The 115,343-nt window shown below is 66.5% G+C and carries 100 protein-coding genes, 1 tRNA gene and 1 pseudogene (2 of these 102 running past the window's edge); 60 read left to right on the top strand and 42 right to left on the bottom strand.

Going from position 1 to position 115,343, the window contains the following annotated elements:
* Both CWT10_RS17140 and CWT10_RS17560 read right to left on the bottom strand, forming a co-directional pair.
* On the bottom strand, positions 1-836 hold the 5' portion of the coding sequence (locus CWT10_RS17140; RefSeq protein WP_244936754.1) for a DDE-type integrase/transposase/recombinase. 40 nt of this gene lie to the left of the window's left edge; the window shows 836 of its 876 coding nt (coding positions 1-836); the start codon lies at positions 834-836; its stop codon lies beyond the left edge, outside the window.
* Positions 836-1,183, bottom strand: a complete 348-nt coding sequence (locus tag CWT10_RS17560; protein ID WP_128683201.1) for a hypothetical protein — start codon at positions 1,181-1,183, stop codon at positions 836-838. Before CWT10_RS17560 ends, CWT10_RS17140 begins: the two co-directional genes overlap by 1 nt.
* Positions 1,184-1,419: 236 nt before the next feature.
* On the opposite strand from CWT10_RS17560, the gene CWT10_RS17710 reads away from it, so the two are divergent.
* The 3 genes from CWT10_RS17710 (at position 1,420) to CWT10_RS17130 (ending at position 4,540) form a co-directional block, all read left to right on the top strand.
* Positions 1,420-3,036, top strand: coding sequence for a Tox-REase-5 domain-containing protein (locus tag CWT10_RS17710; RefSeq protein ID WP_128683594.1), 1,617 nt, complete (start codon positions 1,420-1,422; stop codon positions 3,034-3,036).
* A 71-nt stretch (positions 3,037-3,107) separates the two neighbouring features.
* Positions 3,108-3,767, top strand: a complete 660-nt coding sequence (locus CWT10_RS15690; protein WP_128683592.1) for a hypothetical protein — start codon at positions 3,108-3,110, stop codon at positions 3,765-3,767.
* 524 nt (positions 3,768-4,291) lie between these two features.
* A complete protein-coding gene (locus tag CWT10_RS17130) occupies positions 4,292-4,540 on the top strand; it encodes an NTP pyrophosphohydrolase (protein ID WP_244936753.1) in 249 nt (82 codons plus the stop codon).
* Between the two features lie 257 nt (positions 4,541-4,797).
* Here the strand turns inward: CWT10_RS17130 and CWT10_RS15680 are convergent, their stop codons facing one another.
* The 5 genes from CWT10_RS15680 to CWT10_RS15660 all read right to left on the bottom strand — a co-directional run bounded on the left by CWT10_RS15680 (position 4,798) and on the right by CWT10_RS15660 (position 11,656).
* Positions 4,798-5,289 carry an NUDIX hydrolase gene (locus CWT10_RS15680; protein ID WP_103062541.1) on the bottom strand — a complete coding sequence of 164 codons (492 nt, stop codon included), beginning with the start codon at positions 5,287-5,289 and terminating at the stop codon, positions 4,798-4,800.
* A gap of 6 nt (positions 5,290-5,295) precedes the next feature.
* Positions 5,296-6,060, bottom strand: a complete 765-nt coding sequence (locus tag CWT10_RS15675; protein WP_233188074.1) for a type 1 glutamine amidotransferase — start codon at positions 6,058-6,060, stop codon at positions 5,296-5,298.
* On the bottom strand, positions 6,057-7,547 hold the full coding sequence (locus CWT10_RS15670) for a Mur ligase family protein (RefSeq protein WP_103062542.1): 1,491 nt from the start codon (positions 7,545-7,547) through the stop codon (positions 6,057-6,059). The genes CWT10_RS15675 and CWT10_RS15670 overlap by 4 nt, the downstream gene beginning before the upstream one ends.
* A gap of 901 nt (positions 7,548-8,448) precedes the next feature.
* Positions 8,449-10,101 carry a bifunctional phosphatase PAP2/diacylglycerol kinase family protein gene (locus tag CWT10_RS15665; protein WP_233187955.1) on the bottom strand — a complete coding sequence of 551 codons (1,653 nt, stop codon included), beginning with the start codon at positions 10,099-10,101 and terminating at the stop codon, positions 8,449-8,451.
* A 238-nt stretch (positions 10,102-10,339) separates the two neighbouring features.
* Entirely contained in the window at positions 10,340-11,656 is a 1,317-nt protein-coding gene (locus CWT10_RS15660; protein ID WP_103061540.1) for an MFS transporter, read from the bottom strand.
* Between the two features lie 187 nt (positions 11,657-11,843).
* Between CWT10_RS15660 and CWT10_RS15655 the strand changes: the two genes are divergently transcribed.
* From CWT10_RS15655 to CWT10_RS15625, 7 genes are all read left to right on the top strand, one after another.
* A complete protein-coding gene (locus CWT10_RS15655) occupies positions 11,844-13,040 on the top strand; it encodes an alpha/beta fold hydrolase (protein WP_103061539.1) in 1,197 nt (398 codons plus the stop codon).
* A gap of 330 nt (positions 13,041-13,370) precedes the next feature.
* The gene (gene dnaK / locus CWT10_RS15650) at positions 13,371-15,227 is read left to right on the top strand and encodes a molecular chaperone DnaK (RefSeq protein WP_103061538.1); all 1,857 of its coding nucleotides are present in this window, start codon (positions 13,371-13,373) and stop codon (positions 15,225-15,227) included.
* Between the two features lie 110 nt (positions 15,228-15,337).
* Complete coding sequence (grpE, locus tag CWT10_RS15645) at positions 15,338-15,925, top strand: nucleotide exchange factor GrpE (RefSeq protein WP_233187957.1); 588 nt, start codon at positions 15,338-15,340, stop codon at positions 15,923-15,925.
* Positions 15,926-15,980: 55 nt separating this feature from the next.
* Positions 15,981-17,015 (top strand): DnaJ C-terminal domain-containing protein, encoded by a 1,035-nt coding sequence (locus CWT10_RS15640; protein ID WP_103061536.1) that lies wholly within the window; start codon positions 15,981-15,983, stop codon positions 17,013-17,015.
* The gene (locus CWT10_RS15635) at positions 17,012-17,557 is read left to right on the top strand and encodes a heat shock protein transcriptional repressor HspR (RefSeq protein ID WP_103061535.1); all 546 of its coding nucleotides are present in this window, start codon (positions 17,012-17,014) and stop codon (positions 17,555-17,557) included. The genes CWT10_RS15640 and CWT10_RS15635 overlap by 4 nt, the downstream gene beginning before the upstream one ends.
* A gap of 48 nt (positions 17,558-17,605) precedes the next feature.
* Positions 17,606-18,052 (top strand): hypothetical protein, encoded by a 447-nt coding sequence (locus CWT10_RS15630; RefSeq protein WP_103061534.1) that lies wholly within the window; start codon positions 17,606-17,608, stop codon positions 18,050-18,052.
* Between the two features lie 25 nt (positions 18,053-18,077).
* Entirely contained in the window at positions 18,078-18,740 is a 663-nt protein-coding gene (locus tag CWT10_RS15625; protein ID WP_103061533.1) for a hypothetical protein, read from the top strand.
* 55 nt (positions 18,741-18,795) lie between these two features.
* Here the strand turns inward: CWT10_RS15625 and CWT10_RS15620 are convergent, their stop codons facing one another.
* From CWT10_RS15620 to CWT10_RS15600, 5 genes are all read right to left on the bottom strand, one after another.
* A complete protein-coding gene (locus CWT10_RS15620; RefSeq protein WP_103061532.1) occupies positions 18,796-21,081 on the bottom strand; it encodes a prolyl oligopeptidase family serine peptidase in 2,286 nt (761 codons plus the stop codon).
* A gap of 48 nt (positions 21,082-21,129) precedes the next feature.
* Positions 21,130-21,312 (bottom strand): Rv0909 family putative TA system antitoxin, encoded by a 183-nt coding sequence (locus CWT10_RS15615; RefSeq protein WP_103061531.1) that lies wholly within the window; start codon positions 21,310-21,312, stop codon positions 21,130-21,132.
* A 278-nt stretch (positions 21,313-21,590) separates the two neighbouring features.
* Complete coding sequence (locus CWT10_RS15610; RefSeq protein WP_103061530.1) at positions 21,591-22,238, bottom strand: hypothetical protein; 648 nt, start codon at positions 22,236-22,238, stop codon at positions 21,591-21,593.
* Positions 22,239-22,359: 121 nt separating this feature from the next.
* The gene (locus CWT10_RS15605) at positions 22,360-23,049 is read right to left on the bottom strand and encodes a hypothetical protein (RefSeq protein ID WP_103061529.1); all 690 of its coding nucleotides are present in this window, start codon (positions 23,047-23,049) and stop codon (positions 22,360-22,362) included.
* 130 nt (positions 23,050-23,179) lie between these two features.
* Entirely contained in the window at positions 23,180-23,938 is a 759-nt protein-coding gene (locus CWT10_RS15600) for a hypothetical protein (protein WP_103061528.1), read from the bottom strand.
* 295 nt (positions 23,939-24,233) lie between these two features.
* Here CWT10_RS15600 and clpB point away from each other — a divergent pair, with 295 nt between their 5' ends.
* The 3 genes from clpB to CWT10_RS15585 all read left to right on the top strand — a co-directional run bounded on the left by clpB (position 24,234) and on the right by CWT10_RS15585 (position 29,345).
* Positions 24,234-26,939, top strand: coding sequence for an ATP-dependent chaperone ClpB (gene clpB / locus CWT10_RS15595; RefSeq protein ID WP_103061527.1), 2,706 nt, complete (start codon positions 24,234-24,236; stop codon positions 26,937-26,939).
* Between the two features lie 91 nt (positions 26,940-27,030).
* A complete protein-coding gene (locus CWT10_RS15590) occupies positions 27,031-27,741 on the top strand; it encodes a TetR/AcrR family transcriptional regulator (protein ID WP_103061526.1) in 711 nt (236 codons plus the stop codon).
* Positions 27,742-28,634: 893 nt separating this feature from the next.
* Entirely contained in the window at positions 28,635-29,345 is a 711-nt protein-coding gene (locus CWT10_RS15585; protein WP_425320993.1) for an IS1/IS1595 family N-terminal zinc-binding domain-containing protein, read from the top strand.
* Here CWT10_RS15585 and CWT10_RS15580 read toward each other — a convergent pair.
* From CWT10_RS15580 to CWT10_RS17545, 4 genes are all read right to left on the bottom strand, one after another.
* Entirely contained in the window at positions 29,312-30,091 is a 780-nt protein-coding gene (locus tag CWT10_RS15580; protein ID WP_218937321.1) for an integrase core domain-containing protein, read from the bottom strand. The genes CWT10_RS15585 and CWT10_RS15580 overlap by 34 nt on opposite strands.
* Before the next feature lie 72 nt (positions 30,092-30,163).
* Complete coding sequence (locus CWT10_RS15575) at positions 30,164-31,474, bottom strand: ISL3 family transposase (protein WP_103062545.1); 1,311 nt, start codon at positions 31,472-31,474, stop codon at positions 30,164-30,166.
* A 109-nt stretch (positions 31,475-31,583) separates the two neighbouring features.
* Complete coding sequence (locus CWT10_RS17550; RefSeq protein WP_128683586.1) at positions 31,584-31,856, bottom strand: helix-turn-helix domain-containing protein; 273 nt, start codon at positions 31,854-31,856, stop codon at positions 31,584-31,586.
* Complete coding sequence (locus tag CWT10_RS17545; RefSeq protein ID WP_128683166.1) at positions 31,856-32,203, bottom strand: hypothetical protein; 348 nt, start codon at positions 32,201-32,203, stop codon at positions 31,856-31,858. The genes CWT10_RS17550 and CWT10_RS17545 overlap by 1 nt, the downstream gene beginning before the upstream one ends.
* Positions 32,204-32,333: 130 nt before the next feature.
* On the opposite strand from CWT10_RS17545, the gene CWT10_RS15560 reads away from it, so the two are divergent.
* Complete coding sequence (locus CWT10_RS15560; protein ID WP_128683584.1) at positions 32,334-32,861, top strand: hypothetical protein; 528 nt, start codon at positions 32,334-32,336, stop codon at positions 32,859-32,861.
* A gap of 303 nt (positions 32,862-33,164) precedes the next feature.
* On the opposite strand, the gene CWT10_RS15555 is transcribed toward CWT10_RS15560, so the two are convergent.
* Positions 33,165-35,999, bottom strand: coding sequence for a glycoside hydrolase family 32 protein (locus tag CWT10_RS15555; protein WP_176582799.1), 2,835 nt, complete (start codon positions 35,997-35,999; stop codon positions 33,165-33,167).
* 172 nt (positions 36,000-36,171) lie between these two features.
* On the opposite strand from CWT10_RS15555, the gene CWT10_RS15550 reads away from it, so the two are divergent.
* The 5 genes from CWT10_RS15550 (at position 36,172) to CWT10_RS15530 (ending at position 41,275) form a co-directional block, all read left to right on the top strand.
* Positions 36,172-38,376 carry an NAD(+) synthase gene (locus CWT10_RS15550; RefSeq protein WP_103061783.1) on the top strand — a complete coding sequence of 735 codons (2,205 nt, stop codon included), beginning with the start codon at positions 36,172-36,174 and terminating at the stop codon, positions 38,374-38,376.
* Positions 38,377-38,532: 156 nt separating this feature from the next.
* Positions 38,533-38,985: a PTS sugar transporter subunit IIA gene (locus tag CWT10_RS15545; RefSeq protein WP_103061784.1), complete on the top strand. Its 453-nt coding sequence runs from the start codon at positions 38,533-38,535 to the stop codon at positions 38,983-38,985.
* Positions 38,985-39,479, top strand: coding sequence for a PTS sugar transporter subunit IIB (locus CWT10_RS15540; RefSeq protein ID WP_103061785.1), 495 nt, complete (start codon positions 38,985-38,987; stop codon positions 39,477-39,479). The genes CWT10_RS15545 and CWT10_RS15540 overlap by 1 nt, the downstream gene beginning before the upstream one ends.
* 39 nt (positions 39,480-39,518) lie before the next feature.
* A complete protein-coding gene (locus CWT10_RS15535; protein WP_103061786.1) occupies positions 39,519-40,373 on the top strand; it encodes a PTS mannose/fructose/sorbose transporter subunit IIC in 855 nt (284 codons plus the stop codon).
* Between the two features lie 32 nt (positions 40,374-40,405).
* Complete coding sequence (locus CWT10_RS15530; RefSeq protein WP_103061787.1) at positions 40,406-41,275, top strand: PTS system mannose/fructose/sorbose family transporter subunit IID; 870 nt, start codon at positions 40,406-40,408, stop codon at positions 41,273-41,275.
* Between the two features lie 481 nt (positions 41,276-41,756).
* On the opposite strand, the pseudogene CWT10_RS15525 reads toward CWT10_RS15530, so the two are convergent.
* Positions 41,757-43,092, bottom strand: a pseudogene (locus CWT10_RS15525) (DDE-type integrase/transposase/recombinase).
* A gap of 697 nt (positions 43,093-43,789) precedes the next feature.
* Between CWT10_RS15525 and CWT10_RS15520 the strand changes: the two are divergent.
* Complete coding sequence (locus tag CWT10_RS15520; RefSeq protein WP_128683187.1) at positions 43,790-44,563, top strand: transposase family protein; 774 nt, start codon at positions 43,790-43,792, stop codon at positions 44,561-44,563.
* A gap of 764 nt (positions 44,564-45,327) precedes the next feature.
* Here the strand turns inward: CWT10_RS15520 and CWT10_RS15515 are convergent.
* The 3 genes from CWT10_RS15515 to CWT10_RS15505 all read right to left on the bottom strand — a co-directional run bounded on the left by CWT10_RS15515 (position 45,328) and on the right by CWT10_RS15505 (position 48,262).
* On the bottom strand, positions 45,328-46,398 hold the full coding sequence (locus CWT10_RS15515) for a hypothetical protein (protein WP_103062876.1): 1,071 nt from the start codon (positions 46,396-46,398) through the stop codon (positions 45,328-45,330).
* A 51-nt stretch (positions 46,399-46,449) separates the two neighbouring features.
* Complete coding sequence (locus CWT10_RS15510; protein WP_103062545.1) at positions 46,450-47,760, bottom strand: ISL3 family transposase; 1,311 nt, start codon at positions 47,758-47,760, stop codon at positions 46,450-46,452.
* 109 nt (positions 47,761-47,869) lie between these two features.
* Positions 47,870-48,262: a hypothetical protein gene (locus CWT10_RS15505; protein WP_103061693.1), complete on the bottom strand. Its 393-nt coding sequence runs from the start codon at positions 48,260-48,262 to the stop codon at positions 47,870-47,872.
* Positions 48,263-48,621: 359 nt separating this feature from the next.
* On the opposite strand from CWT10_RS15505, the gene CWT10_RS15500 reads away from it, so the two are divergent.
* The 4 genes from CWT10_RS15500 to CWT10_RS15485 all read left to right on the top strand — a co-directional run bounded on the left by CWT10_RS15500 (position 48,622) and on the right by CWT10_RS15485 (position 52,842).
* The gene (locus tag CWT10_RS15500) at positions 48,622-49,284 is read left to right on the top strand and encodes a DUF417 family protein (protein ID WP_103061692.1); all 663 of its coding nucleotides are present in this window, start codon (positions 48,622-48,624) and stop codon (positions 49,282-49,284) included.
* 1,588 nt (positions 49,285-50,872) lie between these two features.
* A complete protein-coding gene (locus tag CWT10_RS15495; protein WP_103061691.1) occupies positions 50,873-51,667 on the top strand; it encodes an HAD-IIB family hydrolase in 795 nt (264 codons plus the stop codon).
* Positions 51,667-52,167, top strand: coding sequence for a hypothetical protein (locus CWT10_RS15490; RefSeq protein ID WP_233187971.1), 501 nt, complete (start codon positions 51,667-51,669; stop codon positions 52,165-52,167). Before CWT10_RS15495 ends, CWT10_RS15490 begins: the two co-directional genes overlap by 1 nt.
* A gap of 3 nt (positions 52,168-52,170) precedes the next feature.
* Positions 52,171-52,842 (top strand): HAD family hydrolase, encoded by a 672-nt coding sequence (locus CWT10_RS15485; protein ID WP_103061690.1) that lies wholly within the window; start codon positions 52,171-52,173, stop codon positions 52,840-52,842.
* A 34-nt stretch (positions 52,843-52,876) separates the two neighbouring features.
* Here the strand turns inward: CWT10_RS15485 and CWT10_RS15480 are convergent, their stop codons facing one another.
* The 3 genes from CWT10_RS15480 to CWT10_RS15470 all read right to left on the bottom strand — a co-directional run bounded on the left by CWT10_RS15480 (position 52,877) and on the right by CWT10_RS15470 (position 56,339).
* A complete protein-coding gene (locus tag CWT10_RS15480) occupies positions 52,877-53,326 on the bottom strand; it encodes a GNAT family N-acetyltransferase (RefSeq protein ID WP_103061689.1) in 450 nt (149 codons plus the stop codon).
* Between the two features lie 201 nt (positions 53,327-53,527).
* Positions 53,528-54,979 carry a serpin family protein gene (locus CWT10_RS15475; protein WP_103061688.1) on the bottom strand — a complete coding sequence of 484 codons (1,452 nt, stop codon included), beginning with the start codon at positions 54,977-54,979 and terminating at the stop codon, positions 53,528-53,530.
* 76 nt (positions 54,980-55,055) lie between these two features.
* A complete protein-coding gene (locus tag CWT10_RS15470) occupies positions 55,056-56,339 on the bottom strand; it encodes a methyltransferase domain-containing protein (RefSeq protein WP_233187970.1) in 1,284 nt (427 codons plus the stop codon).
* A 106-nt stretch (positions 56,340-56,445) separates the two neighbouring features.
* On the opposite strand from CWT10_RS15470, the gene ispF reads away from it, so the two are divergent.
* The 4 genes from ispF (at position 56,446) to CWT10_RS15450 (ending at position 61,011) form a co-directional block, all read left to right on the top strand.
* Positions 56,446-57,048, top strand: coding sequence for a 2-C-methyl-D-erythritol 2,4-cyclodiphosphate synthase (gene ispF, locus CWT10_RS15465; protein ID WP_103061686.1), 603 nt, complete (start codon positions 56,446-56,448; stop codon positions 57,046-57,048).
* Between the two features lie 31 nt (positions 57,049-57,079).
* Positions 57,080-58,603 carry a cysteine--tRNA ligase gene (gene cysS, locus CWT10_RS15460; RefSeq protein ID WP_103061685.1) on the top strand — a complete coding sequence of 508 codons (1,524 nt, stop codon included), beginning with the start codon at positions 57,080-57,082 and terminating at the stop codon, positions 58,601-58,603.
* A gap of 87 nt (positions 58,604-58,690) precedes the next feature.
* Positions 58,691-59,692, top strand: coding sequence for a 23S rRNA (guanosine(2251)-2'-O)-methyltransferase RlmB (rlmB, locus tag CWT10_RS15455; protein WP_103061684.1), 1,002 nt, complete (start codon positions 58,691-58,693; stop codon positions 59,690-59,692).
* 77 nt (positions 59,693-59,769) lie between these two features.
* Positions 59,770-61,011, top strand: coding sequence for a hypothetical protein (locus CWT10_RS15450; RefSeq protein ID WP_103061683.1), 1,242 nt, complete (start codon positions 59,770-59,772; stop codon positions 61,009-61,011).
* 13 nt (positions 61,012-61,024) lie between these two features.
* On the opposite strand, the gene CWT10_RS15445 is transcribed toward CWT10_RS15450, so the two are convergent.
* Positions 61,025-61,462, bottom strand: a complete 438-nt coding sequence (locus CWT10_RS15445; protein WP_103061682.1) for a hypothetical protein — start codon at positions 61,460-61,462, stop codon at positions 61,025-61,027.
* Positions 61,463-62,284: 822 nt separating this feature from the next.
* Here CWT10_RS15445 and CWT10_RS15440 point away from each other — a divergent pair.
* The 6 genes from CWT10_RS15440 to CWT10_RS15415 all read left to right on the top strand — a co-directional run bounded on the left by CWT10_RS15440 (position 62,285) and on the right by CWT10_RS15415 (position 68,057).
* Complete coding sequence (locus tag CWT10_RS15440; RefSeq protein WP_103061681.1) at positions 62,285-63,415, top strand: ThiF family adenylyltransferase; 1,131 nt, start codon at positions 62,285-62,287, stop codon at positions 63,413-63,415.
* A gap of 784 nt (positions 63,416-64,199) precedes the next feature.
* Positions 64,200-65,126 (top strand): ATP-binding cassette domain-containing protein, encoded by a 927-nt coding sequence (locus tag CWT10_RS15435; RefSeq protein WP_103061680.1) that lies wholly within the window; start codon positions 64,200-64,202, stop codon positions 65,124-65,126.
* Positions 65,116-65,838, top strand: coding sequence for an ABC transporter permease (locus tag CWT10_RS15430; protein ID WP_103061679.1), 723 nt, complete (start codon positions 65,116-65,118; stop codon positions 65,836-65,838). The genes CWT10_RS15435 and CWT10_RS15430 overlap by 11 nt, the downstream gene beginning before the upstream one ends.
* Positions 65,839-66,453: an ABC transporter ATP-binding protein gene (locus CWT10_RS15425; RefSeq protein WP_103061678.1), complete on the top strand. Its 615-nt coding sequence runs from the start codon at positions 65,839-65,841 to the stop codon at positions 66,451-66,453.
* 76 nt (positions 66,454-66,529) lie between these two features.
* Positions 66,530-67,165, top strand: a complete 636-nt coding sequence (locus tag CWT10_RS15420) for a hypothetical protein (protein WP_128683578.1) — start codon at positions 66,530-66,532, stop codon at positions 67,163-67,165.
* Between the two features lie 220 nt (positions 67,166-67,385).
* Positions 67,386-68,057: a hypothetical protein gene (locus CWT10_RS15415; protein ID WP_128683576.1), complete on the top strand. Its 672-nt coding sequence runs from the start codon at positions 67,386-67,388 to the stop codon at positions 68,055-68,057.
* Positions 68,058-68,168: 111 nt separating this feature from the next.
* On the opposite strand, the gene CWT10_RS15410 is transcribed toward CWT10_RS15415, so the two are convergent.
* Complete coding sequence (locus tag CWT10_RS15410; RefSeq protein ID WP_103061675.1) at positions 68,169-69,395, bottom strand: AGE family epimerase/isomerase; 1,227 nt, start codon at positions 69,393-69,395, stop codon at positions 68,169-68,171.
* A 60-nt stretch (positions 69,396-69,455) separates the two neighbouring features.
* On the bottom strand, positions 69,456-70,262 hold the full coding sequence (locus tag CWT10_RS15405; RefSeq protein WP_103061674.1) for a DeoR/GlpR family DNA-binding transcription regulator: 807 nt from the start codon (positions 70,260-70,262) through the stop codon (positions 69,456-69,458).
* Between the two features lie 167 nt (positions 70,263-70,429).
* Here CWT10_RS15405 and CWT10_RS15400 point away from each other — a divergent pair, with 167 nt between their 5' ends.
* The 7 genes from CWT10_RS15400 to CWT10_RS17540 all read left to right on the top strand — a co-directional run bounded on the left by CWT10_RS15400 (position 70,430) and on the right by CWT10_RS17540 (position 77,426).
* A complete protein-coding gene (locus CWT10_RS15400; protein WP_233187969.1) occupies positions 70,430-71,716 on the top strand; it encodes an ABC transporter substrate-binding protein in 1,287 nt (428 codons plus the stop codon).
* A 9-nt stretch (positions 71,717-71,725) separates the two neighbouring features.
* Positions 71,726-72,673 carry a carbohydrate ABC transporter permease gene (locus CWT10_RS15395; protein ID WP_103061673.1) on the top strand — a complete coding sequence of 316 codons (948 nt, stop codon included), beginning with the start codon at positions 71,726-71,728 and terminating at the stop codon, positions 72,671-72,673.
* 6 nt (positions 72,674-72,679) lie between these two features.
* Positions 72,680-73,540, top strand: coding sequence for a carbohydrate ABC transporter permease (locus tag CWT10_RS15390; protein ID WP_174721977.1), 861 nt, complete (start codon positions 72,680-72,682; stop codon positions 73,538-73,540).
* A 33-nt stretch (positions 73,541-73,573) separates the two neighbouring features.
* A complete protein-coding gene (locus CWT10_RS15385; protein ID WP_103061672.1) occupies positions 73,574-74,434 on the top strand; it encodes a ketose-bisphosphate aldolase in 861 nt (286 codons plus the stop codon).
* 48 nt (positions 74,435-74,482) lie between these two features.
* Positions 74,483-75,682: an ADP-dependent glucokinase/phosphofructokinase gene (locus CWT10_RS15380; RefSeq protein ID WP_103061671.1), complete on the top strand. Its 1,200-nt coding sequence runs from the start codon at positions 74,483-74,485 to the stop codon at positions 75,680-75,682.
* Between the two features lie 89 nt (positions 75,683-75,771).
* On the top strand, positions 75,772-76,887 hold the full coding sequence (locus CWT10_RS15375; protein ID WP_103061670.1) for a helix-turn-helix domain-containing protein: 1,116 nt from the start codon (positions 75,772-75,774) through the stop codon (positions 76,885-76,887).
* Between the two features lie 236 nt (positions 76,888-77,123).
* Entirely contained in the window at positions 77,124-77,426 is a 303-nt protein-coding gene (locus CWT10_RS17540; protein ID WP_483396345.1) for a PIN domain-containing protein, read from the top strand.
* A gap of 939 nt (positions 77,427-78,365) precedes the next feature.
* On the opposite strand, the gene CWT10_RS15365 is transcribed toward CWT10_RS17540, so the two are convergent.
* Positions 78,366-78,935 carry a hypothetical protein gene (locus tag CWT10_RS15365; protein WP_103064002.1) on the bottom strand — a complete coding sequence of 190 codons (570 nt, stop codon included), beginning with the start codon at positions 78,933-78,935 and terminating at the stop codon, positions 78,366-78,368.
* A gap of 72 nt (positions 78,936-79,007) precedes the next feature.
* A complete protein-coding gene (locus CWT10_RS15360) occupies positions 79,008-80,381 on the bottom strand; it encodes a DUF4032 domain-containing protein (protein WP_103064001.1) in 1,374 nt (457 codons plus the stop codon).
* Here CWT10_RS15360 and CWT10_RS16895 point away from each other — a divergent pair.
* A complete protein-coding gene (locus CWT10_RS16895; protein WP_158247688.1) occupies positions 80,380-80,541 on the top strand; it encodes a hypothetical protein in 162 nt (53 codons plus the stop codon). The two genes, CWT10_RS15360 and CWT10_RS16895, sit on opposite strands and share 2 nt — an antisense overlap.
* Before the next feature lie 68 nt (positions 80,542-80,609).
* Here the strand turns inward: CWT10_RS16895 and CWT10_RS15355 are convergent, their stop codons facing one another.
* On the bottom strand, positions 80,610-81,737 hold the full coding sequence (locus CWT10_RS15355; RefSeq protein WP_103064000.1) for an ABC transporter ATP-binding protein: 1,128 nt from the start codon (positions 81,735-81,737) through the stop codon (positions 80,610-80,612).
* Positions 81,738-81,958: 221 nt separating this feature from the next.
* Between CWT10_RS15355 and CWT10_RS15350 the strand changes: the two genes are divergently transcribed.
* From CWT10_RS15350 to CWT10_RS15335, 4 genes are all read left to right on the top strand, one after another.
* Positions 81,959-84,010: a serine/threonine-protein kinase gene (locus CWT10_RS15350; protein ID WP_103063999.1), complete on the top strand. Its 2,052-nt coding sequence runs from the start codon at positions 81,959-81,961 to the stop codon at positions 84,008-84,010.
* A gap of 314 nt (positions 84,011-84,324) precedes the next feature.
* On the top strand, positions 84,325-85,188 hold the full coding sequence (locus CWT10_RS15345; RefSeq protein WP_233188308.1) for a DsbA family protein: 864 nt from the start codon (positions 84,325-84,327) through the stop codon (positions 85,186-85,188).
* Positions 85,189-85,257: 69 nt separating this feature from the next.
* A tRNA-Thr gene (locus tag CWT10_RS15340) sits at positions 85,258-85,333 on the top strand.
* A gap of 145 nt (positions 85,334-85,478) precedes the next feature.
* Positions 85,479-86,252 (top strand): Rossmann-like domain-containing protein, encoded by a 774-nt coding sequence (locus tag CWT10_RS15335; protein WP_103063997.1) that lies wholly within the window; start codon positions 85,479-85,481, stop codon positions 86,250-86,252.
* Between the two features lie 126 nt (positions 86,253-86,378).
* On the opposite strand, the gene CWT10_RS15330 is transcribed toward CWT10_RS15335, so the two are convergent.
* Positions 86,379-87,056 carry a uracil-DNA glycosylase gene (locus CWT10_RS15330; protein WP_103063996.1) on the bottom strand — a complete coding sequence of 226 codons (678 nt, stop codon included), beginning with the start codon at positions 87,054-87,056 and terminating at the stop codon, positions 86,379-86,381.
* A gap of 110 nt (positions 87,057-87,166) precedes the next feature.
* Between CWT10_RS15330 and CWT10_RS15325 the strand changes: the two genes are divergently transcribed.
* The 4 genes from CWT10_RS15325 to CWT10_RS15310 all read left to right on the top strand — a co-directional run bounded on the left by CWT10_RS15325 (position 87,167) and on the right by CWT10_RS15310 (position 92,032).
* Complete coding sequence (locus tag CWT10_RS15325) at positions 87,167-87,784, top strand: LytR C-terminal domain-containing protein (RefSeq protein ID WP_103063995.1); 618 nt, start codon at positions 87,167-87,169, stop codon at positions 87,782-87,784.
* 212 nt (positions 87,785-87,996) lie between these two features.
* Positions 87,997-89,331: a glycoside hydrolase family 15 protein gene (locus CWT10_RS15320; RefSeq protein ID WP_103063994.1), complete on the top strand. Its 1,335-nt coding sequence runs from the start codon at positions 87,997-87,999 to the stop codon at positions 89,329-89,331.
* A gap of 312 nt (positions 89,332-89,643) precedes the next feature.
* Positions 89,644-91,269, top strand: coding sequence for a chaperonin GroEL (groL, locus tag CWT10_RS15315; protein WP_103063993.1), 1,626 nt, complete (start codon positions 89,644-89,646; stop codon positions 91,267-91,269).
* A 373-nt stretch (positions 91,270-91,642) separates the two neighbouring features.
* On the top strand, positions 91,643-92,032 hold the full coding sequence (locus tag CWT10_RS15310; RefSeq protein WP_128683574.1) for a hypothetical protein: 390 nt from the start codon (positions 91,643-91,645) through the stop codon (positions 92,030-92,032).
* Between the two features lie 123 nt (positions 92,033-92,155).
* On the opposite strand, the gene CWT10_RS15305 is transcribed toward CWT10_RS15310, so the two are convergent.
* Positions 92,156-92,461: a WXG100 family type VII secretion target gene (locus CWT10_RS15305; RefSeq protein WP_103063991.1), complete on the bottom strand. Its 306-nt coding sequence runs from the start codon at positions 92,459-92,461 to the stop codon at positions 92,156-92,158.
* Positions 92,462-92,841: 380 nt separating this feature from the next.
* Between CWT10_RS15305 and CWT10_RS15300 the strand changes: the two genes are divergently transcribed.
* Genes CWT10_RS15300 through CWT10_RS15280 form a run of 5 tightly spaced genes read left to right on the top strand, consistent with a single transcriptional unit; the run spans position 92,842 to position 97,540 of the window.
* Positions 92,842-93,174: an SH3 domain-containing protein gene (locus CWT10_RS15300; protein ID WP_103063990.1), complete on the top strand. Its 333-nt coding sequence runs from the start codon at positions 92,842-92,844 to the stop codon at positions 93,172-93,174.
* Between the two features lie 24 nt (positions 93,175-93,198).
* Complete coding sequence (locus CWT10_RS15295) at positions 93,199-94,134, top strand: hypothetical protein (RefSeq protein ID WP_103063989.1); 936 nt, start codon at positions 93,199-93,201, stop codon at positions 94,132-94,134.
* Positions 94,131-95,552 carry a peptidoglycan-binding domain-containing protein gene (locus CWT10_RS15290; protein ID WP_103063988.1) on the top strand — a complete coding sequence of 474 codons (1,422 nt, stop codon included), beginning with the start codon at positions 94,131-94,133 and terminating at the stop codon, positions 95,550-95,552. Before CWT10_RS15295 ends, CWT10_RS15290 begins: the two co-directional genes overlap by 4 nt.
* 39 nt (positions 95,553-95,591) lie before the next feature.
* The gene (locus CWT10_RS15285) at positions 95,592-96,311 is read left to right on the top strand and encodes an ABC transporter ATP-binding protein (protein WP_103063987.1); all 720 of its coding nucleotides are present in this window, start codon (positions 95,592-95,594) and stop codon (positions 96,309-96,311) included.
* Positions 96,308-97,540, top strand: coding sequence for an ABC transporter permease (locus CWT10_RS15280; RefSeq protein WP_103063986.1), 1,233 nt, complete (start codon positions 96,308-96,310; stop codon positions 97,538-97,540). Before CWT10_RS15285 ends, CWT10_RS15280 begins: the two co-directional genes overlap by 4 nt.
* 150 nt (positions 97,541-97,690) lie before the next feature.
* Here CWT10_RS15280 and CWT10_RS15275 read toward each other — a convergent pair whose 3' ends face one another.
* The 4 genes from CWT10_RS15275 to CWT10_RS15260 form a co-directional block, all read right to left on the bottom strand.
* A complete protein-coding gene (locus CWT10_RS15275; RefSeq protein WP_103063985.1) occupies positions 97,691-98,872 on the bottom strand; it encodes an HD domain-containing protein in 1,182 nt (393 codons plus the stop codon).
* A gap of 691 nt (positions 98,873-99,563) precedes the next feature.
* The gene (locus CWT10_RS15270) at positions 99,564-101,141 is read right to left on the bottom strand and encodes a sensor histidine kinase (RefSeq protein ID WP_416171723.1); all 1,578 of its coding nucleotides are present in this window, start codon (positions 101,139-101,141) and stop codon (positions 99,564-99,566) included.
* 62 nt (positions 101,142-101,203) lie between these two features.
* A complete protein-coding gene (locus CWT10_RS15265; RefSeq protein WP_103063984.1) occupies positions 101,204-101,950 on the bottom strand; it encodes a response regulator transcription factor in 747 nt (248 codons plus the stop codon).
* A 189-nt stretch (positions 101,951-102,139) separates the two neighbouring features.
* Positions 102,140-102,733, bottom strand: coding sequence for an NYN domain-containing protein (locus tag CWT10_RS15260; protein ID WP_103063983.1), 594 nt, complete (start codon positions 102,731-102,733; stop codon positions 102,140-102,142).
* A 156-nt stretch (positions 102,734-102,889) separates the two neighbouring features.
* On the opposite strand from CWT10_RS15260, the gene CWT10_RS15255 reads away from it, so the two are divergent.
* On the top strand, positions 102,890-104,869 hold the full coding sequence (locus CWT10_RS15255; protein ID WP_233188307.1) for an ATP-binding cassette domain-containing protein: 1,980 nt from the start codon (positions 102,890-102,892) through the stop codon (positions 104,867-104,869).
* Positions 104,866-106,650, top strand: a complete 1,785-nt coding sequence (locus CWT10_RS15250) for an ABC transporter ATP-binding protein (protein ID WP_103063982.1) — start codon at positions 104,866-104,868, stop codon at positions 106,648-106,650. The genes CWT10_RS15255 and CWT10_RS15250 overlap by 4 nt, the downstream gene beginning before the upstream one ends.
* Before the next feature lie 15 nt (positions 106,651-106,665).
* On the opposite strand, the gene CWT10_RS15245 is transcribed toward CWT10_RS15250, so the two are convergent.
* Positions 106,666-107,583, bottom strand: coding sequence for a cation diffusion facilitator family transporter (locus CWT10_RS15245; protein WP_103063981.1), 918 nt, complete (start codon positions 107,581-107,583; stop codon positions 106,666-106,668).
* Positions 107,584-107,640: 57 nt separating this feature from the next.
* The gene (locus CWT10_RS15240; RefSeq protein ID WP_103063980.1) at positions 107,641-107,952 is read right to left on the bottom strand and encodes a protoporphyrinogen oxidase; all 312 of its coding nucleotides are present in this window, start codon (positions 107,950-107,952) and stop codon (positions 107,641-107,643) included.
* Between the two features lie 155 nt (positions 107,953-108,107).
* Here CWT10_RS15240 and CWT10_RS15235 point away from each other — a divergent pair, with 155 nt between their 5' ends.
* Positions 108,108-108,971, top strand: a complete 864-nt coding sequence (locus tag CWT10_RS15235; protein ID WP_199176379.1) for a VIT1/CCC1 transporter family protein — start codon at positions 108,108-108,110, stop codon at positions 108,969-108,971.
* Here CWT10_RS15235 and CWT10_RS15230 read toward each other — a convergent pair.
* The 4 genes from CWT10_RS15230 to CWT10_RS15215 form a co-directional block, all read right to left on the bottom strand.
* A complete protein-coding gene (locus CWT10_RS15230) occupies positions 108,968-110,134 on the bottom strand; it encodes an App1 family protein phosphatidate phosphatase (RefSeq protein WP_103063979.1) in 1,167 nt (388 codons plus the stop codon). The two genes, CWT10_RS15235 and CWT10_RS15230, sit on opposite strands and share 4 nt — an antisense overlap.
* 71 nt (positions 110,135-110,205) lie before the next feature.
* Positions 110,206-111,516 carry a glycosyltransferase 87 family protein gene (locus CWT10_RS15225; protein ID WP_233188305.1) on the bottom strand — a complete coding sequence of 437 codons (1,311 nt, stop codon included), beginning with the start codon at positions 111,514-111,516 and terminating at the stop codon, positions 110,206-110,208.
* Between the two features lie 63 nt (positions 111,517-111,579).
* Positions 111,580-112,932, bottom strand: a complete 1,353-nt coding sequence (locus CWT10_RS15220) for an MFS transporter (RefSeq protein WP_103063977.1) — start codon at positions 112,930-112,932, stop codon at positions 111,580-111,582.
* 92 nt (positions 112,933-113,024) lie between these two features.
* Positions 113,025-114,332: a variant leucine-rich repeat-containing protein gene (locus CWT10_RS15215; RefSeq protein ID WP_103063976.1), complete on the bottom strand. Its 1,308-nt coding sequence runs from the start codon at positions 114,330-114,332 to the stop codon at positions 113,025-113,027.
* 149 nt (positions 114,333-114,481) lie between these two features.
* On the opposite strand from CWT10_RS15215, the gene CWT10_RS15210 reads away from it, so the two are divergent.
* Both CWT10_RS15210 and CWT10_RS15205 read left to right on the top strand, forming a co-directional pair.
* Entirely contained in the window at positions 114,482-115,315 is an 834-nt protein-coding gene (locus CWT10_RS15210) for a PP2C family protein-serine/threonine phosphatase (protein WP_128683572.1), read from the top strand.
* A protein-coding gene (locus CWT10_RS15205) for an FHA domain-containing protein (protein ID WP_128683570.1) crosses the window boundary here: on the top strand, positions 115,312-115,343 show its 5' end (the start). It continues 1,117 nt past the right edge of the window; 32 of the gene's 1,149 nt are visible here — the first part of the coding sequence; its start codon is at positions 115,312-115,314; its stop codon lies beyond the right edge, outside the window. Before CWT10_RS15210 ends, CWT10_RS15205 begins: the two co-directional genes overlap by 4 nt.

Below are 115,343 nucleotides of genomic sequence, written 5' to 3'. Positions count from 1 at the left end.
CTCGGCCTTGAGTGTTCCGTTGAGGGACTCGACCCCGGGCCTGGTCGGCCGCGTGTCGCCGGCCGTCCGAAGTGCTGGGCGATGGCGACCATGGCCATGAACCTGCGGGTGTTGGCAGCAATCATCTGGGAGCCGTTGTCGGACACCGCCAACAGGATCGGGGTCAGTTCATCGTCTCCGTCAAGCGTCAGCTGGCGCTTCAGGGCCTGGGCTCGTTCCAGGGCGGCCTCGAGCAGGCCTTCGGCGTCCAGGGCCTGCTCGAAGGCGAGGCGGACCTGGTGGTGGGTCTCCTCGCTGGAGACCACATGGGTGATCCACTTGCGTGAGACCAGATCCTCGATGATCAGCACAGTCATGCCGCAGGCGGTGAAGTGAGTGGAGTCGTAGATCCAGATCGAGTTGGGCTTGTACGTCGCCCAGTCGGGGAACGGACGACGCTTGGAGCGCGCTGGCCGGGCGGGATGCCTGAACCGAAGCTCGTGGTCATTCAGGACCCTGCGGACGGTGGAGGCCGACGCCCAGAACAACCCGTTGTAGGAGCCTCGGTGAGCCAGGCGACGGTGAGAGAAGTCCTTCTCACCGAAAGTCTCGAAGGCGTCCACAATCGCCTCGATCTCGCACGGCATCAGGGCATTGACAGCGGCGCCAGGCCGGGCGTCGGCCAGTCCTACCCCGTTCTGGCGCCGTTTCCAGCGCCGGTAGCGTCGCTCGGCCAGTCCCAGGACCTCACAGGCCTTAGCCACGGTCCAGCCCTGACCGGTGGCGTAGTCCACCAGCTCCAAAAGCCCCTGTTTGACGGGCGCATCCACCCGGGCGGGGACCGGGGCACCGGGCATCAGACCGAGCCCCCTTTTTTCTCCAGCACCACCAACTTCACCGCCTGCTCCGTCACCGTACGGGTCAAGCGGTCGATCTCGGCCCTGGCCTGCTCAAGCTCGACATCACGAGCCGACTTGCCAGACGAACCCGGACGCGAAGCCGACAACGCGTCCAAGGCGCCTTGCCTGGCGACCTGCCGCAGCCTCACGATCGTGGAGCGGTCCACTCCGGCCTCGGTCGCAGCCGCCCCCACCGTGACCTCCTCTCGCATCAGCCTTACGTAGATCTCATACTTCTGCGAAGGCGACAAGAACACCTTGGCCCGACGCCCAGAACCCCTCGTCGTGTCAGCATCACTGCTCATCGCGCACCCTCCTCAAGGTGTCACGAAGACCCTACCCATGCGGTCTGATCCTCAGCCCAAAACCGGACACGAACGCTGAAGCAAATCAGAGGGTGCGGGTGTGGATCTGCGCACCGTGGCGCAGGCGCTGGATGAGACCGACGCCGAGTCGGCCGCCGGGGCTCGGGCCCTGGGCGGCTGGTGAAGGGGACGACGACCGCGTCCTGTGTTAGTGACCTGAGTTGGAGGGTGTCCCTGTGAACAAGTACGACGAGATGCTGGGTGATGACTACACCCGGAGTCGGCGCGCCGCGGCCGCCGTGCCTGACGACGCCACCGGCGGTCCTGCCACTGCTACTGCTACTGCCGGGTCTGGTAGTAGCAGCGGCTTCGGCGGCACCGGTGGTGGTTTTGGTGGTCGGGGTGGCAGCTTCGGCGCCGGTGATGGTACTGGTGGTGGTTTGCCTGTCGGGGAGTACGGGGGCGGTACCGGCGTTTTCTCGGGCGGTGGTTACGCCGGTGGTGGTTCGTTGGTGGTGGAGGCGCAGGAGACGTCGACGGGGTTGTCGGGGTTGCGTCTGGTTGAGGATGGTCAGGATGTTGTTGATGCGTTGAAGACGGATTCGTGGGTGGATGATGCGCTTGCGGGGTTCGGTACGGCGGCGGATGCGGTGGCGTTGGTTACTGATCCGATTGGTGAGGCGCTGGGCACGGTGATCGGGTGGGCGATTGAGCATCTGGATCCGCTCAAGACCTGGTTGTATGAGCTGACCGGTCATCCGGGGCAGGTGGCTGCGGGTGCGGGGACGTGGGCGAATATCGCCGCCAAGCTGGACACGTGCAGCACGGATCTGACCGACTCCATTAGGGTGCGGCTGGGCGGGCAGTCCTCCGAAGCGGTGAGGGCGTATAAGTCGTTTCAGTTGGATAATGCGGTGCGGTTGTCGTTGGTGGCGTCGTTGGCGGAGGCTGTCTCCAAGGGGTTGACGGTGGCGTCGGTGATCGTGCAGGTCGTGCATGACATGGTGCGTGACGCGATCGCCGATGTGCTGGCGAAGCTGAGTATCAAGTTGGCGGCCACGGTGGCGACCGCGGGGCTGGCGGCGATCTGGGCGGCGCCGTCACTGATGAAGGATGTGTCCAAGTGGGCGGCCCGTCTGCGTCGTGAGGTCACCGCGGTGGTCAAGTCCGCCTCCAGCCTGGGGAAGCTGTTCAAACGGGCCAACACGCTGATGGACAACCTGTCCGACGGCCTGAAAAGCCTCGGACCCCGCCCCGCCCTGGCCACCGCCGGCACCACACCTCGCGCGCCCCGCAGCCCGTGGGCCTCACGGGCCTCCAGCACCCCGTCCCGTCCTAAAGGCGGCGGGACGGGCACCGGCAGCAGTGGTGGGCGTCCGCGTGGAGGTAAGGGGGCTGATTGTCCTTATGTGCCGCGGGACGGGAATCACTATCCGGGTGTGCGCAAGCCCACCCGTGGTGCTAGTGATGGTGGTCCGGGCGAGTGGGGGCCGGGTAAGAATCATAGTAAGTCTAATCGTTCCCAGGCGTATGAGGAGCAGGTCACCGGCGTGACTATTGAGGACTCCTACTACGTCGACGGCGTGGAGTTCGACGGCTTCTACGACGGTATCCTCCACGACGCCAAAGGCTCCTACTACAACCTCACCCAAACCCCATTCGGCAACAAGGTCATAAACGAGTTGGTAAAGTCTGCGCGGAGACAGGTAGGGGCAGTGCGGGCGGTTGGCGCCAATACGCCTATACGCTGGCATGTGGCCGAACCCGAAATGCTCGACCTACTCAAAGACTTGCAAAGCAAAGGGCGATTCCCTGCTGGGATTGAGTTGGTGCACACCCCACCGGACTTCTAACCCACACCGGGCGCATTCACCTCTGATACCATTAACCGAGACAAGGAACACGAGGGAAGGGACACCTACTGATGACCGTGAAGTGGGAGCTTGCGTTCAGGATGCATCGTCCGGGGCAGGAAGAGCATATGGAGGAGGAGGCCGGGCGGTCCTGGGAGCTGATCCAGCAGTTGCGGGGCCTGCACCCCACCCTGAATCCCTGGCGGCAAGCCAATCACGTCAAGGCGAAGGCCGCGGCGAACCCCGAGATCACCACCCTGGAGGAGTTCCTCGCCGTCATGCACGCCAACATCGAGCCCGACCTGTCCGGCGTGATGTTCTCTTTGTTCTCCGGGGATGTGGACCGCGCCGACGGCGCCTCCATCAGCATTGCGATCGGTGGCTGGCAGCCCGATAAGGGTCACGTGGAGCTTGATTTCCATAGTAGTGAGTTCGCTGAACTCATAGCCACCAACGGCGCGTTCGCCGATCGTCTGGTCGCCTTGGGTGCGGACATCCTGGAGCCGGAGATCGGCGCCCTTCGGCGTCGGGGGCATCCTGTCAAGGATCATCCTGAGCCGTATGACTATGTGCAGGGGTGGAAGCTGTTCTTCCCCACCACCTCACCCCACTGGGCGCAGGCCGGTGCCCTGGCCACGGCCTCCTCCCCGACCGCTAACGGTGCGGTGTTCACCTACGGCACTCCCGACACCTACCCCACCATCCTGAACACCTGGCCCACCAACGCCTGAACCCCCGCTCCAGCCCCACCGACTGTGGTTCCAAGGCCCGCCCCGGGCGCTGACACGCGCCCCGGGGCGGGCCATCCCGTCTTGCCTGACTCAAGCCCGGCAGCGCACGCTACGGAGGACAACAAGAAGCATTCGACAACCTGGTCTCGCCGGACAACCCCGCCCGGGTGACGCTGCCGGACGGACGCATCATCGAAAACACCGATGTTGAAGTTCTTCAAGCACCCAGACAATACTGACCAACCGCCTCAGAGCATGAAAGGAAGCGAATAGTGAATTACTTCGTAACTTGGAATGCGGATGCTCGTCACGGGCGAGGGGAGCGATTCAAGGTTCGTCAGACTCCGGAGATGATCGCCGACCAGATGCAAAGACAGCTCACCTACCCCACGTACCTCACTGAAGGCGCCTATTTTTCTTTAGGGGTTCAACCTCTTCCCGAGGGGGTGAGGTTTCCTGATGAGTTGGCTGATGATGATCCGGAGCGGATGCGGTATATGCAGGCGGCTGGGTCTAATCGGGCGATGACGATCGAGGCCCGCGTACCCGACCCGGATGGCTCGTATGTTCATTACGTGTTGGAGCGTGAACCGGTTGCGGACCCCGACCGGTGGATGCCGCTGTCCTGGGATAACGGCTCGCCCGAGCCCTACACCATCGACCTGCACCCCGAGGAGATCTTCACCGGCGAACAGGCAGTGCCCGTGTTCCGCGACTACATCATCAACGGCCAACTCCCAGAACCCCAACTCCTACGCACAATCGACGTCTGACCCGACTGACGAGTGCGTGAGCACCTGACTGGAGGGCGTGGCTCCGTCTGTTGCGAGCTTTTGCACCCTGGTGTGCGGATATTTGCCATACACCAGGGTGCAAAAGCTCGCAGTAGGCGACAAAAGCTCGCAGTAGAGGACAAAGGCTCGTAACAGCGACGCCGCGCCGTGGTCCGCCAGCTGAAGCGCGCCTGGGCGCCGCGTCGGCTGACCGCACCGTGCCGTCGTCCGTCAGCGGGAGCGCGTCACGGAGCCCGTCACCGGAAACTTGGACCGACTTCGGGAAACGCGAGCCACGCCAGAGCGGTGTCGATGCGCCCCGGGGTCGAGGCGACCAGCGGGGTCGGCAGCGCGTCCGGAGCAAACCAGCCCACCGCCGTCGACTCATCGTCGGCCACATGTGCCTGCTCGACCTGCGCGGCATCCGCTCGGGCGGCGAAGGTGATATCCATGAACACGCAACGGTCCCCGTTGGGGAAGGTGTGCGGCTTCCCGGCGCTCACCCCGGCCACCCCGATAATCTGCGGGTCGACGCCGGTCTCCTCCAGGCATTCGCGCCTTGCCGCGGCAGCCGGCTGCTCGCCAGGCTCGGGTATCCCGGAGACCACCGCCCACGCGCCGTTGTCTGAGCGCTGACCCAGCAGCAGCCGACCGTCCGGCGCCACTACCACGACGCTGACGCCGGGCAGCCACAACTGGTCGTGCCCGATCTTCTTGCGCAGCTCGATAATGAACTCAGGCGTGGCCACAGCGCGTCACCTCGGCCGGGAGGCGGCGACGTTGCTGGCACGGCGGGCATCGGCGTCGTCGATCGGCAGCGGATCCCAGGCCCCGCCACGCAGCTCGACCGCCCGCTCAAGCAGCCAGTCGGCCACCGCGGGGTTCTTCGGCAGCAGCGGGCCGTGCAGGTAGGTGCCGATCACGTGCTTGAACCGGGCACCCTCCACGCCGTCCTTGCCGTTGTTGCCATCGCCCAAGCGCACCGCCCCCAAAGGCTCGGCGCCGGGGCCGAGCGTGGTCAGCCCGGAGTGGTTCTCATAGCCGACCACCCGGCCGAACTCGGGGGAGTCCAGCACAATGTTGCCGATCAGCCGCCCCGGCCCGGCCGTTGTCTCGGCGTCCAGCAGCCCGATCCCGGGAATCTGGGAGCCCTCACCGGTCACGAAGCGGTGCCCGAACAACTGGTACAGGCCGCAGATGACCAGCATGGGCACGCCATCCGCCGCCCACTGCCGCAGACACGGGCCGATCCGCACCAGGTCGTCCTTGATGCGTTCCTGCCCGGAGTCCTGGCCGCCGCCGCCCAGCACCAGATCGACCTCCTGCGGCAACTCATCGCCGGGGTTGTATGAGAAGCGCTCGACGTCGTAGCCGTGCCACTGCCCACGACGGGCCAGGGTGAGCAGATTCCCCCAGTCGCCGTAGATGTTCATGTCCCGCGGATACAGCTGCAGCACGCGGATGCGGCCGCGGGCAGGGCCGTCGCCGGTATGGGGGTAGACGGTGGGTGCGGTGCTCACTTCATGACCTCCTCGACTTCGGTCAGGTTCCCGAGGCGGGCGCGCAGCGCCAGCATGGCGGTGTAACTGGTGTAAATGCGCATGGGGCGGTCCGCGGCGGCGGCCCGCTCGCGCAGGGCGTCCAGCGCGGCCTCCAGATCCGGTTCGACGACGTCGACGGGCACCTCGTCGTAGCGCAGCCGCAGCGCCATGTCCCAGGCGCGCACGCCCGTGACGACGGCGACCCCGGCCCGCTTCAGGGAGGTGAAGTCCACATCCCACAGCCAGGACATGTCACGGCCGTCGGCGTACTCGTCATTGATGGCGATCATGATCAGCTCGTCGGGCCGAGGCCGGTTCGCGGCGGTTGCAGTGTCGGCGCGGCTGGTGGCGCCGGCTCGCGCGGCGTCGGCCAGGGCAGTGGCGTCGGCCCGGGCGGTGGGGGCGGACAAGAGGCTCATGCGGAAGCCGGCCGGGTTCTTCACCAGGGCCAGCTGCACCGGGCGACCATCCAGGGTGATGACCTCGCCGCGGCCGAAGGCCGGGCGGATCTCGGCCAGGGTGTCTAGCAGACGGGGCAGGTCGGCCCGGTCCCCGAGCACCTCCAGCACCAGGGTCAGAGCGGCGCAGGCGTTGAGCACATTGTGGATGCCTGGGATGGCGAAGGTCGCCCGGTGCTCAGCGCCGTCAACCTCAATGGAGGCCTCGTTGCCGGCCAGTGCCACCAGGCGCACGCGCGGCGCCGGGCAGGGAGAGGCGAGAGCGTTCCGGTCGGCGTCGGACTCGGCCGCGGCGTCCGCGAGTGCCCCGGGTGCGGCGGCGGAATCGGGTGCGTCGTCGTCGTTAGGTGCGCGGTCGTCGGCGGTGGCGGCCTGCTCGGCGCGCAGATCGTCGTCGGACAGGAACACCGAGCGCAGGGCGGGGCCCACCCCGAAGGCAGCAGTGCGGGCGGATAGTCCCTCCAGGAAGCGCTCCCCGTTCAGGCGCGGATCGTCGGCGTTGACCACCACCACGTCGCGCGTGGACAGGGCGGCCTGGCGCAGCAGGGAGGCCGTGTAGTCGATCTCGCCGAAGCGGTCCAGCTGGTCGCGCATGACGTTTAGCATGAGGGCGGCTCGCGGCTTAACGGCGCGGACGAAGTGGACGGCGTGCGCCTCGTCGAGTTCGAGCACGGCGACGTCGGCGTCCAGGTGGCCGGCGGCGTCGACCTCGGTGAGTAGGGCCGCCAACACGCCGCGCACGAAGTTGGAGCCGGTGCGGTTGGTGAATACCTTCAGGCCCTGGTCGCGCAGCAGCTGCACCACCATCTTGGTGGTAGTGGTCTTGCCGTTCGTGCCGGAGACCAGCACCACCCCGTGCGGCAGCTGGCCCAGGGTGCGGGCGAGGAAGCCGGGGTCCGCGCGCTCCATGACCAGGCCAGGGAAGGCGGTGCCACCGGAACCGCCGCCGCGTAGACGGGCCAGGGTGCGGGCCGTACGGCCCAGTGCGACGGTGAGTCGTGAACGCATGGGGCTCCTGCCTGTGGTCATGCCTGTAGTCGACGGCGGATCGCCCCAGTTTAAATGAGTGCCGGGTGAGATGAGTGGGGGTGGGACGAGTGCCGGGTGAGATGAGTGGGGGTGGGACGAGTGCCGGGTGAGATGAGTGTCGGCGCCCGCCTCCCAACTCGTTGAGATCGGTCGACGTTACCGTCGAGTTCGGTCGATATGACCATCGAGTTCGGTAGATATGACGATCGAGTTCGGTTGGTGGGGCTGGCGGGGTGGGGGAAGTGTCCGGATTCGGCACGAACGATGTTCTCGCATCTGAAGCGGCCCACTAGGTCCGCATGGTTTCAGCGAGTCTGAGGGTGTGGGCTGGGCGGGGGCGGGGTGTTTGTGTCGATTCTGGGCGCTTTGGCTCTCAGGTGCTGGCCTTCCGCCCTGGTGTGGTGGGCGGGTCGGGGCGTCTGGTTGCCGGCCGGGGCCTCCCTTGTTCGATCGGCTGGAACGCCTTTGACGACGAACCGGGCCCGCGGCCCAGCCGGGCCCCAGACCGGCTGGGCAGGCTGTTGACCACGTATGCGGACTACGGCATCTTGACCGTTGGCCTTGGATGTGCCGGTGTCCAAGGTAACCGCACCGGTCTGAATCAGCATGCCCACCCGGATGGACCACCGGGCTGCGGTTGGACCACCTGAAACGCACTCTCAGACGGTCCAAGCGCAGAAGCCCGGTCCAAGCGCAGAAGCCCGGTCCAAGCGCAGAAGCCCGGTCCAACCGCAGGAACGCGGTCCAAGTACGCGGCCGGCAGCCGACAGGGCCTACACCACCACCGCCAACACCCTTAAACCGGAAGAGCCGGTTATTTCGACCGAACTCGACGGTTATTTCGACCGAACTCGACGGTTATTTCGACCGAACTCGACGGTTATTTCGACCGAACTCGATGGTTATTTCGACCGAACTCGGGGGAGGGGACGACTATGTGTAGGGCGCCGGGCTCGACCTGGGCCACCAGTTTCCGGGTGCGGCCCACGGGGTCGCCGTCGAGCTCGAAGGGTACCGGCTCGGGGGTGGTCAGGGTCAACTTGCGGGCCTGGTGGTGGCTGACACCGTCCACGTCCTGGCCGATCAACAGACCGGCACCGACCTTCGCCCAGTCTGCCACCCGGTTGGGACCGGTCAGCAGCAGGTCCACAAGCCCGTCGTCGGGCACGGCCTGCGGGAAGATCGTCATCCCGCCGGTGATTGTGCCGACGTTGCCCAGCAGCGCCATCACCACCCGCTGCCCGCCGGCTTCGGCTAAGGCGCCCGCGTCGCCGTCGAGCTCCACATCGACGGCGAATGGGCGCGGAACCGCGTTTTGCACGGCGGCCAGCACATAGGCGCCGGAGCGGATCACCTTCTTAAGGTCGTCGCTGGTGTCGGCCATGATGCGCGCATCCAGACCGAGCCCGGCCATCACCACGAAGAGGTCGGTGCCCCCGTCCCAGGTGCAGCGCACCACGTCGATGGCCCGGGTGGTTCCGGAAAGCGCCAGCCGCAGGGCGGCATCGGCATCCAACGGCACCTGCAGGTTGCGGGCCAGTAGGTTGCCGGTGCCTGCGGGAAGTAGCGCCATGGGCACCTCGCTTCCCGCCAGCTCGCCGGCGACGGCGCGCACGGTGCCGTCTCCGCCAGCTGCCAGCACCAGGTCGACGTCGGCGTCCAGGGCGCGCCGCGCCTGCTCGTGGCCGGCGTCGTCGGGAGTGGTCTCCAACCAGAGCGTGGGCTGCCAGCCGGCTGCCAGCACCTTGGACTCCACACGGCGGCGCAGTAGAGAGAGGTCGTCGAACTTGGTGGGGTTGTAGATGATGGCGGCACGTTTGTCCACGGTGGTCGGTGGCAGACCGATATGCGCCCAGGAGGCCAGGATCTCCTCGACCCCGCCCACGCTCAGGGCGAGGTTGGCCACGGTGGCGCCCAGCAGAACTCCTCCTAGCAGATCGGATACGGACTGCAGCCCCATGGCCCACTGGCTCATGCAGGTCAAGACGACGGCGAGAACACCGGCTCCCCGCCACAGGCGCACCTGGGAGGTGGGGCGGCGTCGGGCCCGGGTGAGGGTGACCAGCACCCATGCGGCCACAGTCATGGCGACGGCGTGTCCGGCGGGGTAGGCGAAGCCGCGGTAGGACAGCGAATCGGCGAAGGCGGAGGAGGGGCGGGCGTGGTCGATCCAGGTGGCGATGACTATCTGCAGCGGCAGGCCGAACAGGGAGGTCACCAGGGCGGTGGCCAGGCGCCGCATGCGCTGCTGGTAGGCGATGATTGCGGCGAACCCGATAGCCGTGTAGATCAGCAGCGGGTGGGTGAGCAGCGAGATCGCCTCAAGTACCTGCCCTCGGCCCGATCGGGGCGGCAGCGGGGGCGCGGTCAGGGTGACGTCGAGGCGGTCGGTGTAGCCGGCGTGCACTAGGACCGTCCAGGTGGCAAAAACCGCCATGCCCAGGATCCAGGCGCCGTAGCCTAACTCCCAACGGCGGCGCAGGCGGCTGAGGCCGGAGAGCGAGCCGGAAGGGACGGTTGGACGGGTGGACACGGGGCTCCTTCGGGCGCGGATGCTGGCTGTGCTGCGACGGCGGCGCTGCGTCGAATGCTGTGTCGACGCAGTGAGCCTTGCGTAGCCAAGTTACCAGTGCCGCATATGGGTCAGCTGAGTGTCCGTCCATCCTGGGGAACAACGGCGCCCGGTGGTGCCGCCGGCTGTGAGCCGGGGTGCCACCGGGCGCTTTGCCGGCCGTCCGTCCGTTACCGGGCGGCGGCCGCAGCTGGTGCGGCTACTTCACCTTCTTGATGAAGATGGCCAGCACGCCGCCAACTATGGCGCAGATACCGGCGAAGTAGCACAGCGCCGGGTAGTTCGTCTTGTCGGCTGAGCCGATGCCCAGGAAGAAAGGCGCCATGTACGGGGCGAGCGACTGCGGCAGGGCGTTGGCGATGTTGAACACACCCAGGTCCTTGCCGGCGTTGTCCGGGTTGGGCAGGACGTCCACCACGAGGGCCAGGTCAACGGAGATGTAGACGCCGTAGGCCAGGCCCATGACGGCTTCCACCATGTAGAAGCCTGAAACTGTGGTGGTGTGTGCCAGCATGAGGGTGCCGACGCCGAACAGGGCCGAGGCGGCGAAGACAAAGGCCTTGCGGCGGTGGAGTCGGTCGGACAGCTGCCCGCCCACGAAGCTGGCGGCCATGAGCGCAATCGTGTAGATGAGCACGGATGTCGCGATGACGCCCAGAGCGTCGTCCCTCGTCAGGCCGACCCGGTTGACCAAGTACATCAGGCGGTAGGTGGTGAAGGCGAAGGAGCAAAGGGTGATGAGGAAACGCCCGGCCCAGGCCAGAGCGTAGTCGGGATGCGCGATCGGGTTGACCCAGAAGGTCTTGAGCAGGCCGATGAAGTCCAGCCGCGGGGGCTTAATGGTCAGCTGCTTGTCCGGCAGGACGAACGCGAAGAAGGTCATGAACAGGATGGCCGGGATGGCCGGGGCGATGTACAGGACCTCAAGGTTGTTCTTAAGACCGTTGGAGAGGTAGGTGGCGATAAGGATGGCCAGGTTCTGGGCGATGGAGATCATGGAGCTGATACGGGCTCGCTGGAACTCCGGCACCTGGTCGGACAGCACTGCGACGAAGGGTGCCAGGGCGGCGTTGGCGCCGATCTGCGCGATGAGCCAACCGATCGCGACCAGTGGGACGGTATTGGTCAGTCCCATGATGACCAGGCCGACGGTCATGCCCAGCATGCCGATCACCAGCCAGGGGCGGCGGCGTCCCCAGCGCCACATGGTGCGGTCGGAGATCTGCCCGAAGATCACATTGGCGAAGACCGCACCCAAGGCACCCAGGCCGGCGATCTGAGAGACGGCGCCGGCCTGGGCGGCGGTGTCGTCCGGGAACATGGCAATGGCCTTGTTCTGGATCGACACAATCGCCGGTCCCATGAGGGCGATGAAGAAGAAGAGCTGGGCGGCAAGGTAGGCGGCGATGAAGAACGGCCCCACCTCTTTGGTGGGCGGCGCGAAGAAGGCGTCGATCTCCTCCTGGGTGGCGCGTCTGCCCGCTGAGGGTGCGGCTGCGGTTGGTGGATTCGCCATAGGGAACTCCTCGTCGAGATGGAAGGGGAAGTGACATGCACTACATGTCGCAGCCTAGACCCCCTCGGGCCGCGTTGTCATGAAATCGTTTGTCAGACTTTTGTTTTGCGCTGCCCGGCGCGCGGCGCTCCTCCGCCTACCGTCCCTCGGTCAGCCGCTTATTCGTGCGGGTTGGTAGGGTGCGGGCATGCCACCACTGAAGCTGCGCTCGCGGGTTGTGTTTCCGCGGGGTGCGACGTCGGTTTGCAGGCGACTTGCGGGCGGGCGCGAGTTCGAACTCGCCTATCTGCGCAGTGGGCCGAGGTCGGCCAGTCCAACGCTGGTGATTCCCGGCGGCCCCGGGCTATCGTCATTCACTCCGTATGCGGGGCTGCGGGCCCAGGCGGCTCGGCGCGGCATGGACCTGCTCATGGTCGAGCACCGCGGTGTGGGCAGGTCCCGGCGTGACAGCACCGGCACCGACCTGCTGGTATCGGACGTGACCGGTGTGGAGGCGGCCGACGATCTCGCGGCCGTGCTCGACGCCGAGGGCGTGGAGCGGGTCACGGTCCTTGGGGCTAGCTACGGCACCTATTTGGCGCAACTGTTAGCTGTGCGGCACCCCGAACGGGTGCAGGCGCTCGTGCTCGACTCACCCATACTCGATCCGGTCGGCGACCTGGCCGCAACCCGTGAATGCCGGCGTCGTCTCCTGTGGGACGGCGACGACGCCGCAACCCGCGCCGTCGCCGCACAGATTCGGGCGCTGGCCGAGACCCGGCCGGCCGACGAGCTCGCCCAGGTGATCCCGGCGGTCTACGAGGTCGCGGGCGTGCAGGCGCTCCAGGCGCTGGTCGACGCCTGGCTCGACGGGCGCATGGGATGGCTGTGGGAGACGCTGGTGTGGGGCGGACGCGAGGAGATCGATGAGGGGATTGCGTCCGTGGTGGAGCCGGATCTCGTATGCGGCATAGCCTACGGCGAGCTCGGTTACGGGCTGCCCCCGGACGGTGGACCGCTGGATCCCCAGCTCGTCTCCGCCGAGGCCGCCACGCGGGCGCCCGATTTTCGCGGAACCCCCGTGGATCTGCGTCGCGCCGTGTCCGGTTACGACTTCCCGACCGTCGTCGTCTCCGGGGAGCGGGACCTGCGCACTCCTCGCCCGGTCGCCCAGCAGATCGTCGCCCTGGCTCCCGACACGGTCCTAGCGCCGGTCGCTGATTTGGGGCACAGTGCACTGGACACCCATCCGCTGTTGGCATTGGCCATCGCCCATGCGGCGGGCAGCGGCCACGCCCGCCTGATCCCTGCGCGGCTGAAGGAGCTTGCACAGCTGCCGCGCAAGGGAGCGCTTAACACGGTGGGGACGATGCTTAAGGCGGTGGGCGCCGGGCTCCGGTTGTGAGGGTTGATTGCCCGATTTCTCCCTCTTGACCCGGGCCGCGGTCCAGATCCTTCAATGACGTCATGGCTGCTCCTTCACCCTCGATCTCGTTGGTTATATCGACCGATCTCGTTGGTTATATCGACCGAACTCGGTGAGGGAGAGCGAGGGTGAGGGAGGAGGGGGAGGAGAGGGAGGAGAGCGATGAGGGGGTGGAATAGAAGCGGGTCGTTTGGGGTTGAGCCGGTCAGACTCAAGGCTGCGGGGCGTGGAGTTGACAAGACCACGCTCAACCGCGATCCTGAGTGCATACCACTCAACTTCAATACTACGAGACATCAAGGAGCACCCATGGCACGTGCCGTCGGCATCGACCTCGGAACCACCAACTCCGCCATTGCCGTCCTGGAGGGCGGGGAGCCCACCATCATCCCGAACGCGGAGGGTGGACGCACCACGCCATCCGTGGTCGCCTTCTCCAAGTCGGGCGAGGTGCTGGTAGGTGAGGTCGCCAAGCGCCAGGCGGTAACCAACGTCGAGCGCACCATCTCCTCCGTCAAGCGCCACATGGGCACCGACTGGTCCGTCGACATCGACGGCAAGAAGTACACCGCCCAGGAGATCAGCGCCCGCATCCTGGCCAAGCTCAAGGCCGACGCCGAGGCCTACCTGGGTGAGAGCGTCACCAACGCCGTCATCACCGTCCCCGCCTACTTCAATGACGCCGAGCGTCAGGCCACCAAGGAGGCCGGCACCATCGCTGGCCTGACCGTGGACCGTATCGTCAACGAGCCCACTGCCGCGGCACTGGCCTACGGTCTGGACAAGGGCAAGGAGGACGAGCTCATCCTGGTCTTCGACCTGGGTGGCGGCACCTTCGACGTCTCCCTGCTGGAGGTCGGCAAGGACGAGGACGGCTTCTCCACCATCCAGGTGCGCGCCACAAACGGCGACAACCGCCTGGGCGGTGACGACTGGGACGACCGCATCGTCAACTGGCTGGTCAAGCGGGTCAAGGACTCCTCGGGCGTGGATCTGTCCAAGGACAAGATCGCCATGCAGCGCCTGAAGGACGCGGCCGAGCAGGCCAAGAAGGAGCTCTCCAGCGCGATGAGCACCGACATCAACCTGCAGTACCTGTCCATGAGCGAGGCCGGCCCCATTCACCTCGACGAGCGCCTGACCCGCGCCCAGTTCGAGGAGATGACCGCGGATCTGATCGAACGCACCAAGGTGCCCTTCCGTAACGTCATCAAGGACGCCGGCGTCTCCCTGTCCGAGATCGACCATGTGGTTCTGGTCGGCGGCTCCACCAGGATGCCGGCCGTCACCGAGGTCGTGCGTGAGTTGACCGGGGGTAAGGAGCCCAACAAGGGCGTCAACCCCGATGAGGTGGTTGCCATCGGCGCCTCCCTGCAGGCCGGCGTCATCCAGGGTGACCGCAAGGATGTGCTGCTGATCGACGTTACCCCCCTCAGCCTCGGTATTGAGACCAAGGGCGGGGTGATGACCAAGCTGATCGAGCGCAACACGGCTATTCCGACCCAGCGCTCCGAGGTCTTCTCCACCGCCGAGGACAACCAGCCCTCGGTGCTGATCCAGGTCTACCAGGGTGAGCGCGAGTTCGCCCGCGACAACAAGCCCCTGGGCACCTTCGAGCTGACCGGCATTGCCCCGGCCCCCCGCGGTATCCCGCAGATCGAGGTCTCCTTCGACATCGACGCCAACGGCATCGTGCACGTGTCCGCCAAGGACCGGGGCACTGGCAAGGAGCAGTCAATGACCATCTCCGGCGGCTCCGCCCTGCCCAAGGAGGACATCGACCGCATGGTCAAGGAGGCAGAGGCCCACGCCGAGGAGGACAAGAAGCGCCGCGAGGAGGCCGAGACCCGCAACATGGCGGAGCAGCAGGTCTACTCCATCGACAAGCTCCTGAAGGACAACAAGGACAAGCTGCCGCAGGACGTCAGTTCCGAGGTGGCCGCCGCCGTCGACGAGCTCAAGAAGGCCCTGGAGGGCACGGACATTGAGCCGGTCAAGGCCGCCCAGGAGAAGCTGAACGAGGTGTCCCAGAAGATCGGCCAGGCCCTGTACGCCTCCGAGCAGGCCGCCCAGGCGGCCGGCGCCGACTCCGCTCAGGCGCAGTCCTCCACCGAGGACGACGACGTGGTGGATGCCGAGATCGTAGACGACGAGGACGCCAAGTGAGCACCGACCCGGACAAGCGCCCCGAAGACGAAGGCCCCGCCTGCGCAGCATCCGGTCCGGACCGGGACTCAGCCCCGGACGGTTCTGCGCCCGTCCCCGACGCCGACGGGATCGATCCGGCGCTGGCCGATGAGATCGAGGCCGCCTTCGACGGCGTCGACCTGAGTTCCGCGGCACCGGCCGATGCCCCGCCGGGAGAAGCGGACTCCTCGGGGGAGGGCGGAGCCGATGGGCAGGCGCCCTCGGAGCTCGAGCAGGCCCGGGCCCAGGCTGCACAGGCCGCCGAGGAGCTGGCCCGCGCCCGCGCGGACCTGTACAACCTGCAGCAGGAGTACCAGGGCTTCGTGCGCCGCTCGCGTGAAAGTGCGGCCGGGCACCGCGAGGCCGGGCAGGCGAGCGTCGTCGAGACCCTCATCCCGGTTCTTGATGAGATCGAGCTGGCCCGCCAGCACGGCGACCTGACCGGCACCTTCGCCACCACGGCGGGCAAGTTGGAGCAGATCCTGGCTGACAAGTTCGGCCTGGAGCGCTTCGGCGAGGTCGGGGAGGTATTCGACCCCAAGCTCCACGACGCCCTTATGGCCACCGAGTCCAGCGAGGTCACCGAGCCGAGCATCGCGCTGGTTCTCCAGCCCGGTTACAAGCTCGGCGAGCGCGTGGTCCGGGCGGCCCGAGTACAGGTCGCCAACCCGGCGTGAGGTGGAATCCGAAACGGAAAGCAGGAAGAGCAACAGAGAAAGGAGGCGGTGAGCCATGGCCAGTCAGGACTGGATGACTAAGAACTTCTATGCCGTCCTCGGCGTCGCCAAGGACGCCGACTCCGCGGCCATCAAGAAGGCCTACCGCAGCCTCGCCAAGAAGTACCACCCCGACCGCAACCCCGGTGATGCCGCGGCGGCGGAGAAGTTCAAGGAGATCGGCGAGGCCTACGCGGTGCTGTCGGATCCCAAGGAGCGTCAGCAGTACGACGCCATCCGCTCCATGGCGGGCGGCGGGGCCCGTTTCACCTCCGGTTCCGGCGGCGCCGGCGCGGGCTTTGAGGACATCTTCTCCTCGATGTTCGGCGGCGGCGGTCCGAATGTGCGCTACTCCACCTCCGGCGGTGCCTCCCAGGAGGACCTGGAGGATCTGCTGCGCATGTTCGGGGGTGCTGGCGGGGGCGCCCCCACCGGCGGCGGGAGGCGGGCGCGCGGCCCCTTCGGCTTCGGCGGTTTCTCCTCCCAGCCGCAGCCGGTCAAGGGACCGGATGTGCTGACCGGTGCCACGCTGTCCCTGCGCGACGCCGTGGCCGGCACCCTGGCCGAGTTGACGGCCGACGGGCGCACCATCACGGTGCGTATTCCCGCCGGTGTGCACGACGGGCAGAAGGTCCGTTTGCGCGGCAAGGGGCGGCCGGGTACGAACGGCGGGGAGAACGGGGACATGGTGGTGACCATCTCGGTGGCCAAACACCCGGTGTACTCCATTGACCCGGGCAATACCGCCAACCTGCGCATGGATCTGCCGGTCACCCTTAAAGAGGCGGCCCTGGGCGCCACGGTTGAGGTGCCGCTCCTGGACGGCGGTACCAGCCGCGTGCGTATCAAGCCGGGAACCTCCTCCGGCACCGTGCTGCGTCTGCGCGGCAAGGGCGTGACCACCGCAAAGAAGACCGGCGACCTGCTGGTCACCGTGCAGGTGGCGGTGCCCAAGAAGCTGTCCAAGGACGCTAAGGCTGCTCTGGAGGCATTCGATAAGGCGATGGAGTCCGATCCGCGTGCCGACCTCGCCCAGGAGGCGGCCAAGTGACCACGCGACGATTGACGGGCCAGGGCGTCGACTTCCTCGCCGAGGACGCCGACGAACGGGCCGTCTACGTCATCTCCGTGGCCGCCGAACTGGCGGGCATGCACCCCCAGACCCTCCGGCAGTACGACCGGCTGGGGCTGGTCACCCCCGCCCGCGCGTCCGGGCGGGGGCGCCGCTATTCCCACCGGGATGTGCAGCGGCTGCGGCGTGTGCAGATGCTGAGCCAGGAGGGCGTCAACTTGGAGGGCATCCGCCGCATACTCGATTTGGAGCGGCGGCTGGAGCGCCTGGAGGAGGAGAATCGGGCGCTGCGCGCCCGGCAGGAGGCCGTCGAGCGGGTCTTCGCCGCGGCCGCCGACGGCGAGGTGCAGGTGCTCCCGGTTCCCTCCGGTCGGCGCGCCCGCTCCCGAAGGGGCGCTGGGGGAGGACCGGCGGGCAGCGCAGCCGATGCGGGGGACGCCGTGTCCGCCACGCAGCGGCGTCCCGGCACCGCTATTGTGGTGCGCCACTCGTGGCCAGGCGGGCGGGTGCCCGGATTCTGACGGTAGGCTGATGGTGTTACTGCAACACGAAGTGAAGGACTGCACCAAATGACTCAGCCCCCCAACCCCGGACAGCCGTACATCCCGCCATCGGCCGGCTCTGCAGCCGCCAGCTACAACTCGCAGCAGCCGACCCAGTACCAGGCTCAGCCCGGCCAGTACCAGCAGGCGTCCTATGCCGGCGCTCAATACGCGCAGGCCCCCGCTGCGGTCAAGACCGAGTCCCTGATGAATAACCTGTTCGACGGCGCGCGCGACTTTGCGTCCAAGTACGGCAAGACGATCTTCACCATTGGGCTCGTCTTGTATGTGGTGGCGTTGGTCTTCAGCGCATTTTATGTCAACTTCAACACCTTCACCAACGAATTCAACTTCGTCGGCTTCCTGCTCAGGCTTATCTTCGACCTCCCGCAGACCCTGGTGAATATCCTTATTCTGCGCCTGATCATTGAGATTGCGGCGAAGGTCGGCTCCCCGAAGGCTAACGCCGCCTGACGCGCGGCTGAATCAGGGATCGTCGGTGGCGGCTTACGAGACCGAGGACGGCCAGCCCCGCTACGGTAAGCGCGTCAGCCCGGAGGAGCTTGCTGCCCACCTGCGCGAGCAGGGCATTGAGCCGCCGTCCGGGCGCACTACCGGGGTTCGGCGGTCCGGTGCAGATGCAGCCAACGATGCCGGTCGAAGCGGTCCTGCCGGCCTTTCGCTCGGCTCCGCGCGTCGGCGGGGCCGAAGGCGGTGGCGCACCCTCGGACTCGGCCTGGTGCTCATGCTGGTGGTACCGCCACTGCTGCTGGTGATCGGTGTGCTGACGGTGGTGGACGGATCCCCCACTCGGGGCGTTCAGCTGGGTTCCGACGGCGCCGTCTACCTCAGGGCGGGCACCACAACGGGGCTGTACGGCAGTGCCGTGTCGGCGACCTCCGGGTGCGTGGTCACAGGGCCGGACGGCGTTGCGGGTGTGCTAGACATCCCGCAGGAGGGCGTGCCCTACGCCGTGTTCACCGCATCGCAAACCGGCACCCACACCGTCACCTGCCCCGCGGGCACCACGGGGCTGATGGCCGGGCCGGCCATGAACTTCGATCGACTTCCGGTGGCCACCGCGCTGATTCTGGGCGCCGGCGCCACTGGTGTGGCGGGGCTGGTGGTGACTGTGGTTGGCGCCTTCCGCGCCCGCCGCTGAGGCGTTTGCTGGGATCGGTGCCGGGCCCCTGACCGCCGCGCCCGGGCCTGGTATGTCAGCGATTCGTCGGTGGTCTGGTCAGCGCCCGCCAGGCGAACTCGTGCTCCAGGGCGTACATGTAGGCCCTCTGGGCATTGGTGGATGCCCGGCCGTGACCGCCCTCGCTGTTCTCGAAGTAGGTGACGTCCTGCCCCAGTTCCAGCATGCGGTAGGCCATCGTGCGTGCATGGGCCGGGTGCACTCGGTCATCCCGGGTGGAGGTCACCAGCAGCACCGGCGGGTAGGTCAGCCCGGGTTGAAGCAGGTGGAAGGGAGAGAATTCGCGAATAAACTCCCACTGCTCCGCCTCGTCCGGATCGCCGTACTCGGCTTTCCAGGAGGCGCCCGCCAGCAGGCGATGGTAGCGCCGCATGTCCAGCAGCGGCACCTCGCATACCACCGCTCCCACCAACTGTGGGTAGCGGGTGAGCATGACCCCCACCAGCAGCCCGCCGTTCGAGCCGCCGTGCACCGCCAGGCGCTGCGGGGTGGTAACGCCCCGTTCCACCAGCGATCGAGCCACGGCCGCGAAGTCCTCATAGACCCGATGCCGGTGCTGCTGCAATCCCGCCCGGTGCCAGGCGGGCCCGTACTCACCGCCTCCCCGTATGTTGGCCACCACGTAGGTGCCGCCCCGCTCCAGCCAGGCCCGCCCGGTGATGGGCGGGTAGCTGATGCCCAGTGACACCTCGAATCCGCCGTAGCCATACAGCAGTGTTGGCGCCGGTTGCCGCTCGCCGTCCTGATCGTTCCCAGGCCGGCCGATCTGGAAATAGGGCACCCGGGTGCCGTCATCGGAGATGGCCACGTGCTGGCTGACCGCGACGCCGCTGGCATCGAAGCGCGGGGGCGCCTCCCGCAGCACCTCGACGTCGTGCAGTTCGCCGTCCGCATTCAGCTCACCGACCGTGAGAGTGGTAGGCCGGGTGAAAGAGGAGACGGTGAGCCACAACCGGTCGCTGCGGTAGGGGTCGACGGCGCCTGCAGAGACGTCGATCAGGGCTCGTCCGGGCCGCAGCAGCGTCGGGTCCGCGGAGATGGATGGAGCGGCGGGGGCCTCCTGCCCGGCCAGCGGGCCCAGCTCTGGGCGATGCCGTGACCAGGGGCCGGTGCCGTCCGGTGCGGCGGGGGTCAGCACCTCCAAGGCGTTCACGCAGTCGTCCAACAGTGTTAGCACCAGGTGGTTGGCGGTGATGGTGAATTCGCTGAGCGAGGTCGACGGAGTGGGGGTGAACAGCACCGTCAGGTTCCGGGAACCTTCCAGGAAGGCATCGATCGGGGCGGTCAAAAGCGATCCTGCCGGATAGACGCGTCCAGTGTCGAGCTGCCAGTCCTCGCGCAGCTCGATCAATAGCAGGTCCCAGGCGGGAGTGACCGCCGCAGATGCAGGCACTTCCACATGTAGGGCTCCCGGGGCCACTGCCGTGCCCGCCTGCGCCAGTTGCCGGGCGCCTGCGTCAGCGGTGAAGGTCGTGGCGCCGTCGGGCAGCAGCCACAGCTCCTCGGTGTAGAAGTCCGGGTGCGTCAGCAGCCAGGTGCGTCCCCACGGGTCGTGGTAGGCCCAGGCACCATTGTCGTCGGCCGCCGCGGTGAGCAGCACCTCCGCCTCCTGCGGGCTCTGGCCGCGGCGCAGGCGGCGTACCTGCCGCGGGTAGCCGGCTGGCGACAGGGAACCGGTGCCGAAATCATCGGCCAGCAGCGCCGTCTGGCCGGCCTCGTCGCCCCAGGCCAGGAAGCCCTTGGAGGGCTGGCGGGCAAAGCCGGCCGCGGCGTGTGAACCGGCGGGGACGAAGCGGCGCGTGTCTAGATCGAATTCGCGGGTGACGTCGGTGTCGGCGCCGCCGTCGGACAGGGTTACCAGGGCGCGGCGGCCGGCCAGGGGCCCGGTGCGAAGAACGGAGGCGCCGTGCCATACCCAGGTGGTGTCCTCGGCCGCGCCGAGCGCATCAAGGTCCAGCAGCACCTCCCAGTCGGTGTTGCCGGCGGCCGTGGAGTCCGGGGCGCCGACCCGGTAGGAATCCCAGGTGGTACGCCGCCACACTCCCCGCGGGTGGGCGGCGTCGGTCCAGAAGTTGTACAGGACGCTTACTGCCTCTCCGACCCGGGGGATGCGGTCGGGAGCGTCCAGGATCGCCTCGATATCCGCGCGTAGTTCAGCGAAACCGGGGGAGTCGTCGTAGGCGGTACGGGTGGCGGCATTGCGTTGCGCCACCCATGAAAGCGCCCGCTCCCCCTCAATCTCATCGAGCCAGTCGGGGACGGGCGCGAGTTCGGACGGAGGGGAGGCGGGCGTTGTAGTCACCTGGCCGACTTTACGGCCGGTCGGTGCCTGGCGATACCCCTGCGGGCATCATTCGTTGCCGATGGCCTTGTCGGCGGCGTCGCGAGCGGAGTCGATCTTGGAGTCGAATTTCCCGCCGGTCACCTTCTTGGCGGCCGCAGCTGCAGTGTCGAGGACCTTGTCGGAGACCGCCTCGGCCTTCTCGGAGCTGACGACGCCCTCGGCCTTCTTCTTCAGGTCATCCAGTCCCATAGCGCTTCCTTTCGTCGACCAACGGGAAGCCGGTCGGCATCCCTGCCGTGCAGTATGACACGGTTTGACTGATGTCGGCTCACAGGGAGGCGAGCACGGCGTCAGCGATCTCCTGGTTGCGTTCGGCTCAGGAGGTGCGGAAGACGATCATGGGCAGGATCAGGCCACGGCGATCAGGCCGGTTGCGGTCAGGGCCAATGGGCGGGGCATGCGATTGGAGCGGGTGATGATGACTTTCTCATGGGTGAGTGGGGCAGGCGTTGCTGAGGCGCGTATTGTCAAACGGACGCAATGACGACGTCGGCCAGCTCACGGGCGCGATCGGCAGAGGCTGCCTCAATGAGGACGAAGGTGACTGTGCCCGCGGCAGTGCCGGCATCCCCCCGGACCGCCAGGAAGGCGATGTTGAAGGAACCGCCAGAGCTGCGAGCACCGCCAGCCGTGTAGAGCGCCGCCTGCCCGCCGCTACCGGTGGTCCGTTGCGCGTAGTCGCTGTAGTCGACCTGATGGCCTTCGGTCACCTCGGCCAGCTCCTCCTCGGGCGGCAGACCATCCTCAAGCTCATACTGAGAGACCACCAGATTCTCTGCGAAGTCGGTCGCGTCCGCGTCCACGCTGATCAGGTGGAAGGTCTCGACACTTTCGCGCAGCGAACCTGGATCCTGGTTGAGTGCGCCAGCCACCGTCTTCACGAGCTCGTCGTCGTCCAGGTCGTCGTGGGTCAGCGTGGTCCAGCCGGCTGGAACCGCCAGCGAGAAGCTAAATCCCGGAACCTCGGTGAGGGTGTATCCGTCGGGCGCGGTCGGCCCGGGGGACGGCTCGGCGTCAGAGGTGGAGTCGCAGGCCGCCACAGTGAGTGATACGGCGGCCGTCAGACCGGCAGCCAGACCAGAGGCGAGGACCTTTCGGCGGGAGTGGTGGGACATGGGGCTCCAATCCAAGTTAATCCGGCAGGTCGGGACTTTGGCTCCCGATCGACACCGAGGGACGGTGTCTGCATGAGCTCCCGCCCCAACGGTGACGAAACAGGGGCCAGTATGTCTTGGATTAGATCGATCCGAGAATCGCGTCGGCCAGCTCCTGGGTGCGCTCGGCGGAGTCGGTGCTGGTGACGGCGAAAAGGATGATCCCGGGGGCATCCGGGTTGAGTGTGTTGAGCAGGGCCGTGTGCGTCTGCAGCGCATCCAGGGAGTAGGACATGCGCCTGGCCTCAGCACCGCTGCCCGTCGTCGCGGTACTAATGCTGAGGCCATCGAATTTGAGGCCGCTCTCCTCCATATCTGCGGAGATCTCCTCCTCCGTACGCAACTTGGTCATCCGACTGTCGGTCTGGACGCTGATCTCCTCGGTTGCGCCGGACTGCGCGCCGCTGGTGGCAAACACGGAGTGCCCCTCGAGCTTCAGCCGCACGGTCTCTGCGTCCAGGCCCGTGGACTGAACGAAGGCATTCAAGCGCTCGTCGTCATCGATATCGTTGCTGGCGAGCACGCTCCAGTCGGAGGGAACCGCAAAGGTGACGGTGGTGTCCGGGATCTCCACGGTCATGTACCCGTCGGGGACGGTGGTGGTCGAGTTCGAATCGCCGTCCGTCTCGGCCGGAGCCGTGGCCTCGGCGACCTCCGGGCTGGCGGCGCTGGTGTTCTGCGTGTCGTCGGAGTTGGAGCAGGCGGTGAGCGAAGCCGCCAGCACGCCAGCGAATGCGGTGGTCAGAGCGGTTCTACGGGAAAAGTAGGCCATGGGGAGTCCTTCTCGGCGGAATGGTCGTGGTCGATTGCTGCGTTCATTTAGTCGACTTGAAGCCGTTGGGGCGGGAACGCGTGCGCGCCCCGCCCCAACGGTAACGAAACGGGCGCCGGGGTGTCTCAGATCAGAGTGAGGCAAGGACCACGTCAGCCAGCTCCCGTGTACGTTCGGCGGTTGCCGTGCTGATGGCGATCAGGGCGTAGGCGTCACCACCCTTCGCCGGGACGACTACGTAGGCGCCCTTGGTGGTGTTGTCGCCGATCTGCAGGGTGTAACTCTGCAGCACGGCGTCGTCTCCGCTCGCAGTGGTGGTCGTGGTGTAGGAGTCGGGAGTCATGGTCGTGTTTGCGGACGCGTTGGCCTGGTTTTCCAGCACCTGAGCCATTTCGTCCTCGGTGGGTACCGCGTACCGCTGCTCCACGAGCTCGACATTCAGGTTCTCGTCGTAGTCCTTGGTGCCGCTGGTGTCCATACTCCACAGGGCCAGGGACTCCATTGCGGTGCGCACCTCCTCGGAGGTGCGCCCGGTGGTTGTAGCGATGGCGTCGACCAGTTCGGTCTGTGAGGATATCTCGGCGCCGGTGACGGTGCTCCAGTCGGAGGGAACGGCGAGGGACAGGTCGGCGTCGGGCACCTCGGTGAGGGTGTAGCCGTCGGGGACGGTGGGCTCGGACTTGGCCGCATCGTCACTGTCGGCGTCACTGTCCGCGTCCGCGTCCGCGTCGGTGCCGGCGTCACTGTCGGTGCCGGCGGTGACCTCCTGATCGGCGTTGCGATCCTCGGAGTCGTCGGAGTTGGAGGAGCAGGCGGAAATCGACGCGGTCAGCGCGACTGCGGTCAGGGTGGTGGCGACTACGGTCACCATGCGGGGCAGGCGTTTCATGGGGGTCTCCAGATCTCAGGTGTTCAACTGTTATTGCGGACACCGGTAGGTTACGGAATCGCAGCCGGTAACGAAATGGGTAGGGCTGCCCATGCGGTGAATGTCACGGGGCCGCTGTGCTCTCGTTGTAGATGCGAGTCTGGTTGGTTTTTCCGCTTTCAAGGGCGCGGCGGGGCGTGGTGCTTGCGGGCATCCACCCGTAAAGTTGAGTGGAATAGACTCAAGGCTACGGCGGTTGAGGCGTGCAGAACATCGGACCGCATGAGTCCGGGCGCCCACGTCAAGGAGGTCCCGTATGGACACCAACTTCACCACCCGCTCACAGGAGGCGATCTCCGGGGCCATGCAAGCGGCCGCCGCCGCGGGCAACCCGCAGGTCGACTCCGCCCACCTGCTTGCTGAGCTGCTGGCCCAGACCGACGGTGTTGCTGCCGGACTGCTCGCCGCCGTCGTCCCCGACGCCGCGGCCCGCCAGGCCGTGGGCGCGGCCACCCGCCGCGTCCTGACCTCGCTGCCGGCCAGCTCCGGCTCCTCGGTCACCCAGCCGCAGCCATCGCGCGCCTTCCTGGCCGCCCTGGAGGCCGCCGGCAAGGAGGCCAAGCAGCTGGGAGACGAGTACGTCTCCACCGAGCACCTGCTCATCGGCCTGGCTGCCGGCAACCCCGCGGCCGACCCCGTCGCCAAACTGCTGGCCGACGCCGGCGCCACCGCCCCGAGCCTGCGCGAGGCCCTGCCGCAGGTGCGCGGCTCCGCCCGCGTCACCTCACCCAATCCCGAGGGCACCTACAAGTCCCTGGAGAAGTACGGCACGGACCTAACCGGAGCCGCCCGTGAGGGCAAGCTTGACCCGGTGATCGGCCGCGACGCCGAGATCCGCCGGGTGGTGCAGGTGCTGTCGCGTCGTACCAAGAACAACCCCGTCCTGATCGGTGAGCCCGGCGTCGGCAAGACCGCCGTCGTGGAGGGACTGGCCCAGCGCATCGTCGCCGGCGACGTCCCCGACTCCCTGCGTGGCAAGCGCCTCGTGGCCCTGGACCTGGCGGGTATGGTCGCCGGCGCCAAGTACCGCGGCGAGTTCGAGGAGCGCCTGAAGGCGGTGCTGAAGGAGATCAAGGACTCCGACGGCGAGATTGTCACCTTCATCGACGAGCTGCATACCGTCGTCGGCGCGGGCGGCGGTTCCGAGGGCGCCATGGACGCCGGCAACATGCTCAAGCCCATGCTGGCACGCGGCGAGCTACGCCTGGTGGGTGCCACCACGCTGGATGAGTACCGCGAGCACGTGGAGAAGGACCCCGCCCTGGAGCGCCGCTTCCAGCAGGTGTACGTGGGTGAGCCCTCGGTGGATGACACGGTTGCGATCCTGCGCGGCGTCGCCCCCAAGTACGAGGCCCACCACCAGGTCACTATTTCCGACGGCGCGCTTGTGGCCGCCGCCACGCTGTCCGACCGCTATATCTCCGGCCGGCAGCTGCCCGACAAGGCCATCGACCTGATCGATGAGGCCGCCTCCCGGCTGCGCATGGAACTGGACTCCAGCCCCGTGGAGATCGACGAGCTGCGCCGTCGCGTGGACCGCATGCGCATGGAGGAGTCCTACCTGGCTGACTCGCTGTCCTCCGAGCGCGGGGGCGACTCGGACCCCGCCGCCGTGGACCGGTTGGAGCGGCTGCGCGCCGAACTGGCCGACGCCTCCGAGCGTCTGGCCTCCCTCAATGCCCGCTGGGAGGCGGAAAAGGCGGGGCACAACAAGGTCGGCGAGCTGCGCGCCCAGTTGGACGAACTGCGCACCAAGGCGGACCTGGCTGAGCGCGAGGGCCGCTTCGAGGAGGCCGGGCGCCTGCGCTACGGGGAGATGCCCGCCCTGGAGAAGCAGATCCGCGACGCCGAGGCGGCCGACACCACCGTCGTCGGCCCGGACGGGATCGAGCGGGAAGGCGCCGCCCCCGAGCCAATGATCGCCGAAAAGGTCGGCCCCACCGAAATCGCCGAAGTCATCTCCGCCTGGACCGGCATCCCCGTCGGCAAACTCATGCAGGGCGAGCAGGCCAAGCTGCTGCGCATGGAGGAGGTTATTGGCGAGCGGCTGATCGGTCAGAGGGCCGCCGTGACCGCCGTCGCCGACGCCGTGCGCCGTTCCCGCGCCGGCGTGTCCGACCCCGACCGGCCCACCGGCTCCTTCCTGTTCCTCGGACCCACGGGCGTGGGAAAAACCGAGCTGGCCAAGGCGCTGGCGGACTTCCTTTTCGACGACGAACGCGCCATCGTGCGCATCGACATGTCCGAGTACTCCGAGAAGCACTCGGTGGCCCGGCTGGTCGGCGCCCCTCCGGGGTACGTCGGCTACGAGGAGGGCGGCCAGCTCACCGAGGCCGTGCGGCGCCGTCCCTACTCGGTGGTGCTGCTGGATGAGGTGGAGAAGGCCCACCCGGAGGTCTTCGACATCCTGCTGCAGGTGCTCGACGACGGCCGCCTGACCGACGGCCAGGGCCGCACCGTCGACTTCCGCAACACCATCCTCGTGCTCACCTCCAACCTGGGCAGCCAGTTCCTGATCGACCCGCTGCTGTCCCCGGATGAGAAGCGTGAATCGGTGATGACGGCGGTGCGCGGCGCCTTCAAGCCGGAGTTCCTCAACCGCCTGGACGACACACTGATCTTCGACGCGCTCACCAAGGAGGAGCTCGGCAAGATCGTCGACATCCAGCTGGCCCGCATGTCCGAGCGGCTGGCGAACCGTCGGCTCACGCTCACGGTCACCGACGCCGCCCGGGAGTGGCTCGCGGACGAGGGCTACGACCCCTCCTTCGGCGCCCGGCCGCTGCGCCGCCTGGTGCAGCGCGAGATCGGTGACCGACTGGCCAAGATGCTGCTGGCCGGCGAGGTACTCGACGGTCAGGAGGTCGTCGTCGACGTCAGCCCCGAGGGTGTGCTCGCCGGCCTGGCGCTGAGCGCTCGTGGGGAGGCTTGGGCGCCGTCGGCCGCCACGCCGATGGGCTGATCCGAAGGTTCCGGGGCCGCGGAAGACCCGGCGCGGCAACTGTGGCAACACGGCGCCCGGGTCCACCGCGTACCAATGCCAGAATAAGGCCATGTCTGTAAGCCCGGCTCATCATCCCGCCGCCCCGATAGCGGCCAACACTCCCGCGTCTTCGGGTGGGCGTTGGCGCGGGCCGGGGCGCCCGCCGGCCGGCAGCGAGGACAAGCGCGAACGTATCCTCAACGAGGCCGTCGCCCTGTTTGGCGCTCACGGCTACGCGGGTACATCGCTTGCGGATATCGCCGCCGCGGCCGAGATCTCCAAGGCCGGGCTGTTGCATCACTTCACCTCCAAGGAGGCGCTGTTCGCCAAGGTGTTGGAACGGCGGGACCGTGAGGATCGGGCTAATCTCCTGGGCGACGACGCGCTTAAGGACGACCCCTGGCGGCTGCTGGATGCCTTCACCACCTTGGTTGAGCACAACACCCACCACCGTGAACTGGTGGCCATCTACACGGCCACCACCCCCGCGGTCCTGACGGCCGAGCACCCGGCGCACGCCTGGCTCGCCCGTCACCTGTCCGATTCCATTGCGCAGATCGAAGAGAGCCTAGAGCGCGGAAAGCTTGCCGGCACGGTGCGGCCCGAGGCGCCCTCCCGACTGATTGCGCGCTCGGTGGTGGCCCTGTCCGACGGGCTGCAGATCCAGTGGCTGTGCGCCACTACGCCCGACACGGCCGCGGCGCGGAGCGTCGCCACTGGGATGGTCGAAGAGATGCGCCTGTACGTGGCCGACCTCGAGCAGCGCTGGCGTATCGCCTAAACCTGCCGAGTTCGGTCGACGTTCCTGCCGAGTTCGGTTGATGTTCCTGCCGAGTTCGGTTGATGTTCCTGCCGAGTTCGGTTGATGTTCCTGCCGAGTTCGGTTGATGTTCCTGCCGAGTTCGGTTGATGTTCCTGCCGAGTTCGGTCGAAATAACCATCGAGTTCGGTAGATATAACCATCGAGTTCGGTCGATATGACGGTCGAGTTCGGTTGGTGGGGCCGGCGGGATGGCTCGCCGTGAGTCTTGGTGGCTTGCGGCGGATCGTGCCCGATGGTTCGGGTGTTGGCCCGACAGTGCGGGTGCTGGCCCGACGGTGCGGGTGCTGGCCCGACGGTTGGTGTGTTGCGGTCAACGGGTCGTCACTTGTTTCGGCGGTTTGTCGGGTTGTACGAGCTGTGGTTGTTCATGCCGAATCGTTGGTGGCACCTGACGAACCCTCCGTCCCGTGATGCCATCTGATGAGACCGCCCCATGGATGTCGAGAACCAGCACCTCACGCCCAAGGATGCGGCCGCCCGGAACAACCATGCGGAGGCCGTCCTCGGGCGCCTGGCCGCGTTCGAACGCGGGAGGCTGCGTTCGAGTGAGCGAAGGGGCCGTCACACGGCCGACCAGAACACACCGCCCGCCACACCCCCAAACACGAAGAGCCACTAACCCTCACGACAGGCCCGCACCGCACACATTCGCGCCGATAGCCCCCGCCGATAACCCCTAAAGCAACACGTCCGCGCCGATAACCCCTAACCCCGGAGCCTCAGGAAAGAAGAGTTATCGGCGCGAACGTGGTGCTTAAGATCGGGGTTTTGGTTGCTGTGGTGCGGGAAAGTCGGAGTGATTATGGTCTGGGAGGTTAATCCGGGGCGGTGCTTGACATTCGCGGGTAGATGTGCGTGCCGTGAGAACACGGTCCCCACGAGCAAGACTCTGCCCGATCTGCCAGACCCCGATGAAGAAGTCCGGCCGCACCGCCGCAGGCACCAGGCGGTGGAAGTGCACCGCCTGCCGGTCCTCAACCACCGCGCCGCGCCCACCCTCGCCGGGTAGGGCCGAACAGGCGGTGCTGGGCGAATTCATCGACTGGGCGACCGGCAGCCGCTCCCAGGCCGACATCTCCGGTGGTAGCGGCAGGGCGTTTCGCCGCCGGACGGCCTGGTGCTGGGACATCCCAGTACCCAAGCCGCCGGTCACCGGCGAGGTGTACTCCCAGATCTTCATCGACGGGATGTGGCTGGCCCACAAATGGGTGCTCCTGGTGGCCCGCAGTCCCACGCACGTGATCGCCTGGCAGTGGGCCGCGTCCGAGAGCGCGGCGGCCTACCAGGCGCTGCTAGCCGACCTGGCCCCGCCCGACCTGGCAACCACCGACGGGGCCGGCGGCGCCTTGAAGGCCATCGCCGCCACCTGGCCGGGCACTCCCATCCAGCGGTGTCTGATCCACGTGCACCGCGACACCGTCCGTGACCTGACCCACCATCCCAAGACCACCCCCGGCAAGGCCCTACTACGCCACTCCCGCAAACTGCTGACCTGTTTCAGCGTTAATGTCCGCTTGGGGCGGTTGGATCAGACATCATCGTGGTCTTCTTGGTTGGTTTGATTGTCTCGTTGTTTGCGGTTGTAGGCAAGGCGCTGCTGAGCGGCCCGTTTCAGGCCTTCCTGGCGGGCCTTGCGGATGGCCGGCCCGCGCCCGGTGTGCTCGTCCAGGGGTGTGACGTAGCCGATTCCGGAGTGCAAGCGCTGGCTGTTGTACTCGGTGCGCACAGAGTCGAGTTCGGCCCTCAGGACAGCGGGATCGGTGATTGCCAGCAGGTGAGGCCACTCGGCCTTGAGTGTTCCGTTGAGGGACTCGATCCAGGCCTGGTCGGTCGGAGTCGCCGGCCGTCCGAAGTGCTGGGCGATGGCGACCATGGCCATGAACCTGCGGGTGTTGGCAGCAATCATCTGGGAGCCGTTGTCGGACACCGCCAACAGGATCGGGGTCAGTTCATCGTCTCCGTCAAGCGTCAGCCGGCGCTTCAGGGCCTGGGCTCGTTCCAGGGCGGCCTCGAGCAGGCCTTCGGCGTCCAGGGCCTGCTCGAAGGCGAGGCGGACCTGGTGGTGGGTCTCCTCGCTGGAGACCACATGGGTGATCCACTTGCGTGAGACCAGATCCTCGATGATCAGCACAGTCATGCCGCAGGCGGTGAAGTGAGTGGAGTCGTAGATCCAGATCGAGTTGGGCTTGTACGTCGCCCAGTCGGGGAACGGACGACGCTTGGAGCGCGCTGGCCGGGCGGGATGCCTGAACCGAAGCTCGTGGTCATTCAGGACCCTGCGGACGGTGGAGGCCGACGCCCAGAACAACCCGTTGTAGGAGCCTCGGTGAGCCAGGCGACGGTGAGAGAAGTCCTTCTCACCGAAAGTGGCTCTTCGCGTTTAGGGGTGTAGTAGCTGTTGTCTGAAGCCTCCGGCGTGGATGAGGCTGCGGATGGTGTAGTTGGTCAGATTCCTGAAGCCCAGGGCGATGCCGCGTAGGTGCTCCAGGCGGCCGTTGACTGCTTCAGTGGGTCCGTTGGATGTGCCGCGGTGGTCGAAGTAGGCGAGTATGTCTTCGCGCCGCTGGGCCAGGGTCTTGCCCAGCGACTTCAGCTCTTCGAGGGCGTCAGGCACGCCGGTGGTGAGGGTCTGCATCACTTTCTCCATCAGGGTCTTGCCCTGGGCGGGGGCCTTGGCGCGGTAGGCGGCCATGATCTTCTGATACACGCCCCACATGATCTCTACCGGAGTGTTGTGGGGGTCGGCGAACAGTTGTTCGAGACGCTCCCAGCCCTTGTCGCTCACCAGGCCCGCCCCGGTGCGCAGCAGCCTGCGGGCCTTGTACAGGGGGTCGTCCTTACGGCCCCGCCGCCCGGTGGTCTCGCGCTGGGTGCGGCGGCGGCACTCATCCAGCTTGTCCCCGGCCAGCGCGACCACGTGGAAGGGGTCCATGACCTCCGTCGCGCCGGGTAGGGCCTCGGCGGCGGCGGTCTTGAAGCCCGCGAACCCATCCATCGAGACCACCTCGATCCGGCTGCGCCAGTCCTCGTCGCGTTCCTGGAGCCATTGCTTGAAGGCCTGCTTGGAGCGGCCTTCGATCATGTCCAGCAGGCGGGAGGGGCCGGTACGGTCGCGCACGGGTGTAAGGTCGATGATGACGGTGACGTACTTGTCGCCCTTGCGGGTGTGCCGCCAAACATGCTCATCCACCCCGATGACCTCCACACCCTTCAGACGTCCAGGATCATTGATCAAGCGGTCCTTGGCCCGCTCAAGGACGGCCTCATTGGCGGTGTGCCAGGACACCCCCAGAGCTGCCGCCACACGCGAGATGGACATGAACTCCACCCCCACGGCCCGGATCGCCCACTCCTTGGCCGCCAAGGTCAGCCTCGCCCGCTTGGCGGCCGCACGAGACGCGTCCTGCCTCCACACACGCCCACAGCCCTGGCAGCGCCACCGGCGCAGCCGCACCAGCAAGTGGGTTGGGCGCCAGCCCACCGGAACATGCGCCAGCCGCCTCGCGACGGTCCCCACCGGGGCGCCCTGGGCCCCGCAGACCCGGCAGAACGCATCCTCCTCGCAGACCTGCAGCCGACACTCCACCAGTGCACCGCCGCCATCTATGCGCATGCCGGTGACAGTCAGTCCCAGCGCGTCCAGGCCCAGGAAACTAGCAAAATCAGGGGCAGCAAAGGTAGTCTCGGCCATGTCGAGGTCTCCGTGATCGGTGGTGTTCAGCAACCACCAATCATCGGGGACCTCGACCCCTACCCGCCCCTGCGACACGCGCACCCACGACTACCCCACCACCACACCCTCAAACACGAAGAGCCCCGAAAGTCTCGAAGGCGTCCACAATCGCCTCGATCTCGCACGGCATCAGGGCATTGACAGCGGCGCCAGGCCGGGCGTCGGCCAGTCCTACCCCGTTCTGGCGCCGTTTCCAGCGCCGGTAGCGTCGCTCGGCCAGTCCCAGGACCTCACAGGCCTTAGCCACGGTCCAGCCCTGACCGGTGGCGTAGTCCACCAGCTCCAAAAGCCCCTGTTTGACGGGCGCATCCACCCGGGCGGGGACCGGGGCACCGGGCATCAGACCGAGCCCCCTTTTTTCTCCAGCACCACCAACTTCACCGCCTGCTCCGTCACCGTACGGGTCAAGCGGTCGATCTCGGCCCTGGCCTGCTCAAGCTCGACATCACGAGCCGACTTGCCAGACGAACCCGGACGCGAAGCCGACAACGCGTCCAAGGCGCCTTGCCTGGCGACCTGCCGCAGCCTCACGATCGTGGAGCGGTCCACTCCGGCCTCGGTCGCAGCCGCCCCCACCGTGACCTCCTCTCGCATCAGCCTTACGTAGATCTCATACTTCTGCGAAGGCGACAAGAACACCTTGGCCCGACGCCCCCAACCCCTCGTCGTGTCAGCATCACTGCTCATCGCGCACCCTCCTCAAGGTGTCACGAAGACCCTACCCATGCGGTCTGATCCTCAGCCCAAAACCGGACACGAACGCTGAAGCAAATCACTGCTGAGTATCTCCACCACCGAGCAGGCCACCAGGTGGCTGGTGACCCTGAACGACTACGGCATCCAGTACAAGGACTGGCTGAATCAGCGCACCACCGCCCAGCAGGACCCCCAAACCGCCGCCCGCACCGGCCGCAAGTGGTGGTACACCCACCCCCGGGCGCGCCGCGCCTGGCGGCGCCTGGAACGCCTGGCCAAGCAGGGCCAGCTGTTCGCCTACCTGACCGACCCGGACGGCAAGCCCCGCCCCACCCCCGCCGAGCGCACCACCAACCCCATAGAGTCCATCAACTCCCAGGTCCGCGACCGGCTGCGCCACCACCGCGGCGCCACCACTGATCACCAGGCTGCCATCGCCGAATGGACACTGCACACCTACACCCAGGCACCGGCCACGCCCGCGGTGATCCTGGCCGACTGGCACACCCAAGGCCGCCCCCAGCGCGCCCGCACACCCAAACCCAAAACAAACAAGCCCACCACCAGCCACCCCGCCGGATGGGGCACCACACCCACCCCCGAAGAAGGCCTCTGGGCCCGCAAAGGCTGGGCCGGACGAACCAGCTAGAACACCACGACACGCCGGTCTAAAGCACCACGTTTACGCCTATAACCCGGAAAGAAAAGGAGGCCCCGCGCCATCGGCGCGGGGCCTCGGTCGGACTTTGGGGGCGCGGTCCCTGAAACGCGTCAACCCCAAACGCACCGGCACGTCTTCGGAGTCCCTGAACCTCCTCGATACCGCGTGCGTTCCGACGGAGATAATCATAGGGCGTCCCGCCTGGTTAATCCATTCCAGAAACCCCGGAATTTCGCGGAATCTTCGTAACGGATGGGTTGCGTTTGCGCGGGACGCCCTCAGATCCGCAAGTCAGTTGCGGCTCCGCAGGGCCTGTAGGGCCACTCCCGCAGCGACTGTTGCCAGCGCCATAAGCACGAGCAGCGGCGTGGCGACACCCGTGCGTGCCAACGGACCGCCCCCTCCTCCGGGTGCGGCCACCTGACCGGACGGCGCGGCCGACGGACCTGTTGAAGTCCCTGCGCTCGGAACGCCCGGGGTGGCGGAGGCTCCGGGTGAAGTGGCAGCCCCTGTGGGCGCGGCCGTGGGGGTCGCGCCCGGCGCCGCGGACGGCGACGGCGACGGCGTCGGCCCGGGGGAGTCATCCCGGTAGTCCGACAAGTGCCGTATGCGCAGCTGGGTCGCCGTGGCCTCGCCGCCGTCGGCGAACAGGGACACGCCCGCCGCACCGGGTTCGGGGTAGACGACGTCGGTGATGGTCACCGCCCCCTCAGCGGCGAACACTTCCACCGAGGAGGCATCCACCAGCACCCGCAACCGCACCCTGCCGTCCGCATCGGGACTGACCGCCGCGCGCTCCACACTCGGGAAGACCGTAGAGAAGCTGGTGACACCGGAAGCGGTGCGGTCCAGGTAGACCTCCCCCGCCTTGGCGTCGTAGCCGACTGCGGTGCCCTGCCCGTCGGCCGCATGCACGACGACGCCGCTGGTGGTCGCCGAGGCCGGGTCCAGGGTGAGGGAGATGTCCAGGGAAGTGCCCGCGACGGTGTCGTCGAGAGCGGTGGTGCCCTCGGGGATCGCGGTGCCGTCCAGGACCACCGCATCACCGGTGTACAGCGATTCGATGCCGGCCACGGGCTCGGCAGTCAGCCGGGGCGCACCGTCCAGCGAGTGCAGCTCCAGTCGGCGCGGCGTGGTCATGGCGGTGCGCCAAGGGCCGGGCGGGACGGCGCCCGCATAGTCCCAGTTGGCCATCCAGGCGACCGTGTAGCGCTCGCCGTCGGGCGCCCCGTTCCAGGTGACGGCGGCGTAGTAGTCGCGCCCGTGATCCAGGTAGGGCATAGCCTGGTTCTGGCTGAACCCGGCGATGTCGGAGGCGACGATCGTGTCCACCAGCAGGTGGCCCCACTCTGAGGTCTGGTTGTAGTCCTCAATGACTATGGTGGCCTGCCGACCCTTCCACTGGCGCAGATCCAGGCCCGCCCAGTCTAGGGTGCCGGACTGGGGGCCTGTGGCCGAGGCCACGACCTCGCCGTCGACCACCACATTGACGGAGGTGTTGTTGGGGATTGTGGTGGCGGCGCGGTCGGACAGTCGCACCTCGTCGAGCAGGATGTGCCCCCAGCCGGAGGTGTTCGCGTCGATCACATGCACCCTGGCGGTGGATCCGCGCAGATCGCGCACGTCCCAGCTCTGCCAGTTCAGCTCCTCCAGGTTGCGACCGGTGGCGGTGCGCACCATCTGGCCGTCCACCAGCAACTGCACCACCGTGGCGCCGCCGGCATCCGCCTCGGGATGGTTGCCGCCACCGATCAACAGGTTGAGATAGTCGGCGTCAATGGTGAACTCCGGGGAGGTGGCGGTGCCCGTGGAGGCGTCGGTGCCCTGGCCGGTGGTGGCGTCGTAGAAGGAATTCAGTACGCCCGTGCCCCGCATATTGATCAGCTCCTGCTGCCCGGGCGCGGTGCCGGTCAGTGGGGCGTCGCCGAAAGCGTTGCCGGTAACGGTCCACCCCTCCCAGTGGCCGGCGTCGAAGCCGGTCAGGAGTCTTCCGCCGCCGTCGTCGCCGGTTGCAGTGGCGTCATAAGGATGGTTGCCGCCGCCGATCAATAGGTTGAGGTAGTCCCGCTCAATGATGAAGGGTGAAGAGGTCAGCGTGCCGGTGTCGGCGTCGCCCGAGCCCCAGGAGTCGGCGTAGTAGGAGCCGACGTGTCCGGCGGCGTCCCCGGAGGCCGGGGCGTCGCCGAAGGCGGTGCCGGAAGTGGTCCAGCCGTCGTAGGTGCCGGACTCCCAGTCCTCCAGGACGGTGCCCTCACCGGTGTAGGCGGGAAGCTCATCGGCGGTGAAGGCGGTGCCGTCCCATTCGCCCGTAAAGTACCGGCCCATGCCGGCCACGCTGAGCGACAGCACCCATTTGACATTATTCGGGTCGCCGTCCAGCGCCATGGGGAACAGGTCGGGGCACTCCCACACAGCGCTCGTGTCACCCATGGGACCGAAGGTGGACCGCCGGGTCCAGTCGATCAGGTTGTCCGAGGAGTAGAAGGCCACCTGGTGGTCGGCGGACAGGGCCACCACCATCGTCCACCGCCCGGCAGCTTCGTCCCAGAACACCTTGGGATCGCGGAACTCGGTGGAACCGATATCCAACACCGGGTCGCCATTGTTGTAGGTGGTCCAGGTGCGGCCGGAGTCCGTTGAGTAGGCCAGGGACTGGGACTGGTTGCCGTTGTGGTTGTCGGCCCGTGTCCACACCGCCACCAGTGGCGGGTTGTCGGCGGTTCCCAGGCCGGAGGTGTTGTGCTCGTCGTAGACGGCCGAGCCCGAGAACACCCCGTAGTCGTCCGTGTAGGGGATGGCGACGTCGAGCTCCTCCCAGTGCACCAGGTCGGTGGACACCGCATGCCCCCAGGACATGTTGCCCCACTGGGTGCCCTCGGGGTTGTACTGGTAGAACATGTGGTACTCCCCGTCCACATACACCAGGCCGTTGGGATCATTCATCCAGTTGGTCTGCGGTGTGTAGTGGGCCAGAGGGCGCCAGGGATCGGCAGCCGGGGCCTGGGCGGGCTCGGCGGCGGCCGAGGCGGCGGGCAGCGATGCGGCCGAGCCGACGGCGGCCAATCCGAGCGCCGCCGCGACGGCCACAGGTCGAAGCAGTCGTTGTAATCGTGAAGCGACGTGCATATGCATCTCCTTCGATGCGGTCAGGGGTAGGGGATGAAAACGGCCGGACCGACTCCGGGCGGGCCCGTGCGGGCCCTTGTGAACCCGGGGGCGGCCCCGGCTTGAAAGAGACACTACGACCAACAAAACGATTTGACAAGAGTCGGCAGCTGGGCTGTGCCAGGATCGGGCCATGAGCAACCCGGAGCGCACCGACAGCACTGGAAGCACCGCCAGCCCCGACTCGGCCGACACCTGCGCGCAGGCGCGTCCCGATTTCAACTTTCGCTCCGCCTACGACCAGGGCTTCGCACGTGTGGCCGCGGTGACCCTGCCGGTGGTCCTGGGGAACCCGGCCGCCAATGCGGCCGCCATCATCGAGCAGGCCGAACGGCTCTCCGAGGACGGAGTCTGCCTGGCCGTCTTCCCTGAGCTGTGTCTGACCGGCTACTCCGTCGACGACCTCTTTCAGCAGGAAACGCTCCTGAAAGAGGTGCTCGCGGCCATTAGGACGTTGCGTGTGGCCAGCAAGGATTTTCTGCCCGCGCTGGTGGTCGGCGCGCCCCTGCGTGTGGGCGACCGGCTGTTCAACTGTGCCGTAGTCATCCAGGGCGGGGTGGTGCGCGGCGTCGCCCCCAAGTCCTATGTGCCTAGCTACCGGGAGTTCTACGAGTCCCGGCACTTCGCTGCCGGGGTCGGCAACCTGCCCCCCACCGTCCGCCTTCCCGGCGTCGGCCCCGGGCCCGACGGCGTGAGCGCGCCGCTCGGAGAGAACCTGCTCTTCAACGTCGCCAACGTGCCGGGTCTGATCTTCCACGTGGAGATATGCGAGGACATGTGGGTGCCGGTGCCGCCGTCGTCCATGGCGGCGCTCGCCGGCGCCACCGTACTGGTAAACCTCTCCGGCTCCCCGGTCACCGTGGGCCGTGCCGAGCAGCGCCGACTGCTGGCCCGCGCCTCCAGCTCCCGAAACCTGGCCGCCTACATCTATGCGGCCGCCGGGCAGGGGGAGTCCTCCACCGACCTGGCCTGGGATGGGCAGACCTTCGTCTACGAGAATGGCACCCTGCTGGGGCAGACCGAGCGATTCCCGGACGGGGCTCGCGCCACTGTCGTGGACGTGGACCTTGAGGGGCTGCGCGCCGAGAGGCTGCGTCAGGGCACCTTCGATGACAACCGTCGGATGCTCGACTACGCCTTCCGTGCCGATGAGCACAGCAGTATGGTGCCGGCCGACATCGCCTCCCCGGGCGGCTTCCGGGAGCTTGGCTTCGACATCGCCGTCCCCCGCACCGATATCGGCCTGCGGCGCGACGTCGACCGCTTCCCTTTCGTTCCCAACGATCCCGAGCGTCTGGCCCAGGACTGCTACGAGGCCTACAACATCCAAGTGTCCGCCCTGGTGCAGCGGCTGACCGCCATCGGCAGCCCCAAGATCGTTATCGGCGTCTCGGGTGGACTTGACTCCACGCACGCGCTCATCGTCGCCGCACGGGCCATGGACCGGCTCGGCCGGCCCCGCACGGACATCCACGCCATCACCATGCCCGGCTTCGCCACCTCCGCCGCCACCAAGCACAACGCCTTGGCCCTGGCCGAGGCGCTGGGCTGTCACGTGGAGGAGCTAGATATCCGCCCCGTCGCCGAGCAGATGCTCACCGCAATGGACCACCCCTACGGGCGTGGTGAACGCGGCCGTGAGGTCTACGACGTCACCTTCGAGAACGTGCAGGCCGGCCTGCGCACCGACTTCCTATTCCGTATCGCCGGCGCCCGCGGCGGCATTGTGCTCGGCACCGGCGATCTGTCCGAACTGGCTTTGGGCTGGTGCACCTTCGGGGTGGGTGACCAGATGGCCCACTACGGCGTCAATGCCGGCATCCCCAAAACGCTGATCCAGCACCTGATCCGCTGGGTGATCTCCGAGCGGCTCTTCTCGGATCGCGCCTGCGAGATTCTGCTGGCGGTGCTGAACACCGAGATCAGCCCCGAGCTGGTCCCGGCCGACGACGGCGAGCCCATCCAGTCCACTCAGGCCCGCATCGGCCCCTACGTCCTGCAGGACTTCACCCTGTGGCATGTGCTGCGCCACGGCGCGCGCCCGTCCCGCATCGCCTTCTTGGCGGAGAAGGCCTGGGCGGACCCGAGCGTGGGGGACTGGCCGGCCGGCCTGCCGGAGGAGGACCGGGTTGCCTACACCCTTGCGGACATCCGCAAGTGGGAGCTGGTCTTCTTCCGTCGCTTCTTCGCCAACCAGTTCAAGCGCTCCACGCTCCCCAATGGGCCGAAGGTGGTCGCTGGCGGCACGCTCTCCCCGCGCGGCGACTGGCGCATGCCCTCCGACGCCGACGCCGGTCCATGGCTCGCCGAAATTGAGCGCAACGTTCCCGAGATATGAGCGCATCGGGGTGCTACTGTGTGACTCGTCATAGACCGTCGTCCGTTCAAACGATTTGGCATATGCTTTTGCCAATCGGGGGCACGGCGTCGCGGCTATGTCCCTATCAATCGACAGGCACCGCCCCCGCGGTGCGTAACTGGCAGGAGCCCGCCGTTGCAGTCATCAGTTGCAGTAATCGTCGCGGCCCACGGTCATTTGGCGGAGGGGCTGCTCAACTCCGCCGCCATGATCGCCGGTCCGCAGGACGACGTCGTCCCCATCAGCTTCGATCCCGGTGAGGGGCCGGACGATCTCTTGGCGAAATACGCCGACGCCGTCGAGTCCTCCGCCTCGGGCCAGTACCTCATCCTCGTGGACCTGCTCGGCGGCAGCCCCTACAACGCCGCCGCCCGCTTCGCCGCGGCCCGCGAAGACGCCGACGTGGTCACCGGGGTGAACCTGCCCATGCTCATTGAAGTCCTCGGCCGCCGCCTGGCCGGCGGCGACCTGGCCGAACTGGTCGAGGTGGCCAAGACCTCCGGCGCGGGCGGCGTCAAGGTCCTGTCCGAGATCTTCACACCGCCCGCCAACACCGATTCCGACGACGACGAAGGAGACGAGCTCTGATGGACATCAAGCTCCTGCGCATCGATTCCCGCCTGGTTCACGGCCAGGTCGCCAACAACTGGGCCGGCTCCCTGGGAGCCGAGGCCATCCTCGCCGTCTCCGACGGCGCCGCCAACGACGAGCTGCGCAAGACGCTCATGCTGCAGACCGGCGGTGGCAAGGTGAAGGTCCACGTGCTGACCGTCGCCAAGGCCGCCCGCGTCTACAAGAACCCCAAGTACGAGAACCTCAAGGCGGTCATCGTCGTGGAGACCCCGGAGGACATCGTGCGCCTGCTCGACCTGGGCATCAAGGCCGATGAGGTCAACGTCGGCGGCATGACCTTCAAACAGGGCACCAAGGCTCTGTCCCAGGCCGTCTACGTCTCCGATGAGGACGTCAAGGCCTTCCAGGAGATCGACTCCCGCGGCATCACCCAGTACATCCAGCAGGTCCCCTCCTCCGGACGCTCCGGACTGATGGAGGCGTTGAAGTCCAAGGGCTTCATCGGCTGATCCCCTACCCGATATCCATCCCCACCAGGAAGCACTCTCATGCATGAAATCGGTGCTGTCCAGATCATACTCGTGACCCTTGTGGCCTTCCTGGCCGGTTGCGACTCCGTTCTGGACGAACGCATGTTCTATCGACCCATCATTGCCTGCACCCTGACCGGGATCGCCCTGGGTGATCCGACCACCGGCATCATGGTTGGCGGCAGCCTTGAGTTGCTCAGCCTCGGCTGGATGAACGTCGGTGCCGCGATGGCACCCGATGCGGCACTGGCCTCAACCGTGTCCACGGTCATTGTCATAGCCGGCGGACAGACCCAGGCGGAGGCAATTGCCGTTGCCGTGCCTCTGGCCGTGGCGGGCCAGGCGCTGACCATCTTCGTTCGCACCATCAACGTGTTCTTCGCCCACCAGGCCGACCGCTTCGCGGAACAGGCCAATATGCGGGCCATTCAGATCATGCACTTCGTGGCCCTGTCCCTACAGGGTCTGCGCGTGGCCGTCCCCACCGCGATTGTCGCGGCCGTCGCCTCTGGTGACGCCGTACAGAACGCCCTGGACGCCATCCCCAGTGTCATCACTGAGGGACTGCAAATCGCCGGCGGCTTCATCGTCGTCGTCGGCTATGCCATGGTCATCAACATGATGCGGGCGCGCAAGCTGATGCCGTTCTTCTTCATCGGCTTCATTGTGGCCCAGTTCATGACCACCCTGGAGACCGGCATTACCCTGGTAGCCCTGGGCATCCTGGGCGTGTGCCTCGCCTTCATCTACGTGCAGCTCAACCCCGAGTTCCACGAGTCGGTCAAGCTGCCACGGCCGGCCCCGGTTGCCGCGGGCGCTTCCGGCGGGCTGGACGACGACCTGGACGACGAACTCGACGACGAGCTCGACTGACCGAGGCAAGGAACTAAGAAGGAAGCAAGATCATGTCTACCGAGATGTCTACTGCCACTGGCGCCGCTCCCGACACCGGGCGCATGCTCACCGACCGCGATCTGCGGAGCATGTACTGGCGCTCAACGTTCCTGTTGGGCTCCTTCAACTTTGAGCGTATGCAGGCGATGGGTTTCTGCATGACCCTCATGCCGGCGATCAAGAGGTTCTACCCCTCCGACAAGGCTCAGCAGGCGGCCGCCCTCAGGCGGCACCTGGAGTTCTACAACACCCACCCCTGGATCTCTTCGGTGGTCTTCGGCGTCACCGCCGCCATGGAAGAGCAGCGTGCCAAGGGTGAGGACATCGGTGATGACACCATCACCAACGTCAAGGTCGGTCTCATGGGCCCGCTGGCCGGCGTCGGCGACCCCATCTTCTGGGGCACCGCGCGGCCCGTGCTTGGTGCCCTGGGAGCCTCGCTGGCTCTTAACGGATCCATACTCGGTCCGCTCATCTACTTCCTGGGCATCAATATCATCCGCATTCTGGTGCGCTGGTACGGCCTGAAGTGGGGGTATGAGCGCGGCACCGCGATGGTGACCGAGGTTGGCGGCGGCCAGCTCAAGCGCATCACCCAGATCGCCGCCATCACCGGTCTGTTCGTCATGGGCGCTCTGGTGGCCAAGTGGACGACAATCATATTCCCCGTGGTGGTCTCCAAGGTCGAGACCGAGGACGGCGGTACCACTGTGACCACCTTGCAGAACGTCCTTGATGATCTTCTGCCTGGCTGCGCGGCGCTGGGGCTGACCTTCATATGCATGTGGCTGCTGAACAAGAAGATCAATGCCCTATGGATCATCCTCGGCATGTTCGCAATCGGCATCCTCGGAGCCTGGACCGGCTGGCTCGGCCTATAGCCCCGCCCCACGCCTCCCGCTCCCGCCCCATCCACCGCCCCATCCACCGCCCCATCCACCGCCCCATCCACCGCCCCATCCACCGCCCCATCCACCGAGGTCGGTCGAAATAACCACCGAGTTCGGTCGATATAACCGTCGAGGTCGGTCGAAGTTGCGAGGCTTCGACCGACCTCGGTGTGTGGTTGCGTGACCGACTCCTATCTGATGCTGAGCTTCGGTGACGGGGGTCTTCGGGTTTGAGGGTGTTGGCGTTGGTGGGTGTGGGCCCGGTCGGCTGCCGGCCGCGTCGGTGGCGGGGGCGGCCTGGCGGCCGGCTTCAGTGTGGGCCCGGTCGGCTGCTGGCCGCGTACTTGGACCGGGCTTTTGCGCTTGGACCGCGTTTCTGCGTTTGGACCGTCTGAGAGTGCGTTTCAGGTGGTGTGATGTCTCAGGACATCGGTGACAGTTTTGTGTCAGGACATCGGTGACACTTGGTGTGTCAGGACATCGGTGACAGTTCTGGGTCTTGTGGGGTGTGGTGGTCGGTGCTGGTTGGTGGGGTTGGGTGTGTGTGGGTGGAGACGTAGCGGGTGCCGGGTGCGGGCCAGGTGTGTTGAGCGAGGACCTCGCCGTCGGTGGTGGTGATGATGATCGTGTCGGGGTTGTAGTCGATGATGACCTGGCTGCCGGCGTAGGCCTTGGAGACCAGGAACGTGATCGAGGCCAGGTTGACGGTCCCGTTGGCGCCGACGCATACCTGCCGGGTCCCTGAGGGTGGGGTCTTGCGGCGCTCGGGTGGTCTGGCACCTCGTGTGGGCTGGCCCGAGGCGGTAACAGTGGGTGCGGGCGGACCGCCCACGGACACGGTCTCGTCGGGTGGGGCGGGTCTTGGCGGGATGGCGGTGGGGGTGGCGTCCCACGCCTGCTGGGGTGTCATCCTCCCGGGAAGGGCCTGGTTGCGGCGTTCGGTGTTGTAGATGTGGTCGAAGGCGTCGACCTGTGCCTGAAGCTCGGCGATGGTGAGGGCCAGGGGCTGAGCGTCGAGGTAGCGGAACAGGGTCTGGTGGAAGCGCTCGTTCTTGCCCTGGGTAGTGGGCTTGTACGGCTTGCCGGTGATCGGTTCCACCCCCAGGGAGCGCACGTGGCCGACCAGCTTGCCTTTGCGGCCGCGTCGGGTGGGATTCAAGGCGACCCCGTTGTCGGTCAGCAGCCGCTGGGGCACTCCGTAGCGGGCGACGGCCTTGTCGAAGGTGGCGATGGCCGCCTGACTGGTCTCGGAGGCGGCGACCAGGGACGCAACCGCCAGGCGGGAGTGGTCGTCGATGAGCTGGAAGATGACGGCCTTGCGGCCGCCGGCCAGTACGTATTCGGTGGCGCCCCGTCTGCCAGCAGGCGTTCGGGGCGGGGTAGACGAAACGGCGCCATGCCGCCCGGGGCCTTTTGGCCGGCTCGGCGCGGGCCACGCCGGCGGCGCGGAAGATCCGGGCCAGGGACGCCGGCGAGGGCGCCTGAAGGCCCATGGCCTGCATCTTGTCGTGCACGCTGATCGGGCCGCAGTCCAGGCCAGAGCTCTCTAGCGCGGCACGCACGTCCAGGGCCTGGGTGCGCTGATCAGCACTGATGGCCGAAGGACTCCTACGTGGTCTCGTGGAGCGAGGCTCAAGGGCCGCGGCCTCGCCCTCGGCGCGAGCTCGGGCACGGATCGCATAAAAGGTCTTACGTGAGATGGACTGCTCGGCGCAGAAGGTGGTGACCGCCCCGCGCGGGGCGTCATCAGGCCACCGGACAATCTCCAGGCGCACACGCGGATCGACACGACGGTTCGCTGAACTCATGCCCCAATCCGACCCGAAGTGTCACCACCCAAACAGCCAGAACTGTCACCGATGTCCTGAGACAGAACTGTCACCGATGTCCTGAGACATAACAGTGCGTTTCAGGTGGTCCAACGGCAGGCAGACGGTCCATCCGCAGCTGGGTGGTCCGGGTGCGGGGGCGCTGATTCAGACCGGTGCGGATGCCTCGGACGCCGGCGCACCCGCGGTCAACAGTCAAGATGCCGCAGGCCGCGAACGTGGTCAGCAGCTGGCCCGGCCGAGCCGCGCGCCCGGCAGGGCCGCGCGCCCGGCCGGTCTGCGGGCCCGGCTGAGCCGTGCGCCCGGCAGGTCTGCGGGCCGAGTTCATCGCCAAAGGCGTCCCAGCCGATCGAGCAAAGGGGGCCTGGCCGGCAACCAGACGCCCGGGCCTGCCCACCCACACTAGGACGGTAGGCCGGCGCCTGCGAGCCAAAGTGTCCGGAATCGGCACGAACACCCCGCCCCGCCCGGCACACGCCCTCAGATTCATTGGAATCATGCCGCTGCGGTGAGCGCCACCGGATGCGGGATCCTCGGTCGTGCCGAATCCGGGAGGGTTATTCATAGGGGGTGTGGGGGGGTTCGCGACACGCGTATAGCGGGTGAGGGTTGGGACGGTCCGTTCCTGCGAGGATTCATTTGACCGTGAATAGCCTCGAAGAACGGACCGTCAGTAATGAATGCTAGCACGAAGCTCGACCGCCACCAGCCTCAGGACCTGTGCGCCATCTTGCACAACCAGGGGGACCTGCCGGTGGCCGGCTCCCGGGTGCTGGGCCTGTACCAGCGCATCAAGCTGACCGTGATGGCCCTGCGGCACAACACCAGCCAGGAGCTGCTGGCCGAGATCTTCGACATCTCCCAGCCCACCGCCTCCCGCATCATCAGCTCCTACACCGCTCTCATTGCCGATGCCCTGGGACGGGGCGTGCCCACAGTGGAGGACATCGACCCCACTCAAACCCTGATCATTGACGGCACCGTGCTGAAAACCTGGGACTGGAAGGGCGTGCCGGGCTTGTTCTCGGGCAAGTACCGCACCACCGGGCTGAACGTGCAGGTGGCCTGCACCCCCTCCGGGGCGATCGCCTGGGTGGGCGACCCGCTGCCCGGCGCCACGCATGACGCCGCCGCACTGCGCGCCAGCGGCCTACTGGACGTCCCGCCCCACCACCTGCCCGACAGCGCCACTGCCGCCCTCCATATCCGAGACAAGGGCTATATCGGGCTGGGCATGATCACCCCGGTCAAAAAGCAGCCCGGAGGGCCCCTGCCAGAGGCCGACAGGGCCTACAACACCTCCATCAACCGCATCCGCTACGTAGTAGAAAGAGCCATCGCCAACCTCAAGACCTGGCGCGTCCTACACACCGGCTACCGCCGCCCCATACAAACCTTCCCACAAACCATCACCGCCACACTCGCACTCATATTCACATACACCCCATGAATAACCCTCCGGACACTTCCCCCCCACCCCGCCAGCCCCACCAACCGAACTCGATCGTCATATCTACCGAACTCGATGGTTATATCGACCGAACTCGGCGAACATATCCCCGAACCGGAGAAGCCAGCAAATCCGTCCCCTTGCTGTTGGCTCAGGATGCTACGGCATCGGGCTCGATATAAGCGGGGGCGACGCCTTAAAGCCGCTTCAATCGGTGGTCACTAGGCGCCATTTGGTGCCCGCCCTGGCCATTGCAGTCTGTCGACTGCCCGGACGATGAATCGAACGATGAAGGCGGTCATGGCCTGGGTTTTGCTGTAGGGCACGGAAAGCATGACGATCCAGGCGGTAGTCCCAATGAGATGGAGAAGAATCTGGGCAAGAGCGAGAGACCATATCCAGCCCCAGTGGCAGGCGCTGTCATACAGTGAGAACAATGTCAGCAGTGCCAGCAATATTAACAGCGAAATTGGTAAGGCCTTTCGGGCAAAAGGAGGCCGAGTATTGCGCGGTCCAACTAGCTTGGTGAGGATGGTCAGGTCCGTGACAAATGCGACCGCACCCACGCACACTAGCAGACTAACAGGTATCCACGGGGATCCCGGCCGCGGCGTCCCCAGCACAATTGCAACGGTCGTCCCGCAGGCTAATACGCTTGAGATGATTGCACTCCAGACCGTGGGAACGCGGCGAAGAACGTCGGGACACATGCGTTTGACACCGTCGTCGCCGGGAACGGCTTCCAACGGAGACAGGCAGTACCCCTACTGGGGGGCGTCTTCCGACGAAATGGTTTTTTGTTTATTTGCCTTAAGGAAATTTTCTAGCACTACATCGATGTGTGGCTTGTAGTGGATCGCGTTGTACTTGAAGAGGGTGCTCTCGCGGCGATGTAGGTAGCCGACGCCCTCCTGCAGCCATGTTATTCGAATGAGAAAATCTGCGCCGAAGAAGGCCCATCCAGCGACGAGAACGATGGGGGCGAATAGAGTCGATGGCAGGTCATGACCCGTCACCGCGACGACGCTCATCACACCCGCACCCACTCGCAAGGGGTACCCGAGTGCGACGGTCAGACGAATGCCTGGCTGAACCCATCTGGCGGGCTCAGGACGATGTTCGATATTGCGCAAGGACTCATACACCAGCGTAAGAGCCACGAAAGCTGCGATGAGCGCCAGTAAACACACTCTGGCATGCGGCAAGCGTATCGCCGCCACCGCCACGATCACTCCCGTAAGTAGGGTTCGGCACAGTAGCCCCGCATTGATGACCCCGACCCGTGTCGCCATATGCGTGTCTATACGGCGTCGCACGGCGGCGGCCGGGGCGGCCGCGTCCTCTGTGAGGCCAAGCAGATCATTCAGTATAAAACGGGTCTGCGACACTACGAACTCCCATACGGAACATACGACTGCTGCCAACAGAAACTGTGATGTGGGTGTGCCTTCTGCTCCGACAGGCGCTGCGGCGACCGTTGCGCCAATAATACAAAAGACCACCTTCGCGAAGTCGTGAGGGCGAGGGAATATCAAATACTTGGCGATGCGGGCGCATACTTTCGTTGGGTGCGGAGCAAGATTGTCCGACAGTCGGGGCCGGTATCTGTCCAGGGATCTCTGGTAGAATTCACGACCGTGAATATTCGTCTTGACAAGCTCGTGGCCCATGGCAAGAGAAATGATGAGGTACACCAACGAGCTGCATACCGCGAACATGTGATGTCCGCGTTGTAGCAGCTCGTAGCCACAGTATAAAATAAGTGCGATCAGGGCGATTCCATAGATCGCGCCGACGATTCCCATGAACAGTATGCCGACCGGGCGGCGCGACATTGAGCCGACCTCCACCCAAAGAGTGACCAGGCTATAAGGGGCTCTTCGCGTTTAGGGGTGTAGTAGCTGTTGTCTGAAGCCTCCGGCGTGGATGAGGCTGCGGATGGTGTAGTTGGTCAGATTCCTGAAGCCCAGGGCGATGCCGCGTAGGTGCTCCAGGCGGCCGTTGACTGCTTCAGTGGGTCCGTTGGATGTGCCGCGGTGGTCGAAGTAGGCGAGTATGTCTTCGCGCCGCTGGGCCAGGGTCTTGCCCAGCGACTTCAGCTCTTCGAGGGCGTCAGGCACGCCGGTGGTGAGGGTCTGCATCACTTTCTCCATCAGGGTCTTGCCCTGGGCGGGGGCCTTGGCGCGGTAGGCGGCCATGATCTTCTGATACACGCCCCACATGATCTCTACCGGAGTGTTGTGGGGGTCGGCGAACAGTTGTTCGAGACGCTCCCAGCCCTTGTCGCTCACCAGGCCCGCCCCGGTGCGCAGCAGCCTGCGGGCCTTGTACAGGGGGTCGTCCTTACGGCCCCGCCGCCCGGTGGTCTCGCGCTGGGTGCGGCGGCGGCACTCATCCAGCTTGTCCCCGGCCAGCGCGACCACGTGGAAGGGGTCCATGACCTCCGTCGCGCCGGGTAGGGCCTCGGCGGCGGCGGTCTTGAAGCCCGCGAACCCATCCATCGAGACCACCTCGATCCGGCTGCGCCAGTCCTCGTCGCGTTCCTGGAGCCATTGCTTGAAGGCCTGCTTGGAGCGGCCTTCGATCATGTCCAGCAGGCGGGAGGGGCCGGTACGGTCGCGCACGGGTGTAAGGTCGATGATGACGGTGACGTACTTGTCGCCCTTGCGGGTGTGCCGCCAAACATGCTCATCCACCCCGATGACCTCCACACCCTTCAGACGTCCAGGATCATTGATCAAGCGGTCCTTGGCCCGCTCAAGGACGGCCTCATTGGCGGTGTGCCAGGACACCCCCAGAGCTGCCGCCACACGCGAGATGGACATGAACTCCACCCCCACGGCCCGGATCGCCCACTCCTTGGCCGCCAAGGTCAGCCTCGCCCGCTTGGCGGCCGCACGAGACGCGTCCTGCCTCCACACACGCCCACAGCCCTGGCAGCGCCACCGGCGCAGCCGCACCAGCAAGTGGGTTGGGCGCCAGCCCACCGGAACATGCGCCAGCCGCCTCGCGACGGTCCCCACCGGGGCGCCCTGGGCCCCGCAGACCCGGCAGAACGCATCCTCCTCGCAGACCTGCAGCCGACACTCCACCAGTGCACCGCCGCCATCTATGCGCATGCCGGTGACAGTCAGTCCCAGCGCGTCCAGGCCCAGGAAACTAGCAAAATCAGGGGCAGCAAAGGTAGTCTCGGCCATGTCGAGGTCTCCGTGATCGGTGGTGTTCAGCAACCACCAATCATCGGGGACCTCGACCCCTACCCGCCCCTGCGACACGCGCACCCACGACTACCCCACCACCACACCCTCAAACACGAAGAGCCCTATAAGGCGTGGCCCCAGTGCCAGGGGAGCCGCTAAAGCCGGCCTGCTCTCGGATCTTCCGTTCAAGTGCGCGCATGTAGAACCCGCGAATTACCGCGTGACGCGCAAACCACAGAGCCGCAAGTGCGGGGAGGAGCAGCAGGGCCGGCATGACCCCGTAGAACCCTATCAGGACGTAGCCGCTCCCCATCGCTTCGCCTTCAACCCCGATGGCGAATGCGGCGGCGATCATCGCCGCAAGAGCCGCTATTGCCATGCCAAGTATATTGATCTGGATGCCGAGGGCGTGCCGCTCATCGTCCCTGGCCTGCTCGTAATCCCTGACAAGGAGCTCGAGGTGCTGGCGCCTTCGCCTCTCGAGCGGCGTTTCGTTCATGTACTTGATGGTAGCCGCGGTTGTGTCCTGGGTCTCCCGTGTGGTGTGACTAGTGTCATGATTCTCGCCCGTAGGTATCGACGGTGCCGGTGTGGATGCGCGTCCGCCACGCGATTCGGGCGTCCAGGGCACTGGGCCAGGCTTACCAGGGCGCGGCGGGTCGGGAAGCCCGGCGAGCACCGTCACCGTGTGCTGGCGGGACAAGGCGGCATAGATGGCTTAGACCACAGCGGCGCGACCTCGCGCATGTTGCGCCGCAGCGTGCTGCACTCTAGCCTTAGGCTCGCCCAAGGGCATGGGTTCCCATAAGTGTGCCCGTGTCTTTCGTGAGACATTTCGACGACAGAAAGAGTTGTGTCATGACTGCTGGAACTGCCGCCGGTACCGGTCTTATCGAATCCTTTGCGCGACGTGTCACCGCCCTGGACCGTCTGGGTATGACGCTGCTTCGCGTCGGCGTGATCATCGTCTTTGTGTGGATCGGCGGACTGAAGTGGTTCAAGTACGAGGCGGACGGAATTATCCCGTTCGTCGCTAACTCTCCCTTCATGCGGTGGATGATCGGCGACCCTGACGGCTATAAGCCCCATATGAACGCCGAGGGCGTGCTCAATGAGACCAACCGCGCTTGGCACGAGGCCAACGCGACCTACCCTGTAGCGATCTTCATCGGTGTCACGATCGTCGGCATCGGCCTGCTGCTGGCGGCGCATTGGATCCGCCCGGAGCTGGGTATGCTCGGCGCGCTGGGAGTCATCGGCTTTTCCTTCATTACCTTGTCGTTCTTGGTTACCACGCCGGAGACATGGGTATCCGCACCCGCTGAGGGGATGGCCGACGCCGACCTCGGATTCCCTTACCTGTCAGCCCGCGGGCGCCTGGTGGTCAAGGACTGCATCCAGATGGGGGCGGGTTTCGTGCTTCTGGTCGACTCTGCTCGTGCCACGCTCAGGCGTCATGCGGCCAAGAAGGCTGGGGTTGACTCGCAGGCCGCCCGGGTCGGCGACGAGGTTGCGGCCTGACGCGCCCACCCGGGCCAACGCGCCGATAAACACTGACGCGTGATGAGTCGACAAGCGGCCTTGGTGACAGCGCCCAAACCCCTTCGGATCGCGTGACCGAGCTGCAGATATTTCGCGATTCCGTTATTGTGGCGGCGTGAATATTGCGACCGACGGTGGTGTTCTGGCACTGCCGTTCTGGGGTCTTAGTGTGGGCGCTGGTTCCGCGGTGGACTCCGCCCTTGGAAGTGGTGGCTACACCCAAACTACGTGCATTGGGATCGCTTGTCTGATATTTCGCTTCGCCAGCTAGCAGGTGGGCAAGTGTCTAAATATTTCCTGGCCCGTCCGGAAGCTGGAGTAATACCGGCTCTTTCGGTTTGAGGGTGTTGGGGGTTGTGGGTGTGGGCCGGTCGGCTGCCGGCCGCGTACTTGGACCGCGTTCTTGCGGTTGGACCGGGCTTTTGCGCTTGGATCGCGTTTCTGCGCTTGGACCGTCTGAGAGTGCGTTTCAGGTGGTCCAACCGCAGGCAGACAGTCCAACGGCAGCTGAACGGTCCATCCGCAGCCAGGTGGTCCAATGGCAGGCAGGCGGTCCAACCGCAGCTGGGTGGACCGGGTGCGGGGGTGCTGATTCAGACCGGTGCGGTTGCCTTGGACGCCAGCGTATCCGCGGTCAACGGTCAAGATGGCGCAGGCCGCGAACGTGGTCAGCAGCTGGCCTGGCCGAGCCACGCGCCTGGCCGGGCCGCGCACCCGGCTGATCTGCGGGCCCGGCCGAGCCACGCGCCCGGCTGATCTGCGCTCCTGGCCGAGCCGTGCGCCCGGCTGATCTGCGGGCCCGGTTCATCGTCAAAGGCGTCCCAGCCGATCGAGCAAAGGGGGCCGGTGACCAGAGGCCCTGGCGTGCCCACCGCATCAGGGCGGTAGGCCGGCGCCTGGGAGCCAAAGCGTCCAGAATCGGCACGAACACCCCGCCCCGCCCAGCGCACGTCCTCAGTTTCGTTGGAATCATACGGATCTGGTGGGCGGCGTCGGGCGGGGGACCATCGTTCGTGCCGAATCTGGACACTTCCCCCACCCCGCCAGCCCCACCAACCGAACTCGATCGTCATATCTACCGAACTCGATGGTTATTTCGACCGAACTCGGCGAATGCAGCGTCAAACCGGAAGAGCCACAGCGCCTTGCCGACTTCCAGCAGTAGTTGTTCGATCGGGTCCAGCCCGGTGCCTTCCAAGCCGGTGGCTTCCAGCCCGGGCCTTCCAGTCCGGTGCGTTGCAGGCCGCGCCGGGCGCGCCTGCGCCGCGCCGCGCCGAACAGGCCCAGCAGCAGGTTGGCTTCTTGGTCGAACAGGGGGGGGCGCCAAGCTCCAGCGTGGCCTGCGCAGCCGTCACACCCTGTTCTGGATTCCGACGCTGTACTGGGGTCTGCTCCAGGTCGCCGGTGGCGGCGCCGGGGTGGGTCTCGTAGTGTGGTGGCGATTACAAGTGTCTTAGCTTACTGAACGGGGATTCAGGCAGGTTCTGCCGCCGGTGTTTCAGCGCGTTTCGGGAGCGCAGTCAGTAAGCTGTAACCCAGCGCATACCGCAGCCCCGCAGGAGGAGCCTTGCGTCAACTCATCGCTACCGACCTGGACGGCACGGTCCTGTTCGACCGGCGCGTCCATCCCGCCGACCTGAAGGCCATGCAGCGCTGGCGTGAGGCCGGGAACCTACTCGTGGTTGACACCGGCAAATCGGTCTTCGCGACACGCAAGACTCTCACGCCCGTAGGCCTTGACTTCGATTACGCCGTCACCTTCACCGGCGCCGTCCTGATCGACGGCGACTACCAGGTCCTGTCCGCCCGTTACCTGCCTGACGGCGTCGCCCATGAGATTGCCGTCTTCTTGCAGGGAATCGACGGGCTCACGGTGTTCGGCACCACTATGGAGGCCGACCACATCCTGTCCGACACCTATCACGAGACCTCACCCATCCTGGAGATCTTCCTGCCCATGGACCTGGCGCAGATGCGGCGTCACCGCTTCATCGGCGTGCCGATGCGCGTGCGCGACGACGTCGTGCGCGACCGCATCGTCGCCGACCTTACCGCGCGTTGGGCGGACCGGATTGAGGTGGTGCGCAACCAGGAGTTCCTTGACGTCGTACCTGCTGGCGCCACCAAGGGCGCCGGCCTGACCGACCTGGTGGGCCTGCTTACCGGCGCCAACGGCCCCCTGCCGGGTGAGCGCATCGAGACCTGGACTGTAGGCGACTCCTGGAATGACATCCCAATGCACGCCGTCGCCGACCACGCCATCTGCTTGCCGTGGTCGCCCCCCGACGTCGTGGCCGCCTGCGAACGCTCGGTGGGTTCCATGGCCGAACTGATAGACGGGATACTCGGGGAGGAGAACTGATGAGCGGTTTCGGTGGGAGAGCGCGGGACTGGTTCAATGGAGGCGACCCGGACGGGTGGGTCAAGATCCGCGCGTGGGCCCGCGGCCATGATGGCAGTTCCGAGGGCTACACCTACGGCATGATGGGGCCCGCGGCCGGGCTGTCCGTACTGGCGGCAGTGCTGTACGCGCCGACCAAGGGCTACGGCAGCATTGTGGCGTTGGTACTGGCGATCTTCCTGCTGCTGGGAAGGCACATGATTGAGCGGCAGGTCGCGCGGGATGCATCCGACTTGAGGGAGGCCGAGCGCCAGTACGCTCGCACTCGCAATCCTGAGTACCTCGACTTCACCGAGTTGCGCGCCGGCGGCCTGCTGGAGGACAACAAGATGCTCACCCGGCAGACTCGTACCTGGTTGGGTGAGCGGGTCGAATGGGCACGGGCGGAGAAGGACAAGCGGGACAGGCGCGCCAAGCGGGACGGGCGTAAGGGCCGCGGCGGGCGCAACTCGGGGAGATGAAACATGAGCAACTCCGGCCGCTATGTGCGCGGCGTCCTATGGGATATGGACGGCACACTCATCAACTCCCAGCCCTTCTGGGACGCCTCGTTCCGCCGTCGCTGCCAGGCGGCCGGCGGGACGGTCACCGACGCGCAGGTCGCCGCCTTGGAGGGGGCCTCCATCCGCCGCACCCGCGAACTCATCGCCGCTACCGGGGTGGCCCCGAGCCCCGACCACCCGACCGCCGAGGCGATTTTCACCGGCATGGCCGCCGACGTCGAGGAGGCCGTCCGAGCCGATCCGCCGCTGGTGCCGGGTGCACGGAGGATCACCCAGACTCTGCTGGAGGTCGGATTGGCGCAGGTGATTGTCACCCAGTCGCCCCGGCCGATCGTGGAGGCGGTCGCTCGTGCGCTCGGCAACGTCTTCGTGGGCCTGATAACTGGCGACGACGGTCTGCCCGGTAAGCCCGACCAGGCGCCCTACGCCGCCGGCATGCGCCTGTTGGGGCTGACTGCGGATCAGTGTGTCGTGGTTGAGGACTCCGCCACCGGTGCGGCCTCTGCCCGTTCCAATGACCTGCGGGTCATTCAGATCGGCGGGCGCAAACATTTCCCGGCCGACCCCGGGCTCGTCGTCGTCCCCGACCTGAAGGCCGTCACGCCGCACCTGCTGCTGTGGGCAGAGCCCTGAGCGAGGGCCGCGGCGTCCCGGACTTAACGCGGGGTCACTCCCCGGAGAAGCGGTACACGTTGGTCTCGCGCAGGGCGAAACCGGCGCGTTGGTAAAGACGGTTGGCGGCTTCGCGACTGGGCCGCGAGGTGAGGTCGACCGTGCGGGCTCCCAGCGAGCGGGCGTATTCGACCGCGGTTTCCACCAGGGCCTGGCCGGCGCCGTGTCCGCGGGCGTCGCCGTCGACGACGACGTCCTCCACCCAGGCGCGCAGCCCGGTGGGGATGGTGAAAGTGGCTAGGGTCAGCATCCCCAGGATGGGGGTGGAGCCGTCGGCGAGCGGAGCGTCGGGCCGGAAGACGAACAGGTATACGCCCGGCTGGTCGACCAGCGCCTCGCACTGCTCTGTGGTCAGGGCGGGGGCGCTGCGGGACAGCTGGGGGATGAGGCGCTCCATCGCCTCGACAAGTTCGGGGGTGGACTGGGTGACGACGTCGACGCTCACTGTTTCTCCTGCGGGGGCGGGGAGGACTTCCAGGAAGAGCGTAGCGGTAGATCCCGCGGCGATGGGGATGCGGCCCGATGAGGCGGCCGCGGTTTAGGCGCGACTGTCGGCTCCCCAGCCCCGTGGCCGGGGGCGTGCAGACCAGGCCGCCCTGCTGGACGCCGCCGCCCGCTCCCCAGCCCCGTGGCCGGGGGCGTGCAGTTACTCGGCGGTGGGATCCATAACCACGCCCTCGATCAGTACCAGGCCGGTCAACTGGTCGACGATGCGCAACACATACGGACGGTCGACGATGAAACTGATCGGTTCATCCTGCTCGGGTATCCCAGCGGAGTCGGCCACACCGATTTCGGTGAGCGCGCCGGCCACGGTGCCCTCCTCCGTGACCATTAGTCGGACTTGTTGGACGGCCTGGTCCACGCGCAGGCCCTTACCGATGTGCTCCAGGGAGTCCAGTGCAATGCCTTGGGCGTCAAGGAAGGCGAGTAGGTCCACGGATCCCGGCTTCAGGTCGAGGGTGGGCAGGGCCAGCTGCACCTCACGCCGCAGGTCCGGGTCCTGCTCGACGGCGTCCAGCGCCGCCGAGGCCTCGGCCCAGGTGCCCTCGGGCAGATCCGTCGGGGCGGTGCCAGAGTTCGGCAGGATTACGTCCATTCCTAAACGGGCGTTCTCATCCAGGTAGGGCAGGCGGACGGCCTGCCACTGGTCTGCCTGCGCATAGGGCAGGGAGAGGTCTTCATGCATGAGCTGGGCGGTCACGGTTGAGCCGTCTATGAGGGTGAAGTCATTGTCTTGGGTGTTGTAGGGGTCGAAGGGGCCGACCCACTGCGCCGCGATCAGCAGGGCGTTTTGTAGGACGAGCCGTGTGTCATCGGTGATCTCAATGCCCGAGGATTCGATCAGTCCGCCGGTATGACGCTCGGCCCAGGCGTCAAGAGTCGCCTTGGCGTTGCCCCTGGTGGCGTGCTCGGTGGTGGCCGCGTACCACTGGCGGGCGGCGTCCAGGTAGCTCTGCTCGACCTGCGGGTCATCGATCAATAGCACCCGGTTGGCGATGTGGAGCAGTGGGAAGTCCGGGATCGCCTTGGGGTCGAAGTTCTCCAGTTGCGTCTCGGTGGGCTCGTAGACCAGCAGGGCGTTTTGCAGCGCTGACCAGGTTAGGTCACGGACGGTATCCGCAGTGGCGTCAGTGGAGCCGTCGGCGGTCACTCCGAGCAGCTCATCCACGCCGTCGGCGGGCGCGTGGGAGCCGGCGTACAGCAGGGCGACGGCCAGGGCCATCCCCACGGGGCACGCCAGAGTGTTGGCTGCGGGGTCAGCATCCAGGTGGGAGCGCAGCAGCGACTCACTCAGTGAGGCGCAGGCGGTCGCGGCCTCCGGCGCCGCGGGGGCGTCCTGAAGCGGGACCTCGCGGTGAACGGCGTCGGTGTCGTAGGCCTTGGCCTGGGTGGAGTCACCGAATCCGCCGCAGCCTCCGAGTGCCACGAGTGCGGCAATGGCTGGTGGTAGTGCCAGCGCCCGGCGGCGGGACAGGCCGTGCCCGGTCACAGTCCGGGCCGGTCCGGCGGGGGCGGTACGAGCGGGCGGTGCTGAGGGTGTAGCCGACAAGGGGCTGGATGCTGCCGAAGTGGATGAAGCGCCGCTGCTGACCATGCCGCGAGGTTAGCCGACCGGCATTACTTGCCCCATCCTTCTCAAGGAGGACTGCCGCTTCGACCGATCTCGGTAGTTATATCGACCGATCTCGGTGGAGGTCGAGGAGGACCTCGGCGTGGTCGGTGTGGGGGAACATGTCGAACAGCTGTGCTCGGTGCACTTGCAGTGACGGCATTCCCGCCAGGTCCCTCGCCAGGCTCACCGGGTTGCAGGAGGAGTACAGCACCCGCTCCACGCCCGAGGCCTCAATGCGCGCGGCCAGTTCGGCGCCGATGCCGCGCCGCGGCGGGTTGACCACGAGCAGGTCCGGCGGCGCGCCCGCACCCGGATCCAGCACGGAGGCGTCAGCCGCCTCGAAGCGAACCAACTCCTCCGGCAGCTTCATCAGTCGGGCTGCGGCGCGGGCCCCGTCGATTGCCGCCGCCGACACCTCCACCCCCAGCACGCGCCGTTCAGGTGCGGCCAGTGTCAGGGCGAAACCGCCCACACCGCAGAACAGGTCCCACACCCGCTGCGGTTCCCCAGCGGACCCGGGGACGGCGTCGACCCACCTGCGTGCGGTCGCATACAACTGCTCGGCAATGGCCGTGTTGGTCTGGAAGAAGGAGCGCGTGGGCAGGTACAGGGGAAGTTCGAGTGTGCGCGGCCGCGGCGCCACCGTCCCGGGGGCGCCCGGCGCGCCTTGAGCCTCGATCGGCAGCTGCAATCGCATGAGCAGGCGGTCGTCTTCGGTGAGCACAATCTCCTCCGGGCCCTCGATTATCGCCTGGTGCACGGGTTGAATGTTGGCGCTGAGCACCGCCAGGGTTGGCAGCGCCCGCCGCAGGCCGGGAAGGGCGGCGCGCAGGTCTTCAATGTGGCGGTGAGTGCGCAGCACGAAGCGCACCATCAGATCCTCATCGGGGGAGGCCGTGAGCAGCACGTGCTTGAGTTCCCCGCGCCGCGCCGACACATCGTAGGGTGTCAGGCCGAGCGCGGTGATGGTGCGTGCCAGCACGGGCAGTGCCGCCTGGATCTGGGCCGCGTGCAGTGGACAGTTGCGCAGGTCGACGCCGCGGCCATTGGGCCCGAGCACGCCCAGAATCGGGGCGGCGGCCGTCCCGGAGACCACCATCTTGGCCTTGTTGCGGAACCGCGTCGGGGCGCTCGCAACGGCTGGTTGCCATGCGAAGGCCGGAACGGGGTTGGCGCCGTCGGCCAGCAGCGCGGCGATCCGGGTCTGCTTGCGCCTTAATTGGGCAGGCGCCGGTGTTGCCAGCTGCGGGCAGGAGCGGCAGTTGCCGTTGTCGTGCAGCGCGCACAGCGACGCCGTGGAGTCGACTGGGCCGGTGGCGGTGGGTGTGCGTGCGGATACCACGGGCGGCATTGTCCGGCGATGATCGGCTGCGGCGTCAAGGCGGCTGAAGTGCGGGGCGCAGGGGGCCTTGCGCGCTCACGGCCCGGCATGCGGCAAACTGTGGGGCATGACTGATCGATCCGACTCCGAGACCGCCGTGCGGCGCACGGCCCGTCATTCGGCAGGCACCGCCACGTTCACGGCGGCCGATGCCGCCGCCTACCGCGAGCAGATCGCCCGGTGGACCCCACGTACCGGCATTGGCACCGACGTGCATGCCTTTGCCGATGCCGGCTCCGGCGTCCCCTTGAACCTGGCCTGCCTGAACTGGCCGGATGAGATCGGGCTGGAGGGGCACTCCGACGGCGACGTTGTCGCCCACGCCTGCTGCGACGCCCTGCTGTCCGCCGCCGGCTTGGGCGACCTGGGCGCCAACTTTGGCACGGACGCGCCGCAGTGGAAGAACGCTGCCGGGGCCGCGCTGTTGACCGAGACCGCGGGGCGGGTGCGTGAAGCTGGTTTTGAGATCGGGAACGTCGCCGTTCAGCTGATCGGCGCCCGCCCGCGCGTAGCTGAGCGCATGGGCGAGGCCACCGAAGCCTTGAGCGCCGCCGTCGGCGCCCCGGTGGCATTCTCGGCGACCACGACGGACCACCTGGGCTTCCTCGGCCGCCAGGAGGGGCTGGCAGCGATTGCAACTGCCCTGGTCTGGCCGGTGCCGCAGGTGTAGCCGGGCTTGCTGCACCCGCTAGGCTGCGGCCGTGAGCACCGACCTCAATGATGCGCGCCCCGCGCTGAACCTGCGCCTGTACGACACCGCCGTCCGTGCTGTCGTGCCATTGGCGCCCACCGTCACACCCGGCACGGTGAGGATCTACCTTTGCGGTGCCACGGTGCAGGGATGCGCGCACATTGGTCATATGCGCAGCGCCATCGCCTTCGACGTCTTGCGCCGCTGGCTGACCCGCTGCGGACAGAATGTGATCCTGATCCGCAACGTCACCGACATTGATGACAAGATCCTGACCAAGTCGGCGGCGGCCAGCCCGCCCGTGCCCTGGTGGGCATGGGCGCAGCGTTACGAGCGCGAGTTCGACGCCGCCTACCGGGCTCTCGGTGTGCAGGCCCCCACCTACGAGCCGCGCGCCACCGGGCACATCCCCGAAATGATCGACTTGGTGCGGCGCCTGCTGGAGGCCGAACACGCCTATATCGGCGAGTTCGGCAACGTCTACTTCGATGTGCGTTCTCTACCGGATTACGGCGCCCTGACTAACCAGAGCGTTGACGATCTGGCCACCACCGAGGACGACTCCCAGATCGACGTGGATGTGGAGGCCGATAAGCGAGATCCGCGCGATTTCGCCTTGTGGAAGGCAGCCAAGCCTACCGAGCCGGCGGACGCCGCCTGGGATGCCCCCTGGGGTCGGGGTCGACCCGGCTGGCATCTGGAGTGCTCGGCCATGAGCCGTCGCTACCTGGGGGAGTCCTTCGACATCCACGGCGGCGGCATCGACCTGCGTTTCCCGCACCACGAGAATGAGCAGGCCCAGTCCCGTGGTGCCGGTTGGGGTTTCGCCCGCCACTGGGTGCACAACGCCTGGGTGACCATCAAGGGCGAGAAGATGAGCAAGTCGCTGGGCAACTCCCTGGCTGTGGCCGAGCTGCTCAACTCCTACGACCCGGCGGTGCTGCGCCTGGCGCTAGGAACCGTTCACCACCGCTCCACTGTGGAGTTCTCTGCGCAGACTCTCGCCGACGCCGCGTCCTTGTGGGAGCGGCTGTCCGGTGCCGTCACTCGCGCCCTGGAGGTCACCGTCCCCGCCGACGGCGGCCCCAGTCCGGTCGATGCCCCCGCCGACGCGGTGCACTCCCGGGACCTGCCCGCGCAGTATTTCGCTGCCATGGACGATGACCTCAACCTGGCTGGCGCGATGGCGGTTGTGCATGCGACCCTCAAGACCCTCAATACGGCCCTGGCCGCATCCGCCCCGGATCCGGAGGCGGTCATCGAGGCGGCCCTGGACTTGCGCGCGCAGTTGGACATCCTCGGTCTTGATCCGCTCGCCGAGCCCTGGCGCGGCCGGGTGTTGGGCACGGGGGGCAGGGCGGATGACGCCGCGGTGCGTGCCCTGGACCGACTTGTGACCGGGATGCTGGACCAGCGAGCCCAGGCGCGCGCCGCCAAGGACTGGTCGCGCGCAGACGCGCTGCGCGATGAACTGACCTCCGCCGGCGTGGTTGTTGAGGACGGCGCGGCCGGGGCCCGCTGGCACCTGGCCTGAACGCCGTGCCAGGGAGCGTGCCCGCACCTGCACACCGCCCATTGTCACCGCGGCCCCGGCCGCCAGCAGCAGAACAGGAGTCCCGCGATGCCAGGAAATGACCGGCGCCACGGCGCCATGCGCAAGTCGGGCAAGAAGAAGCCCCCGCTGAAGGGCTCCGGCGGCGTGCGCCGCCGCGGCCTGGAGGGCAAGGGCCCCACCCCCAAGGCCGAGGACCGTGTGGGCCACCCCAAGGCCCGGGCCAAGGCCCTGGCCCAGGCCCGTGCCGCCCAGCCAACTCACGCCGGGCGCCTGGAGGAGGCTAGGCGGCGCTTCGGGGTGCCGGGTGATCATGAGATCGTTTGTGGTCGCAACGCCGTGGCGGAGGCCGCCCGCGCCCGCGTGCCCATAACCCGCGTGTTCATGTCCTCCTCCGCTCAGGACGACGACCGCATGAACGCCGTCGTGCGGCGGGCGGCGCTTGTGGGCGCGCCCGTGATCGAGGCCACCAAGCTGGATCTGGAGGCGCTGACCGACGGCGCCGTCCACCAGGGAGTCGCCATTGAGGTTCCAGCCTACGAGTACGTGCTGGCCCGAGACCTGCTGGACCGCGCCCACAACGCCGGCCGCACCCCTCTGCTGGTGGCCCTGGACCAGGTGACCGACCCCCACAACCTGGGTGCTGTGCTGCGCTCGGCCGGAGCCTTCGGCGCCGATGGTGTGATCATTCCGGAGCGCCGTTCGGCGGGCGTGAACGCCACCGCTTGGAAGGTTTCCGCGGGTGCCGCGGCGCGGGTGCCGGTGGCCCGGGAGACGAATCTTGTACGCAGTCTGCAGGGTCTGAAGAGGCGGGGCTGTTTCGTGGTCGGTCTGGATGGGCGGGCCACGACGCCGGTGGAGGAGTTGAATCTGGCGGACTCCCCGCTGGTGTTGGTTACCGGTGCGGAGGGCAGCGGGCTATCACGGCTCGTGCGCGATACCTGTGACCTGCTCGTGTCCATCCCGATCGCCGGGACGGTGGAGTCCTTGAACGCCGCCGTCGCCACCGGCATCGCCCTGTACGAGGTCGACCGGCTGCGGCGCCGGGCCGCCCCGGACCCTCTATGCTGACACAATGGTGACGTCCCCGCCCGTCGCACGGACGGGCCGGCGGACGATGGCTGCCACCATCGGACTAGGAGGCCTTCATGGCTCAGGACCCCGCAAAACGCTGGAACCGCACGGAGGGTGTGCTCGTCGTGCCTGGAATCCAGCCGGAGGCGGTTGCCGCGCGCCTCGAGGCGGAGCGAGTGGTCGCCCGCCTCGAGTGGTATCCCGCGACTCCGCACCTGTTGTCTCTCACCCTGCTGGCCGACGCCGACGGGCGTGTGGCCGTTACCCCGCCCACACGCGGCGGCGTGATCGCAGGAATACGCATTAGCGAGTTGGTGGAGTCCCTCGCTCGCGAGTTCTCCGGCGACGTCACCATCGGCCCGGCTTCGTTCAACGCCCTTCCCGACGGCGTTGCGCTGCCGCCCGTGGCCTCGGAGTCGCCGGACGCATCCCGCACCGTGGTCGTCTCTCCGCTCAGCGCCTACATGGCGCCGCTGCAGGCGACTCTGCTGGAGCGTCCGCTCGCCGTCGCCTCCCTGCCCGCGCTGGATCGGCGCATTGTCATGTATGCCGGTGAGGGCTTTGAGCTGGGAACCTTCGGCTGGGATGAGGAGTCCCTGCCTGCCCTGGTGCTGAGCGTGGATACACGTGATATCTCCGTGCGCGCCGTGACCACCGGGGAGAGCGAGGACGATGCGGTCTTCTCCTGGGGCATGACCTCGAAGTACGTGTGGGGCGGTGTGGCCGAGCCCGGTCCGGCTCTGCGCGCCCTGGTGGAGGAATTGCTCACCGACTCCACCGATGTCTCCCGGGTGGCGGAGGCGGTTCCGGGCGCGGATGCCCAGGCGGTGGCGGAGGCCTTTTCCACGCCCGGGCTGGACGGGCTGGTGGCCCTGGTGGACGCACTCGGCCTGCCCGAATGGGTGGCCTTCGTTCTGGCCGGACGCCTAGCACCCGCGGAGGCTCCCGGGGCGGTGGTGCATGAGCCGCGCGGGCTGTCCAATGCCGTGGGGCGCTCGGTCGGGCTCATGTTGCAGGATCCCTCGGTTCCCGGTTCGGCCTCTTGGCAGGCCTATGTCCGCCTTGTCACGGACAAGCCCTGGATCATGCGTGCTGGCGCGCTGCTGGAAGCCGGGATCGGTGGCGGGCTGGTTGTGGCGGCGGTGCGCCGTCGGGGCCGCACCGGGGTGCTGCATCGTGGATTCCTTACGACGGGCATTGTCATGGTGGCGGACGCCGTCGCCGAGGTGTCGCTGGCGTCTTGGACCCGGCATCGGGAGCTGCGGCGCCGTGCGGATGAGGAGATGGCGCTGGTGGCCGAGGAGCTCGGGGCCTGACCGGGGGTAAGGGCTAAAAAGGCGGGATTTCGTCGAGCAACGGAGCCAGAGCGAGCTCGTGCAGGGCCTCCGGGTAGGCGGTGGTCTCGAAAGCGCCAATGGGCTGGCCGGGGCGGGGACCGCGGCTGGTGACTCGTGGGGGCTCGCCGCGACGGGTGGCGTCTCGGGAATTGAGGTCGAGACCGTGTTGGAGGCGATCCAGGACGCCGTCGTCGACGGCCGCGGCGAGGCGGTCGGGGACCTTTTGGGCGGGGACGGTCAGCTGGCGTGGTCCGATCTTGTGGGGCAGAAGGGTGAGGCTCCCGTCCGGGCTGCGCTGGTAGCGGGCGCCCGTGGGAGTGCACCAGGTCAGATCACCGGCCTCGGTGCAGTTCAGTGCCCACACGGGCCTGGATGAGGCGGCAGCCGCGAACCTGCCCGGAGCCTCCTGACGCGGCGGTGCCGCACCCACTACACGGCCAACCTGATGGAAACCCGCTCCTAAGACCGCCTGGCCGGCAGCCCGAGGCCTTGGGGCACTCGGTGTACGACCAGCCCGACACCCAGCCAACGACTTTGCCGAGCCCCTGCAGCAAACCCGGGATGATTCACCGAACCACTTTCGTCGGCACCTCAGATGAGCCGCATCGGTTCCTTGACACCAACCAACCGAAGGTGTTAGATGTACCCAAGAGCCCTGACAGAAGGAACCACCTCAATGAACTTCGTAGGAGACAACCCCCTTGGTGTCAACGATCTTGGTATAGCTATCAGTGGTTACAGAACCTGCTGGCTGCGATGCTAAGGTCGGCGCCAGCCCCTACCACGTACATGGGGCGGAATGGTGACGCCTGGATCAACATAGAATCGGCGAGCGCATGCGAGCCGAAATGGCACTCGAGTCACTGGTTTTCTTGTCGATGTCGTTGCGCTTCGATAACAGGAAAGGTTGATCGAGCCGACGAATGGCGTACCGGTATGGCTAAATCTTCACCCTTAATGGCTGGACGGCGAAGATGCCACAGCAACAGTACACTCATGAACCGATAGCTACCCGGTCGGTCGCGCTTAGGGCAGCCTTAATTACATCGTACCACTATCGCCGTTCTCGGAACCTAAAAGGAAAACATGAGTGAAAGGAGGTGAATACGATGGAAGTTCAAGTCGAGCTTGCCGACGAGGTTGAGGCCGCTACCGTCTGGTGGATCATCTTCTGATAGAGACCACTTAGTGGACGCTGTGTTGGGGGCGCGTCACCCGGCGTGCCCCCAACACAGCATCGAAAGGAACAAGCATGGCATCATATCAACGCCCCATCATAAAACGATCCTTGCCCGTGTATCGTGTCGATGCCGAACGTTTCAGGATCGGTGCGCAGCTTGGGATCACCGCACAGTTTACCGATCCCAAAAACCAGATGTGGGATCTGGTCTCCAATCTCGACGGTCGCGAGATGAAATTGGTCATCGAGTCCACGCTTGCTCAGCATCCCGAGCTAACCGAAGGGGATGTCAAAGCTGGCTTAGATATGCTCGATCAACGGGGCTTTCTTGACGAGGGATATCGCCCCGATGACAAGATACCTGCACGGTACCGTCCTAATGTCGAGTACTTTGCCGCTGTGCCCGGGAACTCAACAAACAACGCCGAGCAGTATCAACGGAACATCATGGCGTCGCACGTCTTGTTGCTCGGCGGAGGAGGCGGCGGTTCTAATATCGCAACGTTGCTAGCGGGCGTCGGATTTGGAGAAATGACGATCGTGGACTATGACGTTGTTGAGGAATCTAATCTTGGACGTCAATTCCTATATCGCAGTGACGAATTGGGGAACAGTAAGGTACAGAGCGCCAAAAAAGCCATCGAAGCGATGAATCCATATATCGCTGTTCACGCGGTCGATAAAATGATATCCAGCGCTGAAGACCTTACGGGAGTCATGAAGGGGGCAGATATCGTTATCTGTGCCCTCGATGAACCTCCGTTCCTTGCACAACGAAGGGTGAACAAGGCGATCGTGGACGCCGACCTACCGTGTGTGTTCGGCGCGACACAGGTCACTCACGGACGTGTCTTTACCGTTGTCCCGAAGAAAACCGGGTGTTTTGATTGCCTACACTTGTACTACTCTAAGAACGACCCTCTATTCGACTCACAATTCAAGGGATTCCATAACGCGGAATTCGCGCCGCCCACTATAGCATATGGGCCTGCAATTTGGAACGTAGCTTTAACAATGGTGGACGAAGCCGTCCGCGTCCTTACCGGATACACCGAGCCGATGACCTTGGGGAGACAATATGAGTTGGACTACCTCTCGTACTCGGCGTTCAGCCACGATCCTTGGCCTAAGGACTCTGAGTGTCCAACATGCGGTGATGGTGAATACGGGCGTTGGCCAGCGTTATCACAATATCAAGTGTAAAGGAACTGCGAGATGCGCACACGTCGCCTACGAGATGGACGAATTGTTGCCGTATGCGGTCCCGAGCGTCCCCTAGTCTTGACCCTCCCTAGCACGGGGCTGAACGACGAGGAACTGCTTAATGATGTCATCCCTGATAGATGGAAGCGGTCTGCTGACATAGATAGCCATCCCCGACGGGCTAAACGTGTAATCGGCACGGTGTTGGAGGCGGGCGCCGTGCTTGGCACGGCATGTATTATCTTGATCGTATCGACCACTGATACTCTTACACCGGGAACCAGCTGGCGTGTCGCCCACACTGGTCTTTTGGTTAATCTCACACTGATCGGGATATGCGCCATCCTGCCATCCTTCGTGCATGAGAGTCTTCATGTATATCTCGGGAACACATCGTGGCGGCATGTCAGACGGCAGGGCAATGGAATGCGCACGAACCTGAATCACGTTCTTGCGTGGCGTAAACATGAGGCCCTGCTCGCGATAGGATCCGGGGTCTACTTCGATATCTTACTCTGCGCAACAGCGGGGGCTTTCGCTCATATTTCACGTTGCGAATTTGCTTCATTGCTTGCGTCAGTGACTCTGTACCGGATTTTATGGCAATTCAATCTATTCAAGTCTCGGGACGTACGCCTGTTCCTCAACGTGCTTACAGACCGTCCTGAGGGGATTCTTCCCAATAGCCGAACCATCGCGGCGATAGGTGGGCTCATCGACCTGATTGTGTCCATCCTATACGTCGGTTTATTCGTCATACGGACGGTTTGACGAGGGGGATAGCATGGGTGCCATTGAAGTACGTGATTTGTTCAAGTATTATAAGGGATCATCATACCCTGCACTGAGGGGGATAGACCTGATCCTAGATACGGGTGAAGTCCTCGGATTGACCGGTCACAATGGTGCTGGCAAGTCAACGCTAATGGGCGTGATCAATGGATCGCTGGCCATGAGTTCAGGTGTGGTTCGATTTGATGGAGTCGACCTGACGCCCATGCTGGCACGTAGATGTACTGCAACGATGGATCAAATGCATGCACCGCTTAAAGGTGTAACTCCGAGTTCGGCGATCCGCGTTGCAGCCGAGATCAGGGGAGCGTCTCAGTCCGCGGCGGATCGTATCACGAACACTCTCCTCGAGTACTTTGAGATTTCAGAGTACGCCGACGTGCGTTCGGAAGAGTTGTCCGGTGGAGTAAGGAGATTAGTTGCGTTTTGTATGTGTGAGTGCCAAGGGGCCCGGACCTCGTTGCTAGATGAGCCCACAAATGACGTTGATCCGCGGCGGCGCAAATTGTTATGGAGCTATATCCGAGAGCAGGCAACGGGTGGCCGTTCGTACATTGTGTCTACACACAACGTCGGAGAGGTGTCACAATACACGGATCATCAGGTTGTATTAAGCAATGGTAGTGTGGTCTATGACGGTTCGAGTTTGAGCCGGGCGTCGAGCCACGGCAACAACGTTTACGTTGATGTCCAAGGCAGTTGTAAACTAGAGGCGCTCGTCGGGAAGCTCGGGTTTGACCGTGTGCGTCTGCATGGAAACCAACTTGTGGTGCCACGGCAGCATGTTGAGCGCGTGATCGGCCTACTTATGGATGACGGCGAAGAAGGCAGGAACACGGTAATTCAAATATCACGCACGCCTGGGTTTGAAGCCCTCTATGACGAGCTGGCTCGTGGAGAGGATTATCATGGGCATTAGTGTGTATACTGGCGCGCTGCGATGGGCATTGTTGCGTAAGAAGTACTCAGTGCCCACGCTTATGGCGGTGCAGCTGCTTTTCTGTCTTGCGTTGTTGTGGGGTGTCCCGATGATCGTCGGGAACGGCGCTGCGTTAGACGCGTCGAACGTCATAGGTGTGTGGCATTTAGGAGTGATCGCGGTTAGCGTTACCCTCGCGCCTCAAATGGTTTGCGAGTCGAAAGGCGAAGGTTACTTTCGATTCCTGACTAATTTTCCGATCTCACGTGCCGGTATCTTCATTATCGAGGTGCTATCATGGTTTTTGATATCCCTGCCAGGGCTAGCGGTGACGCCGATACTTGGCGTCCTCAGGTATAGTCCTGCGGAGGCGGCACCAGGGCCCCTGTTGGTTACTGCGGTCTGCGCGCTCGAACTGTGCTATATGTCGATTGGGGTAGGCGTGGCATTGACTTTTCGGCTTGAGATAGTCCAGGTGCTTTCGCAGATCTTTATTCTGTTCGCTATGCTGTTCAGCCCGATAGTATTCCCGGAAACGGGTCTTCCAGATATTCTCATGCGTATCCATACGGTGCTTCCTTTCAAGTCTGCTCAGGATACGCTCGTGGCAGCGCGGAACGGTGCGATGTTGCCAATGAGTTTCTGTGTTGTTCTTGCATGGGGCTGTATCGGTGCTGTTTCCGGTATTATGGCGCTCTCTAGGAGGAAGTGAATGACCATGCTTGAGCTGTCCTTGAACGAGGTGAGCGTTTGTGCTCGCTCTAAGATTCTTGTTGAGAACGTCACACGTCGCATGGTAAGCGGTGACTGCCTCCTGCTATGCGGCAGTAACGGATCGGGTAAGACGACACTGCTTCGACTTCTCGCCTTCCACATCGTTGCGACGGGCGGAGAATACGTTCTTTCTCGGGATGGTTACTCGCTGCTCCCACATGAGGCGAAGGGCCTGATCGGCGCCCAGGTTGGTGAGCCGGTGTTCCTGCCCGGAGCGACTCCGCTTTCGACGTTGAGTATGCAGGCGGCGATGTTCTCGGTGCCCGATGATTCCGGGCGGATGCTGTCCGCGTTTGGGTTGTCTACGCTGGCGGAGCAGCCGTGCTCGTCGCTTTCTAAGGGAGAGCAGAAACGGCTCGCTCTTGCTCGCGCATTGTGCACCGGCCCGGAGCTACTTCTTCTTGATGAGCCCGAGGGCGGGCTGGATGAGTGCTCATCCGACGTGCTTGCTGGGATGTTGGCTGGTTCCATTGAAGGGGGCGCTATGTGCGTGATCGCAACTCATGATCCTGCACGCTATGCATTCTTGCAACCGGAAACACTCGACATGTAACAGGAAGGGGATCAACATAATGACAAATGCTGCGCCAGCTCTGTTCGAATGGCGGGGGCGGTACCGAATTGTGTACGTGGCACTCACGACTTTCGTGGTTTACGTGGGTTTCGCGCTTTTCTTTGATTTGGTTGGAGTAGACTCTGGTTACGGCGCGAATCTAAGCGTTTCGATTGCCGCAGCGGTCGCTTATTTCGTGAGCACGCCGGTGCTGGTTTTGAAGTTAACGAAGCCGTTCGTCGATCCGCTGGCGCCGGTATACTACCCTATCCTGCTGTCTTGGCCGATTTCATTGGGTTCATATGTCCGGGAGAGGCTGATCGGGGTGATCGCCCGCTATATGCTGTTCAGCGTTCCGATGGTATCGATTGCCTCTGCGTTGCTTTATTCTGCGCGCGATCCGAATATGGTGCAGGCCCTTATAGGCTGTGGGTTCGGCTTGCTCACGTGCGTCATGATTGCGTCTTCAACGTTGATTGCGATCTGTTCCGGAGCGCGGTTCAGTTCGCCCGCCGTATCAATGCTCGTGGCGTTTGCTGTGCCGCTCATCCTCGCCAATAGCTTTGCGAACACGCTGCGAGGATACGCGATTCTCTCCTTTTTAGGTGCAGCTGTTGTAGTCACAGGAAGTGCGGCGGTGATTCTCTGGTCTACAGTCTCGTACTTTAACACCTTGGATCGCCGGCACTTTTCTAGGAGTGACCATGAGTAAGGGGTATTTAGTTTGTATTGCCCTGTTTGTCTCGGCCAGTGTCTTCGGTGTCGCCGCCGCGATCACAGGACGTGACTGGTTACACTTGATCGAGGTTCCGCTGATAGTGGTAGCGCTGGGTGTTGGCGGCGCGACCCTTAGGTCAAGGTTCAACGGTCGGTCCGGCGATAGGTGAAGGGAGATGGAGGTTCGCGTTCTTGGCAGCCGTGTGGACGTCGGTATGACCGCACCTCCCGACGATGCTGCCTATGGCGCCCTGATCGGCGAGGCGGCGATCAGGGGTCTGAATCTGGTGCCCCCGGCCGACCGCGTGGGCCTGACTATTGAGGAGGGCCGGTGGTACCTGCCGCGCGGCGCAGCCGACGAGTTCGTCGATGACGGCGCCGTCGGCTGGTTCCAGGTCGGGGTGTCGCGGGAGCTGACACCCGCCACCATCAGCCTGATCTGCGAATGCGCCTTCGCCGCCTGCCGGGATGCCGGACCGTTCACGTTTCAGGGGCTGGCGCTGAGACTGCCCTCGGAGCGGGTCGCCTACGACCATTACATCGCCACTCATATTGCGGAGCGACTGCCGGTGCGCGGTGAGGTCTCATCGCGTTCGGTGGCTATCGCCGTGGAGGTGCGTGACGGCAGTCCCGGTGAGGTAGTGCGTGCCGTATTCGAAACCGCCGACGGACTGCTGTCGCTGGTTGCCGGTGCCGCAGGTTGGGAGCTGCACCACGAGGCGGTAGGGGCGCCGTACGTATCCGCGGGAAGGGCGAGCGCGTGCATGCGCGTGCCCTACTGGTCGCACACCATGGCAGCATTCCTGTGTGCATTGGTGCTGTCGGCCGACGACGCCGGTCTGCTCACCGGGGTGCGCGTGCAGATTGGAGACGGCCCGACGGCGTGAGCGGCCCGGCGGGCCGGTGCGTTCCACGACCTTGGGGTATGTTCCACGATCATCCCGGGGCCGTGGAACGTACACGGGGGTCGTGTTTTGCGTGTTGCCGGTTCGGAGGCTTCAGGCCGGCGCTGCGCCGCTTGTCAGCAGGCCCTCGGCGACTGACGGGGTGATCGGCAGGCGGCCGATCAGCATCGCCTGAAGTGCATGGTAAATGTCTGGTTTGCCCGACCATTTTGCCGAGATAGGTCGATCGTCGGTATCGAGTTCTCCACGCCACTGGCCGGGATCCTCGATCAGGTGCTCGCGGGCCCAGGCGGCATAGATGTCGATGTCGTGCTCGTAGGAGTTGTCTCCGGTGATCTGCCTGAGCGTCTCCGCTGCGCTAATCCCCTCGCACAGCACCCATGACATGCGCTCGTGGACCACCGTATGACCGGAGAAGTCCACCGTGTACACGAAGCCCTGCTCGCCGTCGGCGCCCCATCCCTCCTGCAACGCCTTGCGGTACATGCCCGTCGGGAGGCTGTCCAGCAGTGGGTCGTAGCCGATGCCGGCAGCGGTGCATGCCACGCGCACCTGGACCATCAGTCGCGCCCACTCCAGCCAATGTCCCACCTTCGACCCGTAGGGGCGGACGGCGTCGGTGGGACGGTCTCGGTTGTAGTTGAGGACGGCGTTCCAGGAGGCGTCGAAGTGCTCGGGCAGGCGGAAGGAGTGGGTCACCACCTCCTGGGCGATCCGTCCCGTGATTCGTGCAGCCCGCCGCAGGTGCAGTGGCTCGCGAGTGGCCGAGTAGGCCGCCAACAGTGCCTCAACCATGTGCATGTTTGCATTCGCGCCGCGGTAGGGATCCACGGCGAGGCTATTTCGGTCCCGGGAGTCCACCACCATGCCGGCCTCCTCGTCCCACCACAGGCGCTCTAGGGTCTCCAGTGCGGCGTCCAGCAGTTCCTGCGCCCGCGGCACGCCCGCCAGCAGGGCGGAGGCGGCAGCCAGTATGACGAAGCTGTGGTCGTAGGCGAGCAGTGCTCCCGGCTGGGGCGTGCCGTCAAGGTCGACGGCGGAGAGCCAGGCCGCGGTGGCGGTGTCGCGCAGTGGCCCGTCCAACAGACGGTCGATGCCGTGCGCGACCAGGACGGTGCAGTCCGGATCGCCCATGAGATGACCCAGGGCGAAGCAGTGGGTCATGCGGCCGGTGATCCACAGTTGCACACCGCGCTCGGCGTCGATGTTGCCGACGTCGTCGAGCCAGCCGAATCCGTGTTCGGTGTGGGATCCTTTTCCGAAGGCGAGCAGGCTCCAGGTCTGCGCATCGAAGGCTTGGCGGGTCATGAGCGTGGTCATCGAGTCCTCCTCGAATCAGGGGGGAGCTCACCCAAGCCTGGCACGGATGACGGGTCGGTTTCAATAGGGAGTAGCCGGGGTGAGCACCTGAACCGAGTGGGCCTTCAAAACTGCCGCGAGTTCGGTGCCGGGTTGGCCGTTGGTCACCAGGTAGTCCGCGATCTTCAGGTCCCCGATCGCCGCGAAGAGACGGCGGTTGAACTTGGTCGAGTCCGCCAGGATGGCCACGCGCCGTGCCCGGGCGGCCATCTGGCCGAGCATGGCGGCCTCGTCCAGATTGGAGGTGGAGAAGCCACCGGCGTCTACCGCGCCGACGCCGATCAGAGCGAGGTCTACGTGAATGTCGTTCTCCACGCCGGAGATGGCCGAGGCGAAGGCGACCGGTCCGATGGTTACGCGCCCCGAGAGTCGGACATGCCCGCCGATGACGTACACGTCCCGACAGGCCTCCGGGTTGATTTCTGCGGGTAGTGCGAGGTTGTTGGTGGCGATGATCAGCTCCCGTTTGGTCGACAGGTGGTGCACCAGCGCGAGCGCGGTTGTGCCCCCGTTGATGAACAGAACGCTGCCGTCCTGCACGAGGCCGGCGGCGAGTTCACCGATGCGTTCCTTCTGGGATGACTGGAGCCGAGCCCGGTCACTCAGGTTGGTGTCATGCCAGGGGACGGCGGAGTTGGACATGGCGCCTCCGTGCATGCGGATCAGTAGACCGTCGGCGTCGAGTTGATCAAGATCCCGCCGGATGGTGTCGGCAGAGACGCCGAAGTGGTCGGCCAGAGCCGTCACCGTCACCTGGCCGAGTCGGTTGACGTAGTTGGTGATCTCGGCCTTCCGCCCTCCAGGGAGGCGGGGTACGACGTCGTTCATAGCGCCAGTCTAGGCGGAGCCGCTGCGCCTCCAAGCCGGACGTTACGGTATCGTTGCATTAAAGGTGCAGACAACCGCAGAATCACGCATTATGCTGGGTTACGACATCAAAAACCGGATAAAACCCGCATGATGTCGCAGCTCATGTCAATGACGATGGAGTAACCATGCTTATGCGTAGGCGCGAATTCGGGCGGATGACGGCCGTCATGGCCACTATGGCGGCGATGGGCCTGGCCGGGTGCGGCGGTTCGGGAACTGAAGGAAGTGGCGCAGGGGAGGTGACGCTGGAGTTCACGCAGTGGTGGGAGCCGGAGCTGCCGGACGGGTCCTTGCGGGCCCTGATGGATGAGTTCGAGAGCGCCAACCCTGGGATCAAGGTGGAACTGCTGTCCGGGCCCTACGCCTCTACCAAGGAGCAACTGGTTGCTGGGGCCGCGGCGCAGACCATGCCGGATGTGGTCGGGCTGGATGGCGCCTGGGTGAGTGACTTCGCCAAGCAAGGGGCGATCGCAGACCTGACGGCGCTTATGTCCGAACAGGGCTATGACGACTCCGAGCTCGCCAGCCAGATCCAGATTGACGGTGCCACCTACATGATCCCGGTGGTCAACTTTGTCTATCCCATGTTCACCAACATGGACCTGCTGGAACGGGCGGGAGTATCGGCAGTGCCCTCCACGCGTGAGGAGTTCGAGGCGGCAGCCAAGGCGATTGCGGCCGTGGGCGATGACATCTCCGGGTGGGCGCTGCCGTTGTCGCTGGAGGCGCCAAACGGCATTCAGAACGATGTCATGTCCTGGGTGTGGGCCTCCGGCGGCTCAATGCTCACCGAGGACGGCAAGCCAAACCTCAAGGGCAATGCCGATGTCAAGAGCGCCTGCGAGTTCATCAAGGGACTGTGGGACTCCGGTGTGGTCTCCCCGGGTGCTTTCACCATGAAGGAACAGGACAAGGTGGAGGACTTCACCAATGCGCGGGTGGGCATGATGATCGACTCTCTCGCGCATGTGAACACCATCCGCGAGGGCAACCCGGACCTGGACTTCGGCATCTCCGCCCTGCCCGCCGTGGACGGTTACGACGGCGAACGTGGCATGCCCTACGCATCCTGGGGTATTGGGGTCTCCGGCACCACCGAGCATCCGGAACAGGCCTGGAAGCTGGTGGAATTCCTCATGGGGGCGGATGTCAACGCCACCCTGGCCGACGCCGCCAAGGCCTTCCCCGGGAACAGCACTGCCACACCGGACTATGTCGAGAGCGATGCGTTGTTCGCGCAGGCCTTCGAGATCTGGAGTTCGGGCACACCCGCCAACGAGTTCACCGGCCTGCCGGTATCCGAGACGCTCATGCGCGAGTTCGATGAGCAGTTCCAGACCTACCTCAGTGGGGATGTGGACGTGGACGCCATGCTCACCAACGCCCAGCAGGCGTGGGATGAGGAGTTCTGAGGTCCGCTAATGACTCCAACGCACGTCGCCCTTACGCGGTCGGTGCGACGGGCCGGGCGGGGTCGGGCACAGTCCTTCGGGCGGCACCCGGCCCAGGCCCTCGTGCCCTACGCATACCTGTTCCCCACCCTCGTTCTACTGCTGGTGCTGATGGTGGTTCCGATCGTCATGGTGATCGGGTACTCACTGATGGACGCCGTCATCACCACCAGGGAGTCCCAGTTCATCGGGCTAGACAACTACGTTGAGATTCTCGCCAGCGGCAAGTTCCTCACGGCGCTGGCCAATACCTTCTGGTTCGTTTCCGTCAGCGTCGTCGCGCACATGCTGCTGGGACTCGGCTTCGCCATGCTGCTGAACTCCGAGGCCGTCTCCGCCGTGACCAGGACCGTGTTCCGCACACTGTTCGTCCTGCCGTGGCTGTTGACCGTGGCGATTATCGCCATCCTGTGGCGGTTGCTACTCAACCCCAACGGGGTGATCAACGCGATCTTGTCGGCCCTCGGCGTGGTATCCGGGCAGCACGAGTGGTTGGCGGATCCGAACATGGCCCTGGCCGCCGTCACCTTCATCAACATCTGGGCTGGCTACCCGTTCTTCATGATTTCGATCCTGGCCGGATTGCAGGGCATACCGAGGGACCTGTACGAGGCGGCGGAGGTGGACGGCGCGGGTGCCATCCGCAGGTTCTGGTCCATCACCCTGCCGCAGCTGCGGCCAATCATCATCTCGATGGCGCTGCTCGACATCATCTGGACCTCCCAGCAGTTCGCCCTCATCTGGATGACCACCGGGGGCGGGCCGCTGAACCGCACGGAGATGCTGTCCACCTTCACCTACAAGCTCGCCTTCTCCGACTACGACTTCGCGGCCGCTTCAGCCAGCGCGGTGATCGTACTGATCCTGTCCATGATTCTTGCGTACTTCTACGTGCGCAGCCAACAGGCGAGGGACTGACGCCTCATGGGTCCTTCTAATACTCTGCGCACCCGGCGGCGGCGTCGGCTCCTGGCCAAGGCGGGCGTGTGGGCGGGACTGTTGGCGGGAGCGGGCTTCGCGGCTCTGCCGATTTTCTGGATGCTGGTGTCCTCGTTCAAGCCGAATGCCAAGATCTTCGCCACCCCGCCGCGGATTGTTGAGGAGGGTTCGTCCTTTGCTGCGTATGTATCGATCTTCCACGACCCGGAGAAGATCCGCTTCTTCATCAACAGTTACTTCGTGGCGCTGTCGGTGACCGCGTTGACGCTGACGGTGGCGATTCTGGCCGCCTACGCCTTCAGCCGCTTCGAGTTCCCGGGGAAGCGGGTCCTGAACGTGCTGATTATCTCGGTGCAGGCGGTGCCGCCGATCACCCTGCTGATCCCCTTTTTCGGGCTGATGGTGACGTTGAGGCTGTACAACACCTACCAGGGCCTGATCCTGACCTACATGGTGTTCACGCTGCCCTACGCCATCATCATGCTCACCGGTTACTTCAACACCCTGCCGCGGGAACTCGATGAGGCCGCCAAGGTGGACGGCACCAGCTCCCTGGGGGCGCTGTGGCGGGTGCTCGTGCCGATCTCCGTCCCGGGGATCGTCTCGGTGGGCATCTACACCTTCATGATCGCCTGGAATGAGTACCTGTTCGCGCTGACGCTCACGCGCACGAATGACATGCGCACGGTTCCGATCGGTATTCAGCTCCTCATGGGGCAGCACTCCTACGAGTGGAACGAGATGATGGCGATGTCTGTCCTCGGCTCTATCCCCGTGGTGCTGCTCTTCATTTTCTTCCAGCGCTACTTCATCGGAGGGATGACCGCTGGATCCGTCAAGAACTGAGCTTGACGCACAACACAGAAAGGCACAACCAATATGCTGGTCACAGGCAGTGACATCCTCGACGTCGCCAATGAGCACGGCTTCGCGGTTCCGGCGTTCAACATATCCAGCTACTCGATGCTGCGCGCGGTGGTGGACGTCTGTGAGGAGATGCGATCCCCGCACATCATTGCCATCCACCCCGACGAGCTGAGTCATATCCGCCCGGCGATGCTGGCCTCCATCATCCGGATCGCCCACGAGTCATCCGTGCCGACGGCGATCCACCTCGATCACGGCGCCAACTACGAGCAGGTGCTGGCGGCGATTCAGGCCGGTTTCACCTCGGTGATGATCGACAAGTCCTTCGCACCCTTCGAGGAGAACGTGGCCGAGACGGCGCGGGTGGTGCATGCGGCGCACGCCGTCGGGCTGTCCGTGGAGGCCGAGCTGGGAACCATCGGCGTGTCCGACAAGTACGGGGAGACCGGCACCGAGGAGATCCTGTACACCGACCCCGATGACGCGGCGCGCTTCATCGACGCCACCGGTGCGGACTCGCTCGCGATCGCGATCGGCACGCGTCACGGCCTGTATCCCGCCGCGGCCAAGCCCGCGCTGCGCCTGGACCTGCTGGGGGAGATCAAGGCGCGCCTGGGCATTGCCCTGGTGTTGCACGGCGGATCGAACAACTCCGACACCGAGATAGCCGGGGCGGTGCGCGGCGGCATCAACAAGATCAATATCTCCTCCGACATCAAGGCCGCCTACTTCACCAAGATGCGCGAGGTGCTCCAGGACGTCCACCTGCGCGAGCCCAATGTGATTGAGCCGCCCTGTGAGCAGGCGCTGCGGGAGTGCGCCGCCCAGAAGATCGACCTGTTCGAATCCGCAGGTAAGGCGGCGCTGTTCTGACGGTTCTCGGTACAACGGGCGCCGTCGGCGATGAGAAAGGGGAGTGGGATGACGGGGCGTATCGTCCTCGGGCTCGGTGGGACCGTCGACTATGAGCTGGCCTGGGATGCGCGGGTGTTCCAGCAGCTCGTGGACGGGCACGGGATACGTCTGGCCGAAGTCGAGGGGGCGGCGTCGTCGCGCGTCGACGGCGAGCGGGGGATCTTGCTGGCCGCGCTGCGATCCATGCGGCGCGGTGAGGGCTGGGAGTGCTACGTGGCGGATAAGCGGGCGCTGCTTGCCTTCGCCGGCCGCTTCTCCTACCGGGTCACCCTGGGCGGCACCTGCGTGCGGGCGGCGCTGGCCATGGCGAGGATCGGCGTCGCCTCCACGGTGCACCTGGTCTCCATAAACGACCACGTTCGCCGGCTGCTGCCGGAGGGGATTGCGTGGGTGTGCAGCGCCGAGGCGGACTCGCTGGACCCGCACGTGATTGTCCAGTACCCGGCGGGCGCGGTGGTGCACCTGGCCGACGGCGAGGTGGTCGCACGGCGTCCCAACCGGGTGATCGCAGTCAATGACGCGCCCAATGAGCACCTGCGTCTGAGTCCGGAGCTGCCCCGGGCGCTGGCTTCGGCACGGGTGGTGCTGATCTCCGGCTTCAACACCATGAAGTCGGCCACCGAGCTGCGGGAGCGGCTGGCGGAGGTGGAGGCGGCATTGGCGGCGGCGCCACCGGACGCCGTCGTCGTCTACGAGGACGCGGGCTTCCACGACGACGCCATGCGCGAGGTGGTCCTGGAGGTGATCCCGCGCCTGGTTCATCTGCACTCCCTCAACGAGGACGAGGCGCTCCGCTACCTGGGCCGCGCCGTCGATCTGGGGGACGCGGGGCAGGTGGCCACCATGATGACCGACCTGCGTCGGCGGCTCGGGATGCGTGCGGTGCTGGTGCACACCAGCCGTTACGCCGCGGTGGTGGGGGAGCGGGCGGCACTGCTGCGCGAGGCCGCCGAGGCGGGTTGTCTTATGGCGTCTACCCGCTTCCTGCACGGGGATAACTACGGGGCGGAGGAGCGCGCGGCGGTGGCGCGGGCGCCGCGGGATGAGATCGGGACGCACCTGGCCGCCGCCCCCGAAACGGCCGGAGTGGGCGTGCTGATCGCACCCGGTTTCGATGTGCACACCGACTCCCCGACCACGATCGGCCTGGGAGACGCCTTCATCGGCGGCGTGGTGGCGCACCTGGCGGGTGCGCGCGACAGGTGAGGGCGGCTGGTCGGGAGTCAGACTCTGACAGTGAGCGCTGGAATTGCGTCCCTTGCGTCCCGAGCGCAGGCTGTGCCAAAATCGCACGTATGGGTGAGATGACGGCGCAGTCCCTCGGTGCCCGCATTCGCGAGGCGCGACAGCGTGTCGGCATGAGCCAGCAGATGCTCGCTGAACGAGTCGGTCTGGACCGGACCGCGGTGAATAAGATCGAATCGGGCAACCGGAAGATATCCGCGATTGAGTTGTCCGATGTGGCAGATGCGCTCAGGGTGCGCATGGTCGCCTTTTTTGAGGAGCCGCTCTCGGCAGTGGTCGCGCATCGGTCCGCGCAGGGCCTGGACGTCGTAGATTCGCAGATTGACGCGGTACTCGCGGAGATTGCCGAGGAAGTCCGCTTCGTCGACTCTCTGCGTGCTGTCGAAGCTGTGCCACCTGCACGCGCGTGGGATCGGCCCGCCTCGGACGAAGAGGCCGAGGCAATGGCTGAGCAGGCGCGTGTGCTTATCCACTGTGAGCAAGACGACGCGGTAACCGGTCTGGTTGATCGCTTGGCAGCAGCAGGCCTTCTGGTCTTCACCAAGCCACTCGGCCCAGACACCGCGGACGCCGGAACGGTGCTTATCGACCGTCTGGGCGTATCCCTGGTCAACAGCACCGGCAAGGTTGGGCGGCGGCGTCTTGCGGCCGCACACGAGTTCGGGCATTTCCTCGTGCGTGATGCCTACACGGTGGACTGGCGAATCGCCGAGCCGGATGAGTCCTTGGAATCTAAGATCGATTACTTCGCTCGCGCGCTCCTCCTTCCTCGGAATGCCGTCGCCGAACAATGGCACAAGCTGCGTGAGCACTCCGGGTTGCGGGCGGCGGCGGTAATAGTTGGCAGTGACTACCGAGTGGACATGTCCACGTTGGCTCGTCGTCTGGTCGACCTCGGGGTGGTTAATCCGTCGGATGCGGGGCAGGTTCGTATGGTGCGAACAACCCGCACTGACATTATCGAGTTGGATCTCCATCCGGATGCAGATGAAATGACCGGAGTGACACAGCCTCGGGCTTTCCAACGTGCCGTGATCGACCTCGTGCGTGATGAGCGCTTGAGCGCTGCCCGAGCGGCAGAATTGCTGTGGCACCTGGTTGATGAAGAAGAACTGCCGCGACCGCGGATGCGCGAGGCAGGCGAGATATGGGAGTACGTGTCTTGAGCGATGCGGCGCCGGTCTACGTCTTCGATACCGGACCGCTGCGGCATTTCGCCATGGAGGGCTGGCTTGGAGTGTTGAAGTTTGTCACCCGAGACGGCCGTGTGGTCATACCGGAGAGCGTCGACGAGTAGATCCGGCGCCAGAGCGCCAGCGAGCCCGCGCTGGGGCAGCTGCTCAAGGCGGAGTGGATTCATGTTGACAGGCGTGTAGGCGTTGACTTCCTCAGGGCGTTTGCGATGTTTGAACGGCACCTCGTCGGGCCCGGAGGTAGGAATCGAGGCGAGTGCGGAGTGCTGGCTCTCGGAATGGTCAGCGTGTGCACCCTGGTCATTGACGACGGTGTTCCGAGGCGGCTGGCGAAGGAGCACGGGTTGAATGTGCGGGGAACTCTGGGACTTCTGTGTCAGGCGATTCGCGAGGGTCAGTTGACCATTGCGATGGTTGCGCAGCTTGCCGACGACCTACTGGCAGGGACGTACTACCTTCCGTTCGGCCCGGGCGAGTTTCGCGACTGGGCTGCTGCGCAGGAGCTTGTCTGAATCCAAACGCGTCTGCGAGGCGGAGGGCAGCGAGGGCGATGGTCCCAGAGGATGCCTGACGGGCGCGTACGAACGTGCTGGGCTTGGCGAGGGCGGGATGGGCAGGAGGACCCCGCCCATTCGCTGCTGCGCCCAAGGGCAAGTGAGTTCCCAAACCCGCGAGTAGTCCAGTCCGTCCGGTTCGCCGGTGCGAGTCAGTGCTGCGTGTCTTGAGAGTGGTGCACACTGGAGGGGCATGGTCGGGTACCAGGGCCTTGTCGGCTCTTCCGGTTTGTGGGTGTGGGGTTTTGGGGTGTGTGGTTGTTTGCGGTTGGGTCGACCGGCCCGTGTCTGCTTGGAGGGCCCAGCTCTACTTGGACTCTGGCTGTGCTTGGGCCGCCCCAGAGGCACTGTCAGACGGTCCGATCTTGGAATGCGCGACCGCGCACGTGCGGCGTGTCCGCGGCTGTCTGTTGGCGCTCGTTGCCGTGTGTGGTGGCCCGAAGTGTCCGGGATCGGCACAAACGGCTCCGACGTCGCCTACAGTCGTGAACAGAACGTTGGAATCATGCGGTTTTAGAAACGGCTCCAGCGGTCGCCGACCGCCTTTGTGCCGAATTCGGACATTCCGCCCCACGGCCGGGGCACCCGGACACAGGCCACCCACCAGCACCGGCCGGCAACACCCAGCACCGGCACACCCGAACCGGAAGAGCCGGAGAAGGTCGTATTCGGCGAATCGGCGCCCACCGACAACGACCTCGCCAGCCCGACAAGGACCGCCGCACCGCGGCCCCGACCCCAACCACTACACCCTCAAACCGGAAGAACCAGATAACCGGGGACTTCCGCTACTCCAACGAGTGCCTAGCAGCATTCCCGTATGGGAGTCGCGGCGAGGCGTTATGAGACGGCTAACCCGACTTCAACACTCCTGCTGAGAAGGGCTGACGGGCCGCATCAGCCGCGCTGGCGTCGGCGGCCGCGGCGTCGCGCCTCCTTGCTGATGGCGCGCCACTGCTTAGGATGCAGCGGATGATCGGCGGGCAGGGTCTTCCAAGTCTTCCAACTGGATGGTTTCGCAGGCCCCGCCAGCAGCAGGCCCGTCGCACGCAGTGGCTCGGTCAAGCCCTCCATGGCGTTAATGGTGAAGTACTTGGGATGGCTCCACGGGGTATCGGAATCAAAGGAGAAGTGCCAGCAGATGAGTTCGCTGACTGGCGCGCGACCGGGGAGTGGGCGGGCTATGACCGCCAGGCGCACGCGCCCGTGCTGGCGGCGGACCCAGGGGAGAACCAGCACAAACGGAAATACCTCGGCAAGGTAATCCGCCAAGAAGGTGGCGGCTTCGCTACCTTCACGAAGGACCACGCCGGTCCACGGGCCTCGTTCGGCCAGTACCGAGTCCAGATCCCAGGTCTCCGGGGAGAAGCCCTGCGGCCCCAGCTGATCGATGACGAAGCGCACCGCGTCCCGTGGCGGCGTCGCCACCTCGAAACGGCGCATGGGCTGCGTCTCAAACCATCCCATGGTCAAGTTCCTCAATGTCGACGGAGTCGACGGTACCCCTGACGCTGTGCGCCCATCAATGTGCCCGGGGCGTCACTCGCCCTTGAACTTCATGCCGGCAGTAAAGCCCATGGGGTTGAGCTCGAAGGCGGCGGCGGTGGCCTCGTCGAGGGCCGCGAAGTCTTCGTCCTCGGCGGGTGCCGGCTCATCGTCGTCGAAGATCGCAGCCATCTCCTGGGTGTCCCCCAATGACAGGTAGGACTGCTCGTCGCGGTGCTGCGGCAGGACGGTGCGCACGTAGTCGTCCACGGCCTCCTGTGTGGTTACGTCGTGCTGGCGCTGCTCCGACATGTACCAGCGGTGTTCGAGCACTTCGTGGAAAATTTCGGCCGGCTCCAGCTTGCGGCGCAGCTCCATGGGGACGGCGGCAAGCGTGGGCTCGAAAACCTCGGCCAGCCACGCATGCGCCACCTGCTCCACCGGCTCGTCCTTACGGCCGGTCTCCGTACGGAAGGTCTCCAGGTCATTTAGCATGCGCTGCCCCTGACGCTCCTGCACATCCAGGCCGGTCAGGCGCATGATCTGGCGATGATAGTGGCCCGCATCAACGACCTTGGGCTGAATGATCATCCTTGTGCGCGAGCCGTCCGCCTCGGTCTTCATGGTCAGCTCGCCCACATCGAAGCCCAACTCATTGAGCCTTTCAATACGGTTGCGCACCCGCCAGCGTTCGCCCAGGTCGAAGGCCTCTTCGGCGGTGAGCACCTTCCACAGCTCGGTGTAGCGGCCCACGATTCGGTCACCCACCTCAATGGTGTCCACGCTCGACTCAAGCAGAGCCCCTGCCTGCAGGTCCATCAGCTCGCCGATGATATTCGTACGGGCGATATCGATGTCGTACAGGCGTTTGCCCTCGGTCAGTCCCTCGGTGTGCAGCTCACCGGTCTCCGCATCCACCAGGTAGGCGGCGAAGGCCCCCGCATCCCGGCGGAACAGGGTATTGGACAGGGAGACATCCCCCCAGTAGAAGCCCAGCAGGTGCAGCCGCACCAGCAGAACGGCGAGGGCGTCGATCAGCCTCGTGGCGGTCTCGGGGCGCATGTACTGGCTGAACAGCGCCCGGTAGGGCAGCGAATAGGACAGGTGCTCGGTCACCAGCACCGAGTTGAGGGGGGAGCGGTCCAGGCCGGTACGTCCGGTGATGACCGCGGTCGGCGTGACGCAGGGGGCACCCAGACGAATCAGGTCTCGCAGCAGCTCGTACTCGCGATAAGCGACCGACTCGCCGATCTCCTTAACGGCGATGACGCGCTCGGAGAGGTTGACGAAGCGCACAATGTGACGCGACAGTCCCCGCGGGAGGGCGGCGAGAACTTCGGTCGGCCACTGCTCCAAGGGAATCTCCCACGGGAGATCGAGCAGTGCCGGGTCGATTGTGGCCGCGGTGATCTGCATGGACTGGGGCATGGAGGCATTCTTTCAGGTCCGCCGCGAATGGATCGCCGACGGCGCCGGTTCGTTACAGGTAGCTACGGGCGAGTCCACCCGCCCGAGGGCTCATTACGTCATCTTCCTTGATGACGAACCATACATGCGGTTGTGGGCGCGCCGTCAGAACGGCGGTTGAGCCCCGCTCCTCGTGGGAGGAACGGGGCTCAACCATCAGCCCTGGTGTGCTCGGGCCGCCGTGGCGGCTCAGGCGGGCAGGCGCTCGCCGGTAGATGCGGAGAAGATGTGCTCCTCGCCCGGCTTGATACGCACGTACACCGTCTCACCCGGTTCCGGCGCGGTGCGCGGAGGAACCCGGACGATGATCTGGCTGGAATCCTCACCGGATCCGAGCTTGTCCTCCGAGCCCTCGGCACCGACCAGTTCACCGTAGATGTAGGCGTCGCTGCCCAGCTCCTCCACGAAGGACAGGCGCACCGGGATGGAGTGCTCATCCTCTGCGGAGACCACCTCGAGGGATTCGGGGCGGAAACCGATGACGATCTTGTTGTTGTCCGCCGGAGTCATGGCGTCCAGCGTGGCCCGGGAAAGCGGGACACGCGCGGCACCGATGGAGGCGACGCCGCCGTCGACCGTGAAACGGCCCAGGTTCATGGCGGGGGAGCCGATGAAGCCGGCGACGAAGTCATTGGCGGGCTTGTCGTACATCTCACGCGGGGTGCCGACCTGCTGGAGGATGCCGTCCTTGAGGACCGCGATACGGTCACCCATGGTCAGTGCCTCCGTCTGGTCGTGGGTGACGTAGACGGTGGTGACGCCGAGCGAGCGCTGCAGGGAGGCGATCTGCGTACGCGTCTGCACGCGCAGCTTGGCGTCCAGGTTGGACAGCGGCTCATCCATGAGGAAGACCTTCGGCTTGCGCACAATGGCCCGGCCCATGGCCACACGCTGACGCTGACCGCCGGACAGCGCCTTCGGCTTACGGTCCAGATACTCGGTCAGACCGAGGATCTTGGCCGCCTCCTTCACACGCCGGTCGATCTCATCCTTGGGAGTACCGGCGATCTTGAGAGCGAAGCCCATGTTGTCATGCACCGACATGTGCGGGTACAGCGCGTAGTTCTGGAAGACCATGGCGATGTCGCGGTCCTTGGGCTGGACGTCGGTCACGTCGCGGTCGCCGATGAGAATGCGGCCCGAGTTGACGTCCTCGAGTCCTGCGAGCATGCGCAGAGAGGTTGACTTGCCGCAGCCCGAGGGGCCCACCAGCACCAGGAACTCGCCGTCGGCGATCTCCAGGTTGAGGCTGTCCACCGACGGGCTGTCATTGCCCGGGTAGATGCGAGTGGCATGGTCGAAAGTGACAGTTGCCATAGGGGTATCCCTTCACCGGCAGGTACGTGCCGGACGATCCGAGTGAAAGGTGCCGATGCGTGTCCGCATTGACACGTGCCAGGAGCGGTTGCCCCAGGCAGGACCAACTCTGTCATACGGTTGCGCCGCGTAGGTAGCCAAAGGGCCTTCGAAAACCCTGAAAGGCCTGTGAACCCGCTCACGTGTGCGGCGGCGGGGGAGTCTCCCGGTACTGTGGCGCCATGACTCTAAGCCCCGGCACGGCCACACCCGCCTCGCTGGCAGGGCTGCGCGCGGGCGCCGAGGTCGGCGGCTACCGGCTCGTGCGACGCCTGGGTGCCGGCGGCATGGGCGTGGTCTGGGAGGCCGTCGACGGCGATGGAAACCACGTCGCCATGAAGATCCTCCATCCGCAAATCGCGGCCGACCCGACCGCGCGCCGCCGCCTGGACCGCGAGGCCTCCGTGCTCGCCCGCGTCAAGGACTCGCGGGTGGCCCGCATTCTGGACATCGAGACCGGCGACGGCGCGGACGGAACCGGCATCACCTTCGTCATCACCGAACTGGTGGACGGCCCGACCCTCCAGCACGAGGTCGATCATGAGGGCGTCTACAGTCTGGAGTCCGACATCCGGGATCTGTCCGACCTGGCCCACGGCCTGGTGGACGCCCTGTCCGCGGTGCACGCCACGGGCGTCATCCACCGCGACCTCAAGCCCTCTAACGTGATGCTGGGCGTGCAGGGCCCGGTGTTGATCGACTTCGGCATCGCCCAGGTTGCCGACGACGTCCGCCTGACCCAGACCGGCCAAGTCACCGGCACTCCCGGGTTCATCCCGCCGGAGATGCTCGACGGCGGCGAGCCCACGCCCGAGGTGGACTGGTACGCCTGCGCCGGCGTCCTGCTGTTCACCATCACCGGCCGCTCGCCCTTCGGCTCGGGCCCCTGGCAGGCCGTCTTTCGCCGCGTGTACGCCGGCACCCCGGAGCTGGGCGACCTGGAGGAGACGCAGCCCGCCCTGGCTCGCGCCTTTACCGCGGCCCTGGCGCCCGACGTGGCCGACCGTCTGCCCGTGCCCGACCTGGTACGCGTCCTGGACGAGATCGCCGATGGCGGCACCGGCGAGACCGTCCTGGCCGAGGTGCTTCCGGATGCGCCTGCCAGCGCCACACAAGCGGCCCCTGATGAGGCCGACACCAGCACCGGCACCTATGAGTCGAGGTACTCCCCGGGGCGTGGCTCCACCGCGAACACGCCCTACGGCCCCGGGCAGGCCGGCCCGCCGTCATCGCCTCCTGGAGCCTACGGATTCCTGAGCACGGCGGCTCCGCAGACGGGCGAAATGCGACCGACGACGTCGGCGGGTCCGGCGACGGGATCGGTGCCGCCTTCGTTGCCGCCATCCGGTGTGAGGCCGCGGCCCGGCGATACGACGCCACCGCCGTCCTTCACCCCCGGCGCTGGGGCGGTCTCGGCCCGCGCCGACGCTCCGCCCGCAGGAGCTGCGAACGGTGGGCCCCTCAATAGTGGGCCGGTAAACGGTGGGCCCCTCAATAGTGGGCCGGTAAACGGTGGGCCCCTCAATAGTGGGCCGGTAAGCACCGGGGCGGCGAACGGCGGACCCGTGCCGGCGCCCGTATCCGCGCCCATGCCGGAGTCCGCGCCGATACCGGGCGGCGTGCCGCAATGGGCGCTGGAGCCCCGACGCCACCGCACGGTTGCGGCCTTCTTCTTCCTGATGATCGCGGCGCTGGCACTGCCCATTCCCGGATGGATAGCGATCGGCTTCACGCTGCTGGTCGTCGTCGCCGGCACCGTCGGGCGGGCGGATGATGCGCGCCGTTGGCGGCGCCTGCGGGCGGGCCGCTCCTCCGGCGCCGACACCTCGCGCATGTGGGCATCCATGCCCTGGTACCTGCTGCGCTCGGCGGCGGCGGGCCTGGCTGCCTGCGGCGTGGGGGCGGTGGTCGGTTGGCTCGTCTTCGTGTTCGGCGGCTCCGCATTGGGATTCGGCGACAGCGCTGGCGATGCCACCATACTGAGCTCGTGGAGCGCCTACCACCGTGCCGGGCTGTGCCTGGCCTCAACCGCGGTCGCATACATGCTCGTGGCCTGGTTCGTGCCCTGGGGCGCCCCCGCTCGCCGCGGCGGAGCCCGCCTGATCGGCTTGGTGCTGCGCAGCCGTCAGAATCGTTTGATCGGATGTGCCGTATTCGGAGCCATCGCCCTGGGCATTGTGGTGCTGTATGTCATGGGGGCGATTCCCGTGGCGAACTCGGCGCCTTTCGCATGATTCCCGAATAAACGGCATTGTTCATTGCAGCCACAACCGGATCGGCGGGCGTCGGCCCAGCGCCGATGCGAGGGTGGAGGTGAGCGTCGGAGGTCCAGATCACCGCTTCCGGGAAGGCCGACGCCGACGCGAGGGCGGACGTGAGCGCTCAGGCTGCGCTCACCGCGGCTACCGGCGCCCGACGCCCGCGCGGGGGCGGACGTGAGGCAGGCCGCATTGTGAGGCCGTGCTTCTCCGCGTGTTCCCAGGCAGAATGCCTAACATGCCAGTGCCGCGCATCGTGACGGCACCGAATCCGAATCGAGGAGTTGCTTGTGGCTTCGAATCAGCCCCGTCCCACTAAGGCCGAGCGTCGGGAGGCGGCCCGTGCCAAGGCGCGGGCGCTGCGCGAGGAGGAGGAGCGCCGAGAGCGACGCGCCCGAATCACTCGCCGCAGCCTCCTCGGCATCGGCGGGCTGGCCGTGGCCGGAACCGTGGCCGCGGTGGTGGTCAACGGACGCAATGACGAATCGAAGACTCCGGGTGGGGCCATCGTCACAGACAACGCAGGCGGTAAGGGGGTCCCCGCGACCATCCGCGCCGACGGCTCGCTCGTCTTCGGTCCCGACCTCACACCGGGAACCAGCACGGACGGGGCCCAAAACCTGCACATCTACTTCGACTATGCCTGCCACCACTGCGCCGACTTCGAAATACTCCACAATTCGGAGATCGAGACGCTGCTGGGCGAGGGCACCATCAACCTGGTACTGCACCCCTCGCGTCTTCTGCAAAGCAGCTGGAGCGACATGGTGTGCAATGGTCTGGGGGTCGTGCTCGACCAGGAGCCGGCTTCGGCAATGGCCTTCCACCTGGCGGCCATGACTCGGTTCTCCGAGATCTACGCCAGTGCAGACTTCTCAACCCTGACCGCCGAGTCGGTCGTACAGGCTGCCACCGAGGCGGGGGTCAGTGAAGCCGTCGTCGAGCAGATCACCGCGGCTGTTACCGAGAACACCTATGGTGCCTGGCTGGACCTCGGTGACAAGACCTTCCTGGACCTCGGCATAGGTACCACGCCGACGGTGTATCTGGGCAAGGAGAAGCTTGATCTGGCCAGTATCAGCACGCAGACCGGAATCACCGACCACCTCCAGGCAGGTGCCGACTCCGCGCCCCGCGAGACCTCGGCCCAGTAGCGGCCCGTTCGCCGGCGCTCGCCCGGTGGTCATCCTGGTGGTCGGGACCGGGTAAACTGCGCCCCGCGTGCCGCGTTAGCTCAGTTGGTAGAGCAGCTGTCTTGTAAACAGCAGGTCGTCGGTTCGAGTCCGACACGCGGCTCCAGTGCGCTTACAGCGAATGCAGATCGTAAGTTGAGACCCTTATGGCACTCCGCGGCGAGTAACGATAAGGTTAGGCTTGCCTGCGAAAATGGGGCGATGTCGTCCGGCACCGCATCCCGTCGCGTCGAGCCTTGAGGAGGACCACGGTGGCCAGACCCTGGGAAGTCTATGACGCCCTGATTGACGACGTCCCCGACGGCCTGACCGTTGTAGCCTCCGACCGCGGCCCGCGCTGGACCCGCGTATTCAACTCCGCCGACGGCGTGGGTTGTGCCTGGTCGCTCGCCGTCACCACCCGCCCGGCCGCATCCGCCGACATCCCCGACGTCGGCCGCCCCCTGCGTGATGTCGCCGCCCTGGTCAAGAGTTGGAACCTGGCTGAGGCGAGTGTCGGCCTGGCCGCCATCAACTCCTGGTACTCGCGTGCCGACGTCGCCGCCTCCCACGGCTTTGTCCCTACCGGCGCCGACCTGACCTGGCGGCAGGTATTCGACCCCTATGGCGAGGCCGTCGCCGGCCGTAAGGTGGCCATCATCGGACACTTCCCGTTCGCCGGGCGCGCCCTGTGGCGAGCGGAGGAGCTGTGGACTCTGGAGCGCAATCCGCGTCCGGGCGACTTCCCGGACACCGCCTGTGAATACCTGCTGCCCCAGTGCCACTATGTGTTCATTTCCTCCTCGAGCCTGGTCAACAAGACCATGCCGCGGCTGATCGATCTGGCGGTGGGCGCGGGGGCGCATACCGTGTTGGTGGGGCCCTCCACCCCCATGCATCCGCTGTTCCTGGACCTGGGGGTCGCCACCGTCACGGGATTCGTACCCGCGCCCGAGGTCCGGCCCGGTGCCTACCTGGAGGAGCTGAATGCCTCCGGGAGTATCGGCCCGGGCAGCCGCATGCACCTTCACGCCGTGGGGAACTGATCGGTCCCCGGGCCACGCCCGTCAAGCGCTGCGGCTCGAATGGGCTGAAGCTCCCTTGTACGAGTGGAGAGATGGGCGCGGCACGGCAGGCGCCGCCCATATGCGGTGTCAGGACGGACGTCGGCCTCAGGGCAGACGCCAGTCGATCGGCGTCGCCCCCATCCGCTCCAGTTCCGCGTTGGCCCGTGAGAAGGGGTGGGAGCCGAAGAACCCGCGGGAGGCGCTCAACGGTGAGGGGTGCGCGGAGGCGATAATCGGCGTCGACCCCAGCATGGGGGACAGGGACTGCGCCGGGCGTCCCCACAGGATCGCCACCAGCGGCTGTTGGCGTGCCACCAGCGCCTCAATAGCGCGCTGCGTAACCGTCTCCCAGCCCCAGCCCCGGTGCGATGCCGGCTTGCCCGGCTGTACGGTCAGTACCCGGTTGAGCAACATGACCCCCTGTGCCGACCACGGGGTCAGATCTCCCGAGGTCGGCCGCGGCACGCCCACATCGCCGACCAATTCGGTGTAGATGTTCTCCAGGCTCCGTGGCGGACGCACCCCCGGTTGCACCGAGAAGCTCAGCCCCATCGGGTGACCCGGCGTCGGGTAGGGGTCCTGGCCGACGATCAGGACCTTGACGTCGTCCAGAGGATAGGTGAAGGCCCGCAGCACATCGGTGCCAGCGGGCAGATAGCCGCGGCCAGCCGCCACTTCCTGGCGCAGCCTCGCGCCGATCTCATGGATGGTCGGCTCCACTGGCGCCAGCGCCTGCGCCCAGGAGGGGTGGATGATCTCGGACAGCGGCTTCGGATCGGTCACGCCCCGAGCCTAGATGAATTGAGTCCGGGGCGGCGGCCGCCTGGGTGGGCGCCTCGGGGTGTCGGCGCGCACCTGCCGCGGCCGCGGCAGCCTCCCGGTATCCTCACGGTGTGAGCCGCTACGACTACCCCGATGACGAGTTCGACGCCGACGCCGACGGTCCGGTGCCCGTCGGGGTTCATCGCGCCCAGGTTCCCGCCTGGCGCAGCTGGGTACCCCTTCTCGCCATCCTCGTAATCGTGCCGCTGCTGGCCTGGGGTGTGGTAGGTCTGCTGGGGCGGCACGCCTCCGAGGCGGGCGGGCAGTCCACTGCCCCGGCCGTCGCGCCACCACCGGCCGATGGCGGCGATGGCGACAGCGATGGAGGATCGGCCGGCGGTCAGGAGCAGAGCTCGCAGGAGGCGACCGAGCAGGACACCGCCGAACCGGCCGGAAACGCCGATTTCACCACTGGCGTCACCGTGCACAACGGCACCGAGACCACCGGCCTGGCGACCCGCACCGGTGACAAGCTGCGCAACGCCGGCTTCACCTCCGTAACCGTCTCCCAGGGCGTGTATGACCTTGAAGAGCCGGCCGAGACAACCATCTACTACGCCTCGGCCGACCTGGCGCCCACCGCCCAGGCGGTTGCCGAGGCGTTGGGGGCGGGCCAGATCTCCGAGTCCGCCGAGGAGGCCCAGTCCAACCCGATTGTGATCGTCTTGCGCGGCGACTACCAGGAGTAACCCGCCGAGTTCGGTCGATATGACTGCCGAGTTCGGTCGATGTGACTGCCGAGTTCGGTCGATGTGACTGCCGAGTTCGGTCGATGTGACTGCCGAGTTCGGTCGATGTGACTGCCGAGTTCGGTCGATGTGACTGCCGAGTTCGGTCGATGTGACTGCCGAGTTCGGTCGATAAGGCGGCGAAACCGCATGTGGAGTGGTTAGCTCACCATATGACGCGATCGACCGGCCTTGAACGCCGCACCGCGGTCGGTGCCGCGCCGGGCCGAGTGCCCAGGCGGGCGCTGCTGCTCGGCGTGCCGGTGACGGCCTTAACCGTGTGTACCGTGGCTCTGCTGCCGATGCGGTCGGCCCGCCCCGAGCTGCTCAGCGGCGGCGTGCTGGCGCGGGACGACGGCGTGGTCGAGGTCCTGCCGCCTGATCAGCCGCACCGCCCGGATTCACTCACCCCCGAGCTGCGTCAATGCCTGGCCGCGGCCGTACTGCCGACCGGCCGTTGGCGTCAGCTGTCCCGCACGGCCCTGATCGACCTGCTCTCCCTGACCGGCCCGGCTCTGGGACGGCCCGAGGGCGGGGATCCCACCCGCTTCCCCGCAGGCGCCGTCGTAGCCGGCCCGGTCGGCATCTGGCGCTACGTCTGGCCGCGGGACGCCTCTTTCGCCGCTGCGGCGTATGCGGCGGTTGGGCTTGCCTCTCAGGCTCTCGACGTTTTGGCGCAGCTCGCCGCCTTACAGCGTCCGGACGGCGGCTTCGAGGCGCGCTACACGGAGGCCGGCGTCGTCCCCGACGACCGTCCCGCCCAGTCCGACGGCGCCGGCTGGTTCCTCTGGGCGACAGGCCGACTGCTCGCCGCCGGTGTCGATGTCGGCGAACTGAGCGAGCGACTGGGGGATAGCGTCACACGCGCCTGCGACTATCTGCTGGTGCTCACCGACACGCCCTCACATCTGCCGGCTGCGGCCCCGGACTACTGGGAGGTGACGGAGCGCGCCCTCACCCTGGGGACGGCGGCCCCCACCCTGCTGGGCCTGGAGGCCGCCGTGGCGCTTGCGCGGGCCGGGCTGGAACTGGACGCCGGTGTGGGCCCGCTGGCGGAGCGCGCGGCGACAGTGCGGGCGGCCATGGAGCGCGGCTTCGCGCCCGGTTGGGGACGGCACGTTCGCGGGGATGACATCGATGCGGCGATCGTATTCGTCGCCCCGCCCTTCACTGCCACGCTGGACGGTGTCGTGGCTGTCAGGAACGGGGCGGTGGCCCGCATGTCTCGGCCTGCCGGTGGGGTGGCGCCCGGAGAGTCATGGCGTGACGACGGGATCTCGTGGACGCCGGAAACCGCCCTGCTGGCCTGGTCGGCGGCCGGATTGGGTATGGATGCGGAGGCGGATGCGCTGATGGAATGGCTGGAGGCGCACCGCACGAATGCGGGTGCCCTGCCCGAGAAAGTGCGGGCCGACGGCCTGCCCGCGGGCCCGGCGCCGCTGGCCTGGACCTGTGCGCTCGTGCTGTTGACGGCGGTTGAGCTCCACCGCCGAGTTCGGTCGATATGACTGCCGACTTCGGTCGATATGACTGCCGAGTTCGGCACAAGTGACACGCCGAGACCGGCACGGACCGCACACGGAGAGCTCTTTCACACCCCGTTTCGGGCCGACGGCGTACCTGAGCGTCTTGCACTCAAGGGTAGAGAGTGCCAGCATTGCGGTTAGCACTCGGGACCGGAGAGTGACAAAGCCGCTCCCCGGATCCAGTGGACGACCCAGGCCGGCAGGTGAGGGTCGGCGTCGAACGGGACATGAGCGTTGGGCGCCGACTCGTCCGTCGCGGGCACCAGCCGACCACCACCCGATACAGGAGCAGTAATGCCCAAGACCATTGCCTTCGATGAGGAGGCTCGCCGCGGAATGGAGCGGGGCCTGAACACCCTCGCCGACACCGTCAAGGTCACGCTCGGCCCCAAGGGCCGCAACGTTGTCCTGGACAAGAAGTGGGGCGCCCCGACCATCACCAATGACGGCGTGACCATCGCCAAGGAGATTGAGCTCGAGGACCCCTACGAGAAGATTGGCGCCGAGCTGGTCAAGGAGGTCGCCAAGAAGACCGACGACGTCGCCGGTGACGGCACCACCACCGCCACCGTGCTGGCACAGGCGCTCGTGCGTGAGGGCCTGCGCAACGTGGCCGCCGGCGCCAACCCGATCGCCGTGCGCCGCGGCATCGACAAGGCGGTTGCCGCCGTCGTCGAGCGCCTGCTGGCCGACTCCAAGGAGGTCGAGACGCAGGACGAGATCGCGGCCACTGCCTCCATCTCCGCCGCCGACGAGCAGATCGGTGAGTTCATCGCCGAGGCCCTGGAGAAGGTCGGCCACGACGGCGTCATCACCGTCGAGGAGTCCAACACCTTCGGCCTCGAGCTGGAGGTCACCGAGGGCATGCGCTTCGACAAGGGCTTCATCTCCCCCTACTTCGTCACCGACGCCGACCGCCAGGAGGCCGTGCTGGAGGACGCCTACGTCCTGCTGGTCGAGTCCAAGATCTCCAACGTCAAGGACCTGCTGCCTCTGCTGGAGAAGGTCATGCAGTCCGGCAAGCCGCTGGCGATCATCGCCGAGGACGTCGAGGCCGAGGCCCTGGCCACTCTCGTGGTCAACCGTATCCGCGGCACCTTCAAGTCCGTGGCCGTCAAGGCCCCCGGCTTCGGTGACCGCCGCAAGGCGATGCTGCAGGACATGGCCATCCTGACCGGCGGCACGGTCATCTCCGAGACCGTTGGTCTGAAGCTGGAGAACGCCACCCTGGAGGACCTGGGCCAGGCTCGCAAGGTGGTTGTTACCAAGGACGAGACCACGATCGTCGACGGCGCTGGAGACAAGGCCGCCATTGAGGCTCGTGTCTCTCAGATCCGCAACGAGATCGACGGTTCTGACTCCGAGTACGACCGCGAGAAGCTGTCCGAGCGCCTGGCCAAGCTGGCCGGCGGTGTGGCCGTCCTGAAGTCCGGCGCCGCCACCGAGGTGGAGCTCAAGGAGCGCAAGCACCGCATCGAGGACGCCGTGCGCAACGCCAAGGCCGCCGTCGAGGAGGGCATCGTCGCCGGTGGCGGCGTGTCGCTGCTGCAGGCCGCCACGGCTCTGGACTCCCTGGAGCTGTCCGACGACGAGGCCACCGGCGCCGCCATTGTGCGCGTCGCCCTGGAGGCCCCGCTGAAGCAGATCGCCATCAACGCCGGCCTTGAGGGTGGCGTCGTGGTCGAGCGCGTGCGCAACCTGCCCACCGGTGAGGGCCTGAACGCCCAGACCGGTGAGTACACCAACCTGCTGGCCGCCGGCATCGCCGACCCGGTCAAGGTGACCCGCTCCGCGCTGCAGAACGCCGCCTCCATCGCGGGTCTGTTCCTGACCACCGAGGCCGTCGTGGCTGACAAGCCCGAGCCTCCGGCCCCGGCCGCCGGTGCGGGCGCCGGTGACGAGATGGGCGGCATGTACTGATCGGCTGCCCGGCCGGCTTTACCAGCTCGGCCGGTCCGGTTCGCCGGTAGGTGCGCGCCCTGCGCGACCGTCCGGCGGGCCACGGCTCCATCACGACGACGGCGGGCCGTCTCTTGCAAGCGCAGGAGGCGGCCCGCCGTCGGTTCGTCCGCTGTGGCGCCAGCTCCTAATTTGAAGATCCCCGCGTGTATCAGGCGGGTTCCGACTGCATCGTTTGACGGTGGGCCGTCCCTCGTCTGCGAAGAGGGCGGCCCACCGGTAGCATGCGCGGCATTTATGCCCGGCTGCGGTCGAAACGTTGGAGTCATGCGGGTGCCGGGTCGGTAATGACGAACCCTTGCCGGGGGAGGCCGCCGCGGTATTGGATGGACACGTGAGTCGGACAGCCGTCAGTTCCTTCGCCGGGCGAGCGCTCGTGGAGACTCCGCCCTTCCTGTTGGTGGGCGCCGGTGGGGTGCTGCGTGTATCCGGGTTCTCCGTATGGATCGTCGGCCTGCTGGTTCTTGGCGGGGCGATGTGGCAGGTGCTGGCACTGGCGAGAACTCGCGGTGCGGGTGATGCCGACAAGGTCCGGGTCAACAACCTGGGGCGCCTGGCGGCGATCGGGCTGCTGCTCCTGCTCGGCAACTGGGGCGCCTTCACCGGTGGACTTGCGTTGTTGGCTTTGTTCCTGGGGGTTTGCGTGGCCCTGCGGTGCTGGCGCTACCTCGACGGTCCGCAGCCCGTGCGCCGCCGCGAGTTCAACCCCCTGCGGGGCGTGTAGGCACGCCTGTCTTCCCGTTTGGCCAGATCGGTTGGCGCGCCCGGCGGGCCGTTGGGTGCGCTACGACGCCGGCGGGCCGTCCCCTGCGCATGCGGGAGGGCGGCCCGCCGTCGGACGTACCGCTCACGCGGGCGGGGCCTGGTAGCTGAAGCGGCCGGAGTTGGCGGTCTCGGCGTCGTCGTAGGAGACGGCCGACTGGTCCAGGGCCTGGCTGATCGAATCCAGGCTCGCCTGCACCTGCAAGGCGGTGACGTGCCAGTCGGCGGCGCACGCGGCCATGGAATCGGAGGCGCCGCCCGTCCAGGAGGACTGGAGCAGCGCGATGTCGCCCTTCATCCCGTCCACCTCCGTCTGGATGGTGGAGATCCGGGTGCGGGCGCGGGTGGCCGTGTCGGTGACGGCCTGGGTGTCGACGGCGAAGACGGGCATGACGGGAACCTTTCGGTGAGTCGGTGGGTCGGTAAGGCGGAACGGCCCGACCGAGCGGAGTCGGCGCCGCGGCCGCGGCGTCGAGACCACCGTAGGAACGTGACGCGCCGGTGCGCATCCGGCCTCGTCGATCTCTGTGGATTGACCCTGCACGAACCGTGCCTGTGGATACCGGTGGAGTTGGGGCCGCTTCACCGAGCGACTGCTTGCGCGGGCACCCGATATGAGCCGTTTCAACTGCTTGACACGCATATCGGTGCTAGTGCATACTCCGTCCCGGAGCGGCAAGCTCCTGCCGACAGAATGGCGGCGGTCTTGTTGCTGCTGGTCCCGTGAGGTCTTGTTGCTGCTGGTCCCGTGAGAAAGAAAAGAGCAGAACGATGTCCTTGTCCCGTACCTCGCGATCCGTCCTGAAGCGTCTCGTCGTCTCCCTAGTACTCGTCGTCACCCTGGTGGCAACTCCGGCCTCGGCCTGGGCGGTACGAGGTGACTACACCGCCAATGGGGTCAACATCCGTAACCGCACCGGATATAACTCAGTGGTTGTCGGTTCCGGCTACAAGGGGCAGGGGGCGAATGTCTACTGCTACCTCTGGAACTATCGTGAAAACAACGGCGACTGGTACTACCACCGGAACCTTAGGACGGGAGTCAAGGGTTATTCCCTGCACCGGTACATGCGCACCAATGCAGAGCCTAGTAACATTTGCTGAACGCCGTCCGCAGGAGTTTCCAACGTGACGCGCACTAGATTCCTCGCGAGTGCCACCAGGGCGCTGTTCGGCGTCTTGGTGGCCACGGCCCTGGTGCTCCCGGCGGGCTGCGGGCACAACGCCTCGGACGAGGGCCTGTCCGCACAGGACATCTACGGGACGTCCGACCCCGGGAGTGAACCCACCGGAGTGGCGACATCGGGCGCCACAACCGCCGACTCCCGCTCCCCCTTCGACGACTACTTCCTCGACGCCGAACAGATGCGCACCGTCGAGCAGGCGCGCATCCAGTTGACGACGCAATGCATGAAGGAGAAGGGCTTCGAGTACTCCGAGGACATCGATGAGGCCATGAGCACCGTTGGTGACTCCACCGCGGGATTGGACGGCGCCACATGGGGGCCGGTAGATGTGGAGGAGGCTCGCCGCAACGGCTACCACCCGGAGACCGAGGAAGACGGCGGCTCGGACCAGGATGCCGCCGCCTCCTCGCAGCAGCAGCCGGGCTATATCGACGCACTCGTCAACGATGAGAACACCGGCTGTGAGGATCTGGCATATGCCGAACTCGGTTACGACGACGAATGGTTCTCGCAGATCGCCACTTACGATACGGCGCGGGCCGCGGCCAACGAGTCCGCCGTGGCCGACCCCGAAGCGGTCCAACTCTTTGCGGACTGGTCCGCCTGCATGTCCCGAAAGGGCTACGAGGCCGACGATCCTCGGTCGCTCGTCAACAAATACCTGGATGGCTCACAGAGTGGGAACCCCAATGCGGAGGAGCGTGAGACAGCCGTTGCCGACGCCGAATGCAAGGCGGATACCTCCTTCGCCGCGACTCTGACCGGCGTGATCAACCGTTATGAGACGCAGGCCGTCGCCGACAATCAGGCGACCATGGACACGATCAAACGGCTGTCATCCCAGATCCTTGAACGTGCCCAAGAGGTCCTCGCGTGACCGAGACCGAGCCATCCAGACATCCCGGGACCGAAGAGGCTGAAGACACCGACGATGCCGTATCGGCTCGGGACGGCGGGTACCGTTCGTGGCTGACAAGGCGCTGGCTGCTGGTCCTGATCGTCGTCGCACTCGTGAGCGGTGCGGCGGGGACCGCGGCCGGGCTCCTTCTCAAATCCCCGGCGGACATCGCCGCCGGCGCCCAGGCCCCCACCCCCTCACTCATCACGGCCGAGGTCGATGAACGGGTGCTGGTGGACTCCTTCAGTATTGACGTCGAACTTGAGTCCGAACAGTCCATTAGCGTCGGCCCCACCGGGCAGACGCAGCAGGGCACCGCCGGTGACCAGGAGGACGACGGGGACACCGGCTCTGCGGGCGGAAACGGCACAACGACTACGGTCATCACCAAGCTCCCTGTGAGTGTCGGCGACGAGGTGTCGGCAGGAACCATCGTCCTCGAGCTCTCCGGTCGACCGATCATCGCGCTGGCGGGGGCCATCCCGTCGTATCGGGACCTGGCGCCCGGAGCGAGCGGGCCCGACGTGACCCAACTGCAGCAGGCGCTTGTAGCCCAGGGGCTGCTTTCGGACTCGGCGGTCGATGGAACCTACGGATCCGCCACCAGTGGCGCCGTGTCGCAGCTATACAGCCGCCTGGGGTACACGGCGTCGGCGACGGACGGCGGCAGCGGCGAGGACGCCAAGGCCCTGCGTAACGCGCGGGCGGCCGTCAGGCAGGCGCAGGACGCCGTGACCACCGCGGAGCAGGAGGACGGCTCCGGCGCCGCAGACTCGACGTCGTTGAGCACGGCACAGGCGGCGCTCGCCGACGCGCGCGCCGATCTGGCCGATGTAGAGGCCCGCATCGGCGTCGTCCTGCCACGTTCCGAAGTCGTATTCATCCCCGGAGGCAGCGCGACCGTCCTGTCCGTCTCGGGGCAGGTTGGGCAGGAGGCCTCCGGACAGGAGATCCTCTCACTCGGCGCGGGAGACCTGGTGCTGCGCGGAAAGACCGTAGCCGACCAGGCGGCCACGCTGAGCGTCGGCGCGACGGCCAACATCGACGTGCTCGGGGACGGCGCGACCTGCTCCGTCACCGCGCTGGACGCCGCCGACACCGGGCGCACGCAGGTGACGATCGGCTGCGACACGGACCTGGACCCCGCCGCGCTCGCCGGGACGGTAGTCGCCCGCCTCACCCGTGAGACCACCGGCACGAGCGTCCTGTGCGTTCCGATCGGGGCGATCTCCGAGCACGGGGACGGAACCACGACGGTCATAACCCTCACCGGCACGGACACCCTGACCAGGGTCGAGGTCACCGTAGGTCTTGAGGCCGACGGCTACGTCGAGATCCGGCCGAACGATCCCGACGCGGTCACCCGGGACAGCGTCGTCATCGTCGGAGGGCGGTGACTGGTCACAGTGACGAGGCACAGCGATGAATCCGCCACGATGAGCGCCTCAACCGCCACCGGGGAACAGCCGAGAGACGCGGAGCACCCGCTCATTCGGCTCGAGGGCGTCAGCCGCCGCTACGCGGGCAGAGTCCCGACCCTCGCCCTCGACAACGTGACAGCAACGGTGACGCGCGGGGAGATGGTGGCCGTGGTCGGCGCGTCCGGATCCGGCAAGTCGACCCTCCTCAACATCCTCGGCACACTCGACCGGCCGACATCCGGGCGCTACCTGCTCGATGGGACGGACACCAACTCGCTCGACGACGCGCAGCTCGCGGCACTGCGCTCCAAAAGCATCGGTTTCGTCTTCCAGGCCTTCCACCTCATCAGTGAACGCACCGCGCTCGCTAATGTGGCCATGGCCGGTCTGTACGCGGGCATCCCCCGCTCGGTGAGGCGGGACAACGCCATGCGGGCGCTCGAACGCGTCGGCATGGCCCACAAGGCGTTCGCGCTCCCCAACGAACTCTCCGGTGGTGAACAGCAGCGCGTGGCGATCGCCAGAGCCGTCTGCACCCATCCGCCCCTGGTTCTCAGCGACGAGCCGACGGGCAATCTCGACTCCTCCCACGCTCAGGGGGTCCTCGACGTGTTCTCCTCCCTCAACGAGTCCGGAACCACCATCATCATGGTCACTCACAACGAGGAGCACGCTTCACGGGCGGGCCGCGTACTACGAGTCAGAGACGGCGCTCTCACCGAGAGGGCCGCATGAGCCGCCACCGCATCAACCCCGGGCGCGTCGCACTCTCGGACATTGTGCGCGAGGCCGTCGCCTCGGTCTCCGGCCGGCCCGGACGCTCCCTGCTCACTCTGGCCTCCACCCTCATTGGAATCGCCAGCCTCGTCGCCCTCATTGGGATCTCGCAGACGGCGGCGGGCCAGATCGACGTCGGCTTCTCCCTCCTGCAGACCACCCTGGTGACCGTCCGGATGGACCCCGAACAGATGACCGACGCCGACCCCATGGGCTTTCCCGTGGACGGCGCCGACGCCGTCACGGCGCTTAACGGCGTTCAGGCGGCCTCGCTGTACTGGCAGCTCGACGCCGATGCCCTCGATCTGGACGTACGCACATCCACATCTACGCAGAACCTCGCCGACTCCCTCGCCGTATACGCCGCCGACGCCGGTGTGAATGAACTCGCCTCCTCGGTGCGCGCGGACGGAATCGGGTTCACCGACTTCCTGGTCACCTCTGGCGCGCGCACCGCAATCCTCGGCGAGCGCGCGGCTGACAAGCTCGGGGTGGACGACCTGCGGCTGCCTGCCGCACTCAGCATCAACGGCGAGCACTTCACGGTCATCGGTGTTCTGGGTACCAGCGAGGCCGTCCCACAACTCAACACCGCCATCATCATTCCGAGTCAGACGGCCCTCGACCGATTCGGGCAGCCAACCACCCAGCACCCCGCACAGATGACGGTCCGCACCGACGTCGGCGCGGCGGACCTCATCGCCCGCCAGGTTCGCTACGCGCTGCGCCCGGACGCGCCGTCCCTGTTCACCGTGACCGCGCCCCAGGACTGGTCGCGGGCGACGGACGGTGTGGAGGACTCCGTCAGCGGGCTGCTGCTCGCGGTCGCCGTCGTGATCCTGGTGATCTCGGCGCTCGCGATCGGCACCGCCACACTGTCCTCGGTCAACGAGCGGGCGGCGGAGATCGGGCTTAGACGCGCGCTCGGAGCACGCAGTCGCCACATCCATCTTCAAGTGGTGATAGAGGCCGCACTGCTCGGAGGATTGGGGGCTCTGACGGGGGAGTCGGTCGGTGTGCTCGTCGTCGTCGCCGTGAGCGCCCTGCATGACTGGACGCCCGTAATGACCCCGGTGCTTCTCGGCGCCGGTCCCCTCCTCGGGGTTGCGGCCGGCGCTGTGGGAGGGCTTATGGCCGCTCGCGCCGTGTCGCGGCTGGAGACGGTTGACGCGCTGCGACGGTCCTGAGGACCCACTGTCGCAAAATGGCATGAATGGCCCATGGGCTTTGCTATGTATGGCGTAAAACGTTGAAATGACGCCGATCGCGATTCGGCGTCAGTGGGCGTGGAGGGCGTCCATGCCGATTCTGGACGCCTTTGTGGACGGTTTGCCGCCTCAGTTGGCGGATGATCCAACGATCGGCTCGGTGATGGCGGCGAATTCGCCCGTGCGCGCCTCCCGCAGGGCCTTGGCGGCCTCGCATTTGGCGCGCAGCTTCTCGGCGAGTTTCGCACGCTCCGCCTCGGCCAAACTGGCCCGATCCGCGGCGCCTTCCTCGCCCGGCCGCGGCTGGGCCAGCAAGCGGTCCAGGTCCTCGGCACAGGACTCCAGGGATGTCGTGTGCGCCTCGCCAGCATCAGCGGGAGTCCGGGAGCGGTGTGTGCGCACGGAGGCCCCCGGAAGCGCGGGCGACGAAACCGGTGCGGTACGTGAGGCGGTCGGGGCGGCCGGTGGGGCGTCGTCGTCCTCGCCCGCGGCCTCCAACCCTCCCAGACGGGGGTCGACGGCGTGCTTGACCGGATCCGGCTCGGGCGCCTGCGCCTGAACCGTGGCAGCGGCCGGCGCATCCTCGGCGTCGAACGTCTCCGAACTCTGGGGAGCCGCCGTCGGCAGTTGTGAAAGCTTGTTCTCCAGGTGTCGCTTCTCCGCCTCCAGGTTCTCCCGCGCCGGCAACTCCCAACGGGCGCCGAGCGGAGAGGAGAACAGTGACTCGCGTCCCAGCAGCCGGGTGATGATGGCCAGGCGTGCTTGCAGATAGTCCGCCATGGGGATATGGGCGTACTCCTGGCGCACCGCGATCCGGTAGCTCTTGTACTGCTGCGGTTCGACGGCGAGGGCGCCCAGGTCCGCATCATTTAGTGCCTGGGCGTCAATATCGTTCTTGGCGAGGTTGTGGCGCTTGAGGTTCAAAATGAGTGCGCAGACGCGGTCAACGGTCTGGTCCGGCACGCCGAGCGCCTGTAGGCTCTTAGCCGCATAGGCGGCGGAGGCGACCTCATCCTCGCCGCCGTTGCGCCGATAGGTCGATTCGCTGGCCGTGGAGAAGACACAACCGTGGTACCAGGTGGCCAGGCGCATCACGTCGGGGTTGTGGGACTCATCGGCCAGTTCGTCCACGCGCGCCAGCATGTTGATCACATGCTTGAGATTGTGGAAGTGGCGGTCCGGGCTGGTCCACCGGGAGATGAGATCCTCCCCGGTGGCACGAATCTGCTCCACCGAAGCGGTGGCACCGACCGCCTTGGTACAGCGGACGAAGGTCGGGAGTAGCCACTGGGGGGCATCGATCGCGTCCATTTGGCTCATGAGAAAGCCTCCGAGATGAGATGAAACGCAGCCATCGTAGGACTGTCGGACGCGAACTTGAAGCCCCAGGGGTGTTCTACCCGCCACCTTTGACGGCCCTTCGTGTTTGAAGGTGTGTTCGCCGAGTTCGGTCGAAATAACCATCGAGTTCGGTTGGTGGGGCTGGCGGGGTGGGAACGTCCGGATTCGGCAGGAACGATGTTCCCGCATCCGGCGGGCCCGGGGGAAGTGTCCAGATTCGGCGCGAACGATGTTCCCTCGCCCGACGCCGCTCACCAGGTCCGCATGGTTCCAACGAGTCTGAGGGTGTGTGCTGGGAGGGGTGGGGTGTTTGTGCCGATTTTGGACACTTTGGCTCCCAGGCGCCGGCCATGCCTGCGACGTCCGCAGCCTAGGTCTAGGGCATCTTGACTGTTGACCTTGGGCGCGCCGGCGTCCAAGGTCAACCGCACCGGCCCGAGTCAGCACCCCCACACCCGGACTGCCTGGCTGCCGTTGGACCACCTGAAACGCACTCTCAGACGGTCCAACCGCAAAAGCCCGGTCCAAGTACGCGGCCGGCAGCCGACCGGGCCCACACCCACCCACTACACCCTCAAACCGGAAGAGCCACCAAAGCGCCACCACCTCGGCACGTCACAAGTGCCGGTCTCAGCGTGTAACAAGTGCCGGTCTCGGCGCGTTACTGGTGCGCCGGTTCGGCGGCGGACTCGCGCAGGGCAGGCAGTTCGATATGCACCGTGGCACCGCCTCCCGGCGTCTGGTCCATGCGTACGGTGCCGCCGTGGCGGGTGATGATCGCCGAGACGATCGACAATCCCAGTCCGGAACCGCCGGTCTCGCGATTACGGGAGGTGTCTGCGCGGAAGAAGCGCTGGAAGACCTTCTCGGCGTCGGCCTTACTCACACCGGGACCGTGGTCGCGCACCTCAACGATCACGGTGGGGCCGTCGTTATTGCTGCCGGTTCCGGACCTGCCGGTTCCGGGGGCAAGTGGCCGATTCACGGTGCCGACGGCGATCTCCACCGGGGAGCCCTCGGGAGTGTGCCGCGTGACGTTGCCGAGCAGATTGGTCATCACCTGGGACAGGCGGTCTCGGTCGCCCAGGACCATCGCCGGGGGCGCCTCATCATCGGTGCCGTCCAGTGGGATCAGGGCGCAGTCGCGGTCGGGCGCCAGCACCATCATGTCCGTCAACGCCCCAGCGGCGATCTGCGTCAGATCCACCGGGGCCATCGTCATCTCGCGGCCCTCATCCATGCGCGCCAGCTGAAGCAGGTCGTCCACCAGGCGCCCCATGCGGGAGGCCTCGGACTCGATGCGCCCCATGACTTCGAAGGTGCGCTCGGGCGGCACCCCGCCCATGCGGTACAACTCGCCGTAGCCCCGGATTGCCGCCAGCGGCGTGCGCAACTCGTGGGAGGCGTCGGAGACGAAACGGGTCATACGCTCCTGGGCCACCACCTGTACGTCGAAGGCCTGCTCGTTCTGCTGCAACATGGTGTTAAGCGCCCGCTGCAGTGAGCCGACCTCCGTCGTGGAGGGCTCGGTGACGGGGACACGGGCGGACAGGTCACCGCTGGCGATCTGTCCGGCCACGCCTTCAATCTGCCTTAGGGTGCGGAAGGAGCGTCGCACCAGATAGGCGGCGGCCATGGCGCCCAGCAGAATCACGGACACGTCGGTCAGGGCGACTACCAGCCGGGTCTGCTCAACTGTCTCCATGACGTCGGTCAATGGCAGCGCAATGGCCACCACGCCGATGTGCTCCCCGGTGCTGCGGTCATCGATCGGCAGCATTATGGCCCGCCACTGGTGGTTCAGCTGGTTGGATTCGACCGTGAACATCGTGGGGTCGGAGGACTGGGCGACCGCCTCGTCAACCGACAGCATCCCAATAGCGGGGACGCCGTACTTGGCGGCGGTGTCCGAGGAGAGCATATGGCCGCTCTCACCGCTCAGGTACTGGGCCTCCACGTAATAGGTGGAGGGCATGGAGGAATCGGCGTCCGGGCTGCTGATACGACTGGAACTGAGGGCGGTCAGCCCCTGGGTGCCGATGGTCTGCGCGGTGGCGCGCAACTGATCATCGACCTGGCCCACCAGATGGTTCTTAAGCAGAGAGGTCACGGCCAGGGACGACGCGAACAGCCCGACGGTCAGCAGACCGGTGGTGATAAGGGCGAGGCGGCTGCGCAGCGGCTGGGCGCGCCACGCCCGTTTGAAAGTGGTCAGCGGATGCCAGCGTCCGCGTCTGATGGGGCGGTGCTGGCGTGCCCTGGGCGGGCGGCGCACCGTGTTCCTCACGGTGGCGCACACGCTTAGCTCGCCTTGGGTTCGCGCAGCATGTAGCCCACACCCCGACGGGTCTGGATCAGTGGCGTGACCGGCTCGCCGTCGGCACCGGCGATCTGGTCCACCTTGCGGCGCAGGTAGGAGATGTAAGACTCCACGATTGCGGCATCGCCGTTCCAGTCGTACTCCCACACGTGATCCAGGATCTGAGACTTGGATACCACGCGGCCGGCGTTGAGCATCAGGTAGCGCAGCAGCTTGAACTCGGTGGGGGATAGGTCCACCTCCACGCCGGCGCGGTGAACCTCGTGGGCGTCCTCGTCCAGGGTCAGGTCGGCCACGCGCACCACGCCGTCGTCCTCATCCTCCAGCGCGCGGGTACGGCGCAGGATGGCGCGGATGCGGGCCACGACCTCCTCCAGTCCGAAGGGCTTGGTGACGTAGTCATCGCCACCTACGGTCAGGCCCTGCACCTTGTCCGCCATGTCATCGCGGGCGGTCAGGAAGAGGATCGGAATGGTCACGTCGCGTTCGCGCAGACGGCGGGCGACCGTGAATCCGTCCATATCCGGCAGCATGACGTCCAGCACGATCAGATCGGGGTCGGCGTCCTCGGCGCCGCGCAGAGCGCCGTTGCCGTCCGCCGCCGTGAGCACCTCGAAACCGGCGAAGCGCAGTGAGGAGGCGAGTAGATCGCGAATGTTCGGCTCGTCGTCGACAACGAGGAGCCGGGCCTCGTGGGACGTTTGCTGAGAGTCGTGGAAACGGTCCATGCCGCCACTGTGCACGGCGAGTCTGGAAGTCGCCTGGAAGGCAGGTGGGAGTGTGGAATGTATTTTTCCGGTCTTACCACGCCAAGGCCTCCACGCCGAGTTCGGTCGATATGACTGCCGAGTTCGGTCGAAGTTGCGTAGCTGGTGGCGGGACCGCCCCCTGGGTAGGAGCCGCCCCGCCACCGCAGATCAGATGAACTTGAGCGGGTCGAATTCGGTCAGTGGGATGATGCGGACACGTGGCAGCGCGATGGTGAAGGCGTCGACATCGGTCTCCAGGTCGTAGACGGTCAGGCCGCGCGACTCCAGGGCGGCGATCTGCGCATTGAGGAACTCGCGGAAGCACAGCACGTCTACCTGGGCGCCGGCATCCAGAAGTTGCTCCACCTGGGGCACGTAATCGCCGTCGTGGGAGCCCAGCAGCACGTGCACGTTCTCTCCGGCCGCGACGCGCTGGGCCAGCGCGTCCAGGGTGCGCTGAATACCGACGTCTACTACCTTCTCCGCCTGGCTGCCGGAGCCGGCCAGCGGGATGGGACGGTAATCCATGGCCAGCAGCGCCTGGACGAATCCCATGGGCATGTGGCCCGAAGTGGCGTTGAGGAAGAACAGAGCTCGGGTCTCACCGTCGACGGAGTCGCTGGCAGCGAGATCATCGCAGAAGGACAGGACACGGTCCCAACGTGGACGCTCGTCGGGCTCGGGGCGGCGCCCCAGCACACTCATACCGAGAGTGGCATCGATATTCTCCCCATCGATAAGAAGATATGTAGGTGTGGTCATGGCGTCATGCTAATGGGCTGTGCCCGTGCACTCGCCGAATGATTCGCGTGGCGGACACATCGCCGCAAGGCGGGTGCCGGTGACCGGCTGGGTGGGATCGGTGATTCGCGGTCTGCGGGCAAGCCAGCGGCACGGAGATTAGGCGATCATAAGTATATGACGACGACGCAGCAGCCCCCCGACCGTCCCGGTGACACCGGTAGCGCCCGGCCAATGACAGCGGTCGCTGCTCCCAAAGCCGTACTCGGCACTCGTGCGGGCACTCGCGCCAACGTAGCGGCGGCAGTACTGACCGGCCTCGGTGCATTGGCTGAGGGATGGGCGCTGATCGCTCTCGCCCGTGCCCTGGCCGGCCTTGCAGCCGCGGCGGTGCCGGCGGTGGACGCTGTCGGCACGGGCCACGCGCCCGGGGTGTGGAGACATCACCTAGCCGTGGCGGTTACGGCAGCGCTGGTCTCGGCCCTGTGCGCCGCCGCCGTGCAGCACATCGCCCAGGTGGGTGCCGCTACCCAGGAGGGGGCCATCCGCCGCCAGGTGCTCGCCCATCTGTTCGACTTGGGACCGGCCCAGTCCTCCGCTCGTTCTGGCGCCACCGTCACCCTGCTTACCGACGGCGCCGAGCGGGTAGCCGCCTACCGGCAGACCTTCCTGGTGCCCACCATCGCTGCAATCGCCTCACCTCTACTGGTGCTGGGGCTCATAGGGGCGACGGTCGACCCGCTCTGCGCGGCGGTGCTGGCCACCGCCTTTGTGGCCGTCCCCGCTCTCATCGTCTTCCTGCACCGTCGGCTGCGCCGCTCCTCCGCCGCCTCACGCGCTCAGCGCATGCGGCTGAGCGCCGAATACCTCGACGCCATCCAGGGGCTGACCACGCTCGTACTCGCCCGTGCCGCCGCGCGCCGCGCTGCCGACCTGGAGGCCTTCGGCGAGGACAACCGCCGCGCGGTGATGCGGCTGCTGGCGGGCAACCAGCTGGTCATCTTCATCACCGACGGCATGTTCTCCCTGTTCCTGGTCACCGCCTGCGCCGCGCTCGCCCTGATCCGGCTGGGCTCCGGAGCGATCGACCTTGCCGACGCGCTCGCCTTGGTGCTCGTCTTCTTTATCCTGCTTCAGCCCCTCAGTCGCGTCGGCGGATTCTTCTACGTGGGTATGGGCGGTATGGCCAACCAGCGTGCTCTGCGCCGGGTTCTGGCACGACGCCGGGCGGGCGGCGCGGCGCCGAGCTCGGCTTCCAACGGTGCGGGGGGCCAAAGGCAGTGCCCGTCGCCTGAAATTGAATCACCGGCGCAAATGCCCGGTACCACGTCTCCACAGTTCTTAGACCGGGTGCCGATGGTCTCCCTGCGCGGGGTCACCGCCGCCTGGCCGCCCCGTCCCGAGGCAGCGGGCCACCCCGGCGGCCATCCCGGTGGCCACCCCGGCGGCCATCCTGGTGGCGACCCCGGCGGTCACCCCGGCTCCGCGGCCGGCGGCCGCAACCGGAAGACCGCCGCCGCGCGCACCTCACCGGGACGACCCGACACCCCGGTGGCCGTGCTGACCGGAATCGACCTGGAGGTCGCCCGGGGCGAGCACCTGGCGATCATCGGTCCCTCCGGTGCCGGTAAGTCCACCCTCTTGGCACTGGTTAGCGGCGACCTGCTGCCCACTGCTGGAACGGTGCGCGTGGCCGGGGTGAGCGCAGCAGCCGACACCCTGGACACCATCCGGGCCGCCAGCGCGGTGGTCACGCAGTCCACCTGGCTGTTCACCGGCACCGTCGCCGACAACCTCCGCCTGGCCGACCCCGCAGCCACCGAGGAGCGCATGTGGCGGGCGCTCGCGGCCGCCAACCTGGCCGAGGAGATACGTGCCCTACCCGAGGCGCTGAATACCGACGTCGGTGAGCGCGGCTCCAGGCTTTCAGGCGGTCAGGCGCAGCGGCTGTCTCTGGCACGCGCCTTCCTTGCTGACCGACCGCTGCTGCTGCTGGACGAGCCCACCAGCCAGGTGGACCTGGCCAGTGAGGCCGCGATTATCCAGGCCATTGAGCGCTTATCGGTCGACCGCACCGTCATCACCGTCTCCCACCGCGCCGGGGCGCTGGTCACCGCCGACCGGGTGGTCACGATCAAAGACGGGGCAGTGATATGAAGACGCCGCCAACGCCAAGCGCCACGACTCCCGGCCCCCGCCTAAACCTGCTGCGCTGGCTGTTGTCCATCACCCGTCCAGCACTGCCGCCGCTGCTGGCCTCGACCGTCTGCCGGGTGGCCGACCAGTTGTTGGGGGTGGCCCTGTTCGCTCTGGCTGCCCACGCCGTGGTATCTGGGGCGCTCGAACTTGCCGCGGATGGCGCCGTTCCCTCCGTCTGGCCGGTAGTGGGTGCCATGGCCGCCATTTCGGTACTGAAGGCGGCGCTGCGCTACGCCGAGCAGTTCCTCGGGCATACGGTGGCTTTCACCTGCCTTGAACTGCTGCGTGCCGAGCTGTTCCGCGCCCTGGCTCGGCGCGCCCCGCGGGTGATGACCACCGCCCGCACCGGTGACTTGCTGGCCCGCTCCACCAAGGACGTGGACCGCATCGAGGTGTTCTACGCACATACCTTCGCCCCGGCGGTAAGCGCCCTGCTCGTGCCACTGACCGTATTGGCGGCCATCGGGGCGGGGACCACCTGGGCGGTCGCCGGCGCCGCCGCCATGACCCTGCTGGCGGCGATCGTGGCGGTACCAGCGCTCGGTCAGAGGATCGCCATGACCGGCTCGCGACGCACCGTCGCCGCCCGGGCGCGGTTGACCCAGCATGTGACCGACTCCGTGCAGGGGCTGGCGGAGGTGGTCGGTTACGGTCGCGCCGCCGAGCGTCTGGAGCGCATGCGCGTCCTCGACGACGCCGTGGCGTCGGCCGCCCGCCCGGCGGCGGTGGCCGGGACGCTGCGCCGGGGCGGGGTGCAAATGCTGGTGCTGGCCGGGCCGATTGCCGTGGTGGCGGCTGGTGCCGACCCGGTGGTCTGCGGGGCCGTGGCCCCTGCCGCGCTGGCGGCCGCCGCGGCCGCCGTCTTGCGTCTGGGGGAAACCGTGCGTGGGGTGGAGGAGCTGGCCAATTCCTTGACCATGGCGTTGGCGGCTGCCGAACGGGTATATGCGGTGGCGACCGCCCCCGTGGAAGTGCCCGACGGCGTTGCGGGCCTGCCGCCCGGGCCGCTTGACGTGGCCTGGGAGGACGTCGACTACACCTACCCGGAGGCCTCGCGTCCCTCGTTGTGCGGGGTGGACGCCTGCGCCGAGGCGGGCAGATGGACCTGCTTGGTGGGGGCCTCGGGTTCTGGCAAGACGACGCTGGCGCGCCTGGCGCTGCGCTTCGACGACCCCGCCCACGGGCGGGTGCGCGTGGGCGGGGTCGACCTGCGTGAAGTTGCGGCTGATGCTCTGCGTGGGCGGGTGGCACTGGTTGGCCAGGAGGCGCATCTGTTCCGTATGAGCGTGGCCGACAATGTGCGCCTGGCCCGCCCTGAGGCCGCTCGCGGGCAGATCGAGGCGGCTTGCCGGGTGGCCGCCGTGCATGAGGAGGTGGTGGCCCTGCCGGACGGTTACGACACCATGCTAGGTGAGCGCGGCGCCGCCATCTCCGGCGGTCAGCGCCAACGGCTTGCGCTGGCCCGGGCGCTGTTGACCGAGCCGGACGTGCTGGTGCTTGATGAGTTCACCAGTCACCTGGATCCCGCGGTGGACGCACGCGTGCGCGAGGGCGTGCGCGACTGGGCGGCTCGCCGCGGCGCCACGGTGGTGGAGATCACCCACCGGTTGCACCGCATTGAGCAGGCCGACCACGTAGTTGTGCTCGACGGCGGACATGTGGTGCAGTGCGGCGCACCGCAGGACCTGCTGGCGCGTGCCGGCGGGCCGCTGGCGCGGCTGCGCGCCCGACAGGGATGAAGGGGAGGCGGGCCGTCAGACGTCCTCAACGTCGGCGTAGGACAGCGGGTCCTCGATCGGTTCCAGATGCGCCGAGACCCGCAGACTCGGGTCGGCGGCGACCAACTCGTCAATAAGCGCCTCGGTGTAGTCGTGTCCCCGTTTGACCGTCCAGGCGCCGGGGACCAGCACATGCAGGTGGGCGAAGCGGCGGCTGCCGGCCTCGCGCACGCGCACCGCATGAAAGTCGACTATGCCCTCGCGACGGCGCTCGTTCAGCACGGCGTTGATACGCTCCAGCGCCTCCCGGCCCGGAGCCACATCCATGAGACCGGCCACGGATTCGCGGATGAGTTGGAAGCCGGTCCACATGATGTTAAGGCCCGCCCCCAGGGCGACGACGGCGTCGAGCACGGGGGAGTGGAATATCGCGACCAGTCCCACACCCGCCAGGACGGCGGCGGAGGTGATTACATCGGTCAGTAGATGCTTGGCATCGGCCACCAGTGCGGCGGAGTGCTCGGCCCGACCCTTGCGCAGCAGCACCCAGGCCACCACGCCGTTGATCAGGGAGGCGCCCACCGAGATCACCAGCCCGAGGCTCAGCCGCTCCGGCATGACCGGGGTGATGATGCGGTCGATCGCCGAGAATATGATGAAGGCGGCCGCCACGAAGATCATTATCCCCTCGCATACGGAGGAGAAGTACTCGGCCTTGGAATGCCCGAACTGGTGGTCGGCGTCGGCGGGGCGAATGGCGATCTTCAAAACGATTACCGCCACTACGGCGGCCACCAGATTGACCAGCGACTCGGCGGCGTCGGACAGCAGTCCAACCGATCCGGTCAGCCACCAGGCCAGGGCTTTCATGGTGATGGTGGCCAGTGCCGCCCCGACCGACAGCCAGGCGTAGCCGGACAGGTCCTTGGGTGGGGCGTAGCGCGGAGAAGGCACCCCCAGAGTATGGACGTACGGCCCCGCCCGGCGGAAGCGGCGTCAGATTCGGCGCGGTCAGTCGGCCTGATTGACGGGGCGGACCTCGGCGTCGTCGACGGTGACCGAGGCGGAGTCCTGCTGCTCGGTGGAGGGGCTGAACAGCCGCTCCTTGACGACGTCGGCGACCTTGTCGGTGACGGCCTCGCCCTGCTCACGCACGAAGGCGGAGGCGCGCGTGGAGGCGGCGCTGACCTTATCCCGGACGAAGGGCTGGTCCATCAACTTGGTGGCCGAGGCCTTGATGCGCTCGTACTGGGCCCGGCCGGCTCGCGCACCGAGGACGTAACCGGCACCGAGTCCGATGATGAAGGGGAGCTTGCTAGCCATGGTTTCCTCCTGCCCGGGGTGCCGCCCGGCGCGGCCCCTGCCGCCAACCCTACCGGCTTGACCCTGGTGCTCTCCTGGGTCACAGCTGGCAGAACGACAATCAGGTAAACCTATCTTTGCTATACAAGTGGATTGATCGGATCTACCTTCGGAGTATGGGTGTGTTGCAGCTCTCCTCCCCCTTCCGCTCGGGCCGCCTGTCCGACCCGGATGGGGCGCATGCGGTCGATCCCGTCCATCACGACGTCCCCGCCAAGCCGGAGGCGTGTCCGACGGCGCTGTGGCTCACCGCCCGCCCACGTCGGCACCAGCCGCCGCCCGGTGGCCGTGCGGAGACCGCCTCCTCCCTGGCCTCGCGCCTTAACTGGCTGCGCGCCGGAGTCTTGGGCGCCAACGATGGAATCGTCTCCGTGGCCGGGCTGGTCATCGGTGTGGCCGCCGCCACCCCCGCCAACACCGGCGCCATCGTGGCCGCAGGTGTGGCCGGAGTGTTGGCGGGCGCGGTCTCCATGGCGGCCGGTGAGTATGTTTCCGTGTCCACCCAGTCCGACACCGAACGCGCCTATGTGGATCGTCAGCGCGCCTGGCTGGCGGCCGACCCGAGTGCCGGCGTCGACTCTCTGGCAGCTCACTACCGTGCCAAGGGCCTGACGGAGGACACCGCGCGCCGGGTGGCCCGGGAGTTGACGGTGCACGACGCCGTCGGAGCGCATCTGGAGGTCGAGCTCGGTCTGCGGGAGGACGACTACACCAATCCCTGGCATGCCGCCCTGTCCAGCGCCGTGGCCTTTGTTATCGGCTCCATGCTGCCGCTGCTGGCGATTCTGACGCTGCCCGTGAACGTGAAGATCCCACTGACCTTCGTGTCTGTGCTGCTCGGGCTGGCCCTCACCGGGGCGGTGTCCGCCCGACTCGGCGACGCCCCGATCCGGCCTGCGGTGGTGCGCAACGTCTTCGGCGGTGCACTGGCCATGACCGTCACCTGGGGCATCGGCCACCTGATCGGGGTCACCGTTTAAACGGGGTGCAGGGCGCGCGCCAGTTCGAAGCCGTCCATCCCCGTGGCCACCGGCACCCCCGACTCCGCCAGGGCCCGCGTCTCGGGAGCCAGCCCGGTGGGATGGGCCAGCTGCGCGCCCGCCAGCACCTGCTCGGTGGGGGTGAGCCGGCGAATCGCCACCGCCGCCACCCGATCGGAGTGCTCCCGTGCCGCCTCGCCGTAGATCAGTGGATCGTGCTGGCCGTCGTCGCCGATCAGCAGCCACTTCACCTCGGGCAGGTCGATCATGAGACGGCGCAGACCGGTGCGCTTGTGCTCAATGCCGCTGCGGAACAGGCCCGTGTTCGTGGGGCCCCAATCAGTCATGAGCATCGGCCCCTCCGGGAAGCCGTTGCGTTCGAAGAAGGAGCGGTAGGTCGGTACCACATTCCAGGCACCGGTCGACAGATAGATCACCGGAGCCCCCGGGTGGTCCTGGCGCACCCCGCTCAGCAACCTGGCCATCCCCGGTACGGGCTCGCGTGAGGAGGTGTGCTTGACCAACTGATTCCAGGCGGCCACGAACATGCGGGGAACGTGGGACACCATGACCGTGTCATCGATATCGCATACGATGCCCAGCCGCGGACCTGGCGCCACTACGAACACCCGGGAGGTGACTGTCTTGGCACCCGCCGCCTCCAGGGTCGCCTCATGCCAACCGGGGGGCAGGCCGTGCCCGCGCACGACGACGTCGACGTACCCCTCCCTATCGGCGCGGGTGCGCACGCTCACCGCGCCGAGCCTGACGGTGACCGGCAGGTGCGGCATGGGCACGTCGATGAACATACGCCAGCCGCGCTGCGCCTCCAGCAGGCTTTCGGCCGCCTGGCGGCGGGCGTCCTGGGGTGTGGCCGGCAGTTCCTCCGGCAGTCTTTGAAACAGCGGGCCCTCGCTGGGGGCGTTGGGCGGGCGCATGACCATGCGTGCCAATATCCGTGCCATGTCGCGGGGGGCGTGAGTTTCCGGGGACACCGCCGACCGCTCGGCATCGGGGAGGTTTTCGGTGTGGGCCGTGGGCTCCGCCGCTCCATACCCGGTGTAGGGGATCGCCCGCGGACGCCAGCCGCGGCGCCGGAGCACGGGGATGGTGTCGCGGTGGAACTGGTCCTCCACGGCGCGGACGATGTCGGAAAGTGGCACGGGGTCATCCTACGGACGTTTTCTCCGCACCGCCGGGGAAGAACGCCCCCACCCCGCGAGTTCGGTCGAAGTTACTGCCGAGTTCGGTCGATGTGGCGGCCGGCGACGCGCCACAGGAGCACGCCGGCCGCCAGCGCCCACCACGTGTAGGACGAACCCACCAGCGTCGCCCAGAAGGGCCAGTCCTGCTCTACGTGATTCTGCTCGGGGAACCACCAGTGCATGGCCAGCCCGAACACGGCCACACCGGTCGCCGCCGTCGTCAGTAGCGACGGCGATCTCCACCTCAGACCGGCGGCTACGAGCCCCATCACGGCCGGCAGGCACCACACCCAATGATGCGACCAGGAGATCGGGGAGATCAGCAGCCCCAGCGTCATGGTCACCGCGGCCTGAATCACCAGGACGACGCCGTCTGCCCGGCTGACCCCGGGACCGTTTCGGGAGACGGTGGTCTCGACCGCGCCGACTGTGTCGACTGCGCCGACTGTGGCCGCCGACGTCGTCGTGGCGGGTGGGCGCAGACGATCCAGGCGTAACAACAGTAGCCAGACGCCAATGACGCCGATTACTACCAGTACCGCCCAGGACACATCCCAGGCCTGCGTGGGCAGCCAGCGGGCCACCAGCCCCTTGAGGTTCTGGTTGCCGGAGTAGTCGCTCAGGCCAGCCCGGGAGGAATCCCACATGGCGGAGAAGAAGAACCGCGCCGACTCGCGGGGCGAAGCGATCCAGCACAGCGCCGTCACCGCCACCGCTGAGCCGACCATGGTCGCCGCCGCCCGCCACTCGCGGCGGGCTAGGAACACCAACACCGCGATAGCCGGAGTCAGTTTGAAGGCGGCGGCCAGGCCGCAGGCCACCCCGCGCAGCCGTGAGTCGGGTGGCACCACCAGCAGATCGAACGCGACCAGCGCCATGAGCACCGCGTTGACCTGGCCGTACTCCATGGTCTTGGGGATCGGCTCCAACAGTAGTACGGCGGCCAGTGCCAGCCACGGCGCGGCACCCCGGGCGATGCGGCCGCGCACCCCCAGGGCGTGCAGCACCGCCCAGGCGGTGATCGTGGTGCACACCGGCGTGGCCACCACCAGTACCACCTGGGTAACCCGATCCGGCCACCAGGTCAAGGGCGTGAACATCCAGGCGGCGAACGGCGTGTAAGTGAAGGGCCACAGCTGCTGATCGGGGTTGGCATACCAGTCATACAGGTCGCCGCCTGAATGCCATTGGCTCACGGCATGGTGGTAGATCCAGGCGTCGAGCTTGAACACGCCGGAGCCATCCTTGCCCCAAAGGGTCGGGTAGATGGACAGGGCGAGCGCAGCCCAGCCGATCAGAGCCGCCACAGGTGAGGTGAGTGCACGTTTGAGGGACTCCACGCGGAGCAGTTTAGGGCGGACCCGAATAACCGGGATGTGCCGGTAGTCGAGTGTCCGTGGCGCTCACGGCTCCGTAGGTGCTGGCGATGCCGGTCGGCGGTCGGTGGCACGCCGGTCGCAGGCGCCGTGAACCTCCCCAGTGCCTGGTAGGCCCCGGTGCGGGTGGGCGCGCTGCAGCGCCCGTAGTCCACACAGGCATACGACGACGGCGAGCCACGCCGCGACGGCGACCAGCAGGTAACCGCCGTGACTGCCGGCCGCGTCGATCGCGAGGCCGCCGAGCATGGAGCCCAGTGAAACGCCGATATTCATGGCGGTGCCGACCCAGGCCAGCCCTTCGGTCAGTTGCGACGGCGCCACCGAGACCTGGGTGATCGAGTTTCCGACGGTGATTGTTGGGCCGATCGCCATGCCGGTCAGCGCCATGAGCGCCCCCAGCACCACCAGATTCGGGGCAAATATGAGGGTTGAGGCGCCCACGGCCAGGGCCGTCGTGCCCAGGAGGAACTGCTGCCACAGTGGCCGACGCCAGGGGCGTGAGCCGTAAATGATCGCGGCGGTGAAGGAGCCGACACCCCAGGCCGCCAGCACTGTTCCGGCGGCCGACTTCATGCCCAGCTCCGTGGCGAAGGCGACGGCGGCGACGTCGTTCGCACCGAACATGGCGCCGGAGGCCAGGAAGACGGCGATCACGGCCACGACGGCGCCGTGCCGCAGCACCGGTCGCGGGTCCTGCGCTCGCCCCGGCTCGTGGAGGTCATCAAAGGTCTGCCGTGCGTCCTCAGCATGATCGGGCAGGGGACGACTGGAAGAGCGCCGGTGCGGGGTCGGCTCGGTGGCGCGCTGCGACAAGAACCACATTCCGCCACCCACTTGTAGCACGACGGCGGCGATCCAGCCGCTGGTAGCTGGCAGCGAGGTGCACAGCACCGTGGCCAGCACCGGTCCGATGATGAAGGCGACCTCGTCAAGTGCTGCCTCCAGGGAGAAGGCGGTGTGCACCTGCTCCGGGGTGTTCAACACCCCCGTCCAACGGGAACGCACCAACGAGCCGAAGGACCCCGCCAGTAGGCCCGCCAGCGCCGACAACACCAGCAGCACCCCTAGCGGCGCACGAGCCTGCGTGGCGACGACCAGTCCGATCAGGGCCGTCGCCGAGCAGGCGGTGGCCGGCAGCATGATCCGGCACTGTCCGTGGGCGTCGACGAGTCGGGCCAGTACCGGCGCGCCCACGGCCACCGCCACCACATTCGCGGCGGAGACCATCCCCGCCGCCGAGTAGCTTCCGTACAGCTCCTGGACCGCCAGGATGGTGGAGATGCCCACCATGGACATGGGGAAGCGGGCGATCAGGCCCGCGATGGAGAAGCGTAGGGCGCCGGGACGACGCAGGATGGTGCCGTAGCTGGAGGACATTCAGTTCTGATGTGGTCTGGAGGTTGCTTTTTCAGGACAGGAGCCCCGCTGACTGCGCCGTTGGGTGCATGCGGGCGGGGTGTGGGCGGGGCTCAGCGGCTGGTGGGGTCGGCGTTGGAGCGCGAGAGTTGGAAGCCGTTGCCGGACACCTGGCTCCAGCAGTCGACCCCTGACTCGCTGGAGGTGCAGGCGAAGGCGTCATTCTTGGCGGAAGCGCCGTAGCTCAATGAGGCGCCCGTCGCGGAGAAGGCTATGTTGCAGCTCCCGGTCGCCTGGCCTTCGGTATCCACGCTGGCGGTGAAGGCCTGGGCGTTGGAATCGTTGCATGAGCTGTCGGTTGGGATGAAATCGTGCTCGTTAATGGTGCAGGAGACCGAGTCGTCGGTCAGCACGCAACTGATGTTTCCCGACGGCGTGGTGAAGGCACTCATCTCTATTGCCTCGGCGGGGGCGGGCGCGGTCAGATGCCGCGTCGCCGACGGGCTGGGCGTTGGCGACGGCGAATCTTCCGTCTCTTTTGGCGTGGGGGCGGCGGAGGATGCCTGCGGGACCTCGGCCTGCACGGTGTCGGTTGTGGGTGCGGCGTCCGAGCCGCCGTGGTCAGATGTGAAAAACCACACGATAAGGGCGACCACGAGCACCAGGGCAATGCCGCCCAGTATCCACAGCCAGCGGTTGCTGGAGCCGCGCTGCTCCTCCGACTCGGGCATGCCGACTCCGAACACGCCCTGGTTGTCGGCCGCAGGCTGCTGGGGGGACTGCTGCGGGTAGGCGGGTTGTGCCGGTTGGTAGGCGGGTTGAGGCTGGACCGGCTGCTGCGGATAGGCGGGTCGTCCCTGCTGGTAGGCGGGCTGCTGCGGATAGGTCGGCTGCTGCGGCTGGGCGGGTGGGCCCTGCTGGAAGGCGGGCTGCTGCGGATAGGTGGGCTGGGCCGGCTGCTGCGGGGGCTGCTGCTGGTGGATCTGGGCGGCGGTGGGCGTCGCGTCGTGGGCAATTTGACGCCCCTCCATGATGGGACGGCGCTCGGGGGTGACCGCGCGTGCGACGTCGGCCTGGGAGATGGCCTGCGTGAGTCCCGCCGCATCGGCGGGTGCATCCGGGCCCGTGGGGGAGATCTGCCCATTGGGGACGTCCGGCTGGGCGGCCGCCTGAATCGCCTCCCGCGCCTGTTCGGGGCTCAGGGCCTGGGTGGTTGCGGAGGCCGTGCGGCGCGCCAGGGCGGCGTCGACGGCGGGGTCCCCCAAAGTGCCCAGCCACTCCAGGAGTGCCGGGTAGGTGCGGGGATTCTCCGCGATATAGGGGCGCAGACCCGGGTAGTTGTTGGCGAGCTCGTGCAGGGTCGTGAGTTCCGCATTGGGGTCGCTCGCCCGTGCGACGAGATCGTCCTGAGGCTGAGACATGCTGGATCCTTTGCGACTGCGTGGGCTCGGTCCGCGCGTCTTCGCGGGCCGCCGGCCGGTGCCGTAGGCCAGAGCCTACCCGAGAGAGCGCTTTGGCCGCTCGCCGGGTATCGTCGGGTCAATAAACCTGCATGTAGGAGGAGGCGCTGATGCGCGAGGCCAGTGAGCCGCTCGACCCTGCCGATCCCGATCACTCGGCGCTGACGGCAACCGCTCTGGCGGCACCGCAGTCCCTGACCGATGGCGGGCAGCCGGAACGCACCATAGTTGGTGCGGCGACGGATATCGGTCGTTTTCGACGCGTCAACGAGGACGGTTATCTAGCGGTTTCGCCGGCCTTCATCGTGGTTGACGGTATGGGTGGGCATGTCTCTGGCCGTGCCGCCACCCGGACCGCCCTGAACGCCATGCTGCCGCTGGTCGGCGGTCGGGTCACAGATGGGTCCGTGATCGTCGACGCAGTGCTCGCCGCCGGGAAGGCGGTGTCCGCGATCCCCTCCCAGGCGGCTAACCCGCCCGGTGCCACCATCGCTGGCGCCGTGCTGGCCGACCTGCCGGAGGGACCGACCTGGATCGCCTTCAATGTGGGTGACTCTCGCGTCTACCTGCTGCGCGACGACCTGCTGTCCCAGCTGTCCCACGACCACTCCCAGGTGCAGGACCTGGTGGATGCCGGCCGAATCACTCCCGCCCAGGCTCGTTTCGACTCCCGTCGCAACGTGGTTACCCGGGCGCTGGGCGCCGGCCTCGACCAGGCCGCATACCCCGAGCTGCACCTGGAGACCGCGCGGGGCGGCGACCGCATTCTGGTTTGCTCCGACGGCCTGAGCGATGAGCTCGACGACGACGCCCTGGCCGCCGTCCTCGGCTCCGGCCTGGGGGCACAGCGCACCGCCGAGGCGGCCGTGGCCGCGGCGCTGGAGGCCGGCGGGCATGACAATGTCACCGCCGTCGTCGTCGACCTGGTGGAGGAGAGCTCGTGACCGTGGGGGAGGAGGGCCTGACCGTGGT

It is taken from the genome of Actinomyces qiguomingii (genome assembly GCF_004102025.1).
GTDB classification, from domain to species: Bacteria; Actinomycetota; Actinomycetes; order Actinomycetales; family Actinomycetaceae; genus Actinomyces; species Actinomyces qiguomingii.
Note: the sequence above shows the minus strand (reverse complement) of the source record. Positions and strands in the feature narration are given on the sequence as shown.

Bases quoted from the DNA above. Each gene is read 5' to 3' on its own strand.
- CWT10_RS15440 (WP_103061681.1), top strand. From the start codon at position 62,285: ATGGCATCATATCAACGCCCCATCATAAAACGATCCTTGCCCGTGTAT.
- CWT10_RS15215 (WP_103063976.1), bottom strand. From the start codon at position 114,332: ATGTCTCAGCCTCAGGACGATCTCGTCGCACGGGCGAGCGACCCCAAT.
- rlmB (WP_103061684.1), top strand. From the start codon at position 58,691: ATGCCAGGAAATGACCGGCGCCACGGCGCCATGCGCAAGTCGGGCAAG.
- CWT10_RS15615 (WP_103061531.1), bottom strand. From the start codon at position 21,312: ATGGGACTGGATGACCTGAAGAAGAAGGCCGAGGGCGTCGTCAGCTCC.
- CWT10_RS15660 (WP_103061540.1), bottom strand. From the start codon at position 11,656: ATGGCGAATCCACCAACCGCAGCCGCACCCTCAGCGGGCAGACGCGCC.
- clpB (WP_103061527.1), top strand. From the start codon at position 24,234: ATGGACACCAACTTCACCACCCGCTCACAGGAGGCGATCTCCGGGGCC.
- CWT10_RS15275 (WP_103063985.1), bottom strand. From the start codon at position 98,872: ATGGACGCGATCGATGCCCCCCAGTGGCTACTCCCGACCTTCGTCCGC.
- CWT10_RS15220 (WP_103063977.1), bottom strand. From the start codon at position 112,932: ATGTCCTCCAGCTACGGCACCATCCTGCGTCGTCCCGGCGCCCTACGC.
- CWT10_RS15515 (WP_103062876.1), bottom strand. From the start codon at position 46,398: ATGTCGCGCCGCCCGGTCGGCATACTGTTCATGGGAATCGTCGGCGCG.
- CWT10_RS15520 (WP_128683187.1), top strand. From the start codon at position 43,790: ATGAATGCTAGCACGAAGCTCGACCGCCACCAGCCTCAGGACCTGTGC.
- CWT10_RS15490 (WP_233187971.1), top strand. From the start codon at position 51,667: ATGAGCGGTTTCGGTGGGAGAGCGCGGGACTGGTTCAATGGAGGCGAC.
- dnaK (WP_103061538.1), top strand. From the start codon at position 13,371: ATGGCACGTGCCGTCGGCATCGACCTCGGAACCACCAACTCCGCCATT.
- CWT10_RS15235 (WP_199176379.1), top strand. From the start codon at position 108,108: ATGGGTGTGTTGCAGCTCTCCTCCCCCTTCCGCTCGGGCCGCCTGTCC.
- CWT10_RS15410 (WP_103061675.1), bottom strand. From the start codon at position 69,395: ATGACCACGCTCATGACCCGCCAAGCCTTCGATGCGCAGACCTGGAGC.
- CWT10_RS15430 (WP_103061679.1), top strand. From the start codon at position 65,116: ATGGGCATTAGTGTGTATACTGGCGCGCTGCGATGGGCATTGTTGCGT.
- CWT10_RS15385 (WP_103061672.1), top strand. From the start codon at position 73,574: ATGCTGGTCACAGGCAGTGACATCCTCGACGTCGCCAATGAGCACGGC.
- CWT10_RS15610 (WP_103061530.1), bottom strand. From the start codon at position 22,238: ATGTCCCACCACTCCCGCCGAAAGGTCCTCGCCTCTGGTCTGGCTGCC.
- CWT10_RS15535 (WP_103061786.1), top strand. From the start codon at position 39,519: ATGCATGAAATCGGTGCTGTCCAGATCATACTCGTGACCCTTGTGGCC.
- CWT10_RS15540 (WP_103061785.1), top strand. From the start codon at position 38,985: ATGGACATCAAGCTCCTGCGCATCGATTCCCGCCTGGTTCACGGCCAG.
- CWT10_RS15280 (WP_103063986.1), top strand. From the start codon at position 96,308: ATGAGCCGCCACCGCATCAACCCCGGGCGCGTCGCACTCTCGGACATT.
- CWT10_RS15405 (WP_103061674.1), bottom strand. From the start codon at position 70,262: ATGAACGACGTCGTACCCCGCCTCCCTGGAGGGCGGAAGGCCGAGATC.
- CWT10_RS15555 (WP_176582799.1), bottom strand. From the start codon at position 35,999: ATGCACGTCGCTTCACGATTACAACGACTGCTTCGACCTGTGGCCGTC.
- CWT10_RS15670 (WP_103062542.1), bottom strand. From the start codon at position 7,547: ATGCGTTCACGACTCACCGTCGCACTGGGCCGTACGGCCCGCACCCTG.
- CWT10_RS15630 (WP_103061534.1), top strand. From the start codon at position 17,606: ATGACTCAGCCCCCCAACCCCGGACAGCCGTACATCCCGCCATCGGCC.
- CWT10_RS15640 (WP_103061536.1), top strand. From the start codon at position 15,981: ATGGCCAGTCAGGACTGGATGACTAAGAACTTCTATGCCGTCCTCGGC.
- CWT10_RS15390 (WP_174721977.1), top strand. From the start codon at position 72,680: ATGGGTCCTTCTAATACTCTGCGCACCCGGCGGCGGCGTCGGCTCCTG.
- CWT10_RS15320 (WP_103063994.1), top strand. From the start codon at position 87,997: ATGACGCGATCGACCGGCCTTGAACGCCGCACCGCGGTCGGTGCCGCG.
- CWT10_RS15305 (WP_103063991.1), bottom strand. From the start codon at position 92,461: ATGCCCGTCTTCGCCGTCGACACCCAGGCCGTCACCGACACGGCCACC.
- groL (WP_103063993.1), top strand. From the start codon at position 89,644: ATGCCCAAGACCATTGCCTTCGATGAGGAGGCTCGCCGCGGAATGGAG.
- CWT10_RS17540 (WP_483396345.1), top strand. From the start codon at position 77,124: ATGTTTGAACGGCACCTCGTCGGGCCCGGAGGTAGGAATCGAGGCGAG.
- CWT10_RS15605 (WP_103061529.1), bottom strand. From the start codon at position 23,049: ATGGCCTACTTTTCCCGTAGAACCGCTCTGACCACCGCATTCGCTGGC.
- CWT10_RS15375 (WP_103061670.1), top strand. From the start codon at position 75,772: ATGGGTGAGATGACGGCGCAGTCCCTCGGTGCCCGCATTCGCGAGGCG.
- CWT10_RS16895 (WP_158247688.1), top strand. From the start codon at position 80,380: ATGGAGGCATTCTTTCAGGTCCGCCGCGAATGGATCGCCGACGGCGCC.
- CWT10_RS15380 (WP_103061671.1), top strand. From the start codon at position 74,483: ATGACGGGGCGTATCGTCCTCGGGCTCGGTGGGACCGTCGACTATGAG.
- CWT10_RS15600 (WP_103061528.1), bottom strand. From the start codon at position 23,938: ATGAAACGCCTGCCCCGCATGGTGACCGTAGTCGCCACCACCCTGACC.
- CWT10_RS15285 (WP_103063987.1), top strand. From the start codon at position 95,592: ATGAGCGCCTCAACCGCCACCGGGGAACAGCCGAGAGACGCGGAGCAC.
- CWT10_RS15505 (WP_103061693.1), bottom strand. From the start codon at position 48,262: ATGAACGAAACGCCGCTCGAGAGGCGAAGGCGCCAGCACCTCGAGCTC.
- CWT10_RS15395 (WP_103061673.1), top strand. From the start codon at position 71,726: ATGACTCCAACGCACGTCGCCCTTACGCGGTCGGTGCGACGGGCCGGG.
- CWT10_RS17560 (WP_128683201.1), bottom strand. From the start codon at position 1,183: ATGAGCAGTGATGCTGACACGACGAGGGGTTCTGGGCGTCGGGCCAAG.
- CWT10_RS15530 (WP_103061787.1), top strand. From the start codon at position 40,406: ATGTCTACCGAGATGTCTACTGCCACTGGCGCCGCTCCCGACACCGGG.
- CWT10_RS15355 (WP_103064000.1), bottom strand. From the start codon at position 81,737: ATGGCAACTGTCACTTTCGACCATGCCACTCGCATCTACCCGGGCAAT.
- CWT10_RS15550 (WP_103061783.1), top strand. From the start codon at position 36,172: ATGAGCAACCCGGAGCGCACCGACAGCACTGGAAGCACCGCCAGCCCC.
- CWT10_RS15435 (WP_103061680.1), top strand. From the start codon at position 64,200: ATGGGTGCCATTGAAGTACGTGATTTGTTCAAGTATTATAAGGGATCA.
- CWT10_RS15255 (WP_233188307.1), top strand. From the start codon at position 102,890: ATGACGACGACGCAGCAGCCCCCCGACCGTCCCGGTGACACCGGTAGC.
- CWT10_RS15590 (WP_103061526.1), top strand. From the start codon at position 27,031: ATGTCTGTAAGCCCGGCTCATCATCCCGCCGCCCCGATAGCGGCCAAC.
- CWT10_RS15210 (WP_128683572.1), top strand. From the start codon at position 114,482: ATGCGCGAGGCCAGTGAGCCGCTCGACCCTGCCGATCCCGATCACTCG.
- CWT10_RS15415 (WP_128683576.1), top strand. From the start codon at position 67,386: ATGACCGCACCTCCCGACGATGCTGCCTATGGCGCCCTGATCGGCGAG.
- CWT10_RS17545 (WP_128683166.1), bottom strand. From the start codon at position 32,203: ATGAGCAGTGATGCTGACACGACGAGGGGTTGGGGGCGTCGGGCCAAG.
- CWT10_RS15485 (WP_103061690.1), top strand. From the start codon at position 52,171: ATGAGCAACTCCGGCCGCTATGTGCGCGGCGTCCTATGGGATATGGAC.
- CWT10_RS15500 (WP_103061692.1), top strand. From the start codon at position 48,622: ATGACTGCTGGAACTGCCGCCGGTACCGGTCTTATCGAATCCTTTGCG.
- CWT10_RS15655 (WP_103061539.1), top strand. From the start codon at position 11,844: ATGCCACCACTGAAGCTGCGCTCGCGGGTTGTGTTTCCGCGGGGTGCG.
- CWT10_RS15690 (WP_128683592.1), top strand. From the start codon at position 3,108: ATGACCGTGAAGTGGGAGCTTGCGTTCAGGATGCATCGTCCGGGGCAG.
- CWT10_RS15300 (WP_103063990.1), top strand. From the start codon at position 92,842: ATGTCCTTGTCCCGTACCTCGCGATCCGTCCTGAAGCGTCTCGTCGTC.
- CWT10_RS15365 (WP_103064002.1), bottom strand. From the start codon at position 78,935: ATGGGATGGTTTGAGACGCAGCCCATGCGCCGTTTCGAGGTGGCGACG.
- CWT10_RS15400 (WP_233187969.1), top strand. From the start codon at position 70,430: ATGCTTATGCGTAGGCGCGAATTCGGGCGGATGACGGCCGTCATGGCC.
- CWT10_RS15510 (WP_103062545.1), bottom strand. From the start codon at position 47,760: ATGGCCGAGACTACCTTTGCTGCCCCTGATTTTGCTAGTTTCCTGGGC.
- CWT10_RS17550 (WP_128683586.1), bottom strand. From the start codon at position 31,856: ATGCCCGGTGCCCCGGTCCCCGCCCGGGTGGATGCGCCCGTCAAACAG.
- CWT10_RS15450 (WP_103061683.1), top strand. From the start codon at position 59,770: ATGGCTCAGGACCCCGCAAAACGCTGGAACCGCACGGAGGGTGTGCTC.
- CWT10_RS15360 (WP_103064001.1), bottom strand. From the start codon at position 80,381: ATGCCCCAGTCCATGCAGATCACCGCGGCCACAATCGACCCGGCACTG.
- CWT10_RS15475 (WP_103061688.1), bottom strand. From the start codon at position 54,979: ATGGTCAGCAGCGGCGCTTCATCCACTTCGGCAGCATCCAGCCCCTTG.
- CWT10_RS15350 (WP_103063999.1), top strand. From the start codon at position 81,959: ATGACTCTAAGCCCCGGCACGGCCACACCCGCCTCGCTGGCAGGGCTG.
- CWT10_RS15575 (WP_103062545.1), bottom strand. From the start codon at position 31,474: ATGGCCGAGACTACCTTTGCTGCCCCTGATTTTGCTAGTTTCCTGGGC.
- CWT10_RS15250 (WP_103063982.1), top strand. From the start codon at position 104,866: ATGAAGACGCCGCCAACGCCAAGCGCCACGACTCCCGGCCCCCGCCTA.
- CWT10_RS15265 (WP_103063984.1), bottom strand. From the start codon at position 101,950: ATGGACCGTTTCCACGACTCTCAGCAAACGTCCCACGAGGCCCGGCTC.
- CWT10_RS15260 (WP_103063983.1), bottom strand. From the start codon at position 102,733: ATGACCACACCTACATATCTTCTTATCGATGGGGAGAATATCGATGCC.
- CWT10_RS17130 (WP_244936753.1), top strand. From the start codon at position 4,292: ATGACGATCGAGGCCCGCGTACCCGACCCGGATGGCTCGTATGTTCAT.
- CWT10_RS15240 (WP_103063980.1), bottom strand. From the start codon at position 107,952: ATGGCTAGCAAGCTCCCCTTCATCATCGGACTCGGTGCCGGTTACGTC.
- CWT10_RS15425 (WP_103061678.1), top strand. From the start codon at position 65,839: ATGACCATGCTTGAGCTGTCCTTGAACGAGGTGAGCGTTTGTGCTCGC.
- ispF (WP_103061686.1), top strand. From the start codon at position 56,446: ATGACTGATCGATCCGACTCCGAGACCGCCGTGCGGCGCACGGCCCGT.